This is a genomic window from Bradyrhizobium sp. 154, from assembly GCF_023073875.1.
Taxonomy (GTDB): domain Bacteria; phylum Pseudomonadota; class Alphaproteobacteria; order Rhizobiales; family Xanthobacteraceae; genus Bradyrhizobium.
On record NZ_JADPKG010000112.1, the window covers coordinates 1 to 109,940 of the forward strand.

Genomic DNA, 109,940 nt, shown 5'->3' on the forward strand with positions numbered 1-109,940 from the left:
CCGCAAAGCTGCCGCCCGAACCGTCGATGCGGTCTGCGCCGCAATCGGCCACGCACTCGATGCCTTCACCGCCGACGAATGCGCCAATTACCTCAAAAACTCAGGCTATCGAACTTAATGCCATCACGCTTTAGCAACGGCTCAACGAGATTCTTCACGTCGGCCGGGGCACGCGATGACCACCTTCAACCGCATCTTCACGACGGAGCGTCTGCTCCAGATCATCGTGATCCTGGCCGCGACGATCGCGATGAAGCTGATGGGCTGAACTTCGGCGGCCTATCCCCCGCCGAGTTCGGGCACGTCGGGCAGATAGTTCGATCCCTCCGAACCCAGAAAATCGAACATCGCCTGCGCCGGCGGCAGCAGCACCTTGTCGCTGCGGCGGATCACGTACCATTGCCGCACGATCGGCAGGCCGGCGACGTCGAGCACGATCAGCCGGCCCTCGGCGAGCTCATGCGCCACGGTGTGCGCCGAGATGAAGGCGATGCCGAGCCCGGCGATCACCGCCTGCTTGATGGTCTCGTTGCTGCTCATCTCCATGCCGATGATCGGCTCGAGATCCGACTTCTGGAACATGCCTTCCATCAGCGTCCGCGTACCCGAGCCCGGTTCGCGGGTGAGGAAGGTCTCGTGCACGAGATCGGTCAGGTTGAGGCCGGAATCCTTCTCCAGCCAGTGCCCCTTCCGCGCGACGATGATGTGCGGATTGCGCCCGAGCTGACGGACGTCGACGGTGACGTCCGCCGGTGGCCGACCCATCACGGCGAAATCGAGGTCGTAGCCGTGCATGGCCTCGCGGATCTCCTCGCGATTGCCGATGGTGAGCTTGATCTCGATCTTGGGATAGCGCTTGGAGAACGCCGCGATCGCGTGCGGCACGAAGTACTTTGCGGTCGAGACCGCGCCGAGCTGCACCGTGCCGCCGGTCCGTCCCGCCAGCAGGTCGAGCGCGCCCTGGCAATCCACGATCGCGGCCTCGACCCGTTCGGCCAGCGCCAGCACCTCCTTGCCGGCCTCCGTCAGCAGCATGCCGTCACCGGTCCGCTGCACCAGCGGCAGGCCGGCGAGGTCCTGAAGCTGCCGAAGCTGCTGGGTCACGGCGGGCTGCGTCAGCCCGAGATGGCCGGACGCCGCCGTCACGCTGCCCTTGGCCGAAACCGCCGCAAGCGAGCGCAGCTGCCGGATCGTCAGATGCCGGAGCTGGGACGCCCCGTGGCCGGGGCCATTATAAGAAAATTCTTTTGAGCTCATTATGAATAGAAATTTTCCTTATTAAGCCGTCCCTGTCAATCTCATCGTGCTGGGACTGACCGCACCGACCTCCACGGGGAGGGAGATAGATGCGGCGCCAGCAAGGGGATGGACGCAGATGACCGGGCAACTGAGGTTGGACGACCACCTTCAACGGTACTCTGAGACCGCGCTGCATGCGCTCGCCGTGGCGGCCGCAGTCGACGCCATCGCGGCAGCGGCGATCGAGATCGCCGATCTCATCGCCTCCGGCGATCTCGCCGACGCCTCGGGCCTGACCACGGGCCGCAACAGCGACGGCGACCTCCAGCGCGATCTCGACGTTCAGGCCGATGCGATCCTGCGCCGCTGCCTCAGCAGGCTGCCGCTCGCTGCCCTGGCGTCGGAGGAGATGCGCGAGGCCCAGATTGTCGACCGTGACGGCCGCATCTGCGTCGCGATCGATCCGCTCGACGGCTCCTCCAACATCGACATCAACATGACCGTCGGCACGATCTTCTCGATCCTGCCGGCACCCGATGATCCCTCACTCGCCTTCCATCAGCGCGGCTCGGCCCAGCTTGCGGCGGGCTTCGCCACCTACGGCCCGCAGACCTCGCTGGTGCTGACGCTCGGCGACGGCGTCGATATCTTCACCCTCGATCGCAAGTCCGGCTGCTTCCGCCTCGCGCGCAGCGGCGTGCAGATCTCCGAGGCTTGCGACGAGTTCGCGATCAACGCGTCCAATCGCCGGCACTGGGATCCGCCAGTGCGCGCTTTCATCGACGAATGCCTCGCCGGTGTCGAAGGCCCCGCCAACCACGATTTCAACATGCGCTGGATCGGCTCGCTGGTCGCGGAAGCCTATCGCATCCTCACCCGCGGCGGTGTGTTCCTTTATCCCTCGGACGCGCGTCCCGGCTATGGCGACGGCCGCCTGCGCCTGACCTACGAAGCGCATCCGATCGCCATGATCATCGAGCAGGCCGGCGGCTCGGCCTCGACCGGGCGCGAGCGCATCCTCGAGCTGTCTGCGCAAAGCCTGCACCAGCGCGTGCCGCTGATCATGGGCTCGAGCAATGAGGTGCGGCGGGTCGAGGAATTGCATTGCGATCCGCTGCTGGTCGCCAGCGTCTCCGCGCCGCTGTTCGCGCGACGCGGATTCTTCCGGCTCTGAGCGAGGCGTCCCATGTCCAGGAAGCATCCCATTATCTCCATCACCGGCTCCTCCGGCGCCGGCACCACCTCGGTCAAGAAGACCTTCGAGCAGATATTCTTCCGCGAGAAAGTCAACGCCGTCTACATCGAGGGCGACGCGTTCCATCGCTACGACCGCGCCGAGATGCGCGCGCAGATGGCGAACGAGGCCGAGCGCGGCAACAAGCACTTCAGCCATTTCAGCCCCGAGACCAACCTGTTCGAGGAGCTGGAGCGCGCGTTCCGCGACTATGGCGAGACCGGCACGGCGGTAACGCGTCACTATGTCCACGATGCCGAGGAATCCGCGTTGCATGGCGCACCTCCCGGCACCTTCACCGATTGGGAGCGGCTACCGGAGAATTCGGACCTGCTATTCTACGAGGGCCTGCACGGCGCCGTCGTCACGGATAAGGTGAATGTCGCGCGCTATGCCGACCTCAAGATCGGCGTCGTGCCCGTGATCAATCTCGAATGGATCCAGAAGCTGCACCGCGATCGCAGCGCGCGCGGTTATTCGACCGAGGCCGTCACCGACACCATCCTGCGGCGCATGCCCGATTACATCCATTACATCTGCCCGCAATTCACCGAGACCGACATGAACTTCCAGCGCGTGCCGACGGTGGACACCTCTAATCCGTTCATCGCGCGCTGGATCCCGACGCCAGACGAATCGATGGTCGTGATCCGCTTCAAGAATCCGCGGGGCATCGACTTCCCCTACCTGCTGTCGATGTTGCCGCAAAGCTGGATGTCGCGCGCGAATTCGATCGTCTGCCCCGGCGCGAAACTCGATCTCGCGATGCAGCTGATCCTGACGCCGCTGATCATGCAGCTCATCGAACGCAAGCGAAACCTGAAGTGAAGCAACGACGATAACGGGAGGGCCCGATGAACATCTCGGTTCATGCCGAAGCCGACCTTACGGCAGTCACGCACAACGATCTCGCCAACGCCGTCCGCTTCCTCGCGGTCGACGCCATCGAGACCGCGCAGTCCGGCCATCCCGGCCTGCCCATGGGTATGGCCGACGTCGCGACGGTGCTGTTCTCACGCTTTCTCAAATTCGACTCGGCGCACCCGAACTGGCCCGACCGCGACCGCTTCGTGCTGTCGGCCGGGCACGGCTCGATGCTGCTCTATGCGCTGCTGCATTTGACCGGCGGTGATGTCAGCCTCGATGACATCAAGGCGTTCCGGCAATGGGGCTCGAAGACACCGGGCCATCCCGAATACGGCCACACTCCGGGCGTCGAGACCACGACTGGACCGCTCGGGCAGGGGATCGCGACGGCTGTCGGCATGGCGCTCGCCGAGCGCATGGCCAATGCGCGGCATGGCGATGGCCTCGTCGATCACTTCACCTATGTGATCGCCGGTGACGGCTGCCTGATGGAGGGTATCAGCCAGGAGGCGATTTCGCTCGCCGGCCATCTCCAGCTCGGCCGCTTGATCGTGCTGTTCGACGACAACGGAATCTCCATCGACGGGCCGACCTCGCTGGCAACCTCCGACGACCAGCTCGCGCGCTTCGCCGCCTCCGGCTGGTCGGTGCGCCGCGTTAACGGCCACGATCCCGAAGCCGTTGCGCAGGCGATTGCGCAAGAGCGTGAGACGACAAAACCGTCGCTGATCGCCTGCCGCACCATCATCGGCTATGGCGCGCCGGACCGCCAGGGCACTGAGAAGGCGCATGGTGCGCCGCTCGGAACCGAGCAGACGGCCGCTGCGCGCCGGATGCTGGGCTGGGATTATCAGCCCTTCGTGGTGCCACTTCCGATCCTGAAGGCGTGGCGGATGATCGGACAGCGCGGGCAGGTCGATCGTCTCGCCTGGCTCGATCGTTATGAACGTGCGACGCCCGAGCAGCGCGACCTGTTCATCGAGGGCAAGGCCGTCACCTTGCCCGGCGCCTATGCGCTGGCTGCGGCGACGTTGCGCGAGCGCTTCGCCAGCGAGCGCCCGAAGATCGCGACGCGCCAGGCCTCGCAACAGGTGCTCGAGGGCGTCGCCGGGACGATTCCCGGTTTCGTCGGCGGCTCGGCCGACCTGACGCATTCGAACCTGACGCACGCCAAGGTGCAGGCTCCCGTCACGCGTGGGACGTTCACTGGCGATTACATCCATTACGGCATTCGCGAGCACGGCATGGCCGCCGCGATGAATGGCCTCGCGCTGCATGGCGGCTTCATCCCCTACGGCGGTACCTTCCTCGCCTTCTCCGACTACAGCCGGCCGGCGATTCGCCTTGCGGCCCTGATGCGGCTGCGCGTCATCCATGTGATGACCCACGACTCCATCGGCCTCGGCGAGGACGGCCCGACGCACCAGCCGGTCGAGCATCTCGCCGCGCTGCGGGTGATTCCGAACCTTCTGGTGTTCCGTCCCGCCGACGCGGTGGAGACGCTGGAGGCCTGGGACTGCGCACTCAATTCCGAGAGCCGTCCGTCCGTGTTGTGCCTGTCGCGTCAGGCCTTGCCGACCTTCCGCAGCGATGCTCGCGGCAGAAACCGCGTCGCGCGCGGCGCCTATCTCGTCGTGTCGCCTGACGGCGGCCGCGACGTGACGTTGATCGCAACCGGCTCGGAAGTGTCGATCGCGCTGGAGGCGGCGCGCCTGCTCGCGACCGAGCACATCCGTGCCGCCGTCGTGTCCGCACCCTGCTTCGCACTGTTCGAGCAACAATCGGACGATTACCGCGCCACCGTGCTCGGCACTGCGCCGCGTGTCGGGATCGAGGCGGCCGTAGCGGGCGACTGGCCGCGCTGGATCGGCATGGACGGCGAGTTCGTCGGCATGCGCGGCTTCGGCGCCTCGGCGCCGGCGCCCGTACTGTACCGCGAGTTCGGCATCACACCGCAAAGCATTGCGGAAGCCGCCCGACGGGCGATCGCTCGCAAGCGACAATGAGGATTCATCGTGGCTCGTATCACCCTTCGCCAACTGCTCGATCACGCCGCCAGCCACGGCTACGCGGTGCCGGCGTTCAACATCAACAACATGGAGCAGGGCATCGCGATCATGCAGGCGGCGGCAGAGGTCGACGCACCGGTCATCATCCAGGCCTCGCGCGGTGCGCGCAGCTACGCCGGCGATCTCATGCTCTCGCACATGATCGACGCGCTGGAGCGGACCTATCCGGACATCCCGCTCTGCATGCACCAGGACCACGGCAATGACGAAGCGACCTGCGCCTCCGCGATCGCCCACGGCTTCACTTCGGTGATGATGGACGGCTCACTGAAAGCCGACGCAAAGACTGCGGCCGAGTACGATTACAACGTCGCGATCACCCGCCGCGTCGTCGATCTCGCCCACTGGGTCGGCGCCTCCGTCGAAGGTGAGCTCGGCGTGCTCGGCTCGCTCGAGCATGGCGGCGGCGAGCAGGAGGACGGCCACGGCGTCGAGGGCAAGGTCAGCCACGACCAATTGCTGACCGATCCGGACCAAGCCGTCGACTTTGTCCGCGCGACGAAGGTCGATGCCCTGGCGATCGCGATGGGCACATCGCACGGCGCTTACAAGTTCAGCCGCAAGCCAGATGGTGACATCCTGGCGATGCGGGTGGTCGAGGAGATCCATCGCCGGTTGCCGAACACGCATCTCGTCATGCACGGCTCGTCGTCGGTGCCGCAGCCGCTGCAGGACATGTTCAATCAGTTCGGCGGCGAGATGCCGCAGACCTGGGGCGTGCCGGTCGAGGAGATCGTACGCGGCATCGGAAGCGGCGTGCGCAAGGTCAATATCGACACGGACTGCCGTCTCGCAATGACCGCGGTGTTCCGCAAGGTCGCCGCGCAGGCGCCCTCCGAATTCGACCCACGAAAGTTCCTCAAGCCGGCGATGGATGCAATGCGCGAGCTTTGCCGCGAGCGCTTCGAGCAGTTCGGCACGGCAGGCCACGCGAGCAAGATCAAGGTGGTTCCGATGAGCGAGATGGCGCGGCGCTATCGCGCCGGCGAACTTGATCCGCGCATTGGCGCCCGCGAACCGGTCGCAGCCTAGTCGTTCAGAGAGAGAAGAGCAGGAGAAAGTCATGAATGCACACGCAGGAACCGTCCGCGGCAAGGAAAGATATCGCTCGGGCGTGATGGAATATAAGCGCATGGGCTACTGGGAGCCCGACTACACGCCAAAGGACACCGACGTCATCGCGCTGTTTCGCGTGACGCCGCAGGAGGGCGTCGACCCGATCGAGGCGTCGGCTGCGGTCGCCGGTGAATCCTCGACCGCGACCTGGACCGTGGTGTGGACCGATCGGCTGACAGCCGCGGAGAAATATCGCGCGAAATGCTATCGCGTCGATCCGGTCCCGGGCTCGCCCGGCTCCTACTTCGCCTACATCGCCTATGACCTCGATCTGTTCGAGCCGGGCTCGATCGCCAACCTCTCGGCCTCGATTATCGGCAACGTGTTCGGCTTCAAGCCGCTGAAGGCGCTGCGGCTGGAGGACATGCGCTTCCCGGTCGCTTATGTGAAGACGTTCCAGGGACCGGCGACCGGCATCGTGGTCGAGCGCGAGCGGCTCGACAAGTTCGGCCGGCCGCTGCTCGGCGCGACCGTGAAGCCGAAGCTCGGGCTTTCGGGCCGCAATTACGGCCGCGTGGTCTACGAAGCGCTGAAGGGCGGGCTCGACTTCACCAAGGACGACGAGAACATCAACTCGCAGCCCTTCATGCACTGGCGCGACCGTTTCCTCTACTGCATGGAGGCGGTGAACCGTGCGCAGGCGGCCTCCGGCGAGGTCAAGGGCACCTACCTGAACGTCACCGCGGGCACGATGGAGGACATTTACGAGCGCGCCGAGTTCGCCAAAGAGCTCGGGTCGTGCATCGTCATGATCGACCTTGTGATCGGCTACACCGCGATTCAGTCGATGGCCAAGTGGGCGCGGCGCAACGACATGATCCTGCATCTGCATCGCGCCGGCCACTCGACCTATACGCGGCAGAAGAGCCACGGCGTGTCGTTCCGCGTCATCGCCAAATGGATGCGGCTTGCCGGTGTCGACCACATTCATGCCGGCACGGTGGTCGGCAAGCTCGAAGGCGACCCCAACACAACGCGCGGCTACTACGACGTCTGCCGCGAGGACTTCAATCCAACCAAGCTCGAGCACGGGCTGTTCTTCGACCAATCCTGGGCGAGCCTGAACAAGATGATGCCGGTGGCCTCCGGCGGCATCCATGCCGGGCAGATGCACCAGCTGCTCGATCTCTTGGGCGAGGACGTCGTGCTGCAATTCGGCGGCGGCACCATCGGCCATCCCATGGGCATTGCGGCCGGCGCGACCGCCAATCGCGTGGCGCTGGAAGCGATGATCCTCGCCCGCAACGAGGGCCGCGACTATGTCCACGAAGGGCCGGAGATCCTCGCCAAGGCGGCCGAGACCTGCACGCCGCTGAAGGCCGCGCTCGAAGTCTGGAAGGACGTCACCTTCAACTATCAATCCACCGATACGCCGGACTTCGTGCCGACGGCGCTGGAAACCGTTTGAGGAGATTCACATGAAACTGACCCAGGGCTGCTTCTCATACCTGCCCGATCTGACCGACGACCAGATCTACAGCCAGGTGCAGTACTGCCTCGCCAATGGCTGGGCGGTGAACATCGAGTTCACCGACGATCCGCATCCCCGCAACACCTATTGGGAGATGTGGGGCCTGCCGATGTTCGATCTCCAGGACGCCGCGGGCGTGATGATGGAGCTCGCCGAGTGCCGCAGAGTGTACGGCGACCGCTACATCCGCATCAGCGGTTTCGATTCCAGCCATGGCTGGGAATCGGTGCGCATCTCCTTCCTCGTCAACCGGCCAGCGCAGGAGGCGGAGTTCGAGCTGGTGCGGCACGAGGTCGGCGGCCGCGCGATCCGCTACACCACGGTACGAAAGCCAGCCGCGCAGGCGTCCGTGTAAGCCATTCCTCTCCGCGCGGAGCACTCCCTGCTCCGTTTCCTTGGCGGACCACTGCTTCGCCGCTCCCCTGCGGCGAAGCTCTTTTCTTCGAGGTGCCGATGCTTGATATTCCTCACGCAACAACCGAACAGAGCGAGACCAATTTCGATCTCCGGAAGGAAGCTGAAGCGGCCGGGATCACCGACACGCTGCAACAGCTCGAGCAGGAGCTGGTCGGATTGAAGCCGGTGAAGAACCGCGTGCGCCAGATCGCCTCGCTGCTTTTGATCGAACGTATCCGGCAGCGCGCGGGATTAGCCTCCGCGCCGCCGACGCTGCACATGTCGTTCACAGGCAATCCCGGCACCGGCAAGACCACGGTAGCGCTGCGCATGGCCAAGATCCTGCATGGCCTCGGCTTCGTGCGGCGCGGGCAGGTGATCTCGGTCACGCGCGACGATCTCGTCGGCCAGTATATCGGCCACACCGCTCCGAAGACCAAGGAGATATTGAAGAAGGCGATGGGCGGCGTGCTGTTCATCGACGAGGCCTATTATCTGCACCGGCCCGACAACGAGCGTGACTACGGCCAGGAGACGATCGAGATCCTGCTCCAGGTGATGGAGAATCAGCGCGAAGACCTGGTCGTGATCCTCGCCGGCTATGGCGAGCGGATGACGAGCTTCTTCGCCTCCAATCCCGGCTTCCGCTCGCGCATCGCGCACCACATCGAATTTCCAGACTATGCTGAAGCCGAGCTGCTCGTCATCGCCGAGCTGATGCTGAAGGAGCGCGGTTATCGCTTCTCGGCGGCCGCGCGCGAGGCGTTCGAAAAATACATCACGCTGCGCCGGACCCAGCCGTTCTTCTCCAACGCGCGGTCGATCCGCAACGCCGTCGACCGTATCCGCCTGCGGCAGGCCGATCGCCTGGTATCCGATCTCGACCGCATGCTCGACATCGCCGACCTCGAAACCATCGATCCCATCGACGTCCTGGCGAGCCGCGTCTTCAGCGGCGGCGCCGACGCGCGGAGTGCAAGGTCATGACGAGAGAGGTGATCGTTGCTCCTTCAATCCTGGCGGCGGATTTCGCGCGTCTCGGCGAGGAGATCGTGGCGATCGATGCGGCGGGGGCCGACTGGATCCATTGCGACGTCATGGACGGACACTTCGTGCCCAACATCAGCTTTGGCCCCCACGTCATCAAGGCGATCCGGCCGCTGACGAAGAAGGTCTTCGACGTGCATCTCATGATCGCGCCTGTTGATCCTTATCTCGAGGCGTTCGCGAAGGCCGGTGCGGACGTCATTACGGTGCACGCAGAAGCCGGCCCGCATCTGGACCGTTCGCTTCAGGCGATCCGGGCGCTCGGCAGGAAAGCCGGCGTGAGCCTGTGTCCGGCGACGGCGGAGAGTGTCATCGAATATGTGCTCGATCGTCTTGACCTCGTGCTGGTGATGACGGTCAATCCCGGCTTCGGCGGCCAGTCCTTCCTCGACTCCCAGTTGGCGAAGATCGCACGGATCAAGACCATGATCCGCAACCGGCCAATCCGGCTCGAGGTCGATGGCGGTGTCACGCGCGACAATGCTGCTGCGGTGGCCGCCGCGGGCGCCGATACGCTCGTGGCGGGTTCCGCGGTGTTTCGCGGCAAAGGCGCCGCGGAATACGCGGCCAATATTGCGGCCATTCGCGCCGCCGCCGACGCCAGCCTGCTTCCAAAGCCGCAAGATAGGTCTGCGCAGCGGATGCGCGTAAGCGATGGAGGCCCTGTCCGGTAGACTACGTCATCGATCGCCGCCTCTACGCCTGGCCCTTGGCGGGCGGGGAGAATTCAGCGTGCGAATCCGCGCCGACTGGAACTTTGGCTCCCCTCCGCATTTGCTAGAACTAACCGAGGCTGGCGCGCGGCGGGCGCAGCAAAACTTTTGCATGACCGCCATCGGCCTGACGCAAATCGAGGCAATAAGCCCTGTGAATGCGAGGGAGGGTCTCATGGAGAACGTACGTCGCTACCGGGCGCTCGCGTCCCTCTGTCGTCAGCAGGCAGCCTACAGGCCGCTCCAGAACTGGGAGCTTCTCGGCCAGGCCGAACATTTCGAATATCTCGCGGAAGTCGAGCTCAAGGCGCATTTCGACGCGTGCAATGCACAAGGCGGCGAGGACGCCCCTGAAGCCGTGGCTTGGAAGCCACCTGCCGCAGCGTGACAGCCGCGGGCCGGCCCGGCTCAATGTCGGCGCGGGCGACCGGCAGGCCGGCTGTGCGGGTCGAGAGCCGGCAGACATGTCCTGCCAGATCGGTCGCTGAAGCTTCGCGCAGGCAGCATCGTCTTCGTTGATCGTCTTGCCCGCTGGCCGGTCCCCAAATCTTTGCCAAGATTTAATCGCGTGGACGGGACGCCGTAAGGTGGCAACGACCATGTTGGGCGCAAGGCGACAGCTGCTCAACATGGACATCTCGACATGAACGATCGCGTCAATTCCGACATCCCCCCCTCCCGCAAGATCTTGAGGACGCGCAGGCTCGCGCCGCTCGGCAGCGTAGCCGCGCTTGGCGTGGCCGTGCTGGCGGCTGCTCCCGGCGCTTTGCCGTTCGCGATGACCTCCTTCGTCGCGCCGGCCCAAGCCGCCGAAACGGCTGCGACCCCGCCGGGCTTCGGCGATCTCGTGGCCAAGGTCAAACCCGCCGTCATCTCGGTGCGGGTCAGAATTGACCAGAGCAACGACAAGAGCGCGATGCTGCAACAGAACCGGATGGATTCGGACGAAGGCTCGCCGCTCGACCAGTTCTCGCGACAGTTCGGTTTCCGCTTTCCGGGTGGCATGAACGGCATGCCGCGTCAGCGCCGCCAAATGATCACGGGCGAAGGCTCCGGCTTCTTCATCTCCGCCGACGGTTATGCCGTAACCAACAACCACGTTGTCGATCACGCTGAGTCCGTGCAGGTGACCATGGACGACGGCACGACCTACGCCGCGAAGGTCGTCGGCACAGATCCGAAGACCGATCTCGCGCTGATCAAGGTCGACGGCAAGAAAGATTTTCCGTTCGTCAAATTCTCCGACCAGAAGCCGCGCATCGGCGATTGGGTCGTCGCGGTCGGCAATCCCTTCGGCCTTGGCGGCACCGTCACCGCGGGTATCGTCTCGGCCAGCGGCCGCGACATCGGCAATGGTCCCTATGACGACTTCATCCAGATCGACGCGCCGATCAACAAGGGCAATTCGGGCGGTCCGGCTTTCGATATGAGCGGCAATGTGATCGGCGTGAACACCGCGATCTTCTCGCCCTCAGGCGGCTCGGTCGGTATCGGCTTCGATATTCCGGCTACGACTGCAAAACTCGTGGTGGCGCAATTGAAGGACAAGGGCGCAGTTACCCGCGGCTGGCTCGGCGTGCAGGTGCAGCCGGTGACGTCGGATATTGCCGACAGCGTTGGCCTCAAGGAGGCGCGCGGCGCGATCGTCGACAATCCGCAACCCGACAGCCCGGCGGCGAAGGCCGGCATCGAGGCGGGCGACGTTATCACCGCGGTCAACGGCACGGCGGTCAAGGATTCCCGCGATCTCGCCCGCACCATCGCCACCCTGGCGCCCGGCAGCTCAATCAAGCTCGACATCTTCCACAAGGGCGAAAGCAAGACCGTGACGCTGGCGCTTGGCGAGTTGCCGAACGAACGGCAGGCGCAGGGCAAGGCCTATGACGGCAAGGTGCAGCCGGGCACCGGCACGCCGCGCCTTGGGCTTGGTCTGGCTCCGGCCGGCGATGTGCAGGGCGCCGGCCGGGAGGGTGTCGTCGTCACGGAGGTTGATCCGGAGGGGCCGGCCGCGCAGCGCGGCATTCAGACCGGAGACGTCATCCTCAATGTCGGTGGCAAGGCTATCAGCAATGTCGCCGAAGTCCGTTCGGAGCTGGCGCAGGCCAAATCGTCCGGCAAGCGCAGCGTGCTGTTGCAGGTCAGAAGTGCGGATGCCACCCGATTCGTCGCGGTGCCGCTCGCGTAAGGCTGACTCCGATCAATACAAATCCAGAAAGGCGGCCTTCCGGCCGCCTTTCGCATTCGCACTCAAGATCCCACACGAGGCCACCGATAACATTCTCGTTAACGGCAGGGAGGGTGACCCGGTTCGTCCGAAAAAGCCGTGTTCGGCCATCAGACTTTCTGGCCGCGCATCTGCTCGGCGGCAATGAAGCCGTGGGGTCGGTTCGCGAGTGTGGAACTTCGAACCCCCTGACCGCTTTGTGGAACTGGCCGGTGGTTCGCATTTGATCGGTGCCGACATGGATCGATTGAAGCTCTCACTGATAAGTACGCTGCTCGTCGCGTGGTTCATCCTGCCGGCAGAAAACGCGCTCGGGCGCGACGATGGCCGCTATGCGAACTCGCCCCTGAAGCCATGGTTCGACAGCCTGCGCAGCCACCTCGGTCCGTGCTGCTCGGATGCGGACGGCTTTGCCGTCTCCGATCCCGATTGGGAATCGCACAACGGGCATTACCGTGTTCGGCTGGACGGGCAATGGGTCGAGGTGCCGGATGAAGCCGTCATCACCGAGCCGAACCGCGCCGGCCGCACCATGGTGTGGCCGGTGAAGACTGCGTTCGGAATTTCGATCCGCTGCTTCATGCCGGGCAGCATGATCTGACCGAGGTCAGCGTGACCGCTTGGTGGATTTGCGCTTTGACGATGCCCTGGACGATTTCTTGGAAGATTTCTTGGAAGTTTTCTTGGCAGATTTCTTGGACGTCTTCCGCTTGGAGGCTTTCTTCGGGACTTTCTTGCCCTTCTTGCGTGCCTTTGACAGTCCGATCGCAATCGCCTGCTTGCGGCTCTTCACGCGTCCGCCGCGACCGCCACGTCCACTCTTCGCGGTACCTTTCTTGTAACGCCGCATCTCGCTTTCGACATCGCTGCCGGAGCTGCGCGAGTAGCGGCGCTTCTTTGCCTTACGTGCCATGCCTTTTCTCCCTTGGCCGAGGAAGAACCGTTCGACACCGGCATGGTTCCGAACAGCACGCGTGCAATGTTCCCGGCGGTCAAGGCAGCCCTAGAACGAATTCGCCAGTTCGATCTCGGCCTCCAGCACCTGGATGCGCCGCGCAGCCTCGGCGAAGGACAGATCCCGCGCATATTGTGCCGGCTGATACGCCTCTTCGCTCAGCCGCTTCAATCTCAGTCCCTGCGCCCGTGTCATCTGCTCGCTAAGGAAAACCCTGGCGTCGTATTTGGCCTGAACCTGCATGTCGCTCCTCCGGTTTGAAAACATGACTTGACTATATGTTCTTATTTTGTTCTAACAAGCCATGGACAACAGAATTAACGAAATTCGGCGTAAAATCAGCGCCTTGAGGCTGGAAATGGCCGAGGTCGAGGCGTCTGTGCGCGATCTCGTCAACGGCGATTGCGACTGCACCGAACGAGCTCTGGCGCAGATCGATCTGCGCCGGAAAATCAACCTGCTGATCGATGAATGGAAGGCGGCTGGGGGCGGTGACGTCCTGCCTGACGTCCGCGGCCAGATGCATCTTCGCTCCGTGAAGAATGTCGACAAGGCGGCGCGCCTGTTGGCTGGCCACTAAGCGTGCGCGCAAGCGACATGCTGCCGATTGTCGATGCCCTCGGACACCTAACGGGCCGCGCTGTGCGGGCGGTGCCGGACGAGATCTGCGACAACGTTCCTCGTCCGCCGTGATGACGTGCCGGCGCGCGTCCGCGATGCTGCGAGGCCTTGTGCGGCGATCGCTATGCCTGGAGGAGGTGAAGCGGGCCGGCGGGCGATACGCTGGTCAGCGCGCCGAGCATGTGGCGCTAAAGTAGCAAAGTGTCTAGCGGTTTTCCGAAAAGATCATGCTCAAACAACAACCTGAAGCGCAATGACGATTCATCCATCTCATTGCGCTTTATGGCGCGAGGGTCTGGATGAACCGTCATCGTGCTTTGGTGAAGCGCCCCGCGCTGAACACGGGACTCTCACGTTACCGCGCAGAGTTCACTTGGTGTTGCTCATGCCGCCCTTGTTGTTCGTCATGGTGCCGCCCTGGTCGGAGCCGGGGCCAGAGCCGCCTTGACCGGAGGGATCGGCACCTTTGGAGGACTTGGTGTTCGCGCCCGTGGTCTGCGATGATGACATCGAGGACCCATGTTTGGCCTTGTGCGACTTCGCCTCCGCGGCGAACGGCGCGGCAGCGAGGCCAGTTGCCAACATTGCGGCGAGGGCGAGCTTGACTGTCTTCATATGGAGGAACTCCCTGGGTTAAATTGACGCAGGCGGCCAACTGCCGTTCCTCGCAGGAGTTCCCCAACAAAGCTTCTCCACGCGTCACGCGCGCTTCAAGATTGCTTGTTCTCTTCCAGGATGAACACGATGCCGGTGAGCGTCGCGCCGATCGCGAAGGTCGTCCCAGTGCGAGAGCGAACACAAGAGCGGCTTGGCTTCCGCCATGACTCAGCAGATTGGCGACGGCTGGATTGGAAAGAATGAGTGTGAGGCTGAAGGCGAGGCCGAGGGCTGCACCCATCATCCCATGTGTCATCAGCTTGATGAGGCCGGTGGGAGAGACCAGGCCCGACGACTTCTTCGCGCGCATGGAACCATGTCCCGATCTGGCACCCAAACGCGCGCGATAGTCATTAGTTCCATCTGGATGAAGGAATTTTCATCGCCAGCTTCATCCGACGTTCATGCCCGGCTTGCGAACATGAGGCCATCAACACGGGACATTTGATATGGGCAAGGTAGTCTTTCTGTACCGCTCGCTGGCCTATCGCAACGCGGCCGCAGACATCTTGCGCAAGGCGCGCAAGCTCCCGCGCGGCGCGGAGCGAAGCGCGGCCCGGCGCTACGCGAAGGCGTTGCGTGATCTCGCTCGAACGGAAGCTTGGCTCGAAGGACGCATCGCGCGCGACCCAAGGACGGAGCAGCGCATGACGAACACGGCGTCCGGCTAAAGCTCTCCCTTCCGATTGAAACGGAAGCTCTCGATTCTTGGCTTGACGCGCTTTCTTGACGCGAACCGGTTACCGCTTGGCTGGAAAACGCTCTAACCGGATGCGCGCTGCAACTCGGCCGCGGCGGCGGCATCAAATTTGCTGGGTGCTATCGTGGCCGGCTTGCGTGTCAACGGTACCTCGAGGCGGCACAACAGCCCCTCAGCGCGCCAATCGAATTTCGCCCGTCCGCCGAGCTGGGACTCGACGCTCGCGAGCAGGCTTCGCGTTCCGAAGCCTCGGGATTTCGGCGTCCTGACGAGCGGGCCGCCGGATTCCTCCCAGGTCAGCGTGAGGAGTTCGTCTTCGACCTGCCACCCGATCATGAGCCGCCCGGATCGTGTCGAAAGCGCGCCATATTTTGCCGAGTTGGTGAAAAGCTCGTGCAGAGCGAGCGCCAGTGTCTGGGCAGTCGTCGGCAGCAATTGAACCTCGGGGCCCGCCAACCTGATCTGGCCACTCGGCGAATAGGGTGCCAGCTCCTCGTCGATCAGCTTGGAGAGCTCGGCTCCCTGCCAGCTCGACAGCGACAGGATGGTGTGCACGCGCGCGAGCGCGTTGATGCGTCCCTCGACGGCATTGACATAGGCCTTGACCTCGTCGGCACGGGTGAGGCGCACGATCGATTGCGCCAATGCCAGCGCATTCTTGGCGCGATGATCGACTTCCCGCGCGAGAAGGTTCTGCTGCTCTTCGGCGCGCTTGCGTTCGGTGATGTCCACCGTAACGCCGCTCACCCGCACCACGCGGCTGCTATGGTCTACCGTTGCGGCCGCCGTGCCGACGCACCAGCGTACCTCGCCATCGGGCCGCACAATGCGGAACTCCGTTTCATAGGAGCGCGTGCCGCTGTTGAACTCGGCGATTGCCTTGCGCAACTGATCGACGTCATCGGGATGCAACAGCGCCTGAACGTTGGCCGGGTTGACCTCGAAGCTCTCCGGGCTGACCCCAAAGATGCGATATTGTCCCTCGTCCCACATCCAGTCGCCGGTGATCCAGTCCCAATCCCAAGAGCCCATCTTGCCGGCGGCGATTGCCATGCTGCGCCGCTGCTCGCTCTCGCGAAGCTTGGCGGTGGAATTCTCCAGCTCGGCGGTGCGCGCGCGGACGCGGTCCTCGAGCTCCTGATTCAGTCGTTCGAGCTCGCGGGTCTTGCGATAGAGTTCGGCGAACACCTTGATCTTGGCGCGCAGCACCTCCGGCACGACAGGCACCGGAACGTAGTCGACGGCGCCCATCTCGTAGCCCCGCAGCCGGTCGATGTCGCTCACCTGAATGGCAGAGATGAAGATCATCGCGGTCTTCTGGAAGCGCGGATGCTCGCGGATCATCGCGGCGAGCTCGAAGCCGTCGAGCTCGGGCATGCAGACGTCGACTAGGATGACCGCGATCTCGGTCTTGAGCAGAACCTCCAGCGCCTCGCGGCCGGACGAGGCGATCACGAGGTTCTCGCCGAGATCCTTCAGGATCACCTCATAGGCGAGCAGCTTGGCCGGCTGGTCGTCGACGAGCAGGATGTTGACCTTTTCGTGGTCCATTCGCGGATCCAACTCAGCGGTGCAGCCACATGCGGATCGCAAGCAGCAATTGATCGGTGTTGACGGGTTTGGCGAGATAGTCGGACGCGCCGGCCTCCAGGCATTTCTCACGATCACCCTTCATCGCTTTGGCGGTCAGCGCGATGATCGGCAATCGCGCGAAGGCCGGGTTCTCGCGGATCACACCCATGGTCTGATAGCCATCCATCTGCGGCATCATGATGTCCATCAGCACGATGGCGATTTCCGGATTGGATTCGACCAGCGCGACCGCCTCGCTGCCGGTCGTGGCCGTCAACACCTTCATGCCGCGCCGTTCCAACACGCTCGACAGCGCGAAGATGTTACGGGCATCGTCGTCGACGAGCAGGGCCGTCTTGCCGATCAGGTCCTCGTCGGAACTGTTCAGCTTCTCCAGCATGCGCTGCTTCTCGACCGGTAGTTCCGTGATGACACGGTGCAGGAACAGCGCGGTCTCGTCGAGCAGGCGCTCCGGCGATTCCACGCCCTTGACCACGATGCTGCGCGCCATGGTGTGGAGTTCTGCATCCTCCTCCGCCGAGAGCTCGCGGCCGGTGAACACCACGACCGGAATGTTCGACAGCGCCTCGTCATTGCGGATCTCGTCGAGCACCTCGAAGCCGCTCATGTCCGGCAGCCGCAGGTCGAGCACCACGCAATCGCAAGGCTGCTCGCGCAGCGTCGAGAGCGCGCCGGCACCGGTGTCGGTAACCACGATCTCGATGTCGTCGTGGTGCAGCAGCTCGCGGATCGAGAGTTGTTCGGCCTCGTTGTCCTCGACGATCAGGAGTCGCTTGCGCCGCGGCCGCGCATATTCCTTGATCTGCGTCAGCGCGGCGGAGACGCCTTCCGTCGTCGTCGGCTTGTTGACGAAGGAGAAGGCCCCCCGCGCCAGCGCGTGCTGGCGGTCCTCGTCGAGCGTGATGATCTGGACGGGAATGTGGCGGGTCAGCGGATTGTGCTTGAGCTGGCTCAGCACCGTCCAGCCCAGCACGTCGGGCAGGAACACGTCGAGGGAGACGGCCGTCGGCTGGTACTGTTTGGCGAGCTCCAGCGCTTCGGCACCGCGGGCCGCAACCAGGACCTTGAAGCCCTTGTCGCGGGCGAGATCGACCAGCACGCGCGCATAGTGCGGATCGTCCTCCACAATCAGGAGGATGGTGTCGCCCGGCTCGATGTTGAGGCGGTCGTCGGGAAGCTGCTCGATGACGCGCTGCTGGTCAGGCGCGGCCGGCTGTAGCGCCGGCGGCTGGGTGTGTTGCTGTGGCGCGGGCGCAGCACGCGGTGCGAGCGTCGGGCCGGAATATTTCAACGGCAGATAAATCGTGAAGGACGAGCCCTTGCCCGGCGAACTGCGCAGGTGGATTTCGCCGCCCAGTAGGCTTGCGAGCTCGCGGCTGATCGCAAGCCCGAGGCCCGTGCCGCCATATTTGCGGCTGGTGCCGGCGTCAGCTTGTTGGAACGCTTCGAAGATCAGTTTCTGCTTCTCCAGGGGAATGCCGATGCCGGTATCGGACACCTCGAACGCGATCACGGCTGGTGCGGAGTTCAGTACCGGATGATCCGTCCCCCAGCCGCCGACCGCGCTGGCGACCTTCAGGCGCACCTCGCCTTCGGCGGTGAACTTGAAGGCATTGGAGAGCAGGTTCTTCAGCACCTGTTGCAGGCGCTTGGAGTCGGTGACGATGCTGCGGGGCAGGTTCGGATCGATGTCGATCTTGAACGACAGATTGCGGTTTTCCGCCTCGTGCCGGAACGGCCGGCCCACGGTCTCGAGCAGATTCGCGGTCAGGATTTCCTCGGCGTCGACCGTGACCGTGCCGGACTCGATTTTGGACAGATCGAGAATGTCGCTGATGAGATTGAGCAGGTCGGTGCCGGCGCCGTGGATGGTGCGGGCGAATTCGACCTGCTTGGCCGAGAGGTTGCCGTCCGGATTGTCGGTGAGCTGCTGTCCGAGGATCAGGATCGAGTTCAGCGGCGTGCGCAGCTCGTGGCTCATATTGGCCAGGAATTCGGACTTGTACTTCGAAGTTAGCGCGAGCTCGGTCGCCTTTTCCTCCAGCGCGCGGCGGGCCTGCTCGATCTCCTGGTTCTTGCGCTCGACCTCGACGTTGCGCTCGGCGAGCTGCTGCGCCTTCTGTTCGAGCTGGTCGTTGGTTTGCTGCAATTCGCGCTGCTGCGTCTGCAGCTCGCCGGCGAGCTGCTGCGACTGCTTGAGCAGGCCTTCGGTCTGCATCGTCGCCTCGATCGAGTTGAGCACGATGCCGATGGAGTCGGTGAGCTGCTCCAGGAACGTCATCTGCGATGTCGTGAACGATGTCAGCGAAGCAAGTTCGATCACGGCCTTGACCTGGCTCTCGAACAGCACCGGCAGCACCACCAGGTTCTTCGGCGCGACACGAAGCAGCGCCGAGTTGATCGGCACCACGTCAGGCGGAATGTCGGCGACCACGCGCGGCCGCTTGTCGAGGGCGCACTGGCCGATCAGGCCTTCGCCGAACTGAAGCACGCGCTGATAGGGATAGATGCCGTCGCTGGCGTAAGAAGCGAGCAGCAGGAGCTGCGGATCGTTCTCGTTCTCGACCTGGTAGATCACGCCGGTATGGGCGTTCACCAGTGGCGACAATTCGGTGAGCAGCAGCCGGCCGACGGTGGTGAGGTCACGCTGGCCCTGGAGCATGTTGGTGAATTTCGCGAGGTTGGTCTTCAGCCAGTCCTGCTCGGTGTTCACGTCCGTCGTCAGACGGAGATTCGTGATCATCGTGTTGATGTTGTCTTTCAGCTCAGCGACTTCGCCGCGGGCGTCGACCTGGATCGAGCGCGTCAGGTCGCCTTTGGTCACGGCAGTCGCGACTTCCGCGATCGCGCGCACCTGTGAGGTCAGGTTGGCCGCGAGCAGGTTGACGTTGCCGGTCAGGTCCTTCCAAGTGCCGGCGGCGCCGGGCACGTTGGCCTGGCCGCCGAGGCGGCCCTCGACGCCGACCTCGCGCGCCACCGACGTCACCTGATCGGCGAAGGTAGCAAGCGTCTCGGTCATGTTGTTGATGGTGTCGGCGAGCGCCGCGACCTCGCCCTTCGATTTCACGGTGAGGTTCTGCTTCAGATCGCCGTTGGCGACGGCTGTGACGACCTTGACGATGCCGCGGACCTGTTCGGTCAGGTTTGCCGCCATGAAGTTCACCGTGTCGGTGAGATCCTTCCAGGTGCCGGCGACGCCGGGCACCTGCGCCTGTCCGCCGAGCTTGCCTTCGGTGCCGACCTCGCGCGCCACGCGCGTGACTTCGCCGGCGAAGGCATTGAGCTGGTCCACCATGGTGTTGATGGTGTTCTTCAGCTCGAGGATTTCGCCCTTCACGTCGACCGTGATCTTGCGCGAGAGGTCGCCGCGCGCGACCGCCGTGGTGACTTCGGCGATGTTGCGGACTTGCGTGGTGAGGTTCGCGGCGAGCAGGTTGACGTTGTCGGTGAGGTCCTTCCAGGTGCCGCCGACGCCGGGCACGACGGCCTGACCGCCGAGCCGGCCTTCGGTGCCGACCTCGCGCGCCACGCGCGTGACTTCGGCGGCGAAGGAGCGGAGCTGCTCGACCATGGTATTCAGCGTGTCCTTCAAGAGAAGGATTTCGCCGCGCACATCCACCGTGATCTTCTTCGAGAGGTCGCCGCCGGCGATCGCGGTCGCGACCTCGGCGATGTTGCGGACCTGGGCCGTCAGGTTGGAGGCCATGAAGTTGACGTTGTCGGTGAGGTCCTTCCAGGTGCCGGCGACGCCGGGCACTTCGGCCTGACCGCCGAGCTTGCCTTCGGTGCCGACCTCGCGAGCCACGCGCGTGACCTCGCCCGCAAAGCCATTGAGCTGGTCCACCATGGTATTGATGGTGTTCTTCAGCTCGAGGATTTCGCCCTTCACGTCCACCGTGATCTTGCGCGACAAGTCGCCTCGCGCCACGGCGGTGGTGACTTCGGCGATGTTGCGGACCTGGGCCGTGAGGTTGCCCGCCATCGAGTTCACGCTGTCGGTGAGGTCCTTCCAGGTGCCGGCGACGCCGGGCACGTTGGCTTGACCACCCAGGCGGCCTTCGGTGCCGACCTCGCGCGCCACGCGCGTCACCTCGCCCGCGAAGCGGTTGAGCTGGTCGACCATCGTGTTCAGGGTGTCCTTGAGCTGTAGGATCTCGCCGCGCACGTCCACGGTGATCTTGCGCGAGAGATCGCCGCCGGCGATCGCGGTCGCGACTTCGGCGATGTTGCGCACCTGGGCGGTCAAATTGCCCGCCATCGAGTTCACGGAATCGGTCAGATCCTTCCAGGTGCCGGCGACGCCGGGCACGCCGGCCTGGCCGCCGAGCTTGCCGTCGGTGCCGACCTCGCGGGCGACGCGCGTCACTTCGCCGGCGAAGGCGTTGAGCTGGTCCACCATGGTGTTGAGCGTTTCCTTCAGCTGAAGGATTTCGCCCGATACGTTCACGGTGATCTTCTTCGACAAATCGCCCTTCGCCACCGCGGTCGCGACTTCGGCGATGTTGCGGACCTGTCCGGTCAGGTTCGAGGCCATCGAATTGACGCTATCGGTGAGGTCTTTCCAGGTGCCGCCGACGCCGCGCACGACGGCCTGGCCGCCGAGCTTGCCTTCGGTGCCGACCTCGCGCGCCACGCGCGTCACCTCACCGGCGAAGGCGTTGAGCTGGTCCACCATGGTGTTGATGGTGTCCTTCAGCTCCAGGATCTCGCCGCGCACGTCCACGGTGATCTTCTTCGACAGGTCGCCGCCGGCGACCGCCGTTGTCACCTCCGCGATGTTGCGGACCTGCGCAGTCAGGTTCGAGGCCATCGAGTTGACGCTCTCGGTCAGGTCCTTCCAGGTGCCGGCGACGCCGAGCACGTTGGCCTGACCGCCGAGCCGCCCCTCGGTGCCGACCTCGCGGGCGACGCGCGTCACTTCGCCGGCGAAGGCGTTGAGCTGATCGACCATCGTGTTGAGCGTCTCCTTCAGCTGAAGGATCTCGCCCGAGACGTTGACGGTGATCTTCTTCGACAGATCGCCGCTCGCGATCGCGGTGGCGACATCGGCGATGTTGCGGACCTGTGCGGTCAGGTTCGACGCCATGAAGTTGACGTTGTCGGTGAGGTCCTTCCAGGTGCCGGCGACGCCGGGCACCTGGGCCTGGCCGCCGAGCTTGCCTTCGGTACCGACCTCGCGTGCGACGCGTGTCACTTCGGAGGCGAACGAATTGAGCTGGTCCACCATGGTGTTGATGGTGTCTTTCAGCTCCAGGATCTCGCCGCGCACATCCACGGTGATCTTGCGCGACAGGTCGCCGCGCGCCACGGCAGTCGTCACGTTGGCGATGTTGCGCACCTGGGCGGTCAGATTACCGCACATCGCGTTGACGCTATCGGTGAGGTCCTTCCAGGTGCCGGCGACGCCGGGCACGATCGCCTGGCCGCCGAGCTTGCCGTCGGTGCCGACCTCGCGCGCCACGCGCGTCACTTCGGAGGCGAAGGAGCGGAGCTGATCCACCATCGTGTTGATGGCTTCCTTGAGCTGGAGGATTTCGCCGCGGACGTCGACGGTGATCTTCTTCGACAGGTCGCCATTGGCGACCGCGATCGTCACCTCGGCGATGTTGCGAACCTGGTTGGTCAGGTTGTTCGCCATCGAGTTGACGCTCTCGGTGAGGTCCTTCCAGACGCCGGTCACCTCGGGCACCTGAGCCTGGCCGCCGAGCTTGCCTTCGGTGCCGACCTCGCGCGCCACGCGCGTCACCTCGGAGGTGAACACGCCGAGCTGCTTGATCATGGTGTTAACGATGGTCGCCGACTGCAAGAACTCGCCGCGCAGGGGGCGGCCGTCGACGTCGAGCTTGACGGTCTGGAGCAGATCGCCTTGCGCCACCGCCGCGACTGCACGCGTCACCTCACGGGTCGGCCACAACAGGTCATCGATCAGCGTGTTGACGGACCCTTCCATGTCGGCCCAAGAGCCAGATGCGAGGCCGAATTTCACGCGCTGGCGGGTCTTGCCCTCGCGGCCGACCACCTGGCCGACCAGCTCGAGCTGCTGCGCCATGCGCTGATTGGCGGCGATGATTTCGTTAAAGGTGTCGGCGATCTTACCGTCGATGCCGAGATAATCGCCGCTCATCCGCACGGAGAAATCGCCGCTGCGCATTGCCTGCAAAGCGAGCAGCAATTCCGCCCGGGAATCCGGATCCGACGTACCGTTGGTCTTTGGCTTTGGGACGCGACGACCGGAGCGTGATGCAGTTCCGGGATCGAGGTCGCTCATACTGATTCCCCCGCAGGCGCCGGCCGAATCTATGGCAAGACGCGTTTGGTCAAAATAGAGCGTCAGCCAAATTCGAAATCAAGCGCCAAGGTTGCGGCGCACCGAAAATGGAACCTGCTTTGCTCAGCCCAATAGCATTAACTGCGAACAGTCGGATCGGTTCCACGAAAATTCCGAGAATTCGGCCCTCGGCGGACACCATGGATTAGCGCCTCGCGCACCACGCCTTTCGGAACGGAGCGGCACCCCTGCGGTTAGCCCGCAAAGATAGGGAGAGCGCAGATGAAAGCTGGATTGGCCGTGGTGGTCGTCATGTTGCTTGCCGGATCGGCCTTCGCCCAGGGCGGGGCGCCCAGCGGCCGAGGGGCCGTGACGGGCGATCCCGCCGCCAGCTCGGCCACGCCTCAGGCGGATACGCCGACCACGGGGACGGCGACCCGATCCAACCCGAGCGGGAGCGGCACGTCCACCTCGGGCGGCAGGGATGACAATGGCGATGCGGGCCGGGACAGGATGCCGGAGAGCAACCGGACTGTGCGGCCGGAGAGTCAGCAACATCATCCGAACGACAAATAAAAGACGGCTACTTGTCCGCCATAGTGCGCTCGGCCGCCTTGACCTGCGCACGCAGCGTCGGGAGCTGCTCGCGCGCCAGCGCTGCAAGCGCAGGATTGTCGGGCGCCTTCAGATAGCGTTCGAGCAGGTTGATGGCCGCTTCATATTCGGGAATCTGCGAGGCATAAAAGCTTCGGACGTAAGTTGGTCCGTCCGAAGTTTCGGGTTCGACGAGGCTCGCGCTCGCCGAGGCGGTCTTGCTGACGCGCGGCTCCGCACCGATGGTCTCTTGGATCTGTTTCAGCGCCTTGTCGCGCTTGGCCGCTTCTTCGGCGCGTAGCGCGGCAAGGTTCTTGACCTCCGTGTTGCCCTTCAGGTCGGTGCTCTCAAGCAGACCCTGCTGGAAGCGGCTGAAGGCGTAGAGGCCGCTGATGACGTCGATTGCGCTCGGCGTGGGCTCACCAAGCTGTCGCTCGCCAGTGCTATCGGCAGGCGCTGCGGTGCTGACGCACACCAGGACTATCGCGACGAGAACTCGCATCGATATCAATGACGGATGACGTGCGAAGTTCCCCGAACGTTACGATCCGGTAAGGGCATTGCGACCCGAGAGTTCCGCCCCCACGTCTTCGGTATGAAACAGTCTGACATTTTCAGGGACAACGCCGACAATTGTCTTCAGCTCGCCGAGCGCGCGGAAGGGCAACCCGCTTATAAGCGCTATTCGCGCATGGCGGATGCCTGGACTGCACTTGCGAGGGAGCAGGATTGGCTCGATGGAGAAATCCCGCCCGTGAGGGTCCATATCCCTCAAAAGCTGGATAGGTAGACGCTCTCGTCCTGGTGAAGCCGCGTGTGAGACCGCGCACGGAATGCAAGAGACCAATCCAGGATCATCCGTGAGTAGTCGATCGCGTTGCTTTTCGATTCCAGAAGGAGGTTTCGCAATGGCTCCACGTCTGGTTCTTCTTTCACTGATTCTCGCTTTTGGCGTTTCGGTCGCCTTCGCGACGGTCACGACCGTGCGGCAGGTGCATCTGGAAAATGCATCGGCTGCGGTCCACTCGGCGCGCAGTTAGCGTCGGGGGCTCCCGCCCGGAACAATCGACGTGCCCGCGCGTAACCGCTGCGAAACATCAAGAGAGGCGAGAGCAGATCATGGCCCATTCCGACCACGGAATCGTCAAGGACAAGCGGGCGGAGGAGCAGCCGCGTGACAAGCAGCGTGCGCAATCCGTGCACAAGAGCGATCCCAAAGGCTCACCGTCGCGGGAAGCGACACGCGATCCCAAGCTGAACGACAATGGCAAAACACCGGGCGCCGGCGCGATGCCTGACGATTCAGGAGATGCAACAGGCTAGTTCTCGGGAGGAACGAATCTCCGCGGGAAGAGTCGACGGATTGCTTCCGGTTGTCATGCCCCCGGTGCGCCGGAAGCAATCTCCAAGGACGGCCCTGGCACCCCCGTGCCGGGGTCGTTTGTTTTGTGGACCGTCCTATGGGTTAGTCTCGCCGTCCGGCTCGCCCTGAACATGTCCGCCGGGTCCGCGGCCGAATACGCCGAAATTGCTCGACTTCACGCCGGCTGCCGGATCGACATCCGCTGCGGCCAGCCCGAACTTGAGGAGTTCGCGGACCGCTGCCGCTCGGGTCGGCATGCGATGTTTGAACCGGAAATCGTCAACAGCGGTCAACTCTTCCGGCGAGAGCATGACCTGAAGGCGTTCGGCGCGAAGGTCGTTCATGGTCGATCATGCAAATTGAGCAAGTTGAGTAGTTTACTCAATGGACGAACTAAGTAGGAGTTCCATAAGAGTCAGAAAAATCATCCCTGAAGCTATAAACATCAGCAAAATCAATAATTTGATATTGAGACCAGTTGTGCGCTGGCGCATTTCCTGACGGACGAAGTCAGGTTGTCCCGCGAGCTTTCTGTAGAGACAGAAGCACAGAAGCCGGTGCGTCCGAGCCCCCAGAGGTTATTTAAGGACGTGAGCACCCCGTTTCCTGATGCTACGGCAAGAAGCTCCAGCCGCTCGTTGATCGTGCCCGCGCTCGGGCTGCGGGCGATTTGAGGTGGTGCGCAGCTTCCGCCTCAACCACCATGCTGACACGGCCACCATTACCCAGGCTAGGATGGCGGCCGCGAATGCCCCGGTGATGCTTGCCGACACCACGGCGTAGAAAGCCGCTGCGAACGCTGCGAGGCCGATACTTCCGAGGCCGGCGCCCGCAGCGTCCAACGCTGCGGCCTGCTGCCCGCGTCTTCGCCCGCTGAATCCGGCTTTTTCCTTGGCGCGGCGCTCATGGCGTTCGATCAGCGTCGCGCTGGCACAGAAGATGGCGGGAAGCGCGAGAAACAGTCCGCCGATCGCGAGGCCAAAATGGCTGCCGATGAGGCCTGCCGCTACCGTCGCGAGGCCGCCCAGCACGAAGCGCACCACGTATTCGTACCAATGCGTCTGCTTCAGCGCGGATGATGACAGCTTGACCAGCATCAGGCGGCGCCTCCGAAACCCGCGAGCAGGCCGAAGGCGACCACGAGCCAAACCAAAAATGCGAGGATGGTGGCCGGCAGCGCCGCGAGACGAAATCTCATCAGCAGGTGGCAGACGGCGAGGCTGTAGCAGCCGAGGGCGACAGCGCCGTAGATCATCGTCCAGCTCTCGGCCGCGGCATATTGCGGGCCGTGCTGAACGACCGCGATGCCAAGCGTGGCGAGTGCGACCGACGGCGCCGCGCCGAGAAGCCCGGCAAAGCTCTTCGGCTTGAGCATGTCTCCGAAGATCGCGAAGGCGGAGACGATGAGGCCGCCCGCGACGAAGCGCAGGAGATATTCCGTCATGGCCCTACTCGCGAGGCTTGATGCCGCTGCCGCTGCGATTTTCCGAACGTAAATGGCCTGAACAGTCGCTCGACGACGATTCCGAGGGTGAACCCCGCCACCACGTCGCTGGCCCAATGTGCAAGCACCGCGACGCGCGTCAACGACAGCGCCACGGCAAGGGAGCGCACCAGCCGGCGGGGAGCGGGGGCCAGCAGCCCAGCCGCCGAGGCGAGCGCGCCCATGTGCAGAGCGTGGCCGGACGGAAACGCATCACGTGGCTTTCCGGAGATAGGGATACCGTGCAAATGGCCGCGCAGCGTCAGGCGATCGGGTCTTGTCTGATCGAACACGGACTTTAGCAGGTGCGGGAGCACTGCAGTGGCCACGGAAACTGCCAATACGTGATTTGCAGCAGATCGCGCCTCGGGCCGTCGAAGCTGCGCGTAGAGCCATCCAGCCGCGGCGAGCGCAAGCATCACGTGCTCGTCCGCAGCCCACGTCAAAGTCTGCGCGGTTTGCTCGATGCCCGAATTGGTGTTGTCCGCAATCTCGTGTGCGAGCGCCTGATCGATCCGAGTGGGTTTTACTTCTACGAGGGCCATCGGTCTGGCGAGCTATCCTTCATGACTGTTTTGTAAATTCTGTATGACAATGAAGGTTCCAGCGGGCGCCGTTGCGAGGGCTGTCCCGAGCCCCCTCGCGGCGCCGTAGACATCGCCTGTCGCATAGCTTGCGTCTGCCGCGGCAAGCTGCACGTAGATCGAGGCTAGCTCGCCCGGCTGACCGGGACGACCGAGGGATGTCGTGCCGCCGAACTTTTCCAGCTTCTCCATGATGGCGCCGCCGGACACCTGGAGCGGCATCCAGATCGCTCCGGCGCGACGTGTGGCGGGCGAGCCGGCCGGAGCCTTAGTAGCTGGTCTCGCCATGATCCGGCCGCGGCTCCATGTTGCCGGCAGGGCCGGGCAGGGCTGCGAGTGCTTCTTGAACGGCGGCTTCGGATAGCGGCTGACGGGATTGATCAAGTCGTGCTCAGCTGTGGACGTACGTCCTTCCGCCGTTGCTGTGGACGTACGTCCTTCCGCCGTTGCGGAAGCCAGCGAAGCCGCCGCGAGCGTTCCGCTCGCGGCGTGGCAATGTGCCGGCGCGATATCGAAGTGTTGTCTTGCTGCGCCCTGAGGATCTCCGCATTTGCGACCCAAGGTGCGGAGAATGGCATCGTGGCTCAGACGAGGAGGACGCCGGCGGAGCCGCCGTCCTCGGCCGCTGCCTACTTGGACTGACCGACGCTCGGCGCCTTACCGAGCTCCTTGGCCATGTCGAGATGGTGCTTGAGCGCCGGCAGCGTCTTGCCGGCCCAATCCTTCAACGCGGCATTATCGCCGCCCTTAGCATACCGCTCGAACAGGGAGACGGCGTCCTCATGGGCGCTGACCTGGTAGGAATTGTAGTCGGAACTGAAGTCCTTGCCGGTCGCGCTCTTGAGCTTGTCGAGCTTGCTTTGGTGCGAACTGTCGAGCGCCGTCGGCAGCGTCGCCTGGACCTTGCCGTTGCCGACCAGTCCCTTCAGTTCGCTGCTGGTCTTGGTGTGATCGGTCACCATCTGCTGGGCGAACGATTTCTCCTGCGCATTGCCCTTCTGCTCAGCGAGCTTGCCCGACTCGATCTCGAACATGTCGCTGATGGCGACCTCCTTGACGAAGTCGGCGGTTGCCGGCGCGACGCCGAGTGCCGAATTGACGCCGGTCTTCTCGCCCAGCGATTGGGCCAATGCGGGACCTGCGAGAAGCACGCAAGCAATGGCGACGATGGTTCGTTTCATGGTCCGTCTCTCCAATTGTCGCGCGGCCACCTGCCGCGCCGTGTTGCGCCGATCAACACGCCGCGAGGGCCGAGGTTCCTAACGACTAGTCCGTGGGATTACGCCCGGTGCGCGGGTTGATGGGGTCGGTCGGCTTGCGCCGAAGCCGCTCGGGCAGAAACGGCTCGGCCGGCGCGGCGGTGGCGTCGGCGCGCACGTCGGCATGACGCTGTGCCCGCTCATGCGGTGTCCGGTTGTCGTTGAAATGCCACTTCACGTCGACGCCGTCGACCGGGTCGTTGACGCCGTGCTGAATATCGCGGAAGTCACTCATGGTTCACCTCATTGCTTTCCGGGCAGAATCGATTCCAACACCTGCCGCGCAGCTCCCTTGATCATTCCGCTTTCGTTCGGATCGCCCTTCATCAGGGTGAGCGAGAAATTCTTCGCCTGCTGCAAGGTGATGTGCGGCGGCAGCGGCGGCACCTCGGGATCGGTTTTCACTTCCAGGACGACAGGCATATCGCTCGCCAGCGCCTGCTCCCAGGCCGAGCCGAGCAGCTGGGGACAGTCGACGAAGATGCCGCGCAGGCCGATCAGCTCAGCGAAGCGTGAATAGGAGACGTCAGGAATGCGCTGCGAGGCTTCGAACTTGGGATCGCCGTTGATGATGCGCTGCTCCCAAGTGACCTGGTTGAGGTCTTCGTTATTGAAGACGCAGACGATGAAGTGCGGATCTCGCCAAGACCGCCAGTATTTCGCGGCCGTGATCAACTCGGCCATGTTGTTCATCTGCATGGCGCCGTCGCCGACCAATGCGATCACAGGTCGGTCCGGATGGGCATATTTGGCGGCGAGCGCGTAAGGCACCGCAGCACCCATCGAGGCGAGGCCGCCGGAAAGCGAGGCGGTCATGCCGCGGCGCATCTTCAGGTCGCGCGCAAACCAGTTGGCACAGGAGCCGGAATCGCTGGTGATGATGGCGCGGTCGGGCAGGCGCGGAGACAATTCCCAGGCAACGAGCTGCGGATTGACGGGCGCGGCGGGCTGATGCGCGCGGTCGTCCAGCGTTTTCCACCATGTCGCGACATCCTGCTCGATGGCCTTGCGCCAGGCGCCGTCGCTCTTTGGCGCGAGCCGCGGCAGCAACGCGCGCAATGTGTCGGCGGCATCGCCGACGAGACCGACCTCCATCGGAAAGCGGATCGACATCATGCTGGCATCGATATCGATCTGCACGCCGCGCGCCGCACCTTCCTTGGGCAGGAATTCGGCGTAAGGAAAGGCGGAGCCTATCATCAGCAGCGTGTCGCATTCCATCATCATGTTGTAGCTGGGCTCGGTGCCGAGCAGGCCGATCGAGCCGGTGACCCATGGCAGGTCGTCGGGGAGTGCGGCCTTGCCGAGCAGCGCCTTGGCGCAGCCGGCCGATAGCCGGTCGGCGACCGCGATGACTTCATCGGTGGCGCCAAGCGCGCCGGCCCCGACGAGCATCGCAACCTTATTGCCGGCATTGAGGATGTCCGCCGCGCGGTCGAGATCAGCGTCACGCGGCGTGATGCTGGGCGCGCTGTAGCCGATGCCGGAATGCAACGTGCCGTGCGCACGGGGCGGGTCCTCGTAAGGCTCCTCCTGGATGTCGTTTGGCAGGATGATCGCGGTCGGGACTCGTCTCGCCAGGGCGATCCGCACGCCGCGATCGATCAAGTGCCGGACCTGCGCGGGCGAAGAGGCTTGTGCGACATAGGCGCCGGCGACGTCCTTGAACATCGACACCAGGTCAAGTTCCTGCTGGTAGCTCCCACCCAGCGCATTGCGCGCCTGCTGGCCGACGATGGCGAGCACCGGCTGGTGATCCAGCAGTGCATCGTAGAGGCCAGTGACGAGGTGCGAAGCGCCGGGCCCCGAGGTCGCGATACAGACGCCGAGCTGGCCCGAGAATTTCGCGTAGGCGGTCGCCATGAATGCCGCCATCTCCTCGTGCCGCGCCTGCACGAAGCCGATCCTGCCTTCAGCCCGGTTCATGGCGCCGAACACGCCGTTAATGCCGTCTCCGGGGTAACCGAAGATGTGACGCACGCCCCATTGATGCAGGCGCTGAACGATGAAGTCTGAGACGGTCTGAGACATTAGGGGCGGCTCTCTCGGTTCGGACCTGGTTAGACTCAGAGAACCTGTTGTTTTCGGCGATGTTCCTTGGCTCTTGCGGAACCGCGTCGGAACGATCGCTGACCTCGCGCCGTTGATTCACAAATGGCTGAGTGGAGAATTACGATGCTGAATCAGGGTGAACTGGACCAAAACGAGATGGGCCGGCTGATCGGAAGCGACAAGGTCGAAGGAACATCGGTCTATGGGGCCGATCGAAACCGGATCGGTTCAATCGAACGCGTCATGATCGACAAGATCAGCGGCAAGGTCTCTTACGCAGTGCTTGGCTTCGGCGGATTTCTCGGCCTCGGCAATGATCATTACCCGTTGCCCTGGCAGTCCCTGAAATACGACACCGAGCTTGGCGGCTATGTTACCGCGATTACCGCGAAGGATCTGGAAGGCGCTCCGAAATATGGTGAGAAGGCTGAGTGGAACTGGGGTGATGACGCTGCCGTACGCGGTATCAATGCCTATTACGGCGTCCCCTTCGCGTAACAAAGGACGATGCGATGAGTAAGGAACGGCCGACCGATGATCCCCGGACTCAGAACGACTGGGGTTCGCACAGGCAGACGGACAAGCCTTGGAAGGGCAATCCGGAAAAAGAGCAGGGATCGGACAAAGTAAAGCCCGACCTCGAGAAATGGCACGAGACCAAGACGCACTAACGTCCACTTTCCGTAAGAGCGATCGAGAAGCGCAGCGCGGCGGTGCTGCGCTTTTTCTGAGCACCGCATTCACGAATGACAGCGGTGCTCCAGCAAGTCGGAACCATGCTTCGGCGCTGCGGTTGGGCTGCCGGCGCGCAAGCTTGGCTCAATTGGCTTGCGGCCGGTAGTCCCGACAAAAGGTGGTCAGCGTGGATGCTCAAACCCGGGAGCGTCGGCCGTCCGCGGAGCAGCCGCAGCGGACGAAAGAAGCTCCGAGAACGAATCCTGATCGATCCCGCGACGTCAAAGAGCAGTCGGGCGAACCGGCGCCGCCGTTGCGCCCGAGGCTTCGCCAGCATTGGCTGTTAGCAACTGTCGGCGCCATCGTGCTGATCGCGGCGCTCGTCGGCGGTCTGCTCTGCTGGCTTGAGGTCCGCCATTACGAGTCCACCGACGACGCTTTCGTCGCCTCGCGCAGTTTTTCGGTGGCTTCGAAGGTCGGCGGTTACGTGACCGACATCCCGGTCACAGACAACCAGCACGTCAATGCCGGCGACCTTCTCGCCAAGCTCGACGAGCGCGACTATCGCATCGCCATCGATCAAACCAATGCGCAGGTCGCGGCGGCCAAAGCGAACATCGCCAATGTCGGGGCGCAAATCGACTCCCAGCAGGAGCAGATCAAGCAGGCCCAGGCGCAGCTCGAACAGGCTCAGGCGCAACTCCAGTTCTCGCAGGAAGAATTCGCGCGCGCCCAGGATCTGGCCGAAAAGGGAGCCGGAACCGTGCAGCGCCAGCAACAGACCCGTTCCGACCTTCAGGCGCAGCAGGCCAACACCGAGCGCGCCAAGACCGCGGTGACGGCCGCGCAACTGAGCATCAAATCGCTACAAGCGCAGCTCGAAGGCGCCAAGGCGCAGCTCGGGCAATCGCAGGCGCAGCTCGATCAGGCCAAGCTGAACCTGCAATATACCAGCGTCGTTGCGGCGCAGTCCGGTCGCGTCGTCAAGCTCTCCGGCGCGAAGGGCACATTCGTCACCGCCGGGCAGAGCCTGATGATGTTCGTGCCCGACCAGGTGTGGATCGTGGCCAACTATAAAGAGACCCAGCTCAACGACATGCGGCCGGGCCAGCCGGTAGAGATACGCATCGATGCCTATCCCGGCCGCAAGCTGACCGGCCACGTCGATTCGGTGCAACCGGGTTCGGGCACCGCGTTCAGCCTGCTGCCGGCGGAGAATGCCACCGGCAACTACGTCAAGGTGGTGCAGCGTGTGCCGGTAAAGATCGTGGTCGACAACTGGCCGCCCGATCTGCCGGTCGGACCGGGCATGTCGGTCGTGCCCTGGACCAGGGTGCGATGACGGACGTCGCGCAAGGCGGCGCGGCCGCCGGCGGTTGGTCGCCGGAGCGGTCGGCGGCGGGCGGGCACAATCCCTATCTGATCGCCTTCGTGGTCTCGATCGCGACCTTCATGGAGGTGCTCGACACCACCATCGCCAACGTCGCATTGCGCCACATTGCCGGCGGGCTCGCGGTCGGCATCGACGAGAGCACCTACGTCATCACCAGCTATCTCGTCGCCAACGCCATCGTGCTGTCGATCTCGGGCTGGCTGTCGACCGTGATCGGCCGCAAGCGCTTCTACATGATGTGCGTCGCGACGTTCTCGATCGCGTCGCTCCTGTGCGGCTTCGCCTGGAATTTGCAATCGCTGTACTGTTCCGGATCTTGCAAGGCCTTGGTGGCGGCGGCATGGCGACCAGCGAGCAGGCGATCCTCGCCGATTCCTTCCCACCGCATAAGCGTGGTCAGGCCTTTGCCATCTACGGCGTCGCCGTCGTGGTCGCGCCAGTGATCGGGCCGACGCTCGGCGGCTGGATTACCGATACGTATACTTGGCACTGGGTGTTCCTGATCAACGTTCCCATGGGATTGCTGTCGTTGTTCCTGGTCGGCACGCTGGTCAAAGAGCCGTCGGGCGCAGAGGAGGGGAGGGAGAAGCTGCTCAGCAAGGGTCTGCGTGTCGACTATGTCGGTTTCGCCCTCGTCGCGATCGGGCTCGGCTCGCTCGAATTCGTGCTCGACGAAGGCCAACGCAATGACTGGTTCGGATCGAACATGATCGTCGTCTTCGCGGTGCTCGCGACTGTCTCGCTGCTCTCGCTCATTCCCTGGGAGCTGACGCGGGAGCAGCCCATCGTCGACCTTCGCCTGCTTGGCCGGCGTCAGTTCGCCGCCTGCTTCCTCGTCATGCTCGGCACCGGCGCGGTGCTGATCTCGACGACGCAGCTCCTGCCGCAGCTGCTCCAGACCGAGCTGAACTACACCGCGATGCTGGCCGGTCTCGCGTTGTCGCCCGGTGGCGTCGCGACGCTGGTGCTGATGCCGGTGGTCGGCCGCCTCGTCGGCATCGTGCAGCCGAAATATCTCATCATGTGTGGTGCCGCCATCGTCGCGTTCTCGATGTGGCATCTCACCAGGCTGACCGGCGACATCACCTACGGCTACGCTGCGCTGTCGCGCATCTTCCTTGCGCTCGGTCTCCCCTTCCTGTTCCTGCCGGTGACGACCGCCTCCTATGACGGCATCCCGCCGGACAGGACCAACCAGGCCTCGGCGCTGATCAATGTCGCCCGCAATATCGGCGGCTCCATGGGTGTCGCGCTGGCGCAGACCATTCTGGCGCAGCGCCAGCAATTCCACCAGAGCCGCCTGATCGAGCATGCCGCGCCGTCCGATCTCGGCTACCAGCAGACCATCGACGCCATGACGCGTTACTTCCAAGCGCAGGGCTCCAATGCAAGCGATGCCGCGTCGCAGGCGGTCGCATGGGTCGGCAAAACCTTGCAGCAGCAGATCGACCTCCTCGCCTATATCGACGTGTTCTGGACGCTTGCCATTGTCGCCCTGCTGATGATCCCCACCGCAGCCGTGCTCCGCAGGATCGATTTGCGCGCGCCGGCGCGGGGGCACTGACGGGCTCTCCGCCCCGTTCAGAGAGAAAGGGTGACCGCGGCACGAGACTGCGGCTAGACTGAACCTGACATCAAGCAAAGCCCTGGGAGGAAACTGACGTGAAGACCGCGATCACCGAACTGTTCGGCATCGAGCACCCGATCATCCAGGGCGGCATGCATTTCGTCGGCTTTGCCGAGCTGGCCGCCGCCGTCTCCAATGCCGGCGGGCTCGGCATCATCACCGGGCTCACGCAGAAGACGCCCGAGCTGCTGGCCAAGGAGATCGCGCGCTGCCGCGACATGACGGACAAGCCGTTCGGTGTGAATCTCACCTTCCTGCCGACCTTCTCGGCGCCGCCTTATCCGGAATACATCGCGGCCATCGTCGAAGGTGGCATCAAAGCAGTGGAGACCGCGGGCCGCAGCCCGGAAGCATACATGCCGGCGCTGAAGGCGGCCGGCATCAAGGTCATCCACAAATGCACCTCGGTGCGCCACTCCCTGAAGGCGGAGCGGATCGGCTGCGACGCCGTCAGCGTCGACGGCTTTGAATGCGGCGGCCATCCCGGCGAGGACGACATTCCCAACATGATCCTGCTGCCGCGCGCGGCGGAAGAGTTGAAGATTCCCTTCGTCGCCTCTGGCGGCATGGCCGACGGGCGCAGCCTGGTCGCGGCGTTATCACTCGGCGCAGCCGGCATGAACATGGGCACGCGCTTCATCGCCACCAAGGAAGCGCCGGTGCATCAGAACGTCAAGAACGCGCTGGTCGCCGCCACCGAACTCGACACCCGCCTGATCATGCGGGCGCTGCGCAATACCGAGCGCGTCCTGAAGAACGCCAATGTCGATCGCCTGCTCGAGATCGAGCGCGAGAAGGGCACCAAGCTCACCATCGACGACATTCACGACCAGGTCGCGGGTGTCTATCCCAGGATCATGCTGGATGGTCAGATGGACGCGGGCGCCTGGAGCTGCGGCATGGTCGCAGGCCTCATCCACGACATTCCCTCCTGCAAGGAGCTCGTCGACCGCATCATGAGTGAGGCGGAAACCATCATCCGCAGCCGCCTGATGGGGTTCCTGGATGGGACGGAGACGACGCGAAAAGTCGCCTGACTCCGCCAAACTTCTTAACCACGGCGGCAATTGGCCGCTGGAATTGCGCGTGGCGCCTCCTAAATAGGGCTAAATTACCCCTTCATCAATTTCAGGAGGTGCTCGTGGTCCTGAAAAGCGTTCCCTTTGCAATTGCCGTGGCGCTCGTGCTCGCAGGGGCGGACCTCGCGCATGCTGACGGCTACAAGCCTGACGAATATCTGGGTCTCGATCTGTCCAAGGCCGTACTGTCGCCGAAGCGGCTTGGCCCGGAGACGCAGTTCGCGCCGGTCGCTTTGGAGGCACGCGGCGGCAACGAGGCGCAGGCGCGCGCCGAGCCGATGGACGTGCCGAAGAAGGTTGCCGCCGAACGCGTGCACGTGGCCGAGCCCAAGGTCGGGCATGCCCGGAGCGCCCAGCCGCGCGGTACGGCGCGCACCAAACTCTCACATCGCCACGGCAATCCGCTGGACGCGCAGGCAAGGGACACGCGCATCCAGACCTGGCCGTGCCGCTCCGGCGGCATCTGCAACTGGAAGCGTTAGCCGCAGCGCTGCTGCCTCTTCACCTCGCCTCCGCAAGCGGGCGAGGAAGCGCATCTGCACCGTGGTTACGCTTGCCAGTCGAAACCGTCATGCGCGCGTCGCAAAATCGTAGGCGCGAAGTCAAGAAACCGTCAGGATAGAGTCAAGGAGCGCAGGCACCTTTCGTTGCGATTCGACGAAGGTTTCCTGAATGGCAACGCTCCGCGCCGCGCGGGCCTGGACCCGGCGGCAATTTTTGGTCCATTCAACCTCCAGTCTCGCCGTCGCCTCGCTTGGGACGCTCGCAAAGCCGCATCTCAGTCGCGCTGCCGACCGTCCGCAGATCACGAGCGGCATCCAGTCCGGCGATGTCTCTGGCGGCTCCGCCGTGATCTGGGCGCGCGCCGACCGAGCGGCGCGGATGCAGGTGGAGTGCTCGACCCTCGAGAGCTTCAAGGCGATCGTCGCGTTGGCCTCCGGCGATGCGCTGCCCGAGGCCGATTTCACCTCAAAACTGCTGCTGAAGGATCTGCCTCCCGGGCAGGACATCTTCTATCGCGTCCGCTTCGACGACATCGCGACCGGGATTGCCGGCGAAAGCCGCGTCGGCCATTTTCGCACCGCGCCGGCCGCGGGCCAGTCGATCTCGTTCCTGTGGTCCGGCGACACCGCGGGGCAGGGCTGGGGCATCGACGTCTCGCGTGGCGGATATCGCAGCTATCGCACCATGCTCGACAACCGCCCGGATTTCTTCATCCACTCCGGCGACCACATCTATGCGGACTGCACCATTCCTGCCGAACAAAACCTGCCGAACGGCGAAATTTGGCGCAACATCGTCACCGAGGAAAAATCCGAGGTCGCGCACACGCTGGCGCAGTTCCGCGGCAATTACAAATACAACCACCTCGACGAACACTTTCGCGCCTTCCATGCCGAGGTGCCGATGTTCGCGCAGTGGGACGATCACGAGGTCACCAACGACTGGTCGCCGACCGGCAGCTACGACGCCGCCGGTTACGAGCACGACGGCACGCCGCTCTTGGTCGCGCGCGCCCGCCGCGCGTTCTTCGATTTCATGCCGATCCGCGACGTTGGCGCGCGGCAGGGTCGGGTCTGTCGCAAGATCGCTTACGGCCCGCTGCTCGACGTTTTCATGATCGACATGCGGAGTTATCGCGATGGCACCTGGAATAAGGGAAGCGACCATCGCGGCTGGATCCTCGGCACCGAGCAGCTCGCCTGGTTGAAGCGCGAGCTCGCTGCCTCACGCGCGATCTGGAAGGTGATTGCGGCCGATTTGCCGATCGGCCTGATCAGCCTGGACGCCGTTGCGCTCGGCAGTGGGCCGCCCGACCGGCGTGAGCACGAGATCGCCAATCTGCTGGCGTTCATCAAGCGCGCCGGAATCCGCAACATCGTCTGGCTCACTGCCGATATGCACTACACCGCCGCGCACTACTACGATCCTAACAAGGCGCAATTCCAGGACTTCGATCCGTTCTGGGAGTTCGTCTCCGGCCCGCTGCATGCCGGCACCTGGGGCCCGGGCGAACTCGATGACACCTTTGGTCCGGTCGCAATGTACCAGCACGGCTGTAGCGCTGCGCAGGGCGAGAATCTGGCGCCGTGCTTCGGCTTGCAGTTCTTCGGCCGGGTCGACATCGACGGCCGCAGCGGTGTGATGAGAGTGACCTTGAAGGACGTCGAGAATCGCGATCTCTGGTCAGTCGATATCCAGCCGCAGCAGCAGCCACGACCGGCCGTCGTGGCGCAGCATTCGTAGGCCATTAACTCGATCTTGATTGGCCGCCCGGCGTCTCCCGCGCTATGGTCGCTACTCCCGCCACTTCCTTTCCATCAGCGAAGAGTCTGTCACCGCGCGTCTGGCGCGATGAACTACGTCAGGAGTCTGTTTCATGCACCATCTGCAGACACAGGGCATCAGCATGCCCAAGCTCGGCCTCGGCACCTTCCGCATGCAGGGCGATGCCTGCCGCGCCGCGGTCGAGAGCGCGCTGTCGATTGGCTATCGCCACATCGACACCGCCGAGATGTACGCCAATGAGGAGTCGATCGGTTCGGCCATCGCCGCTTCCCGCCTGCCGCGCGGCGAACTGCACGTCACCACAAAAGTCTGGCACGAGAATCTGGTACCGGAGGCGATCCGTCGCGCTTTCGACGCCAGCCTGAAGAAGCTCAGGCTCGACCATGTCGACCTCTATCTCGTGCACTGGCCGTCGAAATTCGCCAATTGGGGCGCGGTGTTCGAGACCCTGATGAAGCTCAAGGAGGAGGGGCGGACGCGGGCGATCGGCGTTGCGAACTTTACCACCGCGCTGCTCAAGATTGCCGTCGAGGACATCAAGGCGCCAATCGCCTGCAACCAGGTCGAATATCACGCCATGCTCGATCAATCGAAGGTGCTGACCTATCTCAATGCCAGGAGCATCCCGCTGGTCGCCTATTGCCCGCTGGCGCAGGGGCGCTTCGCAATGGATCCGGTGCTGAGCGAGATCGGCGTTAAGCACAACGCGACCGCGGCTCAAGTGGCGCTGAAATGGTTGCTCGATCAAGACGGCGTCGTGGCGATCCCGAAGGCGTCGCGGCGCGAGAGCCAGCAGGCCAATCTCGATGCCCTGAAGATCACGCTCGATGATGCCGACCGCGACAAGATCGCCGCACTGCCGAAGGACAGGCGCTGCGTCAATCCCGGCTTCGCGCCGGCGTGGGATTAGCCCTGGAGTGCTTTCGAACGCGCAGAAAATGGCCCCGCCAGGGGCCATCTCCATGCTGCGTTGCGCTTTAGTCCCAGTGATGGTGGCGATGACTGCGCTTGATGACGACGACCTTGTCGCCGCGATGGTGCCAGCCGCGATGCCAGCCATGGTCACGATGCATGCCGTATTCGGCGTGGGCAGCGTACGGGCCGTGATGATGATGACCGCGCTTGATCACCACCGTCTCGGCGCTCGCCAGCGTCGGCGCTGCGATCACGATCGCGCCGAGAGCTGCAACCACATAACCAAGCTTCTTCATGATGTCCTCCTCCAATCGAATGCACATCTAAACCGTGCATGCACGCGAACGTTCCGGAGGAACGGCGGGAGAATTCTGAACGCCTGTTAATCGCAGCGTTGCTGTGCCGGTGTTGGCGCGCCGGTCGCGACGTATTTGCCGTCTCTGATCGTGTACTCGCCGCGCTCGCTGCGATTGTAGGTCGCGCGCAGGCTGCCATCCTTCTGCAAGAGGAGTCCGAATTCGCGCGTCTGATGGAGCGAGGGGAAGAACATCATCACACCGAGCAGGCCTTCGGCATCGACCGTGGCGGAGACGACCTCGCTCTCGTCCTTGGCTTCGCCGAAGTTGCGCCGGTACATCACCCGGCCGTCCTTCCTGATCTCGTAAGTCAATAGCGCGCCCTTGTCGCGGTCGGGCCGAGCCGCGCAGTCGACGGCCCAAGAGCCGAGCAGGCCCCATTGTTCGACCCTTACCGCAAGCGTCTCGGCACGCGCCGCGGACACGAGTGCGACCCACGGCAGCGCAGCCGCGATCCAGCGGCTCAAGCAACGCGTCATGTCCTGGCAAGCCCTCCGCCTCGTAGAATTCCAAAGAAGAGCATCCCTCACGGCCGCCCACGCTGGCTGCCGATCGCGCGCGAATCGGATCCGGGTCAATGAGGCCGGCCGTTTCCGGGTAGCATGCACTTTCCGAAGGCGAACGTGGATAGACCAATGCTGAATCAAGTCGTCAATCTTGCGGGGCGAAGGGATTTTCGAGCGCTACGTCGCCCAGATCGAGGCCGGTAAGGGCAACGTCTCGGTCTTCCTCTTGCTGCCTCTTGCTGCGGCTAGCCTCCGCATCCGCGGCAGCCAGCCCCAGGTGGCTCGGTATCAGGCCCTCTTCTCGACGTTGGCACTGCGGGCCGGTACGCCAAATTCCTTGCGGCAAACCTCGGCCAGTACGGCGACGCCCTCACGGATCTGCTGATGCGTGGGGCTCGCAAAGCAGAGCCTCAGTCGCGAGCTGGAATGGTTCTTGTTGGTCGACCATTCCGGCCCCGGATTGATCGAGACGCCGGCGGCAAGCGCGGCTTGATACAGTTTGAGCGTATCGACCTGGTCGGGCAGTTTCACCCAGAGGAAGATGCCGCCCTTGGGCTCCTCGAACTCGGCCGCCGTCCCGAACTGCTCGTTGAGGGCCTCCATCAACGTATCGAGCTTGGTGCGCAACGCTTTCGTCAGTGCCGGCACATGGCTCGCGAAATGCGGCTTGCAATAGGTCGCGAGCACCATCTGCTCCAGCGCGCCCGAGCCGGCATCGGTCTTCAGCGCCAGCATCCGCGACATCACATCCCAGGGCGCTACGACGAAGCCGACGCGCAGCGCCGGCGCGATCGATTTCGAGAACGAGCCGATATGGATCACGCCGCCGTTTCGGCTCATGGCATGGATCGCCGGCGGCCGCTGCCCGGACCAGACGAGGTCGGCATAGCAATCGTCTTCGAAGATCGGCACGCCGTATTCGGATGACAGGCGCAGCAGCTCGGCGCGTCGGCTCTCCGGCATGATACTGCCGGTCGGGTTCTGCACGGTCGGAATCGTGTAGATGTATTTCGGCCGGATGCCGCGGCTCTTCAGATCGGCGAGCGTGGAGGCCAGCACGTCCATGCGCATGCCGTCCTTGTCGAGGGGGATGCCCACCACGTTCACGCCGAGCCGCGCCAGGCGGGTCAGCGAGCCCTGATAGCTCTCCTGCTCGAAAATGACGGTGTCGCCGCGCGCTAGCAGCGTGGCGTTGACGAGATCGAGCGCCTGAAGCGAGCCGGAGACGATCAGGAGGTCGTCGACCGTGCAGGTGATGCCGGCATCGCGCTTGAGCTTTGTCACCAGGAATTCGCGCAAGGGCAAATACCCCTGAGGTCCATGCGCCAGCCCATAGGTGGCGAGCGAGCGGCCCTCGCGCTGTAGTGCCAGGTTTGTCGCCTCGATCAGGCCCTCGAGCGGCACCTGTTCGGAGTCGTTGTTGCCGCCGACGAAGCTGTATTTGGCAAGGCCCGTCCAGCGCGCGGAGGGGGCAGGCAGCCCCGCGGGAAACAGGGGTGCGAAGTCGAAGCTGGACGTCATGGGCGTTCCTCGTCTTGTTCTTGTTGGGCGGCCGGCGTTGCACCGGCCTGTCTTACTTCTTGCCGGCCGTCCGGGTCGGACGTCCCTGGCTGATGAAAGCGTAATGCGCATTGGCGACGCCGCCAACCATCAAGGCTTCGACCACGGGCTCGGCGATCTCGCTTGTTGCGGCCCAGTCGACGAGAAAATTGGCTCCGGTCCCGCCGCGTACGTCGTCGGTCGGAATGAAGATCGAGACGGTGGCGAGCGGTCTCAAGGCGACCGGCGCCTTCAGATAGCTCTCGACCTGCTTGCCTGCGGTGTCGAAATAGGCGATGCGTTTGACCACCAGCGGCTGGGTCTCGGAGGCGTTGTGCACGCTCAGCGTCACCGAGAAGTCGACACGCAGCTTGCCCTGGCTCATCGCGACGCTGGAATAGGCGGGCACGTAGAACCCGCCGGATACGGCGAGTTCGTCCTTCGGCAGCGCGGTGAGCGAATCGGCAAAGCTTTGTTCGATACTGATTTTCGATTGCGCGGCGGCGGGCACGGCATAGGCGAGGGGGCATAGCAGCATTGCTGCGAAGAGCCCTTCGCGCATGTGACGAATTGCTCGCTTGCCGCACCGCGACCCATCTCTAGGGTGCGGCAAAACGGACCAATTTGGCATGCACGAGCTCATTCGCGACATCACTCTCTGTATTCTGTTTGCCTGGATGCTGGGCCTGCTCGCCCATTTCTCCCGGCAGCCCCTGATCCTGGCCTACCTTATCGCCGGCTTCTGCATAGGTCCATTCGGCGCCGGCTGGGTCAAATCGCAGGAATCGATCAGCGTCATCTCGGAGCTCGGCCTGATCTTCATGCTGTTCATGATCGGGCTGGAGATCGACCTGAAGAAGATCGTGCGGGCGGGAAAGGTGATCCTGTTCGCGGCAGGCGGCCAGCTGCTCGGGGGCTGCCTGCTCGGGGTTCTGTTCTTCGTCGGCATTGGCTTGTCCCTCGGCGGCGGGCATTTCGATGCGGTCTATCTCTGCGTCGCTTGCGCGTTGTCGAGCACCGTCATCATCGTCAAGGTGCTCTACGAGAAGCGCGAGCTCGACACGCTGCCGGGCCGCATCACCCTCGGCGTGCTGGTGCTCCAGGATATCTTCGCCATCCTGTTCCTGGCGGTGCAGCCGAGCCTGGCTAATCTGCAAGTCAGCGTCATCCTGCTCTCGATCGGCCGCGTCGCGGTGCTGGTCGCTGCCGCGCTGTTGGTCAGCCGCTATGTGCTGCCGCGCCTGTTTCACCAGATCGCCCGGCGGCCCGAGCTGATCCTGCTCGGCGCGCTGGCCTGGTGCTTTCTTGTCGCCGAGATGGCGGAGCGGCTGTCGCTGTCGCGCGAGATGGGCGCCCTGATCGCCGGCGTCTCGCTTTCGACCTTTCCCTATGCGCTCGACGTCACGGCCAAGGTCACCACGCTTCGCGACTTCTTCATCACCCTGTTCTTCGTCGCACTCGGTATGACCATCCCCGTGCCCGGCCTCTCCGTGATCGGGCTCGCTTTGATGATCGCGGCGTTTACCGTGGTGAGCCGGCTCGTCACCACCTTTACCCCGCTTTATCTGATGAAACAGGGGCTGCGCGCCAGCCTGTTGCCGGCCCTCAACCTCGCCCAGATCTCCGAGTTCTCGCTGGTGGTGATCCAGACCGGCATCGCCGACCACCACATCGCAGCCGAGACGGCAAACGCGGCCTCCTTTGCCTTCGTGGTTCTGGCCGTGCTCTCGACCTTCGTGATGACGCGCAGTGACGAGATCACCCGCTGGATGATCGGGCCCCTGAAGCGGATTGGCCTGCGCGACCTCGATCATGGCAGTGGCCATGCCGAGGAGGCCCATGAGGGCGGGCACGGCGAGGCCCGCCGCATCGTCATTCTCGGCTTTTTTCGTGCGGCGAGCGCGCTGCTAGCCGAGATCGAGCGGCAGGCTCCGGTGCTGCTGGAGCAGATCACGGTGGTCGATTTCAACCCGAATGTGTACCAGACCCTGCTCTCGCGGGGGCTGCACGTGATCTATGGCGACATCAGCAATGTCGACACGCTCCTTCATGCCGGCATCGGCAAGTCGGAGATCATCATCCTCAGTGTGCCGGATTCGCTGCTGAAAGGCGCCACCAACGAGAAGCTGGTCCGCCACGTCCGCGCGCTCAACCCCACCGCCCTGATCGTGGCCACGGCCGACCTCCTGGCTGACGTCGGCGAGCTCTACGAGGCCGGCGCCAGCTATGTCACGGTGACCCGGCTCAGCGACGCCCACGAGCTGTTCACGGTGATCGAAGCCGCCCAGGCCGGCCTTCTGGCCGACAAGCGCGCCGAGCTCGATCAACGGCTCGGCGAGCGGCGCGAAGTGCTGCCCTGACCGGCCGGCCTTCCTCTCCGGCGCTCGCGGCCTATATCCTTGATATCTTCGCTGCAAGCCTGAATTACCCTGGCAGGCCTGCCGCCCGGCATATGTGGTTGCGCTGGGGAGACTAGCGCCCCGGGCCAAGTCCGGCTAAGCCTCCCGGCCATAACCGATAGAGATTGGGAAATGCCCGACAGCGTTCAAGAAGTCTTGCAGGCCTTTGCCCGAGGCGAGCTCGTCGTCGTCACCGATGATGAGGATCGCGAGGGCGAGGGCGATCTGATCGTCGCCGCCTCGCTCTGCACCGCCGAGAAGATGGCGTTCATCATCCGCCACACCTCCGGCATCGTCTGCGCGCCCGTGACCACCGAGGACGCGCGCCGTCTGCGGCTCGATCCGATGGTCGCCCACAACGATTCGGCGCACACCACCGCGTTCACGGTCTCGATCGACTACAAGCCCGATGGCGGCACCGGCATCTCGGCCGAGGAACGTGCCTCGTGCTGTCGCGCGCTGGCCAATCCCAATGTCGGCGCTAACGACTTCGCCCGGCCTGGCCACATCTTCCCGCTGATTGCCAAGGACGGCGGCGTGCTGCTGCGCTCCGGCCACACTGAAGCCGCGGTTGACCTCTGCAAGCTCTCCGGCCTGCCGCCGGTGGGTGTCATCAGCGAGCTCATGAACGACGACGGCAGCGTGATGAAGGGTGAGCAAGTCGCCCGCTTCGCCGCCGAGCACAAGCTCAAGCACGTCACCATCGCGGATATGATCGCCTACCGCCAGGCGCGCGAGAAGCTGATCGAGCGGGTCTCGACCTTCGTCACCGAGAGCCCGATCGGACCCTTGCAGGGCTATGCCTACCGCTCGCCGTTCGATTCCATCGCCCACGTCGCCTTCGTCTACAATGGCGTTGGCGACGGCAAGAACGTGCTGACGCGCTTCCACAAGCCGAACATCGTCAAGGACACTTTCACGGGGCATAAGCGCATGGCGGCAGTGCTCGAGCATTTCAAGAAATCCGGCCGTGGCGTGCTGGTTTACCTGCGCGACGGCGCAGCCGGTGTGCCCGTCGCGCCGCTGCCGGACGAGTCGTCCACGGAAGCCGACCGCAACCGCCAGTGGCGTGAGGTCGGCGTCGGCGCGCAGATCCTGCGCGATCTCGGCGTCACTTCGATCCGGCACCTCACGTCCTCGGTGCACGACTACAAAGGCCTGTCGGGCTTCGGCATCGAGATCGTCGCCAACGAGCAGCTCGAAAGCTGACACGCAGTGTCATTCCGGGATTGCGCTGAAAGCGCCAGATCCCGAATCTCGATGTCGTAGAAGCGAGGAGATTCCGGGTACGACGCTTCGCCTCGCATCGATCGAAACCAGGATGCAATTGCACTTGTTGCCGCGGCGCTTTAATTTGTCCGGCAATTTATGACGGAACCAGAAGCGAAAGGACGTTTCATGAGCGCGCGCCCTCAGGCCAAGGACAAGCCGGCTGCGGCTTCTTTCCAGTGGGACGATCCGTTCCTGCTCGACGAGCAACTCACCGAAGACGAGCGCATGGTGCGCGACACCGCGCGCGCCTATGCTCAGGACAAGCTGCTGCCACGCGTCTCCGAGGCCTATCTCGAAGAGAAGACGGACCGCGAGATCTTCAACGAAATGGGTGAACTCGGCCTGATCGGCATCACCCTGCCGGAGGAATATGGCTGCGCCAATGCGAGCTACGTCGCCTATGGCCTCGTCGCGCGCGAGATCGAGCGGGTCGATTCCGGCTATCGCTCGATGAACTCGGTGCAGTCCTCGCTGGTGATGTACCCGATCTACGCCTATGGCGACGAGAACCAGCGCAAGAAATACCTGCCGAAGCTCGCCAGCGGCGAGTGGGTCGGCTGCTTCGGCCTGACCGAGCCCGACGCCGGCTCCGACCCCGCCGGCATGAAGACCCGTGCCGAGAAGGTTTCGGACGGCTATCGCCTCACCGGCAGCAAGATGTGGATCTCGAACGCGCCGATCGCCGATGTATTCGTGGTGTGGGCCAAGTCGGCGGCGCACGACAACCAGATCCGCGGCTTCGTGCTGGAGAAGGGCATGAAGGGCCTCTCCGCGCCGAAGATCGGCGGCAAGCTGTCGCTTCGCGCCTCAATTACCGGCGAGGTCGTGATGGACGGGGTCGTGGTTCCCGAGGACGCGCTGCTGCCCAACGTCTCCGGCCTGAAGGGCCCGTTCGGCTGTCTCAACCGCGCCCGTTACGGCATCTCCTGGGGTGCGCTAGGCGCCGCCGAAGACTGCATGCACCGCGCCCGCCAGTACACGCTCGACCGCAAGCAGTTCGGCAAGCCGCTTGCCGCGACCCAGCTGGTGCAGAAGAAGCTCGCCGACATGGAGACCGAGATCGCGCTCGGCCTTCAGGGCTCGCTTCGCGTCGGCCGCCTGATGGACGAGGGCAAGTTCGCGCCCGAGATGATCTCGATCATGAAGCGCAACAATTGCGGCAAGGCGCTCGACATCGCCCGCACCGCCCGCGACATGCACGGCGGCAACGGCATCTCGATCGAGTACCACGTGATGCGCCACGTCCAGAACCTCGAGACGGTCAACACCTACGAGGGTACCCACGACGTCCACGCCCTGATCCTCGGCCGCGCGATCACGGGCATTCAGGCGTTTTTCTAGCCACGTCTTCCGTGGCTATTATCTTGCTCAGCTGTCATCGCCCGCCTTGTGCGCAGTTGCGCACTGGGGCGGGCAAACCAGTATTCCAGAGACCGCGCCTTTCGCCACAGACGCCGCGGCGTACTGGATACCCCACCTTCGCGGGGTTATGACGGCGAGGGTTCGGCAGTGCACAGGAAGTCCCATGTCCGACAATGACGACGTCCCGTTCAACCGCAACTTTCCGCTGACGCCCGGAATCGTCGAGGAGGTCCGCCCCGGGGTGCGGCGCGTGCTCTGTAACAATCCGAGCCCGTTCACCTTCACCGGCACCGTCAGCTACATCGTGGGCAAGGGCAACGTCGCCATCATCGACCCCGGCCCGGACGACGAGGCACATGCTGCGGCGCTGCTGGAGGCCGTGCGCGGCGAGACGGTGAGCCATATCTTCGTCACCCACACCCACCGCGATCACTCGCCGAACACCGCGCGGATCAAGCAGGTAACGAGCGCGCCCGTTTATGCCGAAGGCCCGCACCGTGCCTCGCGCCCGCGCTTCGAGAGCGAGAAGCACACTCCGGAATCTGGCGCCGATCGCGATTTCACGCCTGATGTCAGGATCGCCCATGGCGACGTCGTCGAAGGCGCCGGTTGGCGGCTCGAGGCGGTGGCGACGCCCGGCCACACCGCAAACCATCTCGCCTTTGCCTGGCCCGAGCGGAAATTCAACTTCGTCGGCGATCACGTCATGGGATGGTCGACATCGATCGTGGCGCCGCCCGACGGCTCGATGATCGACTATATGGACTCGCTGGACCGTCTCGCGTCCCGCGAGGAGGATCTCTACTTCTCCGGCCACGGCCCGGAGATTCCGGACGGCCCGCGCTTCGTGCGCTTCCTGATCCGTCATCGCAAGGCGCGCGAGGCCTCGATCCTGCATCGCCTCGCCAAGGGCGAGACCGACATCCCGACCATGGTGCGTGCGATCTATATCGGGATCGACCCCAGGCTGACGACCGCCGCCGGCTACTCCGTGCTGGCGCACCTGGAGGACCTGGTCGCGCGGGGCGTGGTTGCGACGGACGGCGATCCCGTGATCGGCGGCACGTACCGGATGGCGAGCTAGACTGGCCTCGTCAACCGGGACGATGCGCAGCATCGACCCCGGCATTTCGCGCCACGAGCACTACACCTGCAAGTACTTTGCCGAAGCCGATGGCCTCGACCATTCGACCGTCATCCACAGTAAGGACGAATGTGCGCAGGGAGGCCGACAAGATCATCTCGACCAACACGGTTGAGGGCTACTACAGCATCTTCAAGCGCGCATGAAGGGCGTCTATCAAGCACCTGCACCGCTATCTGGCGGAGGTTCGACTTCCGCTACTCCAACCGCTCGGCAATCGGCGTTGAGGACGGAGAACGTGCAGACCTTGCCGTCAAGGGCGCGGCTGGCAAGCGTCTGAAGTCAATCTCATTGAGCCGGATCGGACGCGCGCTGACCGTCGCCTACTGCGCAAGCGCGCTGCCAAACGAAAGCCTAGCGGGCCTTCTTAGTCTTTGTCTTCTTGGTTTTCTGCACTTTTTTGTTTTTCTTTCAATGACTTAGGAGGGCTTTTGAGCGCGCCGCGAAGTGCAACTTCGAAGCGTTGCTGAGCTTCTGCCTCGAATGTGTCGTATCGGTTCGTTTGCTCATTCGCCTTAACTCAACCGCATAACGAAAACGGGATTCTTGCATGTCCGCCAATGATTTAGTAGAACGGGCGCGACGCGATACCGGGGTGAGACCAGTACCGCGCCGCGCCTACTCTATGGTGGTTGCATTGCTCCCACCTCCTTTAAGTCCCTCAGGGTTCTCCGTGGCTCCCCCTGAGGTTAGTTGCTGAACGGGCTTCGCAACCCATCCTGCCACCCTCGCGGTGGCTGCCCCCTGCAACGGTGCACACGGCCCAAAGCAAGAGGGTGTGGAGGACAGACCGGATTTGATACCGGCATCAACTTGGCGGCCTACTTTGAAGAGGGGGCCCTACGAAAACCAAGCCGTGTTTCTTACACCACTGTCCATCTCATGCGGCGGGCTTAGGCCCGCCGTTTCTATCTTGCATGTCGCCGCTCCTTTTCTTCGGAGTCGTCGCCGTCCTTGGCGCGGGTGCGGCCATCCATATTCTTGACCGTGGGCGGCACGCCACAAGCATTCGCGACCTTTCGCCACCACCGACGAAACTCAACCGGCGTCCACGGCAGCCCGTCCCATTCCGAGCGCACAATCGCTCCAACACTCGGCAGCTTATTGCGAGCGGGTTTGCTTGCGTCGAGGCCAAACTGGATTCGAAGCTCATCAACGATCATCGGGAAATCGAGAAGATTGATCTCGGCGTCGCCCAGCCAACTCGGGCTTGAATGATGCAGCACCAAGTTCTCGTCGATTTCATTCCAGCGAATACCGCGCATCCATTTCAGCGCGCCCGACGTGATGTCGGACATGCCCGGTTCTGAGACGGGCACCCATTCCCCAATTATGTCCTTCTGCAGAAGGCGGGAGCTGGACTGAAAGGCCTGTGCAAGTGCAATCGACGGTCGGCCCATCTTTCGCGCCATAGCCCGGATGTCGTGGGCCTGCTGCTCCGTCAGGCGCTCAGTACGGGCCGGGGGCGGCTTGTATTTCAGTTTGCATAAGATGCCAAACAGGCGTTCGCAGTTGCTGTCCTTAAGCACCTCTGTGCCGAAGCCAAACAGGTTGCGAACCATGCCGATCTTAGCGTGAGCAATGGCAAGAGTGCCGCCCTTGCTCCAATCCGTGTGCCAGTCGATGAAGTGCACCTGCTGAATGCCAGCCAAACGCTCATCCCCATGATCCCTAGTGATCATGCTGAGCAGCGCGTCATAGTGCTTGCGCGACGCATGGGTGAGATTTTTGTAGGGAGAGTCGGGGTGCGACTTATACAGATCGATTAGGGCCAACATTGTTGCCGGGCCATCCGGTGTCGCGGGGGTCGAAGTGAGAACCCCCAAGGCAGGAGCCCCAATACTCGGTGAGGGAAGGTGCAGTCCTGATACCGCCAAGTTGTATTTCGCCGCGATCCGGGCGAGGTCTTCCATGTCCCGTTCCACGGCAGCGGCCTCGGCCAAGAGCCGCGCTCTCCGCTCTGCCATCGTCTCGTAGATGTTGGGGCCGGGCTCGCCGGGCTTGTCGCTCATGATTCGACCTGTTCCGTGGGTCCTTCTACCCGTGGAATGGCCCCATCGCAATGTAAATCGTGAGTTAGAGCGAACTAACTGTAGGGTCTGTGATGTCAATTATGTAAATCGCCATCTCAAGATCCCGGGTTCGTCGCTTTCCGGCGCGCCGGGATAACGCTAGCGCGTCACTTCTTCACCGTCTTCGCCGGCGTCTTTGGCGGCGCGACCGGGGCCTTCTTCACCGGCTTGAGCGCATCGGCATCGGCGGCGGTGTTGAGATCATCAATGAATTTCTTGACGCGGGCAGCGTTACTGCCAAGGTCGCTCTCGAAATAACGCGAGGCGGAGCGGATATCGACACGCGAATCATCGCCATCAGGCACGACCCGTATCGAGACGTCCTCGCGGAACCCCATGATCGGCGTGCGCGCGACTGCCTCGATGCGGCCGATACGGCGCGGCGGCTGCGGCGCGCGCTCGTCGATGACGAGCCATTTGCGCTTATTGACGAGCTGACGCGCGATCGCATAGGCGCGGTCCACCGGGATCTCCAGCTCGATCGGCTCGATATCGGGATAAAACTGGCGCTGCTGCTCGGCCGAATAGAGACCGGCATAGACCGCGGTGTTGGTGCCATCGCCGGTGCGTACGGGCGCCAGCGCGTCGAAGCGCGGCGGGTCGATTGGGTTGGTGGTGATGTCGTGGATCGCCGGCAGCTTGCGGTATTGCAGGCCGAGATAGGCCGGATAGGCGAGGATCGCGCCGTCGATCAGGAAAGCGAGCAGGATGCGCGCCATGCCGCGCGAGCCGTTCTGCCAGATCGCGGCAAAGCCGGCGAGCCCGAACAGGATCGAGAGGACGGCGATCGCGAGCCCGCCGAAGAAGGCCATCAGCGCGGGCTTCATCTCCAGGAAGTCGAAGCGGACGATGATGATCGAGACCACCACCGCCACCACCGCGAACACGGCCAGATTACGCGCCCAGCTTGCGAGGCTGGACACGGGCTCCGACTGATAGGGAGCTGAAAACCTGCGGGCCATCGGGTGAGCTCTGCCGGGGTTTTAAGGCGATGCCGGCCGGATCTGGCGCGACGATGCGCCGTTGAGACCATGGCCCGGGGGCAAATTCAAGGGAGACCGGACTGTTACGGCCCGTCATTCCGGGGCGATGCGGAGCATCGAACCCGGAATCTCCAGATTCCGGGTCGGCTCCTTGAGCCGCCCGGACCGACGCGCGTGATGTCCTACGCCGCCGCGTTCGGGAAGCGGTAATCCTTGAATTGGTCGCGCAACGCCGTCTTGAGGATCTTGCCCGTCGCGGTATGCGGGATGCCGTCGACGAAGGCGACGTCGTCGGGCATCCACCATTTGGCGATCTTGCCGTCCATGAACTTCAGGATGTCCTCGCGCGTGGCCTGCTGGCCGTGCTTGAGCTGCACGATCAGGAGCGGCCGCTCGTCCCATTTCGGGTGGAACACGCCGATCACTGCGGCTTCGGCCACGGCCGGATGGCCGACCGCGAGGTTTTCGAGCTCGATCGAGGAGATCCATTCGCCGCCGGACTTGATCACGTCCTTAGAGCGGTCGGTGATGCGCATGTAGCCGTCCTCGTCGATGGTCGAGACGTCGCCGGTGTCGAAGAAGCCGTCCTCGTCGAGGATGTTGGCGTCGACCCGGTAATAGGCCTTGGCAACGGCCGGGCCGGCGACCTTCAGGCGGCCGAAGGTCTTGCCGTCCCAGGGCAGTTCCCTGCCGGCATCGTCGGTGATCTTCATCTGCACCCCAAATGGCGCGTAGCCCTGCATTTGGAGCACGTCGAGCCGCGCCTCGCCGGTCGCGTTCTGGAAGGGCGGCTTCAGCGCCGCGACGCTGCCGATCGGGCTCATCTCGGTCATGCCCCAGGCGTGGCGGACGTTCGAGCCCATGTCGAGGAAGGCCTTGATCATCGAGCGCGGCATCGCCGAGCCGCCGCAGATCACCGTCTTCAGGTCCGGCAGCTTCAGGTTGTTGGCGCTCATGTGCTGGAGCAGCATCAGCCACACAGTGGGCACGCCCGCCGTGTGCGTCACCTTCTCGGTCGAGAGCAGCTCGTAGACGGAGGCACCGTCGAGCTTGGCGCCGGGCATCACCAGCTTGGTGCCCTGCGAGGGCGCGGAGAAGGCGATGCCCCAGCTGTTGGCGTGGAACAGCGGCACCACCGGCAGCATCGTCTCGGACGCGCTGGTGCCGAGCGCGTCGACATTGTTGGCCATCAGCGCGTGCAGCACGTTGGAGCGATGCGAATACAGCACACCCTTCGGGTCGCCCGTCGTGCCCGACGTGTAGCACATCGCGGCTGCCGTGTTCTCGTCAAAGTCCTTCCATTTGAATTTGCCGTCGGCCTGCGCAATCCAGTCCTCGTAGGCGACCACATTCTTCAGCGTGGTTTCCGGCATATGCGCGTTGTCGGTGAGCACGACGTAGCGTTCCACGCTGGGAAGTTTGTCGGCGATCTTCTCCAGGATCGGAACGAAGGTGATGTCGGTCACCACGATGCGGTCCTGCGCATGGTTGATGATCCAGGCGATCTGCTCGGGGAAAAGGCGAGGATTGACGGTATGGCAGATGGCGCCGATTCCCATGATGCCGTACCACACCTCGAGATGGCGCCAGGTGTTCCAGGCGATCGTGGCGACGCGGTCACCGAGCTTGATGCCGTCGCGCTCCAGCATCTGCGAGACCTTGAGCGCGCGCTTGTGGATTTGGGCGTAGTTGGTGCGATGGATCGGTCCTTCGACCGAGCGCGTCACCACCTCTTGCTTGCCATGAATCCTGGCAGCGTGTTCGATGATCCGGTGGCAGAGCAGGGGCCAATCTTGCATCAAACCGAGCATTCTGACGTTCCTCCGAGAAGTCGCTGGGCGCGTTATCGCTCTCAGCGTTGGGCCAAAGAATTGTCATGAGTTTTAGCCTGCCGGACTTTCGCCGCAAATGGTCTTGTCGCGGCTATATGTCCGCCGGCGCAGCAATGGTTACCGCTGCGATCGGGCTGTCGCTTGTGCTCGCCGAGAGGGCAGAGGCGCGGAAATATCCTGCGCCGCTGGATATCTTCGGCCTTGGTACGCCACGGCCGCGCGCAGCCGCTCGTCCCGCCAAGATTCCATTGCCGCGACGCCGCCCTGAGGAGGCCCCGAAGGCAGCCGACGAGGGGGCGTCGGAGCCGGAAGACAAGGCCTCTGCCGACAAGCCAAGCGCCGACAAGCCGGCCGAAGCTGCGCCGCCGCCCGAGAAGCAGGCCTCGGCCTGCCGGCTAGCGCTGACCGAGGAGATCGCGGTCGCGCCCTCCATTCCGGATATCCGCGGCCCCGGCGCCTGCGGCGGCGAGGATCTGGTGCGGTTGGAAGCCATCGTGCTGCCGGACAAGCGCAAGGTGGCGGTCAAGCCGGCGGCGATCCTCCGTTGCACCATGGCGTCGGCAGTGGCCGATTGGGTGCGCAAGGACATGGCGCCACTGGCCGCGAGCCTCGGCTCTGCCATCAGCGACCTCGACAATTTCGACAGCTTCGAGTGCCGCGGCCGTAACCGCGTCGTCGGCGCGATGCTGTCCGAGCACGGCAAGGCCAATGCGCTCGACGTCCGCGCGATCAAGCTCGCCAACGGGCAGTCGATCGGCCTCACCGACCGGACCATGTCGCGCGAGGTGCGCGAGCGCGTGCTGCAGTCCGTATGCGCGCGCTTTTCCACCGTGCTCGGCCCGGGCTCGGACTGGTACCACGAGGACCACATCCATCTCGATTTGGCGCAGCGGCGCAATGACTATCGGATCTGCCAGTGGAACGTCTGGGATCCCTTGCCGCAAGTCGCCCCGCTGCTGCCGGCGGAACGTCCCGAGGAGGCGCCGCCGCGCGAGGTCGCGGCCAAGCCCGAAGCGAACGAGGACGCGGGCGACGGGGCGGAGAAACCCGGTGCGCCCGCGGACAAACCGACGGCTGCTGGCAACAAAGCCCGGTCGCACAAGCCGGCAACAAAAAAACGCCGGTGAAACCGGCGCTTTTGAATGTCAGAGATCGAAGCCGATCAGTAGCTGCCAGCCTGGCCAGTTTGGCTGCTGCCGAGCGCCAGCCGCGAATTATACGGCGAGTCGCCATGCTTCGGCTCGAGGACCACGACGATGGTGCCGACCTTGACGCGGTTGTAGAGATCGATCGCGTCCTCATTGGTCAGGCGGATGCAGCCCGATGAAATCGAGGCGCCGATATATTCCGGCTGGTTGGTGCCGTGGATGCGGAACAGCGTGTCCTTGCCGCCCGAATAGAGATACATGGCGCGGGAGCCCATCGGATTGTCCGGACCCGGCGCGACATAGGTCGGCACGCCCAGGCGCGAAATCTCGCCCGGGGTCGGATGCCAGGCCGGCCACTCGGTCATGCTGCCGACCTTGGCGATGCCCGACCAAGCCATGGCCTCTTCACCGACGGTGATGCCGTAGCGGATCGCCTTGCCGCCCTCCAGCACGTAGTAGAGGTAGTGATTGTCGGAATCGACCACGATCGAGCCCGGCGATTCCTTACGGTGATACTCGACAATGGCGCGGCGGAACGGCTCTGCAACCGGGGTGTTCTCGTATTTGACCTTGGCGAGGAGTTCCTTGTCCTTCGGTTTGAAGGCCTTGGTGTCCGTCGCCTCGAAATGCGTGGCCTGCATGCAGCCCGACAGCATCAGGCCAACGGCCAAAATCCCAAATTTTACTTTCAGCGACGACATGGTTTGGTTCCAATCAAAACAATACCGTGCGGAAGGCCTGAGCTTGGCGCCCAAATTCCTCGACTCCGCTAATCCCATTATGGTTGAAATCTGCCACAATTCCAGCACAGAAGCCCTTATCCCGCGCTGCAAGAGCCAAGCTGTGGCTTTTCTGCCGCAAGTTTTACGGTGCTGTGTGAGTTTTGCGGCAAAGGCCGCCGGGACTGTCGATTCCGTGCCACAGTTGAGCCACGGCCCCGCCCCACATACCAACGCTCCGTTAATCCGACTGTCATCGTGAACTTGTCAGAATCGCGCTAAGGGCGTGGCTGTCATTCTGTCGCAGGTTCTCTGGAGTTGTCATGTTTTCGGTGTTTGTTCCCTCCGAGGCCTCCCTCAAGAAGGCCGTCATCGAGGATCTCACTGCGCTGCCGGAGAGCGCGGTCTGGATCGACCTCGTCAACCCGAGTGCGGCCGAGGACAAGGCGGTGGAGCGGCTGGCGGGCATCGCGATCCCGACCCGCGAAGACATGCAGGAGATCGAGATCTCCAGCCGGCTCTATATCGAGAACGGCGCGCGCTACATGACCGCGACGCTGATGTGCCACTCCGATACCGACATGCCCCGGACCACGGCAGTGACCTTCATCCTCGGCGACCACCGCTTGGTGACGGTGCGCTATGACTTGCCGAAGCCGTTCGCCCTGGTCGAGGCCAAGCTCGCCCGCTCCTGCACGCCGGCGATCACCGGCGAGATGGTGCTGATGGAACTCCTGGACGCGGTGATCGACCGCTGCGCCGACATTCTGGAGCGCTGCGGCACCGAGATCGACCAGGTCTCGCACGACATCTTCGAGCCCGAGAGCGAGCGCCACGGCCAGGCCAAGCGATATTCCCAGATCCTGATCTCGATCGGCCGCAAGGGCGATCTGACCTCGAAGGTTCGCGAGAGCCTGGTGTCGATCGGCCGCGTCGTGACCTTCTTGTCCGCAGTGGTCGAAGGCGTGAAATGGTCGAAGGACATGCGCGAGCAGCTCAAGACCATGCAGCGCGACGTGGCCTCGCTGACCGATCACGCATCCTATCTCTCCAACAAGATCACTTTCGTGCTCGACGCCATGCTCGGCGTCGTCAATCTCGAGCAGAACAACATCATCAAGCTGTTCTCGGTCATGGCCGTCGTCCTGATGCCGCCGACGCTGATCGCCTCGATCTACGGCATGAATTTCAAGATCATGCCGGAACTCGAATGGGTCCACGGCTATCCGATGGCGCTGGTGATGATGTTGATCGCGGCGATCGTCCCGTACTGGATCTTCAAGTGGAAGAAGTGGCTGTAGGAGCATGATCCGGACCCGGAGGGCCGCGTTAGCGCAAACTGTGCGGCGGTTTTCCCTCGCGACAAACGCGAACGCGTTTGCGCGGAGATCATGCTCAAGCAAAGATCCCTACTGAGACCTTACGCCAGTCGCACAGACATGGTCGATCGTGTCGCAGAATAGAGCGGGATTGAGGCGGTGCGGTGACCTGTGCTCTGTGCCCCAATTCCTCCGGTAAAATTTGAGCGGTGGGCTGAACGTTTGCGCGAAACTTGTCTGCGATAAGCAGCGTGTTAGCCGCGAGGAACAGCCATGGTTGAAAAACACATAACGACGCCCCGCAACGTCATCGATCTGGCGAACTATCGACAGGTCGTGACGAGCGGCAAGGCGCCGTCGTTGTCGGCACGCATGTGCCGGCACTGTGGTGCTCCGCTGCTCGACGGCGAGAACGACGACGACTGCTCGACAGCATTCAACGCGGCCGCTCCGCGGCCGCGCGAGAGGTCGCGTCGGATTCGACTCGATTGAGGAACGGAAGGAAGGGCGATCCAGGTCTTGCGGCGGCGTTGTCTGGATCGCCTTGCTTCCCTAAGCAGCTAACAGCCCAATCATTGGCAAAAGCAATCACACGTGCTGGCCGCCGTTGATGTGGATCTCGGCGCCGTTGACGTAGGAACTGGTCTCCGTGCACAGCACGTAGATGATCTTGGCAACCTCGTCAGGCGTGCCGAGCCGGTGCATCGGGATCTGCTGCTCGACGATCTTCTCGGTGCCGGGTGACAGAATCGAGGTGTCGATCTCACCCGGCGCGATCGCGTTGACGCGCACGCCGATGCGGCCGAAGTCGGAAGCCATCTCGCGCGTCAGAGACGCGAGCGCGGCCTTGGACGTCGCGTAGGCGGCGCCGGCGAAAGGATGGACGCGCGAGCCCGCGATCGAGGTGACGTTGACGACTGATCCCTTTGCCGCCTTCAGCTCTTCGATCAGTCCACGCGCCATCATGATCGGCGCGAAAAAGTTGACGTTGAAGACGTGCGTCCAGGTATCGAGGTCGGTGTCGACCGAGCCGAGCCGCGCGCCACCCGGGCCCTTCGGCGAGATCGCGGCGTTGTTGACCAGCGCATGCAGCGTGCCGTCCTCGAGCCGGCGCCGGATCTCGGTGATCGCGCGCGCGGTATCCTCGGGATCGCCGAGGTCGACTTGGATGTGGTCCTCGGGGCCTGCGTCCCACGGGCAGTCTTCCGGGAAAGGATGCCGTGAGCAGGTGATGACGCGCCAGCCGGCCGAGGAGAACCGGATCACGGTGGCGTGACCGATGCCGCGGCTGGCTCCGGTCAGGAGCAGCGTACGACGCGGCACATTGGATGAATGCGGCATGGACATCTTTCAGGTCGGAAAGCTGAAGACAAGGCTCAAGGATACATCCGCATCTTGGACCACGGTCGGCCGGCTGCGTCACGGCGAAATTCGATGCGGTCGTGCAGGCGGAATGGGCGGTCGTGCCAAAACTCGATCCGCATCGGCGCGATGCGCCAGCCGCTCCAGCCCGGCGGCCGCGGCACCTCGCCGATGACGTATTTGGCCGCGACTTTTGCGATGGCCTGTTCGAACGCGAAGCGGCTCTCCAGCGGCTCGGACTGCTTGCTCGCCCAGGCGCCGATCTGCGCCTGCTTGGGGCGGGTGGCGAAATAGGCATCGGCCTCGGCGTCGGTCACCGGCGTCACGTTGCCGCGGATGCGGACCTGACGGCGCAGCGACTTCCAGTGGAAAAGTAACGCTGCCTTAGGATTTGCGGCGAGTTCGCGGCCCTTCTGGCTTGCGATGTGGCTGTAGAAGACGAAACCCTCGGTATCGAAGCCCTTCATCAACACCATGCGCACATCCGGAAGCCCGTCCGCGTCCACGGTCGCGAGCGCCATCGCGTTCGGATCGTTCGGCTCGCTCTTGATCGCCTCGTTCAGCCAGGCCTCGAACAACGCAAATGGCTCGTCGGCGGTGGTGAAATCACCGGATGTTAAGGGTGTCTGGTGTTTCATCGAGGTCGTGTCGGTCATGTCTGGAGTCCGAGTTGCGTCCCGCGGCCCAAAACGCGCTGTTGTCCGCTACCGCCCTATATAGGGCATGGCGACGCGTTGGCCTATCGACGATCCGACCGTCTGGCTTCGTCATGACGCTGCTTCTGATCGGGCTTGGTGCCGGCGGCTGCAGCTTTTCGCGCAACGACAGCAGCGCCTATGCCAAGGCGGACGACAGCGACCTGACTGGATCGATCGCGCGGCCAGCGAAGGACGCCCCGCCGACCGAGACTGATCTCGCCTTCGCCCGCAACGCCGCCTCGGACGTCCTCAGCAAGGGCGACAAGGATTCGAGCCAGCACTGGGAGAACCCGGAGACCGGCGCGCGCGGCTCGGTCACCCCGATCGCGCAATCCTATGCCGCCGAAGACGGCCGCAAGTGCCGCGACTTTCTGGCGAGCTATGTCAACGGCAATACCGAAAGCTGGCTCCAGGGCGCCGGCTGCCAAAGCAGCCGTGGCCGTTGGGAGATTCATACGCTAAAGCCGTGGCGGAGCTGAGCATGATCGGGACCCGAAGGGCCGCGCTCGCGAAATGTGGGAACCGGTCTTCCGCTAAGATCATGCTCGAATCATCTAGGGTCGGCACACGCCCCTAGTTGCAAAAATGCCACTCTCTCCCCACATGACTGCCAGATGGGGCAGGGAGCCCTTTGAACAATTCGATTTCTTGAAGGAGACGTGACGGATGCGCGACCCCTATGAGGTCTTGGGGGTGCCGCGGAGCGCCAACGCTGCCGCCATCAAGAGCGCCTATCGCAAGCTTGCCAAGAAGCATCATCCCGACAGCAACAAGGGTGACCCGAAGGCTGCCGAGCGCTTCGCCGAGATCAATTCGGCCAACGAGATTCTGGGCGACGAGGACAAGCGCAAGCAGTTCGACCGCGGCGAGATCGACGCCGAGGGCAAGCCGCGCTTCCAGGGCTTTCCGGGTGGCGGCGGGCCGCGCGGCCGCGCAGGGCCCGGCGGTTTCGAGAGCTATACATTCCGGAGCGGCGGTGCGGGTGGCGCCCCGGGCGGCGGTGCGTTCGAGGATATCCTCAACAGCATGTTCGGCGGCGGGATGCGTGGCGCGCGCCCTGGGGCTGGGGCCGCCCAGTTCGACTTCGACACCGGCGGGATCGGGCTCGATCTCGACGTGAACGTTGCCATGTCCGTCTCGCTGGAAGAGGCGGTCAAGGGCGGCGAGAAGCGCGTCCGGCTGCCCACGGGCAAGGAGCTTAATGTCAAGATTCCGGCTGGCGTCACCGAAGGCCAGCAGATCCGGCTGCGGGGGCAGGGCGAAAGCGCGCAAGGCCATCCGCCCGGCGATCTCCTAATCACCATCAACATCGCGCCCCACCCCTACTTCAAGGTCGAAGGCGCCGACTTGCGCATCGATCTGCCGGTCACGCTGTACGAGGCGGTGCTCGGCGCCAAGGTCCGCGTGCCCACGCTCGGCAACGCCGTGGAGCTCTCTGTGCCGAAAAACACCTCCAGCGGCCGGACCTTCCGCCTCAAGGGCAAAGGACTGCCGAAGGCGGGTGGAACCGGGGATCTCTTGGTGACAATCAGGATTATGCTACCGGACGGGAACGACGCTGAGCTTGAAGCATTGATGGAAAAGTGGCGAGACCAACACCCCTACAATCCACGGAGCGGACTCGGCTAACGCATGATCCGGAAAACTGCGCAGCGGTTTTCTGAAAAGGTCATGCGCGAACGACAGGGCGCTATCCGAGCCCGCCTCGACGATCGGAGCATTCTCTTCCCGAAAGGATGATGCTCAACAGACGCCTGAAGCGTAGTCGCGCTTCGACGCAGATGTTTGAGACGTGTCAGCTGTCCGGCGGGGCAGCCGACAAAAAGGTGCGGCCTCGAGAGGGGGACCAGCGCGGTACCAAAAACCCCAATCGAGGCCGCCCGCGTCGATCGGCGGATCGAACGCTGCGCATTTTCGCGTGATCATCCGGTGCGATAATGAGACGCGCCGATGTCGTGATTCCAAATTTTCAATGACGGAATCGAGGCACCCGTTTGCTCGGGTTGTCTACCTGCCGTTCTTCTCGGCTTGGTCGTACACGGCCTGGGCCACCTTGGTCAGCCGGTCACGGTCGGTACCGCCGCTGACGACGTAGCCAACCCCACGTTCGGCCCAGAACAGCGCACCGTCCTTATCCGTCTTGGCATAGCGCATCTGCGTCGCGCCGTTCTCGGTCTTGGCGGCGTAGATCGTGTACCGCTCGCCCGAGGCGCCTTCATACATCAGGAACGACGCCGGACCGTTCGGGCCCGGCAAGAGCCGGCCGCCGACGAGCTTCAGCCCGCTCGCCTCCAGGTTCGGAGCGAACACAGTCCAGCCGCAGCGCCGTGTCAGCCAAGCCTGGAGGTGGTCACGCTCGTTGCCGCCGACCTCGACAGGGTGGCGGACCTCGACGACGTAGAGGCGGTGGGCGTCGAGCGCGTCGGCCGTGAAGCTCTGGAAAGTCGAGGGCGCGTTGGCGGCGCCATGCGCCACCCACCCGGCCGTGCCCCCGGCAACGAAGGCAACCAGCACAGCCGCGGCGGCGCCATAGAGCCATTGCCGGGGGCGGCGCTCCAGCCGCTCAAGCTCCAGCCGTGCCGGCACCGGCTCGTGGGCGACGGAATCGTAGCGGGCGTGCAGCATCTCGGCCATGGCGCGCCACGACTGCACACGCTCGGCCTCGTCAGGGTTGGCGGCAAGCCAGGCCTCGACATCGGCGCGACGTTCGGCCGGCAGCTCGCCGTCGACATAGGCGTGCAGCTCGTCTTCGGTCACCGGGATCTTGCGATCGTTCATATCGGTTGTCTCTGGCTCTGGGGCCCAAAATGTTCTTCGTGGCTCAAAGTCGCTCGCTCCATCGGCATGTGGGCGGACAACACGCGATGCATCAACTCTGCCATCATTTCACCCGCCTGAGCGCCGGGCGCTCGCCGCTCAGCGAGGCTTTGACGTGGGCGCGGGCGCGCGCCAGGCGCGACATCACGGTGCCGATCGGCACGCCCTGGATGTCGGCGACCTCGCGATAGCTCATGCCCTCCAGCATCACCAGCAGCAGCACCGAACGCTGCTCCTCGACGAGGGTGGCCAGCGCCTTCTCGATATCGCGCCCTTCGGCCTCGGTCCCGCTGGCGTCCGGGTTGTTTTCCGTCAGCGGCATCAATTGCGGACGCCTCGCCAGTGAGCGCCGCCGGTTCTTGTTGAGGTTGGTCAGGATCGTGTAGAGCCAGCTCCTGACGTCGCCTCCGAGGAACAAGCGCTCGGAGCGCAGCGCGCGCACCAACGTATCCTGCACCAGATCGTCGGCCGCATCCCCATCGCGCGTGAGCGCGCGGGCATAGCGGCGCAACGCCGGGATCATGGCTTCCACGCTCTGGCGAAACGCATTCATTGCGGTTTTCACGTCCCGGTGTCCGGCGCGAGCGCCTCAACGATCATAACACCCGAATGAAACGGCTATTCCGGCGCTCGAAACAGCGTAAACGCCGTGTATTAGGACTGTACCGCGAAGGAGGGCTGGTGTACCTCCAGACCTTAACCCGCTCGATGGGACGTTGAGAAATGGCGCAGAATTCAGGTCTGATGCAGGGCAAACGGGGCGTGATCCTCGGCGTTGCCAACAACCGCTCGATCGCCTGGGGCATCGCCAAGGCATGCCGCGCGGCCGGTGCCGAGCTCGCCTTCACCTATCAGGGCGATGCGCTGAAGAAGCGCGTCGAGCCGCTCGCCGCGGAGGTCGGCGGTCTCGTGCTCGGCCATTGCGACGTCACCGACGCTGCCACCATCGACGCCGCCTTCGCGGTGCTGAAGGAGAAATGGGGCAAGATCGACTTCCTGGTGCACGCGATCGCCTATGGCGAGCAGCTCGACGGCCGCTATATCGACACCACGCAGGAGAATTTTTCGAAGTCGATGCTGATCTCCTGCTACTCGTTCACCGCGGTGGCGCAGCGCGCCGAGAAGCTGATGACGGACGGCGGCTCGCTCATCACGCTCAGCTATTACGGTGCCGAGAAATGGATGCCGCATTACAACGTCATGGGCGTGGCCAAGGCCGCGCTGGAAGCCAGCGTGCGCTATCTCGCCGCCGATCTCGGCGAGAAGAACATCCGCGTCAACGCGATCTCGGCAGGTCCCATCAAGACGCTCGCCGCGTCCGGCATCGGCGATTTCCGCTATATCCTGAAGTGGAACGAGTACAACGCGCCGATGCGGCGCAACGTTTCGACCGAAGACGTCGGTGGCAGCGCGCTGTATTTCCTCTCCGACTTGTCGCGCGGCGTGACCGGCGAGGTTCACCACGTCGATTCCGGCTATCACGTGCTCGGCATGAAGCGCCCGGACGCGCCTGATATCTCGCTGGGTGGCAAGGACTAACTTTCAGCGGCAATGCCCGTGCCTACGATCTACTTTCTGCGCCACGGCGAGACCGAGTGGAACGCGCTCGGGCGGCTTCAGGGCACTCAGGACATCCCGCTGAACGCACGTGGCCGCAGCCAGGCCGCGCACGCGGCTGACGTTCTGGCCGGTCTGTTCAGGCGCGACGGCAAGGACAAGGCGGCGCTGCCCTATGTCTCGAGCCCGCTGGGACGTGCGCGCCAGACCATGGAACTGGTCCGCCGCAAGCTTGAATTGCCGCTTGCCGATTACTCGCTCGACGACCGCCTGCGGGAGATCGGCTATGGCACGTGGGAGGGGCTGACATTGGCCGAAAGCGAGGCCTCCGATCCTGATGTCTATGCAAGGCGCCTCGCCGACAAATGGACGGTCGCGCCCGCTGGCGGCGAGACCTATGCGGCCGTACAGCTGCGCGTCCTCGATTGGTACGAGTCGCTTCTGGTCGATACCGTCGCGGTCGCCCATGGCGGCACCTGCCGGGCCCTGATGGTGGCTTTGGGCATCGAGACCCCCGCCAGCGCTGCCGACCTCTATATCCAGCAGGGCGCCGTCTACGTGTTCCGCGACGGCCGGCTGGAGAAGTTCAGTTAGGCGAGATTTTCGTCATTCCGGGGCGCCCGAAGGGCGAACCCGGAATCTCGAGATTCCGGGTTCGATGCTCTGCATCGCCCCGGAATGACGGAACTAGGGTTGAATGCCGTGGCCCTCGGGGCTACGACGTTGACATACAACGTTTATATAAAAACTAAGCACAGGCGACAGCCAAGCATGTCCTTCAACACATTCGGCCACATGTTCCGTGTCACCACCTTCGGCGAGAGCCACGGGGTGGCGATCGGCTGCGTGGTCGACGGCTGTCCTCCCATGATCCCGCTCAGCGAGAGCGACATCCAGAGCGACCTCGACCGCCGCCGGCCGGGCCAGTCGCGCTTCACCACCCAGCGCCAGGAGCCGGACCAGGTGAAAATCCTGTCCGGCGTGATGGCGCATCCGGAGACCGGCGTGCAGGTGACGACGGGCACCCCGATCGGGCTCCTGATCGAGAACACCGACCAGCGCTCGAAGGACTATTCCGAGATCAAGGACAAGTTTCGACCCGGTCATGCCGACTTCACCTATGAGGCGAAGTACGGCCTGCGCGACTATCGCGGCGGCGGGCGCTCCTCGGCGCGCGAGACCGCGACGCGCGTTGCCGCCGGTGCGATCGCACGAAAAGTGCTGCCCGACGTCAGGGTACGCGGCGCGCTGGTGCAGATGGGCCCGCACAAGATCGACCGCACCAAATGGGACTGGGACGAGATCGGGAAAAATCCGTTCTTCTGTCCCGACAAGGACAAGGCCGCCTTCTTCGAGACCTATCTTGACGGCATCCGCAAGAGCGGCTCCTCGATCGGCGCGGTGATCGAGGTTGTCGCCGAAGGCGTGCCGGCGGGCCTTGGCGCGCCCATCTATGCCAAGCTCGACTCCGATTTGGCGGCCGCGATGATGACCATCAACGCCGTGAAGGGTGTCGAGATCGGCGCCGGCTTTGGCGCGGCCGAATTGACCGGCGAGGAGAACGCCGACGAGATGCGCACCGGCAACGACGGCACGCGCTTTCTCTCCAACCATGCCGGCGGCGTTCTGGGCGGCATCTCCACCGGACAGCCGGTGGTGGTGCGCTTCGCAGTGAAGCCGACCTCGTCGATCCTCCAGCCGCGTCTCACGGTCGATCGCAAGGGCGCTGATACCGAGATCTTCACGAAGGGCCGCCATGACCCCTGCGTCGGCATCCGTGCCGTTCCCGTCGGCGAGGCCATGATGGCCTGCGTGCTGGCCGATCACTTTTTGCGCGATCGCGGGCAGGTGGGACGCTAGTTTTTTACCTCTCCCCGACGGGTAGAGGTGAACGCCGCCGCCGGCGTTGGTGTCGCAGCACTAGCTCTCCGCGCAGCTTGACGGGCCCACAACTTCGTCCGCAAATGCGGACATGAACAGCTCCGAGCTCCAGCGCATTACCAACTGGCTGATCGACGGCGCTTGGTCGTCGCAAGAGCCGGCCGAGATGATCGCCGATTTCTGCGAACGTCTGGTCGCGGCCGGCCTGCCGCTGTGGCGCTTCGGTATCTTCATCCGCACGTTGCATCCGGAAATCTTCGGTCGCAACTTCATATGGCGGCAGGGCGAGGAGGTCGAAATCGGCAGCGTCGATTTCGATATTCTGGACACGCCCGAATTCGCCCGCAGCCCGCTCCGCATCGTCTTCGAGCAGGGGCTGGAGGTCAGGGGACGCGCGAGCGATCCCGACAGCAAGCGATTTCCGTTCCTCGACGACATGCGTGCCGAAGGCGCGACCGACTACATCGCGGTGCCGGTGCCGTTTCTCGATGGCTCCATCCACGCGACGAGCTGGGTCACGCAGCATCCCGGCGGCTTCAGCGACGACGACATCGCGGCGATCCGAACCATCATAGCGCCGCTGGCGCGCGTCAGCGAGATCATCAGCCTGCGCCGCACCGCCGAGATGCTGCTCGATACCTATGTCGGCAACCGCGCCGGCGCGCGCATTCTCGGGGGCCAGATCCGCCGTGGCCACACCGACATCATGCAGGCGGTGATCTGGCTCTCGGACCTGCGCGGCTTCACCGCGCTGTCGGACCGGCTGCCGGCCGAGACGGTGGTCGCGATCCTCAACCATTATTTCGACTGCCAGGTCACCGCGATCCGGGGCCATGGCGGCGAGGTGCTGAAATTCATGGGCGACGGCCTGCTCGCGGTGTTTCCGATCGATGAATATGTCGGCGATGCTGCCCATGTCTGCGCGCGCGTGCTGGAGGCCGCGCGCGAAGCGCGCGCCAGCGTGGAGTCGCTCGCGTTTCCGGTCGGCGACGCCGTCGAGCGCTTCCGTTTCGGCGTCGCGCTGCACGTCGGCAACATCCTCTACGGCAATATCGGCGGGGGCAACCGGCTGGACTTCACCTGCATTGGCCCCGCCGTCAATCTCGCGGCCCGGCTGGAGAAGATCACGGGCCGGCTGGGGCGGACTGTCGTCGCCTCGGAGGGTTTTGCCAATGTCTGCCACCACGACTGGCACGAGCTCGGAGAATTTCCAATCGCAGGATTTTCAAAGGCGCAGCGCGTGTACGGGCTGGCGGAAGAAACGCATGCGCTGGTGAGCTGAGCCTTATTCCTCCGGCTCGGTCGTGAACAGCAGCGGATAGCCCTTGGCGCGGCCGGCGTCGGTGGCGCGCGTGGCCTTGGTCTCGGCGACGTCCTTGGTGAACACGGCGACGACGCAGGCGCCCAGCTTGTGCGCGGTGATCATCACCTTGTAGGCCTGATCCTCGGTCATGCGGAATTCGGCCTTGAGCACCATCGTGACGAATTCGCGCGGCGTGTAGTCATCGTTGATCAGGATGACCTTGTGCAGCCGTGGTCGCTCGACCTTGGTCTTCGTCCTGGTTTTCGGTGTGGTAACGGTGTCGTTCATTCCGCCTCCCGGACACGGCGGGCTCGGGTTCCTGCTGGAGCGATCAGCTCGCGACCTTCGCACCATATTGCAGGACCTGCACCTTCTCCAAGGTGATCAGGCCGCTCGACATCATGCCATCGAGGATGGGCAGGAATGCGTTGATGTTGTCCTCGCTGTCGACGATCTCGATCAGCAGCGGCAGGTCTTCGGAAAGTCGCAGGATCTTCGACGTGTGCAGCCGGCTCGACCTGCCGAAGCCCATCGGACCGCGCAGCACGGTGGCGCCGGCGAGGTGCCGCTCGCGCGCCGTCATCACGATTGCTTCATAGAGCGGCTTGCCGTCGAAATGGTCGCTCTCGCCGATGAAGATCCGGAGCGAAACTGCCTGAGCGGGGACTTGCATGGTCAGCTCCTTGTCAAGCGGTTGGTGCGGCTCGCCATCATATGCCCGAGCCATGCCGACACCAGCCAGCAGACGACGGACGCCGTGACATAGGCAAGTGCCGTGTACTTCATGCCGCCGTGGAGCAGGCGGAAGGTCTCCAGGCTGAAGGTGGAGAACGTGGTGTAGCCGCCGCAGAACCCGGTCATGACGAACTGTCGGTGCTCTGGGCGCGCCAGCACGCGGCCGTCGGGGCCGGTCAGCGTCGCGTAGAAGCCGATGATCAGCGATCCCGTCGCGTTGATGAACAGCGTGGCGAAGGGAAAGCCCGGCCCGGTGTCGAGCGCGAGACCGACGAGATAGCGGGTCAGCCCGCCGACGATGCTGCCGGCGGCAACCCAGGCGTAGAGTATCGCGCTACGCCAGCGATCGGCGGAGGAGGGGACGGTCATGTGCTGCTATCCTCCAAGACTGTCCGCAAGGAGAAAGCCGCAACTAACGGCGGCGAGGCACAGCCCGACCGAGAACACGACATTGCCGAGTGCGTGCATTGGCTCGCCGCACCGCGCCAGCGTCAGGGTTTGCAGGCTGAACGAGGACACTGTGGTGTAGCAGCCGAGAAAGCCGGTCACCGCGAACAGCCAAGGGTTGGGCGTGGCGAACACCGAGCCGGGATGGGCCGCGAGCGCGCCAAAAATGCCGATCAGGAAGGCGCCGGTGACGTTGATCGTCATGGTACCCCACGGAAACGTCTCGCCCAGCCGCCGCGCGATCGCGCCGGACACGAAATAGCGCGCGCAGCCGCCGAGCACGCTCCCGATCATGATCGCAAGCGCTCCACTCAGCACGACGAAAAGCTCCCCGTCATCATTTCTGCTCCGCTGCCAGACCGTTGCCGACGGCAAGCAGTCCTATGAGCGAGATCAGCGCAAAGCCGAGCCCTGCCAGAAACGTGCCTGCCGGACCATAGGCATCCCACAACGCGCCGGCGATCACGCTCGCGGCCAGCAGTGCCAGACCCGTGAACAGGTTGAAATAGCCGAACGCGGTGCCGCGCAGGCTCGGCGGCGCGGCGTCGGCGACCAGGGCCGAGAGCAGACCTTGCGTCAATCCCATATGCAGCCCCCACAGCACGACGCCGAGCGCGAGGCCTGCAAGGCTCGGGAGCAGTGCCAGCGCGAGGTCGGCGCCGGCAAGGAAGACCAGGCCGAGCGCGAGCAGGCCGGTCCGGTTGATCCGGTCCGACAGCACGCCGGCCGGATAGGCCGAAAGCGCATAAGCGACGTTCATCAGCACCAGCACCGCCGGCACCCACATCGCATTGAGCCCGATGTTCTGTGCGCGCAGGATCAGGAAGGCCTCGCTGAAGCGCGCGAGCGTGAAGACGATGCCGACCGCGACGACGCGCCAGTAGACGGATCCGAGCTGCCGCATCGCGGCAAGATTGAGCGGGTTCTTCGCAGGCTCCCGGCTCGGATCCGCCGGCTCGTGCACGGCAAGTGCGATCAGTCCAAAGGACAGGAAGGCCGGCAGCACCGCAACCCAGAACACGATCGTAAAATTATCCGCCGTCCACCACATCAGGCCGATGGCCGCGAGCGGCCCGACGAAGGCACCGATCGTGTCGAGCGATTGTCGCAGGCCAAAGCTCGCGCCGCGCAGCCCGTTAGGAGCGATGTCGGCGATCAGGGCATCGCGCGGCGCGCCGCGAATGCCCTTGCCGACGCGATCGATGAAGCGCGCCGCCACCAGCCACCCGACGCTCGACGCGAGCGGAAACAGCGGCTTGGTGAAGGCGGCTAGCCCGTAGCCGAGCGCGGCGAGCAGCTTGCGTCGACCAAGCCAGTCCGACAGGGCGCCGGAGAAGATTTTCGTGATCGAGGCGGTCGCCTCGGCAATGCCCTCGATGAAACCGACCGTGAGCGTGGAGGCGCCGAGCACGGTGACGAGATAGACCGGCAGCAGCGCATGGATCATCTCGGAGGAGATGTCCATTAGCATCGAGACGAAGCCGAGCACCCAGATTCCCCTGGGCAGTGAGGCGCGCTCAGCATTCGGTGTCGTCGTCGTCACGTCTTCGCCTTCTCCTGCCCTGGCTTGCTGGCCTTCGTCACCAGGCAACAAAAAACCCGCCATCGGCGGGTTGGTCCATGCTCCCACCAAAGGCGGAGGCCTAAAGATTGCCCCACCTCAAGCAGGAGTCATCAGCCCACTACGATCATCGACCGCCGGGCGGTTGTCGGGGGACTCCATCCCCATCTGTGCGTCCAGCCTAGCATGGAAATTGCGCCGGACAAGTGGGCGGGAAGTGTCCCTACACACCACATCATTACACCTGTCATTCCAAGGATCGCGAACCAAGGCTCGCGAGCGAGACCCCGGAATCTCGACATTCCGGGCTCGGCTCTGCGAGGCGCCCCGGAGTGACGGTGCGTATGTGATCGCTGGTGTTCCGGCGGCGCGAGCGCGGCAACAGCGCGGCAGCTTTGCGTTGGGCCGATCCTAACTCGAATGTGAAGCGCAAGCGATCTTCGCACTTTGCGGCAAGGCGATTGCATGTCACCATCGCGTCATACGACGGGAGACTGGTGCGATGCGCTTGCTGTTCTCGATCGGGGCTGTACTGGTGGCCGGCGTGCTTGCCGGAGGGGACGTCGCGGGCATCGCGGCGCCAGGACCAAAATTCGAGCTGCCCGAGAACCAGGCGCAGCGGCCGGTTGCCGACAAGGATGCGCAGGCGGTCGACGTCGAACTGATCCTCGCCGTCGACGTGTCCTACTCCATGGACATGGACGAGCTCGCGATCCAGCGCGAAGGCTACGCGCAGGCAATCCAGTCGAAGGAATTCCTCCAGGCACTGAAGCTCGGTCCGAACGGCCGCATCGCCGTGACCTATTTCGAGTGGGCCGCTTCCAGCGACCAGAAGATCATCATCCCCTGGCGGCTGGTCGACGGCCCCGAGACCGCGGATGCGGTCGCCGCCGAGATCATGAAGACGCCGATCCGGCGCGCCTCGCGCACCTCGATCTCCGGCGCGATCACATTCGCGATGCCGCTGTTCGACGAGGATCCCTACCGGGGCTTGCGTCGCGTGATCGACATTTCCGGCGACGGCCCCAACAACAATGGCGGCCCGGTCACGGTGGCGCGCGATGCCGCGCTGGAGAAGGGCATCGTCATCAACGGTCTGCCGATCATGGTCAAGGAGCCGTCCTATTCGACCATGGATATCGACAATCTCGATTTCTACTACGAGGACTGCGTCATCGGCGGTCCCGGCTCTTTCGTCATCACGATCAAGGACCGCGACAAGTTCAAGGAAGCGATCCGCACCAAGCTGCTGATGGAGGTCGCCGGCCGCAGGCCGGAGCGCCCCGTGATGCGGGTTGCGGACAAGGAGCCGCGCGTCAATTGCATGATCGGCGAGAAGATCTGGTCGGACCGCTGGGGCCGCTAATAGCGCGATTGGGACCTTTCGCCTCATCCCACCCGACGGTTGAATTTAACCGCTCGTTAACCGGCACATGGCCCTAATCCGATTGTTTCAGTTCGTTCCCGATTGCTGTTTTGACCCTGCTGTCGGGCGCGATCGAGAGCGGGTTCGTCGAACCCGTCCACCGAGCAGACTATGGCCATCGTCACGTCGAGCAGCAGCCAGATTTCGCCCGCCAATGAGCGAGTCTTTCACCAGAGCAAGTTGCTCGGTGAATGGAAGGGCAATTGGGTCGGCAACAACCAGCCCGTCGGCTTCAAGGTCGTGAACATCCGCGGTGCCCGGGCGCAGGTCGAGTACACCCATAACGGGCAAACCGAGCGGGGCTTTGCCGAGGTCAATGGCTCGCTGATCACCTTTGGCGGGGTCACGGTGGGCACCAAGGACGGTAAGAGCATGGTGCTGTTGTTCTCGGCGGGCGGCGCTGGCAAGCAGACCGCCAATCTCGAGAAGCAGGAACCGCCGGCTTCCGACAGCCGCCTCATGGGAAGCTGGGGCGGCTATTCCAGCGATAACGGCAAGAGCGCGAGCTTCAAGGTGCTCTCGGTCAACGGCAAAGAAGCCCAGGTCAGCGTCACCACCGACGGCGTCACCCGCCAGGGCACCGGCACCGTCTACAAGAACGTCATCATGTTCGGGCAGGCGCAGATCGCAACCGACGACGGACAGAATGGCAAGGTCATCTATCAGGTCGGCACAAAATCTTTCATGGTGCCGGTGACGAAATATCCGCCGGCGGACTCCTCGTCTTCGGTCGACAAGACCGCCTGAAAGCTGCCTCTCACCATTTCGGTGGCCGCTCCACGAACGTCCTCAAGCCCCCTTGCGCCTCATCCTGTAGAGGCATCCCGCGACGTGGGTCCGCTCGTTACGTGCGTACGTGCGGCCGCGAGCTCGGCATAGCCCGACGTCGTAGTCGGAGGAGGGATGCACGTTACCCCACGCGCGTGAGCCGCCGAGCACCACGGCCTGAACGCCCGGTACCTCCGCAAGAATGGGTGTCAGGCGGGGTGAGCAAGGGATCGGGGAACATCAGGTGCAACTCTCCGGGAGCCCCGCGCCGTGACGTCGGCCGGATCGCTCCGCTGGCATTGGTCATGTTCGACGAGTATAATTTGCAAAACTCTTGACGGTCATCTGAATGTTCAACCTCGCAGCTTCATGTGCACTTGCAACTCTCGCAGTGCTCTGCCTGACCGGCGCACCGGCTCATGCGCAAGTTGCGCCGCTGAGATATTGGATCCCCGGCGGGCCTTTCGGCCTCAGTGGAGGTGCCGGCCAGAGCTCCGATACTTACGGCGGCTTCTCAAGCTTCAATGCCGGCGATGCGGGGTGGCGCACCAGCTATGCGAATGGTTTCTTTGTTGGCAGCGAGCGCGGCAATTTTGGTTTGAGCGGCTCAACCAGGCCGGCTCGGCCGGCAATTTCAGCGCGCTGTCCTATGACAGCACGCAGTTCGGCTACGCCACCAAAGCGGCAGGTGGTTTGCCTGTCACGTTCTTCGCCGGTTTCGACACCTTGAAGTACGGCAACGGCATCGGCAGCTCGCTGGCGCCGCTCACCTCCAACGCCGCACCCGGTTATGGTGCGTTCGCGGGTGTCGAGTTCAAGCCGACCCCCAATCTCAGCCTGTCGTTCGGCGCCGGTTTCAGCCAGCAGCAATCGGGACGCATGGACAGCGACATCAACTCCTCGATGCTCCCCGGCGAGTCGCCCGCATTGGGCGGCCTGCGGCGCTAGAGCATGATCCGGAAAAGTGCGCAGCGGTTTTCCGAAAAGATCATGCTCAAAACAAGACCTAAAGCGCGGCGATTTATCCTGCTCTCATTGCGCTTTAGCGCGTAAACCGCGCAACCAGCTCCACATGCGGCGTGTGCCGGAATTGGTCGACCGGCACCACCGCGTCCAGCCGGTAGCCGCCGTCGATCAGCAGTCGCGCATCGCGGGCAAAGGTCGCGACGTTGCAGGACACGGCGATCACGATGGGCACCTTGCTTGCGGCGAGCTTCAGCGCCTGGGCCTGCGCGCCCTGGCGCGGTGGATCGAACACCACCGCGTCGAAGTCGCGCAGCTCCTGCGGTACTAGGGCGCGGCGGAACAGGTCGCGTGGCTGGGCTTTGATTGGCTTCAGGCCGGGCGTGCGCGCCGCTTTCGCGAGCGCGGCGATCGCGCCGGCGTCGCTGTCATAGGCGGTGACGCGCGCCTTCTCGGCCAGCCTCAACGCGAACGGCCCGACGCCGCAGAAGAGGTCGAGAACCTCCTTGGCCTTGCCGACGCGCTCGGCGACGAGCGCGGCCAGCGTCTCTTCGCCCACCACCGTCGCCTGCAGGAACGAGCCCGGCGGCAGCGTCACCTCCGCGCGGCCCATCTTCACCGTGGGCGGCAGGCGTTGCAGCACCAGCTCGCCATGCCGGGTCAGTCGTGCCAAGCGGTGCTGATCGGCGACGCGCGACAGCGCCGTGACCAGCGGCGTCGGCAGCGGGCCGGAGCCGCGCACGTCGACGTCGAGGCCGTTGGCCGTGGCGGTGACCTGGATGTCGAGCGGTTTCGTCACGGGCACCTTGGACGTCAGCGGCTCGGCGAGCGCCCAGGCGGCATCGAGCGCGCCGGCGAGCGCGGGATCGAGGATGGGGCAGCGATGGATCGGAATGACGTCGTGCGAGCTCGTCGCGGAGAAGCCGACCTTGAGGATGTCATGCGTGCCGAACCGGCCGTGCAGCGTGATGCGTCTGCGGCCGGCGCCGTGCGCATCGACCAGCGGCGTCACTTCGCAATCCACGCCGGCCTGCGCCAACGTCTCGACCACGATGCCGCGCTTCCAGGCGCGATAGGGCTCAGCCGCCCAATGCTGGATGGCGCAACCGCCGCAGACGCCGAAATGCGGACAGAACGGCTCGATGCGCTCGGGGCTTGCGACGTCCACCGCGAGCAGCTTGCGGCGATCGGGATGATGGCCTGCGGCATGATCGACCTCGACGGTCTCGCCTCGAAGCGTATAGGGCACATAGATCGCTTCGCCCGTCGCCAGCGAGACGCCGTCGCCGCGATGGCCGACATGATCGATTGTCAGGCGCTCAACCACGCCGCGCGCCCAGGAAGAATTCGATGTTGCCGTCACCGCCCGTGATCGATGACGGAAACACCTCGATGTCGATGCAGCCGAGCGAGGCCGCAAACGCTGCGATGTCGTCACAGATCTCCCAGTGCACGGCGGTGTCGCGGATGATGCCTTTCTTGTTGTGCTTCCGGTCGGCCTCGAATTGGGGCTTGATCAGCGCCAGCAGGCTCATGGGCGCCGCTGCCAGCGACAGCGCCACCGGCAGCACCGCCTTGAGCGAAATGAAGCTGACGTCGACGACGACGATATCGGGCCGCGCCGGCAGGCGCTTGCCTTCGTAGGACCGAATGTCGGTCTCCTCCATCGACACGATCTTTGGATGATCGCGCAGCGAGGGATGCAACTGGCTGGTGCCGACGTCGATGGCGAACACCAGGCTTGCCCCGTTCGCCAGCAGCACCTCGGTGAAGCCGCCGGTGGAGGCGCCGACATCGAGGCAGACATGGTCCTCGATTTCAATCGGGTAATGCTCCAGCGCGCCGGCGAGCTTGACGCCGCCGCGGGAAACATAGGGGTGGGCCGGCTCGGCCTGGATCACCGCGTCCTCGGCGATCGTCTCCGATGGTTTGGTCACCTGCTTGTCGTCGGCCGTGACCAGCCCGGCCTCGATCGCCGCGCGCGCCCGCGCCCGGCTTTCGAACAAGCCGCGCTCGACCAGCAATACGTCCGCGCGCTTGCGGGGAGTGGACATTACGCTCTCATGGGCACGACTGAGCTGCTTATGTAGCGATCAATCGCGCAGCCGCCATCCGGACGCAAGCCTCGAAAGCGGCGAGATCGTGCCAGACATCGATCGGCATCTCGGCCGGCGTCACCAGCGGGCAGCCATGCCGCTCCAGCGCATGGATCATCATGAGGTTGTCGACGAGGCCGAAATCCTCGACCGTCAGTCCCTGCGCATCGACCAGCCGTCCGTCCTCGGAGGTAACGTCCATGAAACGGCCGACGCGGTCGGCATAGGCGGCGCCGTCATTGGAATAGGCGAGGCAGAGTTTACGCCGCCCGGCCATGTAGCCGAGCTCGTAGACGGTGCCGGGATCGGCGCCTGCGCCGCGGAACGGCGTGAGATTGGCGATGATGGCGTCGGCCTCGTTCATCATCGCCTCGTTGCCACAAAAGATCTGCCGCGAAGCGTCGGGCGCGGTGAGGTCGATCGCGTTGTCGAGCGGATAGAGGCCGGTGAGACCGTGAGCCGTGCAGATATCGATCTTGCGGCGGCCGATCTCGATCGCGTCCGGCAGGAATACGTCGGGGCCTGCAAGATAGATTTTCATGGGAGATAAAGCCCGAAAATCGTGGATCGAGACCCGAGCCGCGGGGCGTGCTCTGCTCCCTCCCCCGCTTGCGGGGAGGGTTGGGGAGAGGATGTCTTCGATCGAGAACCCCCGAGAGGAAAGAGCCCTCACCCGACGCGTCACCTCTCCCGCAAGCGGGAGAGGTGAGCATCAAGCCAGCTTGACCGTCTCGGCCTTGACGTCCTTGCCGAGCGCTTCGAACACCTTGGCGACGATGCCCTTGGCGTCGAGACCGGCGCGGGCGTACATCGCGGCGGGCGTATCGTGATCCAGGAACACGTCGGGCAGCACCATCGAGCGGAACTTGACCATGCCGGTGTCCAGCACGCCCTGATCGGTCAGGAACTGGGCGACATGCGAGCCGAAGCCGCCGATCGAGCCTTCTTCGATCGTGATCAGGATCTCATGGTCGCGGGCGAGCTTGAGCACCAGCTCGGTGTCGAGCGGCTTCATGAAGCGCGCATCCGCAATCGAGGTCGACAGGCCGTGGGCTGCGAGCTCGTCGGCCGCCTTCTCGCATTCGGCGAGGCGCGTGCCGAACGAGAGCAGGGCGATCTTGCTGCCCTGGCGGATCATGCGGCCCTTGCCGATTTCGAGCGGGATGCCGACTTCGGGCATCTCGATGCCGCGGCCTTCGCCGCGCGGATAGCGCAGCGAGCTCGGACGGTCGTCGATCGCGACCTGCGTCGCCACCATATGCACGAGCTCGGCCTCGTCCGCCGCCGCCATGATCACCATGTTCGGCAGGCAGCCGAGATAGGCGTTGTCGAACGAGCCGGCATGCGTCGCGCCGTCGGCGCCGACCAGGCCTGCGCGGTCGATGGCGAAGCGGACGGGCAGGCTCTGGATTGCGACGTCATGCACGATCTGGTCGTAGCCGCGCTGGAGGAAGGTCGAGTAGATCGCGCAGAACGGCTTGTAGCCTTCGGTCGCAAGACCGGCGGCGAACGTCACCGCATGCTGCTCGGCGATGCCGACGTCGAAGGTGCGGTCGGGGAACGCCTTGTTGAAGATGTCGACGCCAGTGCCCGACGGCATGGCCGCCGTGATGGCGACAATCTTGTCGTCCTTCTGCGCTTCCTTGACGAGGCTCTGGCCGAACACGTTCTGGTAGGCCGGCGCGTTCGGCTTGGCTTTGGCCTGCGTGCCGGTCGCGACGTCGAACTTGACGACGGCGTGGTACTTGTCGGCGGACGCTTCCGCCGGGCCATAGCCCTTGCCCTTCTGCGTCACGACGTGGACCAGGATCGGTCCTTCCTCCATGTCGCGCACGTTCTTCAGCACGGGCAGAAGGTGATCGAGATTGTGACCGTCGATCGGACCGACGTAATAGAAGCCGAGCTCCTCGAACAGCGTGCCGCCATCCATCATGAAGCCGCGGGAGTACTCCTCGACACGGTTGGCGCGGTTGGCAATGATCTTGGGCAGGCGCTTGTTGATCTGCTTGGCCGCATCGCGCAGCGTGCGATAGGTCTTGCCGGAGTAGAGGCGCGACAGATAGGCGCTCATGGCGCCGACCGGCGGCGCGATCGACATGTCGTTGTCGTTGAGGATGACGATCAGGCGCGAGTTCATCGCACCGGCATTGTTCATGGCCTCGTAGGCCATGCCCGCCGACATCGCCCCGTCACCGATCACGGCGATCACGTTGTTCTTGCCGCCGGAGAGATCGCGCGCCACGGCCATGCCGAGGCCGGCCGAGATCGAGGTCGAGGAATGCGCCGCGCCGAACGGATCGTAATCGCTCTCGCTGCGCTTGGTGAAGCCGGACAGGCCGCCGCCGGTGCGCAGCGTGCGGATGCGGTCGCGCCGGCCGGTGAGGATCTTGTGCGGATAGGCCTGATGGCCGACGTCCCAGATCAGCCGGTCGCGCGGCGTGTCGAAGACGTAATGGATCGCGGTCGTGAGTTCGACGACGCCGAGACCCGCGCCGAAGTGACCCCCGGTCACCGAGACGGCATCGATCGTCTCCTGCCGCAGCTCGTCGGCGACCTGGCGAACCTGCTCGATCTTCAGCTTGCGCAGGTCTTCCGGCGTCCGGATGGTGTCGAGAAGCGGCGTTTTACTGTATGCGTTCACGGCGATTTCCAATTTGTCAGCGCCGGAAGGTCATTCCGGTGCGCGATGGGTTTGCTCAATATCGGCGCAGCGCGAGTCCTCAAACCGTCGGAGCCACCTGCATGGGGCAAGGCCCCGTCTTCAGCTTAGGTAAGCTTAAGTGCGCTCCGGTTCAGTCTCTGTGATCCCTGTCACTTAGATCGGCTTCGCCCGTCCCAGCCAATTCTTTAGCAGTTTGAAGCCCTTGTCGTCGGTAATCGATGCCCACGCAAGGCTTACAAAAAGCCACACTCCGCGCAGCTTTACACCAAACCTTGGGCCAAAGCCAACCCGCTGGGCCGATTGGGGGTATGCAGGTGCAACCGGCGGGCCGGCGTGGTTAACTGCGGCCCGTGACGCAGGGTTCCGGGCCTGCCGGATCCTTCGCGGGCTTTTTTGGCCAGAATCGGGTCTTTTTTGGTCTCTCAGGACCCGGATTCCGGTACCGGCCGCACCGGCTGGAGCCCACGTTCATGGACGGCGAGGGTGCGATCACGAAAGGTGCAGCTACGCTCCAAACCTGCCCTATTACAGCGGTCAGAAACCGAGGGGAGGCCTTTAGCTTACTGGACGTCGAGCGGCGCGGTGCCGGTGGCCTGGCCGCTGGCATCGGTGGTGATCTTGTCGACCCGCGCCTCGGCCTGCCGCAGTAGATCCTCGCAGCGGCGCTTCAGGGCCTCGCCGCGCTCATAGATCGTCACGGATTCCTCGAGCGGCACCTTGCCGTCTTCGAGCCGCTTCACGATCGTTTCGAGTTCCTCGATCGCGCGCTCGAAGGTGAGCCTGGAGACGTCGATTTGGGTATTTTCGGCCATATCCGTTTCCGATTGCCCGGTTCGCTTCACATGAGAAAAAGCAGAATTTTGCGGGCTTAATGTGGCGGGTGCGTCACGCGCCCATCAGGGCGCCGACATGCGCCGTAACAGATTCTTTCAGTCCTTGCAGGTCATAGCCGCCCTCGAGCACCGAAACAATGCGGCCTCCTGCGGTCTTGTCGGCGAGGTCCATCAGCTTGCGGGTCACCCAGGCAAAGTCCTCGGCGCGTAGGTTCAGCGAGGCGAGCGGGTCGCGGTAATGCGCGTCGAAACCTGCTGAGATGACGAGCAGCTTGGGGCTGAATTTTTCGAGCTGCGGCAGGATCAGATGCTCGAACGCGGAACGGAATTCCGACCCGCCGTCCTCCGACGCGAGCGGCGCATTGACGATGGTGTCGTGGTCGCCGCGCTCGCTCTTGGCGCCGGTACCCGGGAACAGCGGCATCTGGTGCGTCGAGCAGTACATCACGGTCGGGTCCGACCAGAAGATGTCCTGCGTGCCGTTGCCGTGATGCACGTCGAAATCGACGATCGCCGCGCGCTCGATGCCGTATTTGCGCTGCGCATGGCGCGCCGCGATAGCGACATTGTCGAAGAAGCAGAAGCCCATCGGCTTGCCGATCTCGGCGTGATGTCCGGGCGGGCGCACCGCGACGAAGGCGTTGCGATGCTGGCCCGTCATCACCGCTTCGGTTGCCGCGACCGCGCCGCCGACGCCGCGCATCACCGCTTCCCAGGTGCCCGGCGACATCGAGGTGTCGCCGTCGATGTAGACCTGGCCGCTGGTCGGCGCGATGTGGCGCAACTCGGTGACGTAATGCTCGTTGTGGCACAGCGTGACCAGATCGAGATCGCCCTCCGGAGCCTGGTCGCGCACCAGAAACTGGAAACGCTCGTGCGACAGCGCTTCCTCCACCGCGCGCAGGCGATCCGGCCTTTCAGGATGTCCCGGCGGAGTGACGTGGTCGAGGCAGGCCTTGTGGGAGAGGAGAAGCGTGCTCATCAGGTCGGCCTCATGGGATGCGGGCTCTTGCCGTCGCTTGGCGCATCCGGCGCCAAAACGCAAATGCAAAACCCAAATCTAGGCGTTTGGGCGGCAATGGCAAAGGGCCGTCCCGGGCCCGCCCGTTCGATCCGGATCAATTCACGCGCAGGATGCGGGTAGGCGGCAGCGGTCCAATCGGCCCATGCGCTCGGAAGAACGCGAACAGCGCGTCCGCGTCGTAACCGCCATATTGTGGCGCGGTACCCTGTTTGGCGACGGTAAAGCCGTCGCCGCCGACGGCGAGGTAATCATTGAGGGTGACGCGGTAGCCGCTTCCAGCTTCGATCGGCCTGCCGCCGAGACTCATCCTGTCGGCGATCACGCGCTCGCCGAATGGCTTCGCCGCATCCCAGGCATAGCTGAACCCGTTCGACACTTGGAGGATCCGTGGCCGCTTCGGGTCCGACCATTGCTGCTCGAGCAAGTCCTTGAGCTGGCGGCCCGTGAGCGTCATGGTGACGAGGCGGTTGCGAAACGGCTGGCTGGCGAAGACATCGCCGAATGTGATCGCGCCGTTCTCCTTGGGAACGATGTCGGTGCGGATGCCGCCGGGATTGGTGAGCGCGATCACGGCGCCGCCCTCCTTGGCATCGCGGGTTGCAAGCAATTGCGCATCGGCAATGACGTCGCCGAGCGCGCTTTCGCCGGCCTCGTTCGGAATGCGCGACAGCGTCTGCGTCACCGATCCGGCCGGCCGGTTGGCGATCGGCGCCGACAGCTTGTCGTACGCCTCGATCAGCGCGGTCTGGTCCGGATCTTTCGCAAGCGAGGCATTGGCGACGATGACGTTCTCGGCCCTGGCGCTGACGATGTCGCGGCTTGCGGGATCGAGCTTGACGTCGATCGCGGTGACCAGCGTGCCGTATTTGTCGCCGCTGGTGACGAGGCGTCCATCGATATCGCAGACATAGGCGCGGTGGGTGTGGCCGCTGACGACGATGTCGACGGCCCGGTCGAATTTCTTCACGATGTCGACGATCGGACCCGAGATGCCGGGACATTCGTTGTAGTCGCCGGTGGGCTCGCCGCCTTCGTGGATCAGCACGACGATCGCTTCCACCCCACGCCCCTTCAATTGCGGCACGAGCGCATTGACTGTCTCGGCTTCGTCGCGAAATTCGAGACCGGCGATGCCGGCGGGCGAGACGATGCCGGCGGTGCCCTTCAGCGTCAGTCCGATGAAGCCGACGGGAACGCCGTCGAACTCCCTGATCTCGTACGGCGGCAGCACGCTGTTGCCGGTCGCGGTCTCGATGGTCGAGGCCGCGAGATAGTGGAATTTGGCGCCCGTGAAGGGATGCGGCCCCTGGCAGCCGTCGACCGGATGGCAGCCGCCGTTCTGCATCCGCAAGAGCTCGGCCTTGCCCTCGTCGAATTCGTGATTGCCGATCGAACTAATCGCAAGACCCATCTTCGAGAGCGACTCGATTGAAGGCTCGTCGTGAAACATCGCCGACAGGAACGGGCTCGCGCCGATCAGATCGCCTGCGGCGACGAAGATCGTGTTCCTGTGTCCATCGCGCAGCTGCCTCACCAGCGTCGCCATGTATTCGGCGCCGCCGGCCGCCACCATCACCTTCCTGGCCTTGTCCTCGGGATCATTGATGCGAATGCCCCCTGGCGAAGGCCGCAGATTGCCGTGGAAATCGTTGATCGCGAGGATGCGCAGCTCGACCGGGGCTGCGGTCTCGGCTGAGGCGGGGAGGGTGCTGGCGAGAGCGAGGGCAGCAAGGATGGATCGATATCGCATGGAACAAGATTAGTCGGTCCGCGCAAAGATTTCACGAAACTCTTTTGTTGAAGCACCGCGCGTGCCGCACGCTCCCGCCCGCCCCTTGAGGGGGCGGGTCGGTTCGCATGAAATGCGAACCGGGGCGGGGCGACAGACCATCCTGTGAGCAGGTGCTGGCAAGGTTCGTATCCCGGCGAGAGTCTTCGTGCGGCTCACCCCACCCCGCCCGCGCTTCGCGCGAGCGACCCTCCCCCACCAGGGGAGGGTGACAGCCGAGTGCTCGCCCTACCGCTTCTTCCTATTCGCAAACGCGTTGAACGCAGCAATCGCCTCTTCCGACTTGAGCCGCTCGCCGAACAAATGGGCTTCCTGGTCGATGCGGCGGGTCAACTCCTCCGGCGGGGCGCGCAGCAGTCTGCGCGAGGTCGCGACCGCCTCGGCCGGCAGCCGGCAGATCTCGCGCGCCACCTTGCGCGCCTCGACCTCGGTGTGTCCGGGCGAGACCACGGTGTTGACGAAGCCTGCGGCATGCGCCTCCGCGGCGGAAAAAGTCCGTCCCATCACCAGCATCGCGAAGGCGCGCTGGTAGCCCATCGTGTTCGGCACCAGCAGGCTGGCCGCGCCGACCGGAACGAGCCCGAGATGGATGTAGGGCGCGGAGAAGGTCGCAGCGTTCGAGGCGAGCACATAGTCGCAGTGGAACAGCATCACGGTGCCCATGCCGATCGAGACGCCATCCACGGCCGCGATGATCGGCTTGGCATTGAGGGCGAGCGAATAGAGAAACTTGGCCCCGTTCGACAGCATTTCGGGGTGCGAGGCGTCGGCCTTCAGGAAATCCTCGATGTCGTCGCCGGCAGTGAACACGCCGGAGCCACCGGTGATGATCATGCAGCGGATATCAGGGTTGTTCTGCGCGGTGTCGATCGCGCGGCTCATCTCCTGATACATGTCCTGCGTGATCGCGTTCTTCTTGCTCGGACGACGCAGGGTGATCACGCGCGTTCCACGCTCTTCGGTGACGACGATATTGCCATTCGGCATGAGAGCCCCCTGCGGTCGCCACGGCGCTTGCCTTTGGCGTGTCTCACGAAAGGTCAGCCTACATCATCTTGCAGGCGTGCCAATGCGCTGCTCAAGCTTTTCGATCCCGATCTTGTGTCGTCAGCACAGGCCGCCGGCCGCATCGTCACGCGCTGTCGCGCGTTGCAACATTGGGCTACAATGGTTCACTTGAAAAACTGCTGGTTGTGGGGCATGATCGCGCCTGGTGCCGTTTCCTTTGACTGATTGCTCGATCGATGATTGCCGCAGCGGCTGTCGCTGACCGGCAGCATCGGCTTCCGTTCCGCGATGCTGACCGCCACGCTCGCGATAATGGGGCTGGTGTTGCGGGTGGTCGTGACGTTCATCGGTCGGCCCGCCGGGACCTCGCTGGCATCGGCGGGACATCCGTCCGGTGACGATGCGGCCGCACCGAGCCACTCGCGAACTAAGGGAAGGTCCTCGTCAAAAACGCGGTGCCGTCCCGACGGAGGCCGGGACACATTGGTTGTGGGGCAGGCAGCCGCCGCCTTATCCCAGCAGCACCGCATCCGCCGCCGCAACCGATTCCGCGCTCTCCGTCACCGTGCGCTCGAGCGAAGGCGCCTGCACGGTGATGTTCTCGGCGAAGAAGCGGGCGAGCGAGACGTAGCGTGCGGCGTCCGTGATGCCGTCGGCCTTGGCGGCGAGCGCTTCGGAGGCCAGCATGCAGCCGCCGAGCGTGGCGCCGAACTGCTGCAAATAAGGCGTAGCTCCCGCGAGCGCCTCGTTCGGTGCGGAGGCAACCCGCTCCAAAAGCCATTTGCTGGTGCGCGTCAGCGCGTCCAGCGCCTCGCGCAGCTTGGTGGCCGTGGTGCCGAAGGCGGGATCGTTGGAAGCCTCGACCTGGCTGACGGTGGCCGAGAGCTCGTCGAGCAGCGCCCATACCGACGCGCCGCCATTGGCCGCGAGCTTGCGCGTGACGAGGTCGATCGCCTGGATGCCGTTGGTGCCTTCGTAGATCGCGGTGATGCGGGCATCGCGATAATGCTGCGCCGCGCCGGTCTCCTCGATGAAGCCCATGCCGCCATGGACCTGCACGCCGAGATAGGCGACCTCGTTGCCGATGTCGGTGGAATAACCCTTGGCGATCGGCGTCAGCAGCGCCGCGCGTGCGGCCGCATCGGCCCGCACCTTCGCGTCCTTGGCGCGGATGGAAACGTCGATCGCGACGGCGGTCGCATAGCAGATGGTGCGCGCCGCGGCGGTCTGCGCCCGCATCCGCATCAGCATGCGCTTGACGTCGGGATGGACGAAGATCGCATCCGCGCCGTCGCCCTTGCTGCCGACGGCGCGGCCCTGCTTGCGCTCCTGGGCGTAGGACAGCGCCTGCTGGTAGGCGCGATCGGCGACCCCGACGCCCTCCAGGCCGACGCCGAGGCGGGCCTGGTTCATCATCGTGAACATGCAGCGCATGCCCTGGTTCTCTTCGCCGATCAGGAAACCGACCGCCCCGCCGTGATCGCCCATGGTCATGGTGCAGGTCGGCGAAGCATGGATGCCGAGCTTGTGCTCGACGCCGCTCGCATAGATGTCGTTGCGCTGCCCCAGTGAGCCATCTTCGTTGACCATGAACTTCGGCACGAGGAACAGCGAGATCCCCTTGGTGCCGGCGGGCGCGTCAGGCAGGCGCGCCAGCACGAAATGCACGATGTTGTCGGTCATGTCGTGCTCGCCATAGGTGATGAAGATCTTCGTCCCTTTGATGCGATAGGTGCCGTCGGCCTGCCGCTCGGCGCGGGTGCGCAGCGCGCCGACGTCGGAGCCGGCCTGCGGCTCGGTGAGCTGCATCGTGCCGGTCCATACGCCGGAGACGAGCTTCTCAAGATAGATCTTTTTCAGCTCGTCGCTGCCATGTGCCTCCAGCGCCTCGATCGCGGAGGCCGTCAGCAGCGGGCAGAGCCCGAAGGCGACATTGGCTGCGCTCCAGATCTCGGTGCAGGCGGCGTTGATCGCGAGTGGCAGGCCCTGGCCGCCAAAGCCTTCCGGCCCCGAGACGGCGTTCCAGCCGCCCTCGGTCCAACGCTTGTAGGCATCCGGCCAGCCCGGCGCGGTCGTGACCTTGCCGTCGCTCAGCTTGATGCCGTGCTCGTCGCCGACGCGGTTGAGCGGCGCCAGCACGTCGGACGCGAACTTCCCCGCTTCCTCCAGCACGGCCGCGACAATGTCGGCGTCGAAATCGCCGTAATGGCCGGCCGCCACGGCGGCCTTGAGCCCCGCGCCGTGGTTGAGCGACAGCAGCATGTCAGAGATCGGCGCGCGGTAGGTCATGGCTCACTCCCGTGGACAAATATTGGTGCCGTATTCCCATGAAACGGGGGCGGTCTCAATGGCGGGAACGGATGGCGCTGGCCGGCGGGGGGGCCCGGCGGTTGTCGGGCCTCATAATAGAGTAGAGCGAGACGCGGATCCTTCGGCCGGTCTTCCCAGGCCGCGGTATTTTGCCCCTCCAGGCGGTTGAAATGCCGCCCCGCTCCCTATAGACCGGCTGCGACCCGAGGGAATCTGCGGTAGCCAGTTCTTCCGCCCGCCCCCGGTCGCCAGTTGGGGCGTAGCCAAGCGGTAAGGCAGCGGATTTTGATTCCGCCATTCGGAGGTTCGATCCCTCCCGCCCCAGCCAGAAGCTCCGCTTGATTCGATCCTGCCCCGCTGCGCTGAATCAACCAGCGGCGAACCGGTGTTCGGCAAGTCCCTGCGCGATGCCGTGAATGGCGAGCAGATGGCCGGCTTCGGACTCTCGGTCCAATTGCATGGGATCGAGGAATTTTCTTGCGGTGGTGACGAACATGGTCGTCAGGTCACGGCCGCCGAAGCAGACGCATGTCGGATTGGTCACGGGGAGGGGAATGATCGTGTCGATCCGGCCGTCCGGCCGATAGCGCACGATCCGGCCGCCGGAGAAGAACGCGGTCCAGACCCCGCCATCGACGTCGACGCAGGCGCCGTCCGGTCGCTCTTTCGAGGCGGTATAGTCTGCGAACAGTCTTCTGTTGCCGATCACGCCATCATCGAGGTCGAAGTCGAACTGCCAGGTGCAGTATCGCCGCGTATCGGTGAAGTAGAGCGTGCGATTGTCGGGCGAAAACGCAATTCCGTTGCTGACGATGACCTCCGCGAACATCGGCGTGGCTGTACTGCCGTCGACGCGATAAAGCGAGCCGTTCGGCCGGTGCAGATCATTGTCCATCGTCCCGATCCACAGGCGGCCCCGCGCATCGACCCGTCCGTCGTTGAGCCGATTGTCGCGCCCCGTCTCGATTTCGCAGAAGCGGCTCGATTCCCGGCTTGCAGCATCGTAGCGAAACAGCCCCAGATCCTGCGCGAGGATGTGTGAGCCGTCCGACACCAGCGCCTGGCTTCCGAGAAACCGGCAATCGTGGCGAGTTGTCCGGTGAGCGCCAGTCGACGGATCGAACGATTGATGAAGCCGGCGGTCGATATCGATCCACCACAGCTTGTTTAAGCGGCTGCACCACAAGGGCGTCTCGCCCAGCACGTCGCCTGCCGGCACTGCGGTTTGAACCTTGTCGGCAGCGATGATCCTCGCCGTCACCGCGCACTCCTTCAGCGCAGCGAGCTGTTGGCGAGCGCATCGGCAACGCAGTTGTTGACATGCGCGCAGAGCACCTTCTGCGCCGTCTCGGCGTCGCGCCTCAGCGCGCATTCGAGCAGTGCCCTGTGCTGCTCGGCCGGCTCGGCGCCACGATAGCGGAAAGCCACCATCTGGTAGCGGAAGTATTTGTCGAAGACGAGGCTATGCGTTTCCATCAGCAGGCGCGACCCGCAATTCGAGATCAGCGCCTGGTGAAACTCGCCATCATAGCGCTTCCATTGCTCCGGCTCGCCGATCCCCGAGTCCATCAGCCGCTCCGTCGAGGCGAGCTTGTGATGGGCCGAGACGACGCGCCCCTCCCATTCGACGTCGGCGCTGGCGAAAGAGACCGCCATGGCGTGCGACTCCAGCAGCAGCCGCAAGCCGGCGAGCTCGCGCAGATTATCGGCGGACACCCCGGCAACTTCGAAGCCGCGCTTGCCTTCTGCGGCCACGAAGCCTTCCGCCGCCAGCCGGCTCAGGATCTCGCGCAGCGTGCTGACGCTCACGCCATAGCTCTCGCGCAACGCTTCGAGCCTGAGCCGATGGGCTGGCTTGAGCCGTCCGAAAACGATGTCAGCTCGGATTCTGCGATAGCAGTCCTCGCCGATCGCCGATTTCTCTTTGTCAATCAAGGGCATCGTCTGGTCTCCCGTCGTAGTATATGATAATCTAAAATTCATATGATGAAAACGATTTCCTCCTTTGACTCCGATAATACCTTATGTTTATGCTCGCCAAAAGGCGCGGCCTCAGACCGCGGCGTGATCGAGGGAGGTGGGCATGCAGAGGAAAATGCTGGGCTGGGCCGTCATCGCGGTGGGGGCAGTTCTCGCCGTGCTACCTGCGGCTGCGCAGGTGCAGGAGCGGACGATCCGCTGGGGGCACCTCAACAACACCGACCACCCCGTCAGCCTCAGCGTGCAGAAATTTGCCGAGGTCCTGGCCGCCAAGAGCGGGGGCAAGCTGAAGATCCGCGAATTTGCCGCGTCCCAACTCGGAAACGAATTGCAGCAGCAATCGGCGGTCCGGGGCGGCACCCAGGAAATCTTCTCGGCGTCGACCACCTCGCTCGCCAGCGTCGTCAAGGATCTTGGCCTGTTCGATTTCCCCTTCAGCGTCGCCAACTTCGACCAGGCGACCGCGCTTGCCGATGGACCGTTCGGCAAGACGATGATGGACCTCCTGCCAGGGAAGGACCTGATCGCGCTCGGCTATTGGGGCCTGGGCTTCCGCAACGTCACCAACAGCAGAGGGCCGGTGGCGAAGCTCGAAGATCTCGCCGGCCTGAAGCTGCGTGTGATTCCGAACCCGGTCTATTTGGAGACCTTCAAGGCCTTCAAGGCCAACCCGGTGCCGATGGCGTTCGGCGAGCTCTACACCGCCCTCGAGAACAAGACGGTCGACGGCCAGGAAAATCCCTACAGCGTCATCCTGTCCAACAAATTCTACGAGGTGCAGAAATACGTCTCGGCGACCAACCACACCTTCACCCAGAACATCATCATCGTGAGCAAGAAGTTCTGGGACAAGCTGTCGCCCGAGGAGCAGAAGATGTTCCGCGACACCTACGCGGAGACGGTCCAGTATCAGCGCGAGCAGACCAAACTCGCCGCCGATCGGGCGCTCGGCGAGCTGAAGGCCAAGGGCATGCAGTTCAACGAGATCGCGCCGGCGGAATATGCGCGGATGCAGGAGGCGGTGAAGCCCGTCATCGAGAAGTTCTCCAGCGAATACGATCCCGACAAGGTGAAGCTCTTCAACGCCGAGCTCGCGCGCATTCGCAGCACCATCAAGTGACGGGACGGTAGATAAGGCGAATGGCAAAGATCCTCAACGCTTATTGCGACGTGTTGAAGGCGGCGGTCGCCGTTTGCCTTGCTGCGATGGTGGTGCTCGTGTTCAGCAACGTGGTGCTGCGCTACATCTTCAATTCGGGTATCGCGGTATCCGAGGAGCTGTCGCGCTGGCTCCTGGTCTGGCTGACCTTTCTCGGGGCCATCGTTGCACTGCGCCAGCACGCACATCTCGGCGTCGATACGCTCGTGCGTGCGCTGCCGCCGCGAGGCAGGATGCTCTGCTTCGTGGTCAGCTACCTCCTGATGCTCTATGCCGATTGGCTGCTGACGCTCGGAAGCTGGAAGCAAGCCGTTCTGACCTTCGGCGACACCGCGCCGGCGTCGGGTATCTCGGTCGGGCTTTTCTTCTACTCATCCGGGCTCGTCTTCGGCGTCTCGGCGGCCGCCATCCTCGCTTACGACCTCTTCCAGGTCGTCATCGGCGCGGCGAGCGGCGAGGACCTTATTGCTGTGAAGGAAAGCGACGGGCACAGCTGAGCTCCGCAAGCCCTGTTCTCGGCCGGATTGCACCATGACGATTGTCGTCTTCACAGTCTCGCTCCTCGGCGCCATGGCGCTGGGCATGCCGATCGCGTTTGCCCTGATCGTCTGCGGCATCGCCTTGATGCACTTCCTCGACATATTCGACTCCCAGATCGTCGCGCAGAACATCATCAACGGCGCTGACAGTTTCCCGCTGATGGCGGTACCGTTCTTCATGCTTGCCGGCGAAATCATGAACAAGGGCGGGCTTGCCAGGCGAATCGTGGACATCGCGTTCGCGGTCGTCGGCCACGTGCGGGGCGGGCTCGGCTATGTCGCGATCCTGGCATCCTGCGCGCTCGCCTCGCTGTCCGGATCGGCGGCGGCGGATGCTGCGGCGCTGGCCGCCCTGCTGGTCCCAATGATGGTCGCGGCAGGCCACAAGAAGATGTACGCGGCCGGGCTGGTCGCGGCGGGAGGGATCATCGCACCTGTCATCCCACCGAGCATCGGCTTCGTCTTGTTCGGTGTCGCCGGCGGCGTCTCGATCTCGAAGCTGTTTCTCGCCGGCATCGTGCCCGGGCTGCTGCTCGGCCTCGGCCTTTGTGTTGCGTGGTGGTGGGTCGCCCGTGACGAGAACATCGAAAGCCCGCCCCGCAAGTCCTTGCGTGAGATAGCGAAAGCGGTGACCGACGGATTTTGGGCGCTGATGCTGCCGGTCATCATCGTCGTCGGTCTGCGTTTCGGCATCTTCACGCCGACCGAAGCGGCAGTCGTGGTGGCCGTCTATGCGTTGTTCGTCGCCACCTGCATCTACCGGGAGCTGAAGCTCTCGCAACTCTACGAGGTGATGGTCTCGGCGGCGCTCAGCACAAGCATCGTGATGTTTCTGGTCGCCGCAGCGCTGGTCTCGTCCTGGCTCATCACGGTAGCCGAGATCGCGACCCAGGTCGTCGATCTCGTGCGCCCGTTCATGGGCAGCCCGACGCTCTTGATGCTCGCGATCATGATCCTCGTCGTCATCGTCGGCACCGCGCTCGATATGGCGCCGACTATCCTGATCCTGACGCCGATCCTCATGCCCATCGTCAAGCAGGCCGGGATCGATCCAGTCTATTTTGGCGTGCTGTTCATCATCAACAATGCGATCGGCCTGATAACGCCGCCAGTGGGCGTCGTGCTGAACGTCGTCTGCGGCGTCTCGCGGATCAGCATGGAGGACGTCATCAAGGGCGTCTGGCCCTTCCTGATCGCGCAACTCGCCGTGTTGCTTCTGATGGTGCTTTTCCCCCAATTGGTCACGGAGCCGGCAAAATGGTTCGGTGGCTAGTCACGTCCTGTCGAAAGGAGCGGCCCCATGGCCACGCGGATCATGATCCTGAACGGCCCCAATCTCAATTTCCTCGGCATCAGGGAGCCACACATCTATGGCTCAACGACCCTTGGCGAAATAGAGGCAAGCTGCCTGGAACTCGCCAAGCTTCTTGACGTCTCGCTGTCGTTTCATCAATCGAATATCGAAGGTGAGCTCGTCGGCCTGATCCAATCGGCTCGTGGCAACGCGGATGCGATCATCATGAACCCGGCGGCGTTCTCGTTCACTTCGATTGCTTTGATCGATGCCTTGAAGATCTTCGATGGCCCCACGATCGAAGTGCACATCTCCAACATTCACGCCCGCGATGAGCTGCACCGGCATTCGATCACGTCCAGCGCCTCGACGGCCGTGATCTGCGGGCTTGGTCCTTACGGCTATATCGCCGCCATTCTGGCGGCCGTTCAGCGGCTCGGACGATTGCCCGATGGCGTTCCGGCTGCATTGCACGGCTTGAAGCCGAGGAGCAAGGCGTAGAGCAGGGAGGAGCGGATGCGCGGTGCGGGATTTCTGGCAACCTGGAGCGATATCGCGTCTGAGGACCTGACAGACTATCGGCATTGGCTCACCCGCGAGCACACGATGGAACGTGTGACGACGCGGGGCTTTCTCGCCTGCCGTGTCTTCCGCGCGTTGCGCGCCGATATGAACCGCTTCTTCATCTTGTACGAGCTCGAAACGCCTGACGTCCTGGACGGCCCGGCCTATCTGGCGCGCCTCAATTCACCGACGCTCTGGTCGCAGCGCATCATGCCCCGGCTGGGCAATTTCGTTCGCGGCGGGGGCAATGTGACAGTTCGCGCCGGGCGCGGCGAGGGCGCCACCGCGATAGTGCTGCGGATCGACCGGCCTCTGGACGATCCGGCAGGGTTTGCCAATGCCATTGCCGGTTGCGACGGCGTGGTCGCCGTTCAGATCGGTGCGACGGATCAGGATCGCACGTCAGTTCCGACGGTCGAAAAAGGCATGCGGACGAGCGAAGGCCTGTTTGCCGGCCTGCTGATGGTCGAGGCTCTCGACGAGACGGCGCTCCAAGCCGCTTGGCACAAGGCCGCCGAACTGGCGCCTGATGTCGGTGGCCGCCTTGGGGATCCGGAAATTTACCAAGGCATTTTCGCCCTCGATGCGCGTATCGCGGATTTCAACTGATGCGGTCGAGCGGGCGTTCGCAACCCGACGGGCCTGACACCAGGATGGATAGCGATGACGCGCGCGTAGTGTCTCCTTCAGGAGAGTTGGCGATAGGCGCGCGCAGCGGCGTGATTGTGTCCTTGCGCGCAACGGTACGCCGCTGCGCAGGCTCTACGCCGTGGGCAATGATGCGGCAGGCTTAGCCTATCCCTCATACTGATCCGGCCCCATCGCCCAGGCCGCCTCGTCATGCCCGTACGCATAGTTCCGGTTGGTCAGCGCCGGGTTGCGATTGACCATCGGCCGCATGAACATCGGGTGGGTCGCGCTGCGCACCTCGTGCTCGACAGTGAAGAGGTGCTTGCCGCTATCGAGGTCGACGATGTCGCAAAACCGGTACTGGTATTGATTGTCCTCGCGGGAAATCAGGTCGCGCGCCAGGAGCTTGCGATAGGGGCCGGAGAAGTCGGTGATGTAGATCTGCACATGGTGGCCGTCATAGTCCGGCTGCGGCCGATCGGTCTCGCGGAACAACAGGTGCTGGTCGCGGCCCGTCTTCACCGCGGCCACCTTGCCGCCGCCGTTTCGCAAGTCGGCGGGCATGCCCATGACTTCAGGATAGAACGCGCAGATGCCGGTTGCCGATCCCGCCGGCACGTTGAACTCGACATAGGGAATCCCGAGCGCGATGCGCCCGAAGCGCGCGGCGTCGGGCTCGTAGCAGCGCAAGCGGTTGCCCCATGGACAAACCGCCTCGACATGGTCGTTGCGCTCGGCGAAGGTGAACGCGGTGCCATCGAGCTTTTTGGCGACCGAAGCCAGCCGCGCGAGCAGTGCCTCGCGGCCGGCGATGACCAGCCCGACATGGCCGCGCAGCACCTGCGGCCTGCCGCTCGGCAAATGAAACTGGCTCCGTCCGGCGTTGATCCACATATTGGTGTCGGACACCATCAGATAGGGATCGCGGGTCAGCCCGAGTCCTGCCACGTAGAACAGGGTGGCGAGGCGCTGATCGGGGACCTGGATGTTGACGTGCTCGAAATGGATCGCGTTGCCGAGATCTTCCTTGGAGCGATCGAATGGCTGCGGCATGGATGGGGGCACTGGCTGGGGCACGGAGTTCATATTAAAGCAAACTTCTCCGCCGGTCGAAATTGTTCGCGCAGGGGCATCATGTCCACCGCCAGCCTTGCTGGGATCGCCAGTCCCTGCAAGTCGCACCGCGCGAGCAGGGGCCGGCGTGTGAGGGGAAAATTTTCGCGCAGCCCCCTTGAACAAAGATCGACTTGTTCCTAGGTCGTTTGCCGCCCGGGGGCCGGTTCCGGACCCGGATTTTGGACATCGCTGAACCTAGCAAGGAGGATGTGCATGCATTTCCGCCCGTTGCACGACCGTGTGCTCGTGCGCCGAATCGATGCCGAGGAGAAGACCGCCGGCGGCATCATCATTCCCGACACCGCCAAGGAGAAGCCGCAGCAGGGCGAGATCATCGCCGCTGGGCCGGGGGCGCGTAACGAGCAAGGCCAGCTCGTGCCGCTCGACGTCAAGGTCGGTGACCGGGTGCTGTTCGGCAAGTGGTCGGGCACCGAGGTCAAGATCGACGGCGAGGAGCTCTTGATCATGAAGGAAAGCGATCTTCTCGGCGTGGTCGAGCAGGCCGGCACGCTGAAGAAGGCGGCGTAACACTGACAGTCATCGAACGGAAAGGAGTTTGCAAAAATGGCTGCCAAGGACGTGAAGTTCGCGACCGAGGCCCGCGAGCGCATGCTGCGGGGCGTCGACACACTGGCGAATGCGGTGAAGGTCACGCTCGGTCCAAAGGGACGCAACGTCGTCATCGAAAAATCGTTCGGCGCGCCGCGCATCACCAAGGATGGCGTCACCGTCGCCAAAGAGATCGAACTGGAGGACAAGTTCGAGAATATGGGCGCACAGATGGTGCGCGAGGTCGCGTCAAAGACCAATGATCTTGCCGGAGACGGCACCACGACGGCGACCGTGCTGGCGCAGGCCATCGTCAAGGAGGGTGCCAAGGCAGTCGCCGCCGGGATGAACCCGATGGATCTCAAGCGCGGCATCGACCTTGCCGTGGACGCCATCGTGACCGACCTCAAATCGCACGCCAAGAAGGTTACCTCGAACGACGAGATTGCCCAGGTCGGCACCATTTCCGCCAATGGCGATACCGAGATCGGGCGCTTCCTGGCCGAGGCCATGCAGAAGGTCGGCAATGAGGGCGTGATCACGGTCGAAGAAGCCAAGAGCCTCCACACCGAGCTCGAGGTGGTCGAGGGCACGCAGTTCGATCGCGGCTACGTCTCCCCCTACTTTGTCACCAATCCGGAGAAGATGCGGGTCGAGCTCGAAGACCCCTATGTGCTGATCCACGAGAAGAAGCTGTCGGGCCTGCAGACGATGCTGCCGCTGCTCGAACAGGTCGTGCAATCGGGCAAGCCGCTGCTGATCATCGCAGAGGAGGTCGAGGGCGAGGCGCTGGCGACATTGGTCGTCAACCGTCTGCGTGGCGGCCTGAAGGTTGCCGCCGTCAAGGCGCCGGGCTTCGGCGACCGCCGCAAGGCAATGCTGGAGGACATCGCGATCCTCACCGGCGGCACCGTGATCTCCGAAGATCTCGGCATCAAGCTCGAGAACGTCTCGGTGAAGATGCTGGGCCGCGCCAAGAAGGTCGTCATTGACAAGGAGAACACCACGATCGTCGACGGGGCCGGCGCCAAGAAGGACATCGAGGCGAGAAGCCAGCAGATCAGAACCCAGATCGAGGAAACCACCTCGGATTACGACCGCGAGAAGCTCCAGGAGCGGCTGGCCAAGCTCGCCGGTGGCGTCGCGGTGATCCGGGTCGGCGGCGCGACCGAGGTCGAGGTGAAGGAACGCAAGGACCGCGTCGACGACGCGCTGCATGCGACCCGGGCTGCGGTCGAGGAGGGCATCCTGCCTGGCGGCGGCGTGGCACTGCTGCGCTCCCTCAAGGCGCTCGAGGGCGTCAAGACCGCCAATGCCGACCAGAAGGCCGGCGTGGACATCGTGCGCCGCGCAATCCAGGTGCCGGCTCGACAGATCGTGCAGAATGCAGGCGAGGACGGCTCCGTCGTCGTCGGCAAGCTCCTCGAGAACCAGACCTACACTTGGGGCTTCAACGCGGCGAGCGGCGAGTACCAGGACATGGTGCAGGCCGGCGTGATCGATCCTGCCAAGGTGGTGCGCACGGCCTTGCAGGACGCGGCCTCGGTTGCTTCGCTGCTCATCACGACCGAAGCGCTGGTGGCCGACAAGCCGAAGAAGACGGAAGCGGCAAGCGCTCCCGCGATGGACTTCTGAGACGAGCGAGCCCGGCCCAGCGGCCGGGCTCGTTCTCCATGAGCTGTCACGATCAATTGCATCTGTTTTCGAACGATAGGAGGATGAGATGATCAAGGATCGTACGTTCTCCGCTCGCGCGGAGAACGCCCGAATAATGTTGCGGCACCTCGCCGCGTTGGCCGTTGGTGCCGGCCTTTCCCTCGTGCCCTTTGCGGCCTACGGCGCCGAAAGTCCCGGTTCTATCAGGAACGCGGCAGACAGTTTCGAACAGCTCGCGTTGCCGCCGATCCCATACCTGGACACGATGCCCTGGCAGAATTGGGAGCGGGCCAGTGCAACCATGAAGGTGGATACGTTGCTGTCGCCGGTCCTGGGGCCATCAGGTATCCGGCTCGATCTCGCGCCGTCGGATCGGGTCCGACCACAGCCTGCCAGGAGCTGACAGCGGAGCGGCCGGCCGGCCGCTCCGGACGTAACGAGGCCGCGAACCGAAAGGAGGATGATCAGAGATGAGAGGCGTTATCGCTGCCATTGCCTTGTTGGGGATGGTCAATGCGCTTCAGGCCAAAGAGGCGGACTCTCCGCGCGCAGAGGCGCGGATTTCGGCCGAGCCCGCCCGGCAGCTCGCTACCAGTTCCGTTGCAACGTCTCGCAGCAATGCTGAAAAAGTGCGCCAGAATGGGCGCAGAAGCGCTGACTTTTCGGCCGAACGTATCGTCCCCGACATCTGCAGAGGATGCTGATCGGCCTTGGCCGATCAGCATCCGTTTCGCGCTCATCTAATGTATTGTCGCGAGGTTCGGATCGGCCAGGCCCGCGCAGACCTTCGCCTTGATCCGTTGCAACGCGCGCTGCTCGATTTGGCGGATTCGCTCGCGCGAGATGCCGAACTTGCCGGCGAGCGAGTCCAATGTCTTGTGCGGCTCGTCCAAATATCGTGCTTCGATGATGCTGCGCTCCCGTGGCGACAGCGCAGCAATGGCGTCCGTGAGGGCAGCTTTCTTTCGTTCACGATCGGCGGCTTCCAGCAGCAGACTTTCAGGATCGGGGGAGGGATCCACGAGACGATCCTGCCATTCATCGCCTTCTGTCTCGACGCTGAGCGGCACGTTGAGCGAGATGTCGCCGCGCAGCCTGCCATTCATCTCGACCACGTCATCCTCCTTCACCTCGAGACTATCGGCGATATATCTGAGCTGATCGGCGCGCAGATCGCCATCCTCGGCCACGCCAAGCCTGCGCTTCAGCTTGCGGAGATTGAAGAAAAGCTTCTTCTGCGCCGCGGTGGTGCCCAGCTTGACCAGCGACCATGATCTCAGGATGAATTCCTGCACTGATGCCCTGATCCACTAGGAGGCATAAGTCGCAAGCCGGAAGCCTTTCTCCGGATCGAACCGCTTGACGGCGAGCATCAGTCCGACGTTAGCCTCCGAGATGAGGTCGGCGATTGCCAGGCCGTAGCGGCGATGCTGGAGCGCAATCTTGGCCGCCAGCCGCAGGTGGCTCGTCACCAGCCGATAGGCCGCGTCACGATCGCCGCAATCGCGCAAGCGCCGGGCATATTCGGCTTCTTCCGACGGCTCGAGCAGCGGAAATCGATGGATCTCCTTCAGGTAGCGGGATAGCCCGCCTTCGGAATGGATCGCGGGAAGTGATGAGGCAACTAACATCGCGCACCCCCCTCACGAACATCGTTCGCGCCGATCGGGGGCGCGCTGCTGATCAATGTGGGAGTGGCGAAGAAGCGCCGAAAGCGGCACAGCTGGGAGCGCGGCGATTTTGGCGGGCCGCGCGGTCGTAGCGCAGGCAGGTTTCATGTCCAAATCCTCAATCGAGCAAGATGGTCAGAATCACCACCAGCCTCACTCGCTGAGCCCGAACTTGGCACCCAGACGCTCTCAGGCCGGTGGACGCATTTAGAATTTGAAAATCGGCGGAAGGTTCCGACTTGAATGTTGGATGCTGAAATTGGCAAGGAGAGGCCCGCCCCTTTCTCCGATGCAGACAGCCTCTTGAAACCTGAAGCCTTCGTTCCAATTTGGTCCACGCGCGCGGTGGAGTTCTTCGAATGCCATTCGCGTGCCCGGCAGGTTGGTCGGCCCCCTTCGCCTGGTGCGCATGTCTGGTTAGTGGGATGGATGATTATCGTGATCTTGTCAGCGCGGCTCTTGCGCTGTTCTGCGCCGGCGTGATCTTGGTGGCCGGCCACCTCTTGATCGAATGGCACGCCAGGCATGCCGAGCCCGGCATAGAGGTCGAGGCGCCGAAGAGCGGAGGCTCGCCTTCGCCGCTCCTCTCAAACGGCTCGCCGCCAAATAGGAAGATGATCGAACTCTCAACGGAGGTCAGGCGGAAGCGGCCTACTTAAAGCTGTCTTGCGTCATGAAGCTCAAATCGCACGCAGCCCCTCCTTGGGCATTTCGTGGATCAGCGCATCGATATCGCTCTGCTCCAGTGTCTCCCGTTCCAAAAGCTTCTTCGCGGCGCGGTCCAGGATCGGCCGCCGCGTGTTCAGGATGCCTGGGTGCGCTGGAAGACCTGATCGACAATGGCTTTCACCTCGCGGTCGACTGCGGCCGCAGTTTCTTCCGCATAGTCGCGCTCGCGAACCGGATAGGGACGGTCGGCGCCGGCAAGGAAGTTGCCGGGATCGCGTTCATAGGCGACGCTGCCCAGTCTCTCGGACATGCCGTAACGCGTCACCATGCTGCGGGCGATGTCGGTTACGCGCCGCAGATCGTCGGCCGCACCGGTGGACAGGTGTCCGAACACGATCAGCTCCGCGGCGCGGCCGCCGAGCAGCACCGCCATCTTGTTCTCCAGCTCCTCCTTGGTCATCAGGAAGCGGTCTTCGATCGGTCGCTGAATGGTGTAGCCGAGCGCGCCCACACCGCGCGGGATGATCGAGACCTTGTGCACGGGATCCGTGCCCGGCAGGGAGAGCGCGACGAGGGCGTGCCCCATCTCGTGGTAGGCGACGATCTCGCGCTCCTTGGCGTTGAGCAGGCGATTGCGCTTTTCGAGGCCCGCGACCATGCGCTCGACCGCATTGTTGAAGTCGCTCATGCTCACCGCGTCAGCCGCGCGGCGCGTCGCCAGCAGCGCGGCTTCATTGACGAGATTGGCGAGGTCCGCACCCGTGAAACCCGGGGTGAGCGCGGCAACGGCGTCCGCATCGACGCCTGCCGCCAGGCGCACTTTCTTCATGTGCACCTTGAGGATCTCTATGCGGCCCTTTTTGTCGGGCCGGTCGACCAGCACCTGCCGGTCGAAGCGTCCGGCGCGGAGCAAGGCGGGATCGAGGATTTCGGGCCGGTTGGTGGCGGCGAGGATGACGAGCCCGGAGCGCGAATCGAAGCCGTCGAGCTCGACGAGCAGCTGGTTGAGCGTTTGCTCCTTCTCATCGTGGCCGCCGGCGAAAGGGCCGATGCCACGGGCCCGGCCAAGCGCATCGAGCTCGTCGATGAAGATGATGGCCGGCGCCTTTTCATGCGCCTGCTGGAACAGGTCCCGCACGCGTGCGGCGCCGACGCCGACGAACATCTCGACGAACTCCGAACCCGAGATCGAGAAGAACGGCACTCTGGCCTCGCCGGCGACGGCCTTGGCCAGCAGGGTCTTGCCTGTGCCCGGCGGGCCGACCAGAAGCACGCCTTTCGGCATGCGGCCGCCGAGGCGGCCATAATCGGTCGGGTTCTTCAGGAAATCGACGACCTCGCGAAGCTCGTCCTTGGCTTCGTCGACCCCGGCGACGTCGGCAAAGGTGACGCCGGTATTGGACTCGACATAGACCTTGGCCTTGCTCTTGCCGATGGCCATCAATCCGCCGCCGATCCCGCCGCCTTCCGCCATGCGGCGGCCGATGTACCACCACAGGCCGAAGAACAGGAGCACGGGCATGACCCACGACAAAAGGTCGCGCAGGAACGTGCTCTCGATCTGCCCGGTGAAACGGACGTTGTATTTCTCCAGCTCCTGCGCAACGTCCTGGTCGACACGCGTGGTGACGAATTGCTTCTGGCCGCCCGGCAGCGGCTCCTTCAGCGTGCCCTGCAGGGTGCGGTCGGAGATGCCCACGCTATCGACTTTCCCCTGACGCAAGAGCTGCTGGTATTCGCTAAAGGGGATCACGGCTATCTGGTGGGCCGCGGAGATCAGGTGCTGGATCAAGAAGACCGCGAAGATTGCGGCGACAGCATACCCAAGATTGAAGCGGACATTCTTGTTCATGCGAAAGCCAGGTCCGATATCGTTGCGCAGCCGGGTAGCCTCGAGGCGCGTTTTTTAGCGCGCTCGTTTGGGCCCGGTACGCATCCGGACCTGCATCGTACCGACAGAACTTTTCCCGCCGCCATCTGTTCCTGGCAGACCAACTGCGCCCTCAGTGAGAGGTACTCGCATCCGCAGGGGTGCGTTCAGGCGATGGCGACGCAAGATAGCGATAAGGCCCGGTTGCAGGCCGGGCCTTATCTCAGCTCACCAGGGATACCAATAGGGATATGCCGCTGGATAATAGCGGACGGTCCGATAGTATCGGGGTCCATAATAGACCGGCGGACCATAGACCGGCTCATAGTAGACCGGCGGTGCAGTCGCGGCGGCCAATGCTCCGGTGAACAGGCCGAGCGCGACGGCGGGACCGATGCCTGGACCACCCCAGTGATGGTGGCCTCGCCAGTGGGCCGAAGCCGGCGCAACCGTTCCGATGAGGAGCGTTGCTGCCGCGGCGATTGCAAGAGCAAGCTTTCTCATGTGACTTCCCTCGAATACGCGCCCGCGAAGCGCGGGCTTCCCAATCCTCTGCATGAGTTCCGTTTTGCCGAACACGCGGCCCGGCAGCATCAAAACTTAGGAATGGCCGCGGCGAGTTCAAGTCTCGTGCTTCGGCTCCTTTGCGGATCCGACGTTTGGTCGCACTGGCGAACGTGCCCGGCCTCCCTTGCCGTGGCCGCCAGCCCCTGTAATTTGGAGCGCAAACATCAGGGGGGAAGCGATCGATGGGAGGAGTTCTGGAAGGCGTCCGCGTGCTCGATTTCGGGCGCTATATCGCGGGGCCCTATTGCGCGACATTGCTGGCCGAATTCGGCGCCGAGGTCATTCGGGTGGAAAAGCGCGACGGCAGCGAGGATCGCTTCGTGGCACCGGTCGGCGACGATGGCGAAGGCGCGCTGTTTCTCCAGGTCAACCGCAACAAGAAATGCATTACGCTCGATCCGATGAAGGAGGAGGGGCAGGAGGTGATGCGCCGCCTGATTGCCACCGCGGACGTTGTCGTCGCCAATCTGCCGCCGCAGACCCTGCGCGCGATGAAGCTCGACTACGCGTCGTTGCAGACGATCAAGCCCGACATCATTCTGACCACGGCGACCGCGTTCGGCGGGCCGGGGCCCTGGTCCGACCGGGTCGGCTTCGATGGCGTGGGGCAGGTGATGTCGGGGGCGGTGTACATGACCGGCGCAGGCGATCCGCCGTATCGGGCCGCGGTGAATTGGGTCGATTTCGGCACGGCGCTGCACTGCGCGTTCGGAACGCTTGCCGCGCTGATCGAGCGCGGCAAATCCGGGCGCGGGCAGATCGTCGAGGGCGCGCTGCTCGCAACCGCTTTGTCCTTCACCAATGCCACCTTGATCGAGCAGGCCGTCATCAACGTCAATCGCGTGCCGACCGGCAACCTCGGCCAGACCGCGGCGCCGGCCGACATCTACCGCACCAAGGACGGTTGGGTGCTGTGCCAGGTCACGGGTCAGCCGCTGTTCAAGCGCTGGGCGAGGCTGATGGGCGAGGAGGAGCTGTGGCTGAACGACCCGCGCTTTGCCGACGACATCAGCCGCGGCAACAACGGCCCTGTCATCAGCGAGCGGATGGCGCGCTGGTGCGCCGAGCGCACCACGCAGGAGGCTGTCGACACCCTGGGCAAGGCCATGATTCCGACCGGACCTGTCCTCAGCCCGCAACAGGCGCTGAACCATCCGCACATTCGCGCCGCCGGCTTCATGCAGGACGTCGACTATCCGGGCCTGCCGAAGCCCGCACCGACCGCCCGCGCGGCCGTGCGGCTGTCGAAGACGCCGGGCGAAATCGCAACGCGCCCGCCGACGCTGGGCGAGCACACCGATCTCGTCCTCACCGAGCTCGGCTACGACGAGGCCGCGATCGCGGCGCTTCGGCGAGATGGCGTCATCTAGACCATGACACGAGGCGCAGCCAATCCGAACGGCTGCGAGTACGCCCCCCTCCGAACACCCCGCGGCGAAGAACGAATTAGAGCGGCGCAAAGGTCTTGCAAGGGGGAAGCGAAAATAATCGATCGCGGACGCTCGCGTCCGGCGGACAAACGGAACGAGGCGGGGAGCGGCGAAGGAGCATCTTGACACCGTAACAAGCCGGAATATTTTTCACGCCGGAAGAACTATCTTTCGATATATCGAAATCAAGAGGACCGTGGAGAGACCGTCAGGAGTGACGATGATGCTTGACCAGGATCTGGCCCGCATTCGTGCGCACCGAAGCAACCTCCAGCGATATCGGCGCCTGCTGAAGACGAAGCTCTCAGATATCGAACGCCAGTTCATCGACCGACGGCTCGCCGAAGAGCAGGCCGCGCTCGAGGCGCTCGCCGCCGATGTCTTTCCCGCCACGTTCACGCTCCCGAATATGCAATCGGCTTCCGCCGCGATGGGAGCGGAACGATGAGCGACGTCCGCAACCTCCTCATCCGCGGCAGCGAGAAGGTGATCCAGCACTATCGCCTGCTGCTGGCCAGCGCGAAGACCGAAAGCGAGCGCCAGCTCTATCGGAGCCGGATCGAGCGAGAGCAGCGCCTGCTCGAGACGCTGCAAGACGGCGTCCCGCAGCGATCGGCGGCATGAGGTCCCACCCTGGTGTAGCGACAATCAGGTGCAGCGCAGTGTGGCCGGGCGCTACAGCAATTGCTTCAACGTCCGGGCATCGGCCGGCGCCGCGCTCTTCTGGTCGTTGTCGAAATAAACATAGACGTCGCAGCCCTGCCGCTTCCATGACTTGATACGCCGCGCCCATTGCGCCAGCATGGTCTTGGTATAGTGCCCGTGATAGCGCCCGCTCGGCCCGTGTCCGCGCACATAGACGAAATCCGCCGTGCGCTTCCATGGCGCCGGCGCATCGTGATGATCCGACAGGCACAGCGAGATGTTCTCGTCGGCCAGCATGCGCAGGATGCGCGGCTGGTACCAGCTCGGATGACGGAATTCGAAGCTATAGCGCCGTTTCCTCGACAATAGCTTGAAGAAGGCGGCGAGGCGGTCCGCGTTGGCCTCGAATTGCGGCGGGAGCTGGAACAGGATCGGCCCCGCCTTGCCGCCCAGCGTTGAAATACGATCCTCCAGCAGCTCGAGGCTGTTGACGGAGCGGTCCGACAGGCGCTTCCAATGCGTGATGAATTTCGACGCCTTCCAGGCGAAGACGAAATCGCGGCCGGTCTGCTCGCGCCACCCTTTCACCGCTTCCGGCGTCGGCGTGCGGTAAAACACGCCGTTCAGCTCGGTGGTATCGAACTGTCCGGCGTAGTAGCCAAGCTGCTGCTTCAGCGGCAGGCCTTCGGGAAAGAACGGTCCTCGCCAGGAATCGTAGTGCCAGCCGGAGGTGCCGATCAGAATGCGCGCCATGTTTCACGTGCCATCCGTTGCCATTTGCCGGAGGGAACGTCCGCGCGGCCGATACGTTGCTCGTGAGCTTGATCAACGCAGGACTGAACCGATGTACGCGCTGTTCGAAGGCAACAAGCAGATCGGGGACCCCTTTCCGACCGAGAAAGAAGTGTGGGAGGCCGCCTTGATCGAGGGATTGGTGACCGACGTCCCGGTCGCCGACGAGGAGGGCGGCGGCCGGCTGCTGCCTGCCGGCTATCATGTCGAGCGGGTGGAAGAGGTTTGCGAGCCGCGGCCGGACTGGAAGCTGCCGCGCGAGATCTCCTGAATAGGCCTGCGCCTAATTCGACGCCAGCGCCATCTTGGCGACCTCGGCCATCCAGCCCGATGCGACGGGGAGGATCGCGTCGTTGAAATCGTAGCGCGGGCCGTGCAGCTCCGCGCCATCGCGCAAGTCCCCGTTGCCGATCCAGACGAAGGCGCCCGGCCGCTGCTGGAGATAGAATGCAAAGTCCTCGCCGGCCATGCTGGGCGCGAGATCGCGCCGCACGGGAGCCTGCACCTTCTCCGCGGCGATGCGGGCAAGCTCCGCTTCGGCCGGCGTGTTGATCACCACACCCACACCCCAGATGATCTCTGGCGTGACCGTGACGCCGAAGCTCGTCGCAATCCCGGCGCAGGTGCGCTCGATCCCGTCGAGGATGGTATCCTTGACCGCGTCGCGATGGTACCGCAGCGTGCCGCGGACCACGACGCGTCCGGCGATCTGGTTCGGCGCGGTGCCGCCTTCGATGGTGCAGAGCGAGAGCACTGCGGTGTCGAGCGGATCGACGCTGCGCGAGGTGATCGATTGCAGCGCCACGATCAGGTGGCCGGCCGCCACCACCGGATCGCGCGTCAGATGTGGCATGCCGGCATGTCCGGCATGGCCCTCGATGGTGATGGTGATGCGCCCGCCCGAGGCCATGACGACGCCGTCATGCACCGCGATGGTGCCGGCCGCAAGGCCCGGCCAGTTGTGAAAGCCGAACACCCGCTCCATCGGAAAGCGGTCGAACAGCCCGGCCGCGACCATCGCGCGCGAGCCGCCAAAGCCTTCTTCGGCCGGCTGGAAGATGAAGTCCACCGTGCCGCTCCAATCGGTGTCGGCGGCGAGCAGTGCTGCCGCGCCGAGCAGCGAGGCGGTATGCCCGTCATGGCCGCAGGCATGCATCACGCCGGGAGTTTTTGAGGCGTAGGGCAGGCCGCTGTCCTCGGTGATCGGCAGCGCATCCATGTCGGCGCGCAGGCCGACGCGCCTCTGCGCATGCCCGCGCATCAAGGTCGCGACGATGCCGTGGCCGCCAAAGCCTGAGACGAAGGAGATGCCGAGCTCGGTGAGCCTGTCCTGCACGAAGGCAGAGGTCTCCTTCTCCTGCAGGGACAATTCGGGATGCGCATGCAGATGGCGGCGCCACGCGGTCAATTTCTGGTGCAGCTCGGGTGTCAAGATGGGGGTCTTTCGCAGGGGATTGGCGGCGGCACCATAGCGGAATATCCGTGCCCTGCATCAAGCGCCATGGAATGCCTCACTTGCAGCCGCATCGTCATGGCCGGGCTTGACGGAGCACTCTACGCCGCCAGCTTCGCCAGCCCCTTCCAGTCAAAACCGACGCCGTGGCCGGGACGGTCCGGCGCCAGTGCCATGCCGTCCTTCAGCACCAGCGGATGCTCGATATAGGTGTCGAGCCCGAAGCCATGCGCTTCCAGATAGGAGCGGTTCGGGCACGCCGCGAGCAGATGCACGGTGATGTCGTGCGCGCCGTGGCTGGTGACGGGCAGGTTGAAGGCCTCCGCCAGCCGCGCGATCTTCATGAACGCACTCACGCCGCCGCAATTGGTGACGTCGGGCTCGGGATAGGACACCGCGGCATTGGCGATGTAGTTCTTGAACTCCCACAGCGAACGCAGATTCTCGCCCGCTGCGATCGGCACACAGCCCTCCTGCATGATCCGCGCATGGCCTGCGACGTCATCGGGGATGATCGGCTCCTCGAGCCAGGTGAGGTCGAAGGGCTGAAGCGCGCGGGCGGCGCGGATGGCCTCCTCGACGGTCCATTTCATGTTGGCGTCCGCCATCAGCGGAAAACCGTCGCCGAGATGCTGTCGCATCGCGGAGACACGCCCGATGTCGGATTTCAGGTCGGGCCGGCCGACCTTCATCTTGATGGCGCGAAATCCCTTGGCGAGATTGCCGTCGGTCTGCTTGAGCAGCGCCTCGACCGAAAGATCGAGATCGATGCCGCCGGCATAGCACGGCACGGCAGCGTCAAAACCGCCGAGCAGACGGAACAGCGGCAGCTTCGCGCGCCGCGCCTTCAGATCCCACAGCGCGATGTCGAGCGCGGAGAGCGCCAGCACCACCGGCCCGCCGCGGCCGCCATAATGCAGGGCCCACCAGACATGATGCCATATCGCCTCGGTGTCCTCCGCCTCGCGGCCCTCGACGAGCGGTGCAATTTCGCGCTTGACGATGTCCGCAGTCGCCCCGCCATTGCGCCCGACCGTGTAAGTGTAGCCCACGCCTTCGGCACCGTCAGCATCGCGGATGCGGCAGGTGATCAGCTCGAACGCCGCCATCTCGCCATGCATGGAGTCGGAGAGCGTAACGGGCAGCGGGATTCGGTAGAGTCCGGTCTCGGTCGTTGCAATGCGCGCCATGTTTCCTTCCTGCGCTTTTCCCGCAGGCTAGGGCGATGTGCGGGCCCCCGCAAGCGCGCACCGTGCAAGGCAGCTCACCGCATCGTCGCGAGCTGCAGGGCCAGCGCACAGGCGCGGTCGTATTCGTCGAGATTGATCCACTCGTCGATGGTGTGCGCCTCGTTCTGGCCGGCGCCGAAGGTCACCGTCGGAATGCCGTGGCGGACCATCCAGTTGGCATCCAGGCCGCCATTAGCGGCGCGGACGTTCGGGGTTCCCCCGACCGCGGACACCGCCGCGATCGCGCGTTTGACCACGGGCAGGCTCTCCTTCATGCGGAACGGATAATAGTCGGTCTCCGCCTTGAATTTGACGCGACCGGACTTGCCTTGCGCGTTGGTGACCTTCTTGGCGGCCTTCTCGAACGCGGCCTTGTAGGCCCTGGTGATCTCTTTGAAGAATTTTCCGTCGTGGCTGCGGCTCTCGCCGCGCACATGCACGTAGTCGGTGACCACATTGGTGGCATCGCCGGCGGGGCGGCCCTCGCCGCCGGTGACGGGACCGACATTGCTGGTGCCTTGCCGCTTGCCCTTCACCACCTTGCCGAACCAGCCGCCGGCCTTCACCTCGGCAAGCGCGAGCGCCATGATCATCGTCGAGGAGATGCCGCGCTCCGGCGCGACGCCAGCATGGGAGGCGCGGCCGAAGATCTCGACGGTCCAGCGGTCGGCGCCGACCGCGCCGATGACGACGTTGGAGGCCGAGCCGCCGTCATAGTTGAACGCCATCTCCGGCGCGCCGAGCTCGTCGAGCTTGACGTGGCGCGCGCCGTAGAGCCCGCTCTCCTCGCGCACGCAGAACAGCAGCGTGATCGGCGGATGATCGGGCTTCTGCCTGGCAAGCTCCGCGGCCAGCGTCACCAGCACGCCGCAGCCGCAGCGATTGTCGCCGCCGAGCGCGGTCCTGGCGTCGTTGACGATCTTGCGCCCCGATTTCTTCGGCTTGGCGCCGGCGCAGAGCGGCACGGTGTCCATGTGGGTCATGAACATGATACGCGGCTGGTTGTGCAGAGCGCCGCGGCCGGGCAGGTCGACGATGAGGTTGCCGGTCTCGGTCGGCACGGGAATGCGCGTGTTGGCATCGTCGAGCCGGATCGCCTTCGCCGGCACGCCGCTCTCCTTCAGCGCGGCCGCGAGCTCACGCCCGATCGCCGCCTCCTGTCCCGTTACGCCCTCGACAGAGAGGAAGCGCATGAGGCGGTCGGTGGCGGCTTTGGTATCGACAGGCATGAATGATTCCTTTGGCGAGCGGGCGCGTCATCCTATGGGCTTGGCGAGGTGTAAGCCAAGAAGATCAGCACGCCGAATGCGAGCATGGCAGCCATGAACAGCAGCACCGCCGGCAGCCCGGCGAGCGCCGCCACCGCACCGGTGACCGACTGCATCAAGGCCGCGCCGAGAAAGAACGCGAGGTTCACGGCTGCGAGCGCCTTGCCCGCTGTCTGCGCATCGACCAGCTGCCGGGACATGCCGAACAGCAGCGGCTGCGCAGAGGTCGCAAGGCCAATGAGCACGAACAGCACGAAGTCGTATTGCGGCGGCATCACCGGAAGGCCGAACAGCACGGAAACCGCGTGATGCGGTGCCCCCAATGCCATCAGCGCCAATAACAGCGCCCCGGCCATATGCGTGCCTGCCACAAGCGCGCGGCGGCGGCCCAGCCTGCGGTCGATCATACCGATGCACAAGGGGCCGGCGATCATCGCCAGCGTGAACGCGCCGAGCTGATTGCCGGCTTCGACCCGCGACAGGTCCTTGACCTGCATCAGCCACGGCCCGCCCCACAGGCCGCGCAGCACCAGCGAGGTCGCCAGCGACACCAGCGCCAGTGCGATCAGGCCGCGCAGGGGCCGCGACAGTCCGAGCCGGAGCACCTCGATCATCTGCGACAGTGGCGAGGACTCGTCCTTGTGCTCGGCCGCCTGGTGCGGCACCAGCGCGAACACGGCGAGCGCCACCGCGACGCCGCCAGCCGCGGAGATCCAGAACCCTGCGCGCCAGCCCCAAGTGTCGACCACGAAGGCGAGCGGGCTCGACGACAGCAGCATGCCGATATTGCCGATCGAGAGGATCGCGCCAGACCATAGGCCGAAGCGACTTGCCGACAATTGCTTGGCCGCCAGCGTCATCGGGCACATCAGCATGCCCGAGGTGGCAACGCCGAGCAGCACCTGCCCGACGGCAAAGCTCGCAGGTCCGGCCGCAAACCCCGACGCGATGGCGCCGATGACGGTTCCCGCGAGCAGGCTGAGCGAAACGGGGCGCACACCGAAGCGGTCCATCGCCGCCCCGACCGGGATCTGCGCCGCGGCAAAGGCGAAAGGATAGACCGAGGTGAGGCTGGCGAGCGCCTGCGGCTCGATATGGAAATCCGCCGCCATCAGGTCGAGGCTGACCGCAGGAATCGTGCGCAGCAACGTGGAAAGCATGTGCCCGCAGGCGAGCGCGAGCAGCGCGAAGATCAGCGCGCGGGTGCCATCTCCCGTGGCAGCGGTCGTCATGAGCGTCCCGTCCCTGGAAGGTTTCGGATCGGCGTACATGATCGTCGGGCGGACGCCAATGGCGGCAGCGGGACCCCCTCATTCCGGAATGTGGCTTCTTGATCACCGCGCGAAATGACCAGGTGCAGACAGCCGGCAATCAGCATGGCGCTTGCCGAGCGCCGGCCGTCACGACGACGCGCTTGGCAGGCGTTCAGGCCTCGGACGGTTTGTGAACCAGGACGGCCGCCAGGACGTTATACTCAGGAAAAACGTGGTATCCTGCCAGGCAGGTGCGCCATGATCTGCGGCGGCAGCGGCAATGTCTTCGTCCGAGAGTCCAAGTCAGACGACCAGCGACGCGGCCCGCCGAGAGCGGAGAAGGAGCAATTCCTTACTGTTGGTCCTCGCCGTTGGATTTCTTGTTTTTGGCGTTGCGGCGGGTGCACTCTATTACGCGTTACGGCCGGACATTCTGCGGATCGCCGTCGGACCGCCCGGCAGCGACGACTACAGAACAATTCAGGCGATGGCCGATGCCTTCGGCAGCGAAAGCCGAACGACCAGGCTGGCTCTGATCAAGACCGAAGGGGCGGTGGAGTCTCTCGCCCTGCTTGGGGCAGGCAAGGCAGATCTTGCCGTCGGCCGCGGCGATCTGGAAATGCCCGCCGAGGCGCAGACCGTTGCAGTCGTGCGTAAGAATTTCGTCGTGCTATGGGCGCCGTCTGGACTTGCCGGCAAGAGCTCCAAAAGAAAACCCTCGCCGAAAATCAAGGAAGTCGCCGATCTCGCCGGACGCCGTGTCGGCGTGATCGGGCGGACCCCGGTGAACGCCGCGTTGCTGCGGGTCATCCTGAGCGCGTCCGGAGTACAGGCGGACAAGGTCGCGGTCGCGCAATTTGGCACTGACCAAATCGAGGAACTAGCACGCGATCTCACCCTCGATGCATTCATGGCGGTCGGGCCCCTCGACAGCAAGATCACATCCGATGCCGTGGCCGCAACGGCGCGGGTGCGCGGCGAGCCGAAGTTTCTCCCCATCGAGACATCGGAAGCGATCGCCCTGAAGCACCCCCGCTATGAAACCGAGGAGATTCCGCCCAGCGTCTTCAATGCGGATCCGGCTTGGCCGGATGACAAAGTTGAGACGGTCAGCGTCAGCCACCTCATCGTGGCGAGAAAGACCTTGTCCGAAACGACGGTCGCCGCGTTTTTCCGGCAGCTCTTTGCCGTTCGTCAGGCGATTGCGAGGCAGGTCCCCGGTGCGGCACACATCACCAAGCCGGACCTCGAGAAGGACCCCGAGCTGCAGGTACATCGGGGAGCGGCGGCCGTCATTGATGGCAACGAACGCACCTTCCTCGACCGCTATGGCGATTACTTCTGGTTCGGGCTCCTGCTTCTCTCCGGAATCGGCTCGGCCGCCGCCTGGTTGCGCCGCTATTTGAACCGCGACGAAAGGGACGATAACACCAGCCATCGCAAGAGAATCCTGGCCATGGTTTCCAGCGCGCGGACCGCGGAATCCAACCAGGAACTACTTGCCCTGCAGCGTGAGGCCGATGCCATCATCGCCGAGACGCTCGAGTGCTACGATGACGGTGCTATCGAGGAAGAGGAGCTCGCGGCATTCGGGCTGGTGCTCGACCTCTTGAGCAATGCCATTGCCGAGAGGCGAGCCGCGCTGCAACGGGCTACCTTCGAAACCGTTCGCGGCGCGGCAACAGGCCATGGCGTTACGCCGCGCGGATAACGGCAGCCATCTGAACCTGTCGTAGCGGGCTCCGCGGCGCCCGCGACGGCTGCCATTCGCCGCCTTGCCGTACTCAGCTCTTGAGTGGCCTTCCGATCGGCGGACGATAGGAACCAAAAAGACATCGTCGCTCTTACCTCGGTCAGGAGACCTACTCATGCTGTCCTCAAAACCGCCACGGCCCATTCGCACAACGCTCGATCTTGCGAACGCAGAGCAGGTCAAGTCTGTACGCAGGCGGCTTCGCATCTCAGCTACCGATTTGGTCAGGATCGTCGACAAGATCGGCAACTCTCTAACGGCCATAGAGAAGGAAGTGGAGCTCGAGAAGCTGGCCGTTCAGCAGTGTAATGCCAAGAACGCGCCCACGACTCTCGAATAAATTCGAGTCATCCCGTCGAAAAGGAGAATTGCGATGAACGGCCTGATTTACCTCATAGGGCTAGTCGTTGTGATCGCGGCCATTCTTTCGTTCTTTGGCTTGCGATGACCGTCTCGGTCCTGCAGGCTGACGCACCGCCGATCCGGTGAAGTCGTTCGCAATTTCGCGTGCAGCAAATGGTTGATCCGCACCAGGTGAATACCATCATAGCCACGACGATTTGTGCGTTCTTCAAGGGACATCCTGACGCCCAAATCGGAGCCGAAGAAGCCAAGCTGCTGGCCAAGCAGATCACTGAAGCGCTGAACGGGGCTGGGCTGCAGATTGCTGCCGTCAATGAGATCACGCCGCGCTAGCCCTGCCGCTGGCGAGCGCATGACTTAGCTCGATGTATGGAGATCGGGCTTGAGGCGGCGAGGGGCAGCCGTGCATCGTTCAGCACGAGATCGGACATGTGGCCGCACCGTTTGGGGCACCCTCGGGTCGTTTGTCGACCAGGATCGTCGGATCCGGGGCTGAGCGCTAGCTCCGTTCGAACGTATCGACGTTCGTTGTAACGGCGCGCCACCAATTCACCGGTTTCAGCTTCGCCGGCTCGCCCTCGCTGGAGGCGCTCAGCGCTTGGTCTGTAATCACGAACCAGGCGGTCTCCATCTTTCCGTGACGCAACAGTCCGGTATAGGAGACGGCCCGATCGCCCGTCGCAGACGAGCCCACCGCGACAAAGGCGATGCAATTGCCCTTGTGAAACCCGGTGATCGGCACCGCTTGCCCGTAAAAGCCGCTGTCTTCGAGCGCGGTCTCGAAATTCCCCTCGATGCGGCCGTTCGCATCATTAGTGATGCGCAAGATGGAGCCGAATTGATTTCGCCAATTGCCGACCCAGGCGATCTCGGTTCCCATGCCGGTTCTCCTACGCTCGTCGATTTGGTTCGGCGCGCAGCCGGGCAGCCTGTCCAGTTCCTTCGCGACGCCGCCTGACTGTGGCTGATCTTGCTGCCCCTTCAAACGCCTCGGGAGGCGCGACGGTGCTTCAGCCGGAGATCGCGCCCGCGTGCTGTCCGCCTGCCTGTGAAATCCCGTGCAGCGCCTTCGCGGCACCGTCGCCCGGCTTGCACACGGCGATGTCGCCGAGCGAGATGATGCCGACCAGCCGCTTGTCTCGATTGAGCACGGGCAGCCGCCGCACCTGGATGTCGGCCATGTTGCGGGTGACCTCGTCGATGTCCTGGTCCTCGAAGCAATATTTGACATCTGCCGTCATGACGTCACGGACCGGCGCATCCGGTCCCAAGCCCATCGCGACACCTCGCGTGGCGATATCGCGATCCGAGATCATTCCGACCAGGCGGTCATCGTCGGTGACGGGCAACAGCCCGACATTGAGCGCCGCCATCGCCTCGGCGGCCTCCCTGATGGTGTCTTGGGGTGTGCAAAGCTGCACGTCGTGGGTCATTGCGTCGCTAACTCTCATTGGAAACCTCCATCCCTGATAGGCCGCCAACAAAAATCGCTGGCGGTCGTTCCTCCGGAGCAGGTCGCCGAAGGCGACGAATTCATGACGTGGCGATGGCGTGCCCATGGCACGATTCTCGGGAGCGACAGCGCATCTGACTGACCTCCCACGGACCATCTGACACGTCGGGCGCACGCAACTTACTTTAGGTCATTCAGAAGCTTCCATGCTTCATCCAGCAAGACCTGAACCTGCCGTCGCTCGGCGGCGCTATCCTTTGTGAACATTCCATGCTTCCGCGCATTCTGATTTCCCTTCGGCGCGCCGGATCTCCGTGCGCCGCCGTGCATGCGGCAGCGGACCTTGCCGTGCATTGCCGGCGCACGACAGACGGTGCCGCTGCGCGTCCGTGCGCCGCAGCGCAGGCTCGACTGCATTGCATCCGTGTTGCGGACGTGTTCGCTGCTCATGCGCTCGCGTCGTTTTCCACGCCGAGTCCGCCTTGTCCGCCCTCGCGTGCCGGGACCGCTTCTGCCTCGGCCGCGCCTGGCTGCGCAACGATCACGCTCGCATGCTGGGTGACGTTGCCCACAATAGCGCTGCCGCCGTCCTGCACCGACACGTTCTGCACCGTGATGGCGCGCTCGCCATTGCTGCGGTGGCGGCTGAGCGCCTCGGTCTGGGCTGCAAACGTGCGGGCCAACCGGGTCAATGCACGGGTGATGCCTTCCTGCTGCTGAAGATTCTCGGTGAGAGCGAGGCGAAAGGCGGAGCGCATCGCCGCGACGTGGACGGACACCATCTGCGCCATCAGCATGGTTTCGATGGAATCCCTGGGCCCGATGCTCTTCATCATCGAGATCATGAAGGCGAGATTGGCCTCGTCCGGCTTTTGGTTGATCACGCTGGCCTTGAGCAATTGCTTGAGAATGCCATGCAGCGCGTCGCGATCGACGGCACCGAGCGCCTCGGCCAGCAGCCGCTCGCCAGCTTGCGGGTCGGGATGTTGGATCGTCAAGCGCCGTCGGGTGAGCTTGATGCGAGGCGTGGCTCTGCTGCGATCCGTTGTTGCCGCGGTGGGTGCCGTGCTGGTGCAATTGAGAGATGTCGTCATGTCCTGGGTTCCTTGCCGGAAGAGGCGCGAGCGCTTGCCGCGCGAAGGCGGGTCGCGCTCGGCGCGCGGTGATTGCGATTTTCAGATGTCGATGAAGGGCTTACGCGCAGCCAGCTCGATGTGCCCGGGGGCTGGACCGGCCTGGACGCTCACGGCTGCTGCGATGATGATATTCTGCCAGTGTTTTGCCCGACGAGTCAATTCGATTTCGTAATACCAGAAACTCCGCTCGTCCTGCGCAAGCCCTTGTTCCGACAGCGGTCGGCTACTGTGCATGGGGTTGTTTTCGCATTTTTTGTTGCAGAGCTGCTCTCTCGTGCCGCGCGGCGGAATGCCGGTGTGCAAACGTGATTGCGAATTTTGGCGGAGCCGCTCATCATGATCTACGAGCGCGTCGCACCAACAAGCATGCACAAGCGGCGCGATGAGGTCTGGGGAGGGAACGAATGCAACGAACGCTTCGCCTGCTGGCGATTGTCGCCGGATTGTGCGTGACGACACAGGCGCTCGCGCAGAAATATCCGGCGCGGCCGGTCAAGATCATGGTCGGCTTCAGCGCCGGCGGCCCGG

The 109,940-nt window shown here is 64.0% G+C and carries 110 protein-coding genes, 1 tRNA gene, 7 pseudogenes and 1 riboswitch (1 of these 119 running past the window's edge); of the genes and pseudogenes, 59 read left to right on the forward strand and 59 right to left on the reverse strand.

The annotated features are described in order from the left end of the window. Window positions 1-279: 279 nt before the first annotated feature. Complete coding sequence (locus IVA92_RS27185; protein ID WP_247279126.1) at window positions 280-1,257, reverse strand: LysR family transcriptional regulator; 978 nt, start codon at window positions 1,255-1,257, stop codon at window positions 280-282. Window positions 1,258-1,375: 118 nt separating this feature from the next. Between IVA92_RS27185 and IVA92_RS27190 the strand changes: the two genes are divergently transcribed. The 11 genes from IVA92_RS27190 to IVA92_RS27240 all read left to right on the forward strand — a co-directional run bounded on the left by IVA92_RS27190 (window position 1,376) and on the right by IVA92_RS27240 (window position 12,977). Beyond that, complete coding sequence (locus IVA92_RS27190; protein ID WP_247279127.1) at window positions 1,376-2,413, forward strand: class 1 fructose-bisphosphatase; 1,038 nt, start codon at window positions 1,376-1,378, stop codon at window positions 2,411-2,413. A gap of 12 nt (window positions 2,414-2,425) precedes the next feature. Continuing rightward, window positions 2,426-3,301, forward strand: coding sequence for a phosphoribulokinase (locus IVA92_RS27195; RefSeq protein WP_247279128.1), 876 nt, complete (start codon window positions 2,426-2,428; stop codon window positions 3,299-3,301). 26 nt (window positions 3,302-3,327) lie between these two features. Then, window positions 3,328-5,346 carry a transketolase gene (tkt, locus tag IVA92_RS27200; protein ID WP_247279129.1) on the forward strand — a complete coding sequence of 673 codons (2,019 nt, stop codon included), beginning with the start codon at window positions 3,328-3,330 and terminating at the stop codon, window positions 5,344-5,346. A gap of 9 nt (window positions 5,347-5,355) precedes the next feature. After that, complete coding sequence (fba, locus tag IVA92_RS27205) at window positions 5,356-6,441, forward strand: class II fructose-bisphosphate aldolase (RefSeq protein WP_247279130.1); 1,086 nt, start codon at window positions 5,356-5,358, stop codon at window positions 6,439-6,441. A 31-nt stretch (window positions 6,442-6,472) separates the two neighbouring features. Beyond that, window positions 6,473-7,933: a form I ribulose bisphosphate carboxylase large subunit gene (locus IVA92_RS27210; protein ID WP_247279131.1), complete on the forward strand. Its 1,461-nt coding sequence runs from the start codon at window positions 6,473-6,475 to the stop codon at window positions 7,931-7,933. Window positions 7,934-7,943: 10 nt separating this feature from the next. Further along, window positions 7,944-8,351 (forward strand): ribulose bisphosphate carboxylase small subunit, encoded by a 408-nt coding sequence (locus IVA92_RS27215; RefSeq protein WP_247279132.1) that lies wholly within the window; start codon window positions 7,944-7,946, stop codon window positions 8,349-8,351. A 98-nt stretch (window positions 8,352-8,449) separates the two neighbouring features. Beyond that, on the forward strand, window positions 8,450-9,379 hold the full coding sequence (cbbX, locus tag IVA92_RS27220; protein ID WP_247279133.1) for a CbbX protein: 930 nt from the start codon (window positions 8,450-8,452) through the stop codon (window positions 9,377-9,379). Beyond that, a complete protein-coding gene (gene rpe, locus IVA92_RS27225; protein WP_247279134.1) occupies window positions 9,376-10,113 on the forward strand; it encodes a ribulose-phosphate 3-epimerase in 738 nt (245 codons plus the stop codon). Before cbbX ends, rpe begins: the two co-directional genes overlap by 4 nt. A gap of 214 nt (window positions 10,114-10,327) precedes the next feature. Then, window positions 10,328-10,540 (forward strand): hypothetical protein, encoded by a 213-nt coding sequence (locus IVA92_RS27230; RefSeq protein ID WP_247415212.1) that lies wholly within the window; start codon window positions 10,328-10,330, stop codon window positions 10,538-10,540. A gap of 255 nt (window positions 10,541-10,795) precedes the next feature. Next, window positions 10,796-12,337 (forward strand): Do family serine endopeptidase, encoded by a 1,542-nt coding sequence (locus IVA92_RS27235; RefSeq protein ID WP_247279136.1) that lies wholly within the window; start codon window positions 10,796-10,798, stop codon window positions 12,335-12,337. Between the two features lie 277 nt (window positions 12,338-12,614). Further along, the gene (locus IVA92_RS27240) at window positions 12,615-12,977 is read left to right on the forward strand and encodes a hypothetical protein (protein ID WP_247279137.1); all 363 of its coding nucleotides are present in this window, start codon (window positions 12,615-12,617) and stop codon (window positions 12,975-12,977) included. Window positions 12,978-12,983: 6 nt separating this feature from the next. Here the strand turns inward: IVA92_RS27240 and IVA92_RS27245 are convergent, their stop codons facing one another. After that, window positions 12,984-13,289, reverse strand: coding sequence for a DUF6496 domain-containing protein (locus IVA92_RS27245; protein WP_247279138.1), 306 nt, complete (start codon window positions 13,287-13,289; stop codon window positions 12,984-12,986). Window positions 13,290-13,379: 90 nt separating this feature from the next. Further along, window positions 13,380-13,574, reverse strand: coding sequence for a DUF3072 domain-containing protein (locus tag IVA92_RS27250; RefSeq protein ID WP_247279139.1), 195 nt, complete (start codon window positions 13,572-13,574; stop codon window positions 13,380-13,382). A gap of 115 nt (window positions 13,575-13,689) precedes the next feature. Between IVA92_RS27250 and IVA92_RS27255 the strand changes: the two genes are divergently transcribed. Further along, window positions 13,690-13,911 (forward strand): hypothetical protein, encoded by a 222-nt coding sequence (locus IVA92_RS27255; protein WP_247279140.1) that lies wholly within the window; start codon window positions 13,690-13,692, stop codon window positions 13,909-13,911. Between the two features lie 410 nt (window positions 13,912-14,321). Here the strand turns inward: IVA92_RS27255 and IVA92_RS27260 are convergent, their stop codons facing one another. Beyond that, entirely contained in the window at window positions 14,322-14,567 is a 246-nt protein-coding gene (locus IVA92_RS27260; RefSeq protein ID WP_247279141.1) for a hypothetical protein, read from the reverse strand. Window positions 14,568-14,662: 95 nt separating this feature from the next. Further along, window positions 14,663-14,919, reverse strand: a pseudogene (locus IVA92_RS36115) (hypothetical protein). A 139-nt stretch (window positions 14,920-15,058) separates the two neighbouring features. Between IVA92_RS36115 and IVA92_RS27265 the strand changes: the two are divergent. Next, complete coding sequence (locus tag IVA92_RS27265; RefSeq protein ID WP_247279142.1) at window positions 15,059-15,280, forward strand: hypothetical protein; 222 nt, start codon at window positions 15,059-15,061, stop codon at window positions 15,278-15,280. A gap of 92 nt (window positions 15,281-15,372) precedes the next feature. Here the strand turns inward: IVA92_RS27265 and IVA92_RS27270 are convergent, their stop codons facing one another. Both IVA92_RS27270 and IVA92_RS27275 read right to left on the reverse strand, forming a co-directional pair. Then, window positions 15,373-16,860 (reverse strand): HWE histidine kinase domain-containing protein, encoded by a 1,488-nt coding sequence (locus IVA92_RS27270; RefSeq protein ID WP_247279143.1) that lies wholly within the window; start codon window positions 16,858-16,860, stop codon window positions 15,373-15,375. A gap of 13 nt (window positions 16,861-16,873) precedes the next feature. After that, window positions 16,874-23,170 (reverse strand): HAMP domain-containing protein, encoded by a 6,297-nt coding sequence (locus IVA92_RS27275; RefSeq protein WP_247279144.1) that lies wholly within the window; start codon window positions 23,168-23,170, stop codon window positions 16,874-16,876. Window positions 23,171-23,452: 282 nt separating this feature from the next. Between IVA92_RS27275 and IVA92_RS27280 the strand changes: the two genes are divergently transcribed. After that, window positions 23,453-23,746 (forward strand): hypothetical protein, encoded by a 294-nt coding sequence (locus IVA92_RS27280; protein WP_247279145.1) that lies wholly within the window; start codon window positions 23,453-23,455, stop codon window positions 23,744-23,746. 7 nt (window positions 23,747-23,753) lie between these two features. Here the strand turns inward: IVA92_RS27280 and IVA92_RS27285 are convergent, their stop codons facing one another. After that, window positions 23,754-24,266, reverse strand: a complete 513-nt coding sequence (locus IVA92_RS27285; protein ID WP_247279146.1) for a DUF4142 domain-containing protein — start codon at window positions 24,264-24,266, stop codon at window positions 23,754-23,756. Window positions 24,267-24,359: 93 nt separating this feature from the next. Here IVA92_RS27285 and IVA92_RS27290 point away from each other — a divergent pair, with 93 nt between their 5' ends. The 3 genes from IVA92_RS27290 (at window position 24,360) to IVA92_RS27295 (ending at window position 25,087) form a co-directional block, all read left to right on the forward strand. Beyond that, entirely contained in the window at window positions 24,360-24,554 is a 195-nt protein-coding gene (locus IVA92_RS27290; protein WP_247279147.1) for a hypothetical protein, read from the forward strand. 118 nt (window positions 24,555-24,672) lie between these two features. Then, on the forward strand, window positions 24,673-24,804 hold the full coding sequence (locus IVA92_RS35830; RefSeq protein WP_256464595.1) for a hypothetical protein: 132 nt from the start codon (window positions 24,673-24,675) through the stop codon (window positions 24,802-24,804). 79 nt (window positions 24,805-24,883) lie between these two features. Then, window positions 24,884-25,087 (forward strand): hypothetical protein, encoded by a 204-nt coding sequence (locus tag IVA92_RS27295; RefSeq protein WP_247279148.1) that lies wholly within the window; start codon window positions 24,884-24,886, stop codon window positions 25,085-25,087. 135 nt (window positions 25,088-25,222) lie between these two features. On the opposite strand, the gene IVA92_RS27300 is transcribed toward IVA92_RS27295, so the two are convergent. The 8 genes and pseudogenes from IVA92_RS27300 to IVA92_RS27335 all read right to left on the reverse strand — a co-directional run bounded on the left by IVA92_RS27300 (window position 25,223) and on the right by IVA92_RS27335 (window position 30,484). Then, window positions 25,223-25,471, reverse strand: a complete 249-nt coding sequence (locus tag IVA92_RS27300; protein WP_247279149.1) for a hypothetical protein — start codon at window positions 25,469-25,471, stop codon at window positions 25,223-25,225. Between the two features lie 234 nt (window positions 25,472-25,705). Then, window positions 25,706-26,224: a DUF3147 family protein gene (locus tag IVA92_RS27305; protein ID WP_247279150.1), complete on the reverse strand. Its 519-nt coding sequence runs from the start codon at window positions 26,222-26,224 to the stop codon at window positions 25,706-25,708. Continuing rightward, the gene (locus IVA92_RS27310; RefSeq protein WP_247279151.1) at window positions 26,224-26,571 is read right to left on the reverse strand and encodes a DUF3147 family protein; all 348 of its coding nucleotides are present in this window, start codon (window positions 26,569-26,571) and stop codon (window positions 26,224-26,226) included. Before IVA92_RS27310 ends, IVA92_RS27305 begins: the two co-directional genes overlap by 1 nt. Beyond that, the gene (locus tag IVA92_RS27315) at window positions 26,568-27,155 is read right to left on the reverse strand and encodes a phosphatase PAP2 family protein (RefSeq protein WP_247279152.1); all 588 of its coding nucleotides are present in this window, start codon (window positions 27,153-27,155) and stop codon (window positions 26,568-26,570) included. The genes IVA92_RS27310 and IVA92_RS27315 overlap by 4 nt, the downstream gene beginning before the upstream one ends. Window positions 27,156-27,251: 96 nt before the next feature. Beyond that, window positions 27,252-27,422 (reverse strand): annotated as a pseudogene (locus IVA92_RS27320) (NAD(P)-dependent oxidoreductase); the annotation flags it as partial. A gap of 401 nt (window positions 27,423-27,823) precedes the next feature. After that, window positions 27,824-28,375 (reverse strand): DUF4142 domain-containing protein, encoded by a 552-nt coding sequence (locus tag IVA92_RS27325; RefSeq protein ID WP_247279153.1) that lies wholly within the window; start codon window positions 28,373-28,375, stop codon window positions 27,824-27,826. Between the two features lie 85 nt (window positions 28,376-28,460). Next, the gene (locus IVA92_RS27330; protein WP_130212842.1) at window positions 28,461-28,688 is read right to left on the reverse strand and encodes a hypothetical protein; all 228 of its coding nucleotides are present in this window, start codon (window positions 28,686-28,688) and stop codon (window positions 28,461-28,463) included. Window positions 28,689-28,696: 8 nt separating this feature from the next. Next, window positions 28,697-30,484: a thiamine pyrophosphate-requiring protein gene (locus tag IVA92_RS27335; protein WP_247279154.1), complete on the reverse strand. Its 1,788-nt coding sequence runs from the start codon at window positions 30,482-30,484 to the stop codon at window positions 28,697-28,699. A 144-nt stretch (window positions 30,485-30,628) separates the two neighbouring features. On the opposite strand from IVA92_RS27335, the gene IVA92_RS27340 reads away from it, so the two are divergent. The 8 genes and pseudogenes from IVA92_RS27340 to IVA92_RS27375 all read left to right on the forward strand — a co-directional run bounded on the left by IVA92_RS27340 (window position 30,629) and on the right by IVA92_RS27375 (window position 38,478). After that, complete coding sequence (locus IVA92_RS27340; protein WP_247279330.1) at window positions 30,629-31,003, forward strand: PRC-barrel domain-containing protein; 375 nt, start codon at window positions 30,629-30,631, stop codon at window positions 31,001-31,003. A 14-nt stretch (window positions 31,004-31,017) separates the two neighbouring features. Beyond that, window positions 31,018-31,176 carry a hypothetical protein gene (locus tag IVA92_RS27345; protein ID WP_247279155.1) on the forward strand — a complete coding sequence of 53 codons (159 nt, stop codon included), beginning with the start codon at window positions 31,018-31,020 and terminating at the stop codon, window positions 31,174-31,176. Window positions 31,177-31,367: 191 nt separating this feature from the next. Then, a complete protein-coding gene (locus IVA92_RS27350; protein ID WP_247279156.1) occupies window positions 31,368-32,522 on the forward strand; it encodes an HlyD family secretion protein in 1,155 nt (384 codons plus the stop codon). Then, window positions 32,519-34,137: pseudogene (locus IVA92_RS27355) on the forward strand (DHA2 family efflux MFS transporter permease subunit). The gene IVA92_RS27350 and the pseudogene IVA92_RS27355 overlap by 4 nt, the downstream one beginning before the upstream one ends. 98 nt (window positions 34,138-34,235) lie before the next feature. Further along, a complete protein-coding gene (locus IVA92_RS27360; RefSeq protein WP_247279157.1) occupies window positions 34,236-35,237 on the forward strand; it encodes a nitronate monooxygenase family protein in 1,002 nt (333 codons plus the stop codon). A 104-nt stretch (window positions 35,238-35,341) separates the two neighbouring features. Then, window positions 35,342-35,761: a hypothetical protein gene (locus IVA92_RS27365; RefSeq protein ID WP_247279158.1), complete on the forward strand. Its 420-nt coding sequence runs from the start codon at window positions 35,342-35,344 to the stop codon at window positions 35,759-35,761. 190 nt (window positions 35,762-35,951) lie between these two features. Continuing rightward, a complete protein-coding gene (locus IVA92_RS27370; RefSeq protein WP_247279159.1) occupies window positions 35,952-37,526 on the forward strand; it encodes an alkaline phosphatase D family protein in 1,575 nt (524 codons plus the stop codon). A 133-nt stretch (window positions 37,527-37,659) separates the two neighbouring features. After that, window positions 37,660-38,478, forward strand: coding sequence for an aldo/keto reductase (locus IVA92_RS27375; RefSeq protein WP_247279160.1), 819 nt, complete (start codon window positions 37,660-37,662; stop codon window positions 38,476-38,478). A 67-nt stretch (window positions 38,479-38,545) separates the two neighbouring features. Here the strand turns inward: IVA92_RS27375 and IVA92_RS27380 are convergent, their stop codons facing one another. From IVA92_RS27380 to IVA92_RS27395, 4 genes are all read right to left on the reverse strand, one after another. After that, the gene (locus IVA92_RS27380) at window positions 38,546-38,779 is read right to left on the reverse strand and encodes a hypothetical protein (protein WP_247279161.1); all 234 of its coding nucleotides are present in this window, start codon (window positions 38,777-38,779) and stop codon (window positions 38,546-38,548) included. Window positions 38,780-38,865: 86 nt separating this feature from the next. Beyond that, entirely contained in the window at window positions 38,866-39,318 is a 453-nt protein-coding gene (locus tag IVA92_RS27385; RefSeq protein ID WP_247279162.1) for a hypothetical protein, read from the reverse strand. 315 nt (window positions 39,319-39,633) lie between these two features. After that, entirely contained in the window at window positions 39,634-40,866 is a 1,233-nt protein-coding gene (locus IVA92_RS27390; RefSeq protein ID WP_247279163.1) for a PLP-dependent aminotransferase family protein, read from the reverse strand. 52 nt (window positions 40,867-40,918) lie between these two features. Then, the gene (locus tag IVA92_RS27395; RefSeq protein ID WP_247279164.1) at window positions 40,919-41,446 is read right to left on the reverse strand and encodes a DUF3124 domain-containing protein; all 528 of its coding nucleotides are present in this window, start codon (window positions 41,444-41,446) and stop codon (window positions 40,919-40,921) included. Between the two features lie 67 nt (window positions 41,447-41,513). On the opposite strand from IVA92_RS27395, the gene IVA92_RS27400 reads away from it, so the two are divergent. The 5 genes and pseudogenes from IVA92_RS27400 to IVA92_RS27420 form a co-directional block, all read left to right on the forward strand. Next, the gene (locus tag IVA92_RS27400; protein ID WP_247279165.1) at window positions 41,514-43,244 is read left to right on the forward strand and encodes a cation:proton antiporter; all 1,731 of its coding nucleotides are present in this window, start codon (window positions 41,514-41,516) and stop codon (window positions 43,242-43,244) included. A 171-nt stretch (window positions 43,245-43,415) separates the two neighbouring features. Then, a complete protein-coding gene (ribB, locus tag IVA92_RS27405) occupies window positions 43,416-44,492 on the forward strand; it encodes a 3,4-dihydroxy-2-butanone-4-phosphate synthase (protein WP_024340298.1) in 1,077 nt (358 codons plus the stop codon). A 189-nt stretch (window positions 44,493-44,681) separates the two neighbouring features. Next, entirely contained in the window at window positions 44,682-45,896 is a 1,215-nt protein-coding gene (locus IVA92_RS27410; RefSeq protein ID WP_247279166.1) for an acyl-CoA dehydrogenase, read from the forward strand. Between the two features lie 184 nt (window positions 45,897-46,080). Further along, a complete protein-coding gene (locus IVA92_RS27415) occupies window positions 46,081-47,001 on the forward strand; it encodes an MBL fold metallo-hydrolase (protein ID WP_247279167.1) in 921 nt (306 codons plus the stop codon). Window positions 47,002-47,101: 100 nt separating this feature from the next. After that, a pseudogene (locus IVA92_RS27420) lies at window positions 47,102-47,340 on the forward strand (transposase); the annotation flags it as partial. 629 nt (window positions 47,341-47,969) lie between these two features. On the opposite strand, the gene IVA92_RS27425 reads toward IVA92_RS27420, so the two are convergent. The 3 genes from IVA92_RS27425 to IVA92_RS27435 form a co-directional block, all read right to left on the reverse strand. Next, window positions 47,970-49,073 (reverse strand): hypothetical protein, encoded by a 1,104-nt coding sequence (locus IVA92_RS27425; RefSeq protein WP_247279168.1) that lies wholly within the window; start codon window positions 49,071-49,073, stop codon window positions 47,970-47,972. A gap of 167 nt (window positions 49,074-49,240) precedes the next feature. Next, the gene (locus tag IVA92_RS27430; RefSeq protein ID WP_247279169.1) at window positions 49,241-50,095 is read right to left on the reverse strand and encodes a DUF1499 domain-containing protein; all 855 of its coding nucleotides are present in this window, start codon (window positions 50,093-50,095) and stop codon (window positions 49,241-49,243) included. A gap of 203 nt (window positions 50,096-50,298) precedes the next feature. After that, on the reverse strand, window positions 50,299-51,927 hold the full coding sequence (locus IVA92_RS27435; protein WP_247279170.1) for a fatty-acid--CoA ligase: 1,629 nt from the start codon (window positions 51,925-51,927) through the stop codon (window positions 50,299-50,301). A 65-nt stretch (window positions 51,928-51,992) separates the two neighbouring features. Between IVA92_RS27435 and IVA92_RS27440 the strand changes: the two genes are divergently transcribed. After that, complete coding sequence (locus IVA92_RS27440) at window positions 51,993-53,075, forward strand: extensin family protein (RefSeq protein WP_247279171.1); 1,083 nt, start codon at window positions 51,993-51,995, stop codon at window positions 53,073-53,075. 35 nt (window positions 53,076-53,110) lie between these two features. On the opposite strand, the gene IVA92_RS27445 is transcribed toward IVA92_RS27440, so the two are convergent. Next, on the reverse strand, window positions 53,111-53,797 hold the full coding sequence (locus IVA92_RS27445; protein ID WP_247279172.1) for a L,D-transpeptidase: 687 nt from the start codon (window positions 53,795-53,797) through the stop codon (window positions 53,111-53,113). 341 nt (window positions 53,798-54,138) lie between these two features. On the opposite strand from IVA92_RS27445, the gene IVA92_RS27450 reads away from it, so the two are divergent. Both IVA92_RS27450 and IVA92_RS27455 read left to right on the forward strand, forming a co-directional pair. Next, a complete protein-coding gene (locus IVA92_RS27450) occupies window positions 54,139-55,116 on the forward strand; it encodes a magnesium transporter CorA family protein (RefSeq protein ID WP_247279173.1) in 978 nt (325 codons plus the stop codon). Between the two features lie 291 nt (window positions 55,117-55,407). Continuing rightward, the gene (locus tag IVA92_RS27455) at window positions 55,408-55,626 is read left to right on the forward strand and encodes a hypothetical protein (protein ID WP_247279174.1); all 219 of its coding nucleotides are present in this window, start codon (window positions 55,408-55,410) and stop codon (window positions 55,624-55,626) included. Between the two features lie 96 nt (window positions 55,627-55,722). Here the strand turns inward: IVA92_RS27455 and IVA92_RS27460 are convergent, their stop codons facing one another. Both IVA92_RS27460 and pdxH read right to left on the reverse strand, forming a co-directional pair. Further along, on the reverse strand, window positions 55,723-56,475 hold the full coding sequence (locus IVA92_RS27460) for an SDR family oxidoreductase (protein ID WP_247279175.1): 753 nt from the start codon (window positions 56,473-56,475) through the stop codon (window positions 55,723-55,725). 35 nt (window positions 56,476-56,510) lie between these two features. Then, window positions 56,511-57,152, reverse strand: a complete 642-nt coding sequence (gene pdxH / locus IVA92_RS27465) for a pyridoxamine 5'-phosphate oxidase (RefSeq protein ID WP_247279176.1) — start codon at window positions 57,150-57,152, stop codon at window positions 56,511-56,513. Between the two features lie 113 nt (window positions 57,153-57,265). Here pdxH and IVA92_RS27470 point away from each other — a divergent pair, with 113 nt between their 5' ends. Both IVA92_RS27470 and IVA92_RS27475 read left to right on the forward strand, forming a co-directional pair. Next, window positions 57,266-57,673, forward strand: coding sequence for an RT0821/Lpp0805 family surface protein (locus tag IVA92_RS27470; protein ID WP_247279177.1), 408 nt, complete (start codon window positions 57,266-57,268; stop codon window positions 57,671-57,673). Between the two features lie 187 nt (window positions 57,674-57,860). Then, window positions 57,861-58,823 (forward strand): J domain-containing protein, encoded by a 963-nt coding sequence (locus tag IVA92_RS27475; RefSeq protein ID WP_247279178.1) that lies wholly within the window; start codon window positions 57,861-57,863, stop codon window positions 58,821-58,823. A gap of 378 nt (window positions 58,824-59,201) precedes the next feature. On the opposite strand, the gene IVA92_RS27480 is transcribed toward IVA92_RS27475, so the two are convergent. Then, the gene (locus IVA92_RS27480; protein WP_247279179.1) at window positions 59,202-59,972 is read right to left on the reverse strand and encodes an anti-sigma factor; all 771 of its coding nucleotides are present in this window, start codon (window positions 59,970-59,972) and stop codon (window positions 59,202-59,204) included. A gap of 103 nt (window positions 59,973-60,075) precedes the next feature. After that, a complete protein-coding gene (locus IVA92_RS27485; protein ID WP_247279180.1) occupies window positions 60,076-60,564 on the reverse strand; it encodes a sigma-70 family RNA polymerase sigma factor in 489 nt (162 codons plus the stop codon). Between the two features lie 170 nt (window positions 60,565-60,734). Here IVA92_RS27485 and fabI point away from each other — a divergent pair, with 170 nt between their 5' ends. From fabI to IVA92_RS27505, 4 genes are all read left to right on the forward strand, one after another. Next, a complete protein-coding gene (fabI, locus tag IVA92_RS27490; protein ID WP_247279181.1) occupies window positions 60,735-61,550 on the forward strand; it encodes an enoyl-ACP reductase FabI in 816 nt (271 codons plus the stop codon). A gap of 12 nt (window positions 61,551-61,562) precedes the next feature. Beyond that, window positions 61,563-62,162 carry a histidine phosphatase family protein gene (locus tag IVA92_RS27495; RefSeq protein WP_247279182.1) on the forward strand — a complete coding sequence of 200 codons (600 nt, stop codon included), beginning with the start codon at window positions 61,563-61,565 and terminating at the stop codon, window positions 62,160-62,162. Window positions 62,163-62,339: 177 nt separating this feature from the next. Continuing rightward, the gene (aroC, locus tag IVA92_RS27500; RefSeq protein ID WP_247279183.1) at window positions 62,340-63,428 is read left to right on the forward strand and encodes a chorismate synthase; all 1,089 of its coding nucleotides are present in this window, start codon (window positions 62,340-62,342) and stop codon (window positions 63,426-63,428) included. A gap of 112 nt (window positions 63,429-63,540) precedes the next feature. Further along, the gene (locus IVA92_RS27505) at window positions 63,541-64,731 is read left to right on the forward strand and encodes an adenylate/guanylate cyclase domain-containing protein (RefSeq protein ID WP_247279184.1); all 1,191 of its coding nucleotides are present in this window, start codon (window positions 63,541-63,543) and stop codon (window positions 64,729-64,731) included. Between the two features lie 3 nt (window positions 64,732-64,734). Here IVA92_RS27505 and clpS read toward each other — a convergent pair whose 3' ends face one another. The 5 genes from clpS to IVA92_RS27530 are packed head-to-tail and all read right to left on the reverse strand — an operon-like array spanning window position 64,735 to window position 67,477. Beyond that, a complete protein-coding gene (gene clpS / locus IVA92_RS27510) occupies window positions 64,735-65,040 on the reverse strand; it encodes an ATP-dependent Clp protease adapter ClpS (RefSeq protein ID WP_247279185.1) in 306 nt (101 codons plus the stop codon). Between the two features lie 43 nt (window positions 65,041-65,083). After that, the gene (locus IVA92_RS27515) at window positions 65,084-65,425 is read right to left on the reverse strand and encodes a DUF190 domain-containing protein (protein WP_247279186.1); all 342 of its coding nucleotides are present in this window, start codon (window positions 65,423-65,425) and stop codon (window positions 65,084-65,086) included. Between the two features lie 2 nt (window positions 65,426-65,427). Beyond that, a complete protein-coding gene (gene crcB / locus IVA92_RS27520) occupies window positions 65,428-65,856 on the reverse strand; it encodes a fluoride efflux transporter CrcB (RefSeq protein ID WP_247279187.1) in 429 nt (142 codons plus the stop codon). Between the two features lie 6 nt (window positions 65,857-65,862). Beyond that, the gene (crcB, locus tag IVA92_RS27525) at window positions 65,863-66,252 is read right to left on the reverse strand and encodes a fluoride efflux transporter CrcB (RefSeq protein WP_247279188.1); all 390 of its coding nucleotides are present in this window, start codon (window positions 66,250-66,252) and stop codon (window positions 65,863-65,865) included. 19 nt (window positions 66,253-66,271) lie between these two features. After that, window positions 66,272-67,477: an MFS transporter gene (locus tag IVA92_RS27530; RefSeq protein WP_247279189.1), complete on the reverse strand. Its 1,206-nt coding sequence runs from the start codon at window positions 67,475-67,477 to the stop codon at window positions 66,272-66,274. 115 nt (window positions 67,478-67,592) lie between these two features. Further along, window positions 67,593-67,670: riboswitch (Fluoride riboswitch) on the reverse strand. 327 nt (window positions 67,671-67,997) lie between these two features. Here IVA92_RS27530 and IVA92_RS27535 point away from each other — a divergent pair. The 3 genes and pseudogenes from IVA92_RS27535 to IVA92_RS27545 all read left to right on the forward strand — a co-directional run bounded on the left by IVA92_RS27535 (window position 67,998) and on the right by IVA92_RS27545 (window position 70,637). After that, window positions 67,998-68,861, forward strand: a complete 864-nt coding sequence (locus IVA92_RS27535) for a DUF1194 domain-containing protein (protein ID WP_247279190.1) — start codon at window positions 67,998-68,000, stop codon at window positions 68,859-68,861. A gap of 171 nt (window positions 68,862-69,032) precedes the next feature. Then, window positions 69,033-69,668: a hypothetical protein gene (locus IVA92_RS27540; protein WP_247279191.1), complete on the forward strand. Its 636-nt coding sequence runs from the start codon at window positions 69,033-69,035 to the stop codon at window positions 69,666-69,668. Window positions 69,669-70,038: 370 nt separating this feature from the next. Continuing rightward, a pseudogene (locus IVA92_RS27545) lies at window positions 70,039-70,637 on the forward strand (hypothetical protein). Window positions 70,638-70,731: 94 nt separating this feature from the next. Here IVA92_RS27545 and IVA92_RS27550 read toward each other — a convergent pair. The 10 genes from IVA92_RS27550 to IVA92_RS27595 all read right to left on the reverse strand — a co-directional run bounded on the left by IVA92_RS27550 (window position 70,732) and on the right by IVA92_RS27595 (window position 82,353). Continuing rightward, the gene (locus IVA92_RS27550) at window positions 70,732-71,979 is read right to left on the reverse strand and encodes a methyltransferase (RefSeq protein WP_247279192.1); all 1,248 of its coding nucleotides are present in this window, start codon (window positions 71,977-71,979) and stop codon (window positions 70,732-70,734) included. Further along, a complete protein-coding gene (locus IVA92_RS27555; RefSeq protein WP_247279193.1) occupies window positions 71,972-72,706 on the reverse strand; it encodes a TlyA family RNA methyltransferase in 735 nt (244 codons plus the stop codon). Before IVA92_RS27555 ends, IVA92_RS27550 begins: the two co-directional genes overlap by 8 nt. 28 nt (window positions 72,707-72,734) lie before the next feature. Next, window positions 72,735-73,289 (reverse strand): nucleoside 2-deoxyribosyltransferase, encoded by a 555-nt coding sequence (locus IVA92_RS27560; RefSeq protein ID WP_247279194.1) that lies wholly within the window; start codon window positions 73,287-73,289, stop codon window positions 72,735-72,737. A 171-nt stretch (window positions 73,290-73,460) separates the two neighbouring features. Beyond that, entirely contained in the window at window positions 73,461-75,389 is a 1,929-nt protein-coding gene (gene dxs, locus IVA92_RS27565; RefSeq protein WP_247279195.1) for a 1-deoxy-D-xylulose-5-phosphate synthase, read from the reverse strand. Between the two features lie 581 nt (window positions 75,390-75,970). Continuing rightward, complete coding sequence (locus tag IVA92_RS27570) at window positions 75,971-76,222, reverse strand: exodeoxyribonuclease VII small subunit (protein ID WP_008551229.1); 252 nt, start codon at window positions 76,220-76,222, stop codon at window positions 75,971-75,973. A 73-nt stretch (window positions 76,223-76,295) separates the two neighbouring features. Beyond that, window positions 76,296-77,225: a histone deacetylase family protein gene (locus IVA92_RS27575; RefSeq protein ID WP_247279196.1), complete on the reverse strand. Its 930-nt coding sequence runs from the start codon at window positions 77,223-77,225 to the stop codon at window positions 76,296-76,298. A gap of 136 nt (window positions 77,226-77,361) precedes the next feature. Then, a complete protein-coding gene (locus tag IVA92_RS27580; RefSeq protein ID WP_247279197.1) occupies window positions 77,362-79,017 on the reverse strand; it encodes a bifunctional metallophosphatase/5'-nucleotidase in 1,656 nt (551 codons plus the stop codon). A gap of 267 nt (window positions 79,018-79,284) precedes the next feature. Further along, window positions 79,285-80,043, reverse strand: coding sequence for an enoyl-CoA hydratase-related protein (locus IVA92_RS27585; protein WP_247279198.1), 759 nt, complete (start codon window positions 80,041-80,043; stop codon window positions 79,285-79,287). Window positions 80,044-80,228: 185 nt separating this feature from the next. After that, window positions 80,229-80,411, reverse strand: coding sequence for a hypothetical protein (locus IVA92_RS27590; RefSeq protein WP_247279199.1), 183 nt, complete (start codon window positions 80,409-80,411; stop codon window positions 80,229-80,231). Between the two features lie 163 nt (window positions 80,412-80,574). Next, window positions 80,575-82,353, reverse strand: a complete 1,779-nt coding sequence (locus IVA92_RS27595) for an acyl-CoA dehydrogenase (RefSeq protein WP_247279200.1) — start codon at window positions 82,351-82,353, stop codon at window positions 80,575-80,577. A gap of 274 nt (window positions 82,354-82,627) precedes the next feature. Between IVA92_RS27595 and IVA92_RS27600 the strand changes: the two genes are divergently transcribed. Continuing rightward, a tRNA-Gln gene (locus IVA92_RS27600) sits at window positions 82,628-82,702 on the forward strand. 39 nt (window positions 82,703-82,741) lie between these two features. On the opposite strand, the gene IVA92_RS27605 is transcribed toward IVA92_RS27600, so the two are convergent. Together IVA92_RS27605 and IVA92_RS27610 are read right to left on the reverse strand one after the other, a co-directional pair. After that, a complete protein-coding gene (locus IVA92_RS27605; protein ID WP_247279201.1) occupies window positions 82,742-83,635 on the reverse strand; it encodes an SMP-30/gluconolactonase/LRE family protein in 894 nt (297 codons plus the stop codon). An 11-nt stretch (window positions 83,636-83,646) separates the two neighbouring features. Beyond that, the gene (locus IVA92_RS27610; protein ID WP_247279202.1) at window positions 83,647-84,315 is read right to left on the reverse strand and encodes a GntR family transcriptional regulator; all 669 of its coding nucleotides are present in this window, start codon (window positions 84,313-84,315) and stop codon (window positions 83,647-83,649) included. 142 nt (window positions 84,316-84,457) lie between these two features. On the opposite strand from IVA92_RS27610, the gene IVA92_RS27615 reads away from it, so the two are divergent. From IVA92_RS27615 to IVA92_RS27635, 5 genes are all read left to right on the forward strand, one after another. Next, window positions 84,458-85,474: a TRAP transporter substrate-binding protein gene (locus IVA92_RS27615; RefSeq protein ID WP_247279203.1), complete on the forward strand. Its 1,017-nt coding sequence runs from the start codon at window positions 84,458-84,460 to the stop codon at window positions 85,472-85,474. A 20-nt stretch (window positions 85,475-85,494) separates the two neighbouring features. Beyond that, window positions 85,495-86,010, forward strand: coding sequence for a TRAP transporter small permease (locus IVA92_RS27620; RefSeq protein WP_247279204.1), 516 nt, complete (start codon window positions 85,495-85,497; stop codon window positions 86,008-86,010). A gap of 34 nt (window positions 86,011-86,044) precedes the next feature. Next, window positions 86,045-87,325 carry a TRAP transporter large permease subunit gene (locus tag IVA92_RS27625; RefSeq protein WP_247279205.1) on the forward strand — a complete coding sequence of 427 codons (1,281 nt, stop codon included), beginning with the start codon at window positions 86,045-86,047 and terminating at the stop codon, window positions 87,323-87,325. A gap of 27 nt (window positions 87,326-87,352) precedes the next feature. Continuing rightward, on the forward strand, window positions 87,353-87,847 hold the full coding sequence (locus IVA92_RS27630) for a type II 3-dehydroquinate dehydratase (RefSeq protein WP_247279206.1): 495 nt from the start codon (window positions 87,353-87,355) through the stop codon (window positions 87,845-87,847). Between the two features lie 168 nt (window positions 87,848-88,015). Beyond that, window positions 88,016-88,519 (forward strand): hypothetical protein, encoded by a 504-nt coding sequence (locus IVA92_RS27635; protein WP_247279207.1) that lies wholly within the window; start codon window positions 88,016-88,018, stop codon window positions 88,517-88,519. 186 nt (window positions 88,520-88,705) lie between these two features. Here the strand turns inward: IVA92_RS27635 and IVA92_RS27640 are convergent, their stop codons facing one another. Then, the gene (locus IVA92_RS27640; protein WP_247279208.1) at window positions 88,706-89,593 is read right to left on the reverse strand and encodes a hypothetical protein; all 888 of its coding nucleotides are present in this window, start codon (window positions 89,591-89,593) and stop codon (window positions 88,706-88,708) included. A gap of 276 nt (window positions 89,594-89,869) precedes the next feature. Here IVA92_RS27640 and groES point away from each other — a divergent pair, with 276 nt between their 5' ends. The 3 genes from groES (at window position 89,870) to IVA92_RS27655 (ending at window position 92,264) form a co-directional block, all read left to right on the forward strand. Further along, window positions 89,870-90,184, forward strand: coding sequence for a co-chaperone GroES (groES, locus tag IVA92_RS27645; RefSeq protein ID WP_247279209.1), 315 nt, complete (start codon window positions 89,870-89,872; stop codon window positions 90,182-90,184). Between the two features lie 36 nt (window positions 90,185-90,220). Then, window positions 90,221-91,840: a chaperonin GroEL gene (groL, locus tag IVA92_RS27650; RefSeq protein ID WP_247279210.1), complete on the forward strand. Its 1,620-nt coding sequence runs from the start codon at window positions 90,221-90,223 to the stop codon at window positions 91,838-91,840. Window positions 91,841-91,928: 88 nt separating this feature from the next. Continuing rightward, window positions 91,929-92,264: a hypothetical protein gene (locus tag IVA92_RS27655; protein ID WP_247279211.1), complete on the forward strand. Its 336-nt coding sequence runs from the start codon at window positions 91,929-91,931 to the stop codon at window positions 92,262-92,264. A gap of 337 nt (window positions 92,265-92,601) precedes the next feature. Here IVA92_RS27655 and rpoH read toward each other — a convergent pair. From rpoH to IVA92_RS27670, 3 genes and pseudogenes are all read right to left on the reverse strand, one after another. Beyond that, window positions 92,602-93,492, reverse strand: a pseudogene (rpoH, locus tag IVA92_RS27660) (RNA polymerase sigma factor RpoH). 719 nt (window positions 93,493-94,211) lie between these two features. Then, window positions 94,212-96,052, reverse strand: a pseudogene (gene ftsH, locus IVA92_RS27665) (ATP-dependent zinc metalloprotease FtsH). 246 nt (window positions 96,053-96,298) lie between these two features. Continuing rightward, window positions 96,299-96,574: a hypothetical protein gene (locus IVA92_RS27670; protein ID WP_247279212.1), complete on the reverse strand. Its 276-nt coding sequence runs from the start codon at window positions 96,572-96,574 to the stop codon at window positions 96,299-96,301. Between the two features lie 245 nt (window positions 96,575-96,819). Here IVA92_RS27670 and IVA92_RS27675 point away from each other — a divergent pair, with 245 nt between their 5' ends. From IVA92_RS27675 to IVA92_RS27685, 3 genes are all read left to right on the forward strand, one after another. Beyond that, on the forward strand, window positions 96,820-98,007 hold the full coding sequence (locus IVA92_RS27675; RefSeq protein ID WP_247279213.1) for a CoA transferase: 1,188 nt from the start codon (window positions 96,820-96,822) through the stop codon (window positions 98,005-98,007). 283 nt (window positions 98,008-98,290) lie between these two features. Continuing rightward, complete coding sequence (locus IVA92_RS27680; RefSeq protein ID WP_247279331.1) at window positions 98,291-98,515, forward strand: hypothetical protein; 225 nt, start codon at window positions 98,291-98,293, stop codon at window positions 98,513-98,515. Then, window positions 98,512-98,691, forward strand: a complete 180-nt coding sequence (locus tag IVA92_RS27685) for a hypothetical protein (protein WP_247279214.1) — start codon at window positions 98,512-98,514, stop codon at window positions 98,689-98,691. Before IVA92_RS27680 ends, IVA92_RS27685 begins: the two co-directional genes overlap by 4 nt. Before the next feature lie 51 nt (window positions 98,692-98,742). Here IVA92_RS27685 and IVA92_RS27690 read toward each other — a convergent pair whose 3' ends face one another. Beyond that, complete coding sequence (locus tag IVA92_RS27690) at window positions 98,743-99,465, reverse strand: DUF72 domain-containing protein (protein ID WP_247279215.1); 723 nt, start codon at window positions 99,463-99,465, stop codon at window positions 98,743-98,745. A 91-nt stretch (window positions 99,466-99,556) separates the two neighbouring features. On the opposite strand from IVA92_RS27690, the gene IVA92_RS27695 reads away from it, so the two are divergent. Further along, window positions 99,557-99,775 (forward strand): hypothetical protein, encoded by a 219-nt coding sequence (locus IVA92_RS27695; protein WP_247279216.1) that lies wholly within the window; start codon window positions 99,557-99,559, stop codon window positions 99,773-99,775. Window positions 99,776-99,787: 12 nt separating this feature from the next. Here the strand turns inward: IVA92_RS27695 and IVA92_RS27700 are convergent, their stop codons facing one another. The 4 genes from IVA92_RS27700 to IVA92_RS27715 all read right to left on the reverse strand — a co-directional run bounded on the left by IVA92_RS27700 (window position 99,788) and on the right by IVA92_RS27715 (window position 104,686). Next, complete coding sequence (locus tag IVA92_RS27700) at window positions 99,788-100,936, reverse strand: amidohydrolase (protein ID WP_247279217.1); 1,149 nt, start codon at window positions 100,934-100,936, stop codon at window positions 99,788-99,790. A gap of 122 nt (window positions 100,937-101,058) precedes the next feature. Continuing rightward, window positions 101,059-102,147, reverse strand: coding sequence for a mandelate racemase/muconate lactonizing enzyme family protein (locus tag IVA92_RS27705; RefSeq protein WP_247279218.1), 1,089 nt, complete (start codon window positions 102,145-102,147; stop codon window positions 101,059-101,061). A 74-nt stretch (window positions 102,148-102,221) separates the two neighbouring features. Beyond that, complete coding sequence (locus IVA92_RS27710) at window positions 102,222-103,415, reverse strand: M20/M25/M40 family metallo-hydrolase (RefSeq protein ID WP_247279219.1); 1,194 nt, start codon at window positions 103,413-103,415, stop codon at window positions 102,222-102,224. Between the two features lie 32 nt (window positions 103,416-103,447). Further along, window positions 103,448-104,686: an MFS transporter gene (locus IVA92_RS27715; protein ID WP_247279220.1), complete on the reverse strand. Its 1,239-nt coding sequence runs from the start codon at window positions 104,684-104,686 to the stop codon at window positions 103,448-103,450. Window positions 104,687-104,987: 301 nt separating this feature from the next. Here IVA92_RS27715 and IVA92_RS27720 point away from each other — a divergent pair, with 301 nt between their 5' ends. The 3 genes from IVA92_RS27720 (at window position 104,988) to IVA92_RS27730 (ending at window position 107,156) form a co-directional block, all read left to right on the forward strand. Then, the gene (locus tag IVA92_RS27720; RefSeq protein ID WP_247279221.1) at window positions 104,988-106,418 is read left to right on the forward strand and encodes a TAXI family TRAP transporter solute-binding subunit; all 1,431 of its coding nucleotides are present in this window, start codon (window positions 104,988-104,990) and stop codon (window positions 106,416-106,418) included. 157 nt (window positions 106,419-106,575) lie between these two features. Then, window positions 106,576-106,800, forward strand: a complete 225-nt coding sequence (locus IVA92_RS27725; protein ID WP_247279222.1) for a hypothetical protein — start codon at window positions 106,576-106,578, stop codon at window positions 106,798-106,800. 176 nt (window positions 106,801-106,976) lie between these two features. Continuing rightward, window positions 106,977-107,156, forward strand: coding sequence for a hypothetical protein (locus tag IVA92_RS27730; RefSeq protein ID WP_247279223.1), 180 nt, complete (start codon window positions 106,977-106,979; stop codon window positions 107,154-107,156). A gap of 166 nt (window positions 107,157-107,322) precedes the next feature. Here the strand turns inward: IVA92_RS27730 and IVA92_RS27735 are convergent, their stop codons facing one another. The 5 genes from IVA92_RS27735 to IVA92_RS27750 all read right to left on the reverse strand — a co-directional run bounded on the left by IVA92_RS27735 (window position 107,323) and on the right by IVA92_RS27750 (window position 109,715). Next, complete coding sequence (locus IVA92_RS27735) at window positions 107,323-107,808, reverse strand: avidin/streptavidin family protein (RefSeq protein ID WP_247279224.1); 486 nt, start codon at window positions 107,806-107,808, stop codon at window positions 107,323-107,325. A gap of 25 nt (window positions 107,809-107,833) precedes the next feature. Further along, entirely contained in the window at window positions 107,834-108,274 is a 441-nt protein-coding gene (locus IVA92_RS27740) for a CBS domain-containing protein (RefSeq protein ID WP_247279225.1), read from the reverse strand. A 182-nt stretch (window positions 108,275-108,456) separates the two neighbouring features. Beyond that, on the reverse strand, window positions 108,457-108,726 hold the full coding sequence (locus IVA92_RS35885; RefSeq protein WP_346015617.1) for an HGGxSTG domain-containing protein: 270 nt from the start codon (window positions 108,724-108,726) through the stop codon (window positions 108,457-108,459). Further along, the gene (locus tag IVA92_RS27745) at window positions 108,723-109,370 is read right to left on the reverse strand and encodes a hypothetical protein (RefSeq protein ID WP_247279226.1); all 648 of its coding nucleotides are present in this window, start codon (window positions 109,368-109,370) and stop codon (window positions 108,723-108,725) included. Before IVA92_RS27745 ends, IVA92_RS35885 begins: the two co-directional genes overlap by 4 nt. Before the next feature lie 81 nt (window positions 109,371-109,451). Beyond that, entirely contained in the window at window positions 109,452-109,715 is a 264-nt protein-coding gene (locus IVA92_RS27750; RefSeq protein ID WP_247279227.1) for a hypothetical protein, read from the reverse strand. A gap of 101 nt (window positions 109,716-109,816) precedes the next feature. Here IVA92_RS27750 and IVA92_RS27755 point away from each other — a divergent pair, with 101 nt between their 5' ends. Next, window positions 109,817-109,940 carry the beginning of a tripartite tricarboxylate transporter substrate binding protein gene (locus IVA92_RS27755; protein WP_247279228.1) on the forward strand. It continues 851 nt past the right edge of the window, so 124 of the gene's 975 nt are visible here — the first part of the coding sequence; the start codon lies at window positions 109,817-109,819; the stop codon falls past the right edge of the window.

Excerpts from the sequence above, each read along its gene's own strand:
- IVA92_RS27345 (WP_247279155.1), top strand. The coding sequence starts at position 31,018 with ATGAGTAAGGAACGGCCGACCGATGATCCCCGGACTCAGAACGACTGG.
- IVA92_RS27620 (WP_247279204.1), top strand. The coding sequence starts at position 85,495 with ATGGCAAAGATCCTCAACGCTTATTGCGACGTGTTGAAGGCGGCGGTC.
- IVA92_RS27210 (WP_247279131.1), top strand. The coding sequence starts at position 6,473 with ATGAATGCACACGCAGGAACCGTCCGCGGCAAGGAAAGATATCGCTCG.
- IVA92_RS27675 (WP_247279213.1), top strand. The coding sequence starts at position 96,820 with ATGGGAGGAGTTCTGGAAGGCGTCCGCGTGCTCGATTTCGGGCGCTAT.
- IVA92_RS27440 (WP_247279171.1), top strand. The coding sequence starts at position 51,993 with ATGAGTTTTAGCCTGCCGGACTTTCGCCGCAAATGGTCTTGTCGCGGC.
- IVA92_RS27340 (WP_247279330.1), top strand. The coding sequence starts at position 30,629 with ATGCTGAATCAGGGTGAACTGGACCAAAACGAGATGGGCCGGCTGATC.
- IVA92_RS27290 (WP_247279147.1), top strand. The coding sequence starts at position 24,360 with ATGAAACAGTCTGACATTTTCAGGGACAACGCCGACAATTGTCTTCAG.
- IVA92_RS27330 (WP_130212842.1), bottom strand. The coding sequence starts at position 28,688 with ATGAGTGACTTCCGCGATATTCAGCACGGCGTCAACGACCCGGTCGAC.
- IVA92_RS27745 (WP_247279226.1), bottom strand. The coding sequence starts at position 109,370 with ATGACGACATCTCTCAATTGCACCAGCACGGCACCCACCGCGGCAACA.
- IVA92_RS27310 (WP_247279151.1), bottom strand. The coding sequence starts at position 26,571 with ATGACGGAATATCTCCTGCGCTTCGTCGCGGGCGGCCTCATCGTCTCC.
- IVA92_RS27615 (WP_247279203.1), top strand. The coding sequence starts at position 84,458 with ATGCAGAGGAAAATGCTGGGCTGGGCCGTCATCGCGGTGGGGGCAGTT.
- IVA92_RS27445 (WP_247279172.1), bottom strand. The coding sequence starts at position 53,797 with ATGTCGTCGCTGAAAGTAAAATTTGGGATTTTGGCCGTTGGCCTGATG.
- IVA92_RS27410 (WP_247279166.1), top strand. The coding sequence starts at position 44,682 with ATGAGCGCGCGCCCTCAGGCCAAGGACAAGCCGGCTGCGGCTTCTTTC.
- clpS (WP_247279185.1), bottom strand. The coding sequence starts at position 65,040 with ATGAACGACACCGTTACCACACCGAAAACCAGGACGAAGACCAAGGTC.
- IVA92_RS27435 (WP_247279170.1), bottom strand. The coding sequence starts at position 51,927 with ATGCTCGGTTTGATGCAAGATTGGCCCCTGCTCTGCCACCGGATCATC.
- IVA92_RS27580 (WP_247279197.1), bottom strand. The coding sequence starts at position 79,017 with ATGCGATATCGATCCATCCTTGCTGCCCTCGCTCTCGCCAGCACCCTC.
- IVA92_RS27315 (WP_247279152.1), bottom strand. The coding sequence starts at position 27,155 with ATGGCCCTCGTAGAAGTAAAACCCACTCGGATCGATCAGGCGCTCGCA.
- IVA92_RS27670 (WP_247279212.1), bottom strand. The coding sequence starts at position 96,574 with ATGAGAAAGCTTGCTCTTGCAATCGCCGCGGCAGCAACGCTCCTCATC.
- IVA92_RS27625 (WP_247279205.1), top strand. The coding sequence starts at position 86,045 with ATGACGATTGTCGTCTTCACAGTCTCGCTCCTCGGCGCCATGGCGCTG.
- ribB (WP_024340298.1), top strand. The coding sequence starts at position 43,416 with ATGCCCGACAGCGTTCAAGAAGTCTTGCAGGCCTTTGCCCGAGGCGAG.
- IVA92_RS27265 (WP_247279142.1), top strand. The coding sequence starts at position 15,059 with ATGGGCAAGGTAGTCTTTCTGTACCGCTCGCTGGCCTATCGCAACGCG.
- IVA92_RS27215 (WP_247279132.1), top strand. The coding sequence starts at position 7,944 with ATGAAACTGACCCAGGGCTGCTTCTCATACCTGCCCGATCTGACCGAC.
- IVA92_RS27540 (WP_247279191.1), top strand. The coding sequence starts at position 69,033 with ATGGCCATCGTCACGTCGAGCAGCAGCCAGATTTCGCCCGCCAATGAG.
- IVA92_RS27295 (WP_247279148.1), top strand. The coding sequence starts at position 24,884 with ATGGCCCATTCCGACCACGGAATCGTCAAGGACAAGCGGGCGGAGGAG.
- IVA92_RS27630 (WP_247279206.1), top strand. The coding sequence starts at position 87,353 with ATGGCCACGCGGATCATGATCCTGAACGGCCCCAATCTCAATTTCCTC.
- IVA92_RS27570 (WP_008551229.1), bottom strand. The coding sequence starts at position 76,222 with ATGGCCGAAAATACCCAAATCGACGTCTCCAGGCTCACCTTCGAGCGC.
- IVA92_RS27685 (WP_247279214.1), top strand. The coding sequence starts at position 98,512 with ATGAGCGACGTCCGCAACCTCCTCATCCGCGGCAGCGAGAAGGTGATC.
- IVA92_RS27535 (WP_247279190.1), top strand. The coding sequence starts at position 67,998 with ATGCGCTTGCTGTTCTCGATCGGGGCTGTACTGGTGGCCGGCGTGCTT.
- IVA92_RS27240 (WP_247279137.1), top strand. The coding sequence starts at position 12,615 with ATGGATCGATTGAAGCTCTCACTGATAAGTACGCTGCTCGTCGCGTGG.
- IVA92_RS27715 (WP_247279220.1), bottom strand. The coding sequence starts at position 104,686 with ATGACGACCGCTGCCACGGGAGATGGCACCCGCGCGCTGATCTTCGCG.
- IVA92_RS27300 (WP_247279149.1), bottom strand. The coding sequence starts at position 25,471 with ATGAACGACCTTCGCGCCGAACGCCTTCAGGTCATGCTCTCGCCGGAA.
- IVA92_RS27555 (WP_247279193.1), bottom strand. The coding sequence starts at position 72,706 with ATGTCCACTCCCCGCAAGCGCGCGGACGTATTGCTGGTCGAGCGCGGC.
- IVA92_RS27560 (WP_247279194.1), bottom strand. The coding sequence starts at position 73,289 with ATGAAAATCTATCTTGCAGGCCCCGACGTATTCCTGCCGGACGCGATC.
- IVA92_RS27425 (WP_247279168.1), bottom strand. The coding sequence starts at position 49,073 with ATGAGCGACAAGCCCGGCGAGCCCGGCCCCAACATCTACGAGACGATG.
- IVA92_RS27730 (WP_247279223.1), top strand. The coding sequence starts at position 106,977 with ATGGTTGATCCGCACCAGGTGAATACCATCATAGCCACGACGATTTGT.
- IVA92_RS27575 (WP_247279196.1), bottom strand. The coding sequence starts at position 77,225 with ATGAGCACGCTTCTCCTCTCCCACAAGGCCTGCCTCGACCACGTCACT.
- IVA92_RS27710 (WP_247279219.1), bottom strand. The coding sequence starts at position 103,415 with ATGCCTGTCGATACCAAAGCCGCCACCGACCGCCTCATGCGCTTCCTC.
- IVA92_RS27395 (WP_247279164.1), bottom strand. The coding sequence starts at position 41,446 with ATGCGCGAAGGGCTCTTCGCAGCAATGCTGCTATGCCCCCTCGCCTAT.
- aroC (WP_247279183.1), top strand. The coding sequence starts at position 62,340 with ATGTCCTTCAACACATTCGGCCACATGTTCCGTGTCACCACCTTCGGC.
- IVA92_RS27190 (WP_247279127.1), top strand. The coding sequence starts at position 1,376 with ATGACCGGGCAACTGAGGTTGGACGACCACCTTCAACGGTACTCTGAG.
- crcB (WP_247279187.1), bottom strand. The coding sequence starts at position 65,856 with ATGACCGTCCCCTCCTCCGCCGATCGCTGGCGTAGCGCGATACTCTAC.
- IVA92_RS27285 (WP_247279146.1), bottom strand. The coding sequence starts at position 24,266 with ATGCGAGTTCTCGTCGCGATAGTCCTGGTGTGCGTCAGCACCGCAGCG.
- IVA92_RS27390 (WP_247279163.1), bottom strand. The coding sequence starts at position 40,866 with ATGACGTCCAGCTTCGACTTCGCACCCCTGTTTCCCGCGGGGCTGCCT.
- IVA92_RS27385 (WP_247279162.1), bottom strand. The coding sequence starts at position 39,318 with ATGACGCGTTGCTTGAGCCGCTGGATCGCGGCTGCGCTGCCGTGGGTC.
- IVA92_RS27305 (WP_247279150.1), bottom strand. The coding sequence starts at position 26,224 with ATGCTGGTCAAGCTGTCATCATCCGCGCTGAAGCAGACGCATTGGTAC.
- IVA92_RS27720 (WP_247279221.1), top strand. The coding sequence starts at position 104,988 with ATGTCTTCGTCCGAGAGTCCAAGTCAGACGACCAGCGACGCGGCCCGC.
- fabI (WP_247279181.1), top strand. The coding sequence starts at position 60,735 with ATGGCGCAGAATTCAGGTCTGATGCAGGGCAAACGGGGCGTGATCCTC.
- IVA92_RS27480 (WP_247279179.1), bottom strand. The coding sequence starts at position 59,972 with ATGAACGATCGCAAGATCCCGGTGACCGAAGACGAGCTGCACGCCTAT.
- IVA92_RS27460 (WP_247279175.1), bottom strand. The coding sequence starts at position 56,475 with ATGCCGCATTCATCCAATGTGCCGCGTCGTACGCTGCTCCTGACCGGA.
- IVA92_RS27455 (WP_247279174.1), top strand. The coding sequence starts at position 55,408 with ATGGTTGAAAAACACATAACGACGCCCCGCAACGTCATCGATCTGGCG.
- IVA92_RS27450 (WP_247279173.1), top strand. The coding sequence starts at position 54,139 with ATGTTTTCGGTGTTTGTTCCCTCCGAGGCCTCCCTCAAGAAGGCCGTC.
- IVA92_RS27505 (WP_247279184.1), top strand. The coding sequence starts at position 63,541 with ATGAACAGCTCCGAGCTCCAGCGCATTACCAACTGGCTGATCGACGGC.
- IVA92_RS27185 (WP_247279126.1), bottom strand. The coding sequence starts at position 1,257 with ATGAGCTCAAAAGAATTTTCTTATAATGGCCCCGGCCACGGGGCGTCC.
- IVA92_RS27235 (WP_247279136.1), top strand. The coding sequence starts at position 10,796 with ATGAACGATCGCGTCAATTCCGACATCCCCCCCTCCCGCAAGATCTTG.
- IVA92_RS27705 (WP_247279218.1), bottom strand. The coding sequence starts at position 102,147 with ATGGCGCGCATTGCAACGACCGAGACCGGACTCTACCGAATCCCGCTG.
- IVA92_RS27245 (WP_247279138.1), bottom strand. The coding sequence starts at position 13,289 with ATGGCACGTAAGGCAAAGAAGCGCCGCTACTCGCGCAGCTCCGGCAGC.
- IVA92_RS27260 (WP_247279141.1), bottom strand. The coding sequence starts at position 14,567 with ATGAAGACAGTCAAGCTCGCCCTCGCCGCAATGTTGGCAACTGGCCTC.
- IVA92_RS27725 (WP_247279222.1), top strand. The coding sequence starts at position 106,576 with ATGCTGTCCTCAAAACCGCCACGGCCCATTCGCACAACGCTCGATCTT.
- IVA92_RS27270 (WP_247279143.1), bottom strand. The coding sequence starts at position 16,860 with ATGGACCACGAAAAGGTCAACATCCTGCTCGTCGACGACCAGCCGGCC.
- IVA92_RS27230 (WP_247415212.1), top strand. The coding sequence starts at position 10,328 with ATGGAGAACGTACGTCGCTACCGGGCGCTCGCGTCCCTCTGTCGTCAG.
- IVA92_RS27515 (WP_247279186.1), bottom strand. The coding sequence starts at position 65,425 with ATGCAAGTCCCCGCTCAGGCAGTTTCGCTCCGGATCTTCATCGGCGAG.
- IVA92_RS35830 (WP_256464595.1), top strand. The coding sequence starts at position 24,673 with ATGGCTCCACGTCTGGTTCTTCTTTCACTGATTCTCGCTTTTGGCGTT.
- IVA92_RS27415 (WP_247279167.1), top strand. The coding sequence starts at position 46,081 with ATGTCCGACAATGACGACGTCCCGTTCAACCGCAACTTTCCGCTGACG.
- IVA92_RS27690 (WP_247279215.1), bottom strand. The coding sequence starts at position 99,465 with ATGGCGCGCATTCTGATCGGCACCTCCGGCTGGCACTACGATTCCTGG.
- IVA92_RS27255 (WP_247279140.1), top strand. The coding sequence starts at position 13,690 with ATGGCCGAGGTCGAGGCGTCTGTGCGCGATCTCGTCAACGGCGATTGC.
- IVA92_RS27640 (WP_247279208.1), bottom strand. The coding sequence starts at position 89,593 with ATGCCGCAGCCATTCGATCGCTCCAAGGAAGATCTCGGCAACGCGATC.
- groL (WP_247279210.1), top strand. The coding sequence starts at position 90,221 with ATGGCTGCCAAGGACGTGAAGTTCGCGACCGAGGCCCGCGAGCGCATG.
- IVA92_RS27695 (WP_247279216.1), top strand. The coding sequence starts at position 99,557 with ATGTACGCGCTGTTCGAAGGCAACAAGCAGATCGGGGACCCCTTTCCG.
- cbbX (WP_247279133.1), top strand. The coding sequence starts at position 8,450 with ATGCTTGATATTCCTCACGCAACAACCGAACAGAGCGAGACCAATTTC.
- pdxH (WP_247279176.1), bottom strand. The coding sequence starts at position 57,152 with ATGACCGACACGACCTCGATGAAACACCAGACACCCTTAACATCCGGT.
- IVA92_RS27475 (WP_247279178.1), top strand. The coding sequence starts at position 57,861 with ATGCGCGACCCCTATGAGGTCTTGGGGGTGCCGCGGAGCGCCAACGCT.
- IVA92_RS27655 (WP_247279211.1), top strand. The coding sequence starts at position 91,929 with ATGATCAAGGATCGTACGTTCTCCGCTCGCGCGGAGAACGCCCGAATA.
- rpe (WP_247279134.1), top strand. The coding sequence starts at position 9,376 with ATGACGAGAGAGGTGATCGTTGCTCCTTCAATCCTGGCGGCGGATTTC.
- IVA92_RS27610 (WP_247279202.1), bottom strand. The coding sequence starts at position 84,315 with ATGCCCTTGATTGACAAAGAGAAATCGGCGATCGGCGAGGACTGCTAT.
- IVA92_RS27370 (WP_247279159.1), top strand. The coding sequence starts at position 35,952 with ATGGCAACGCTCCGCGCCGCGCGGGCCTGGACCCGGCGGCAATTTTTG.
- IVA92_RS35885 (WP_346015617.1), bottom strand. The coding sequence starts at position 108,726 with ATGAGCAGCGAACACGTCCGCAACACGGATGCAATGCAGTCGAGCCTG.
- IVA92_RS27590 (WP_247279199.1), bottom strand. The coding sequence starts at position 80,411 with ATGAACGTCACGACCACCCGCAACACCAGCCCCATTATCGCGAGCGTG.
- IVA92_RS27335 (WP_247279154.1), bottom strand. The coding sequence starts at position 30,484 with ATGTCTCAGACCGTCTCAGACTTCATCGTTCAGCGCCTGCATCAATGG.
- IVA92_RS27430 (WP_247279169.1), bottom strand. The coding sequence starts at position 50,095 with ATGGCCCGCAGGTTTTCAGCTCCCTATCAGTCGGAGCCCGTGTCCAGC.
- IVA92_RS27280 (WP_247279145.1), top strand. The coding sequence starts at position 23,453 with ATGAAAGCTGGATTGGCCGTGGTGGTCGTCATGTTGCTTGCCGGATCG.
- IVA92_RS27740 (WP_247279225.1), bottom strand. The coding sequence starts at position 108,274 with ATGAGAGTTAGCGACGCAATGACCCACGACGTGCAGCTTTGCACACCC.
- IVA92_RS27275 (WP_247279144.1), bottom strand. The coding sequence starts at position 23,170 with ATGAGCGACCTCGATCCCGGAACTGCATCACGCTCCGGTCGTCGCGTC.
- IVA92_RS27635 (WP_247279207.1), top strand. The coding sequence starts at position 88,016 with ATGAACCGCTTCTTCATCTTGTACGAGCTCGAAACGCCTGACGTCCTG.
- IVA92_RS27250 (WP_247279139.1), bottom strand. The coding sequence starts at position 13,574 with ATGCAGGTTCAGGCCAAATACGACGCCAGGGTTTTCCTTAGCGAGCAG.
- groES (WP_247279209.1), top strand. The coding sequence starts at position 89,870 with ATGCATTTCCGCCCGTTGCACGACCGTGTGCTCGTGCGCCGAATCGAT.
- IVA92_RS27595 (WP_247279200.1), bottom strand. The coding sequence starts at position 82,353 with ATGACCTACCGCGCGCCGATCTCTGACATGCTGCTGTCGCTCAACCAC.
- IVA92_RS27400 (WP_247279165.1), top strand. The coding sequence starts at position 41,514 with ATGCACGAGCTCATTCGCGACATCACTCTCTGTATTCTGTTTGCCTGG.
- tkt (WP_247279129.1), top strand. The coding sequence starts at position 3,328 with ATGAACATCTCGGTTCATGCCGAAGCCGACCTTACGGCAGTCACGCAC.
- IVA92_RS27375 (WP_247279160.1), top strand. The coding sequence starts at position 37,660 with ATGCACCATCTGCAGACACAGGGCATCAGCATGCCCAAGCTCGGCCTC.
- IVA92_RS27380 (WP_247279161.1), bottom strand. The coding sequence starts at position 38,779 with ATGAAGAAGCTTGGTTATGTGGTTGCAGCTCTCGGCGCGATCGTGATC.
- IVA92_RS27485 (WP_247279180.1), bottom strand. The coding sequence starts at position 60,564 with ATGAATGCGTTTCGCCAGAGCGTGGAAGCCATGATCCCGGCGTTGCGC.
- IVA92_RS27470 (WP_247279177.1), top strand. The coding sequence starts at position 57,266 with ATGACGCTGCTTCTGATCGGGCTTGGTGCCGGCGGCTGCAGCTTTTCG.
- IVA92_RS27325 (WP_247279153.1), bottom strand. The coding sequence starts at position 28,375 with ATGAAACGAACCATCGTCGCCATTGCTTGCGTGCTTCTCGCAGGTCCC.
- IVA92_RS27495 (WP_247279182.1), top strand. The coding sequence starts at position 61,563 with ATGCCCGTGCCTACGATCTACTTTCTGCGCCACGGCGAGACCGAGTGG.
- IVA92_RS27195 (WP_247279128.1), top strand. The coding sequence starts at position 2,426 with ATGTCCAGGAAGCATCCCATTATCTCCATCACCGGCTCCTCCGGCGCC.
- IVA92_RS27680 (WP_247279331.1), top strand. The coding sequence starts at position 98,291 with ATGCTTGACCAGGATCTGGCCCGCATTCGTGCGCACCGAAGCAACCTC.
- IVA92_RS27585 (WP_247279198.1), bottom strand. The coding sequence starts at position 80,043 with ATGCCGAATGGCAATATCGTCGTCACCGAAGAGCGTGGAACGCGCGTG.